This is a genomic window from Janthinobacterium sp. PSRC1-1 (assembly GCF_049897525.1).
Classification (GTDB): domain Bacteria; phylum Pseudomonadota; class Gammaproteobacteria; order Burkholderiales; family Burkholderiaceae_D; genus Janthinobacterium; species Janthinobacterium tructae.
Genome location: NZ_JAFCWK010000004.1, coordinates 57,077 through 171,985, shown reverse-complemented (window position 1 = coordinate 171,985; position 114,909 = coordinate 57,077). Strand labels below are relative to the sequence as shown.

At 62.3% G+C, this 114,909-nt stretch carries 100 protein-coding genes, 2 tRNA genes and 2 pseudogenes (1 of these 104 running past the window's edge); 45 read left to right on the top strand and 59 right to left on the bottom strand.

All coding sequences use genetic code 11. The features are described from left to right. The first annotated feature begins 13 nt into the window (after positions 1–13). From ACP7DW_RS10070 to ACP7DW_RS10055, 4 genes are all read left to right on the top strand, one after another. On the top strand, positions 14–1,411 hold the full coding sequence (locus ACP7DW_RS10070) for a caspase family protein (protein ID WP_426055084.1): 1,398 nt from the start codon (positions 14–16) through the stop codon (positions 1,409–1,411). Positions 1,412–1,496: 85 nt separating this feature from the next. Then, positions 1,497–2,318 (top strand): hypothetical protein, encoded by an 822-nt coding sequence (locus ACP7DW_RS10065; RefSeq protein ID WP_426055085.1) that lies wholly within the window; start codon positions 1,497–1,499, stop codon positions 2,316–2,318. A 31-nt stretch (positions 2,319–2,349) separates the two neighbouring features. After that, positions 2,350–3,081 (top strand): hypothetical protein, encoded by a 732-nt coding sequence (locus ACP7DW_RS10060; RefSeq protein WP_426055086.1) that lies wholly within the window; start codon positions 2,350–2,352, stop codon positions 3,079–3,081. Between the two features lie 46 nt (positions 3,082–3,127). After that, positions 3,128–4,393, top strand: coding sequence for a DUF6445 family protein (locus ACP7DW_RS10055; protein WP_426055087.1), 1,266 nt, complete (start codon positions 3,128–3,130; stop codon positions 4,391–4,393). A 135-nt stretch (positions 4,394–4,528) separates the two neighbouring features. Here the strand turns inward: ACP7DW_RS10055 and ACP7DW_RS10050 are convergent, their stop codons facing one another. The 16 genes from ACP7DW_RS10050 to ACP7DW_RS09975 all read right to left on the bottom strand — a co-directional run bounded on the left by ACP7DW_RS10050 (position 4,529) and on the right by ACP7DW_RS09975 (position 25,656). After that, positions 4,529–5,470 carry a LysR family transcriptional regulator gene (locus tag ACP7DW_RS10050; RefSeq protein ID WP_035823672.1) on the bottom strand — a complete coding sequence of 314 codons (942 nt, stop codon included), beginning with the start codon at positions 5,468–5,470 and terminating at the stop codon, positions 4,529–4,531. Between the two features lie 93 nt (positions 5,471–5,563). Further along, positions 5,564–6,538, bottom strand: coding sequence for a glycoside hydrolase family 43 protein (locus ACP7DW_RS10045; protein WP_426055088.1), 975 nt, complete (start codon positions 6,536–6,538; stop codon positions 5,564–5,566). Positions 6,539–6,541: 3 nt separating this feature from the next. Continuing rightward, positions 6,542–7,516 (bottom strand): galactofuranose ABC transporter, permease protein YjfF, encoded by a 975-nt coding sequence (gene yjfF / locus ACP7DW_RS10040; protein WP_426055089.1) that lies wholly within the window; start codon positions 7,514–7,516, stop codon positions 6,542–6,544. Next, on the bottom strand, positions 7,513–8,592 hold the full coding sequence (locus ACP7DW_RS10035; protein ID WP_426055090.1) for an ABC transporter permease: 1,080 nt from the start codon (positions 8,590–8,592) through the stop codon (positions 7,513–7,515). Before ACP7DW_RS10035 ends, yjfF begins: the two co-directional genes overlap by 4 nt. Beyond that, positions 8,589–10,130: a sugar ABC transporter ATP-binding protein gene (locus tag ACP7DW_RS10030; RefSeq protein WP_426055091.1), complete on the bottom strand. Its 1,542-nt coding sequence runs from the start codon at positions 10,128–10,130 to the stop codon at positions 8,589–8,591. The genes ACP7DW_RS10035 and ACP7DW_RS10030 overlap by 4 nt, the downstream gene beginning before the upstream one ends. 9 nt (positions 10,131–10,139) lie before the next feature. Beyond that, positions 10,140–11,114 carry an ABC transporter substrate-binding protein gene (locus ACP7DW_RS10025; protein WP_426055092.1) on the bottom strand — a complete coding sequence of 325 codons (975 nt, stop codon included), beginning with the start codon at positions 11,112–11,114 and terminating at the stop codon, positions 10,140–10,142. 159 nt (positions 11,115–11,273) lie between these two features. After that, complete coding sequence (locus tag ACP7DW_RS10020; protein ID WP_426055093.1) at positions 11,274–12,299, bottom strand: arabinan endo-1,5-alpha-L-arabinosidase; 1,026 nt, start codon at positions 12,297–12,299, stop codon at positions 11,274–11,276. Positions 12,300–12,364: 65 nt separating this feature from the next. Further along, complete coding sequence (locus ACP7DW_RS10015) at positions 12,365–13,909, bottom strand: alpha-N-arabinofuranosidase (protein ID WP_426055094.1); 1,545 nt, start codon at positions 13,907–13,909, stop codon at positions 12,365–12,367. 161 nt (positions 13,910–14,070) lie between these two features. Then, the gene (locus ACP7DW_RS10010; RefSeq protein ID WP_426055095.1) at positions 14,071–14,838 is read right to left on the bottom strand and encodes an SDR family NAD(P)-dependent oxidoreductase; all 768 of its coding nucleotides are present in this window, start codon (positions 14,836–14,838) and stop codon (positions 14,071–14,073) included. Positions 14,839–14,873: 35 nt separating this feature from the next. Continuing rightward, on the bottom strand, positions 14,874–16,451 hold the full coding sequence (locus ACP7DW_RS10005; protein WP_426055096.1) for an aldehyde dehydrogenase (NADP(+)): 1,578 nt from the start codon (positions 16,449–16,451) through the stop codon (positions 14,874–14,876). Continuing rightward, positions 16,448–17,440, bottom strand: a complete 993-nt coding sequence (araD1, locus tag ACP7DW_RS10000) for an AraD1 family protein (protein ID WP_426055097.1) — start codon at positions 17,438–17,440, stop codon at positions 16,448–16,450. The genes ACP7DW_RS10005 and araD1 overlap by 4 nt, the downstream gene beginning before the upstream one ends. Positions 17,441–17,452: 12 nt before the next feature. Further along, complete coding sequence (locus ACP7DW_RS09995) at positions 17,453–19,195, bottom strand: IlvD/Edd family dehydratase (protein WP_116742930.1); 1,743 nt, start codon at positions 19,193–19,195, stop codon at positions 17,453–17,455. A 196-nt stretch (positions 19,196–19,391) separates the two neighbouring features. After that, a complete protein-coding gene (locus ACP7DW_RS09990; RefSeq protein WP_426055098.1) occupies positions 19,392–20,462 on the bottom strand; it encodes an aldose epimerase family protein in 1,071 nt (356 codons plus the stop codon). 17 nt (positions 20,463–20,479) lie between these two features. Then, positions 20,480–21,427, bottom strand: coding sequence for a glycoside hydrolase family 43 protein (locus ACP7DW_RS09985; RefSeq protein WP_426055099.1), 948 nt, complete (start codon positions 21,425–21,427; stop codon positions 20,480–20,482). A 24-nt stretch (positions 21,428–21,451) separates the two neighbouring features. Then, a complete protein-coding gene (locus ACP7DW_RS09980) occupies positions 21,452–22,804 on the bottom strand; it encodes an MFS transporter (protein ID WP_426055100.1) in 1,353 nt (450 codons plus the stop codon). A gap of 194 nt (positions 22,805–22,998) precedes the next feature. Then, positions 22,999–25,656, bottom strand: coding sequence for a TonB-dependent receptor (locus ACP7DW_RS09975; protein WP_426055101.1), 2,658 nt, complete (start codon positions 25,654–25,656; stop codon positions 22,999–23,001). Positions 25,657–25,847: 191 nt separating this feature from the next. Between ACP7DW_RS09975 and ACP7DW_RS09970 the strand changes: the two genes are divergently transcribed. Next, complete coding sequence (locus ACP7DW_RS09970; protein WP_426055102.1) at positions 25,848–25,979, top strand: hypothetical protein; 132 nt, start codon at positions 25,848–25,850, stop codon at positions 25,977–25,979. A gap of 156 nt (positions 25,980–26,135) precedes the next feature. On the opposite strand, the pseudogene ACP7DW_RS09965 reads toward ACP7DW_RS09970, so the two are convergent. From ACP7DW_RS09965 to ACP7DW_RS09940, 6 genes and pseudogenes are all read right to left on the bottom strand, one after another. Further along, a pseudogene (locus tag ACP7DW_RS09965) lies at positions 26,136–27,107 on the bottom strand (DUF3387 domain-containing protein); the annotation flags it as partial. A 66-nt stretch (positions 27,108–27,173) separates the two neighbouring features. Then, positions 27,174–29,294 (bottom strand): annotated as a pseudogene (locus tag ACP7DW_RS09960) (type I restriction endonuclease subunit R); the annotation flags it as partial. A gap of 303 nt (positions 29,295–29,597) precedes the next feature. Further along, positions 29,598–31,010 carry an ATP-binding protein gene (locus tag ACP7DW_RS09955; protein WP_426055104.1) on the bottom strand — a complete coding sequence of 471 codons (1,413 nt, stop codon included), beginning with the start codon at positions 31,008–31,010 and terminating at the stop codon, positions 29,598–29,600. Then, entirely contained in the window at positions 31,007–32,239 is a 1,233-nt protein-coding gene (locus ACP7DW_RS09950) for a restriction endonuclease subunit S (RefSeq protein WP_426055105.1), read from the bottom strand. The genes ACP7DW_RS09955 and ACP7DW_RS09950 overlap by 4 nt, the downstream gene beginning before the upstream one ends. Continuing rightward, complete coding sequence (locus tag ACP7DW_RS09945) at positions 32,229–33,794, bottom strand: type I restriction-modification system subunit M (protein WP_426055106.1); 1,566 nt, start codon at positions 33,792–33,794, stop codon at positions 32,229–32,231. The genes ACP7DW_RS09950 and ACP7DW_RS09945 overlap by 11 nt, the downstream gene beginning before the upstream one ends. A 177-nt stretch (positions 33,795–33,971) precedes the next feature. Then, positions 33,972–34,047, bottom strand: a tRNA-Arg gene (locus ACP7DW_RS09940). 199 nt (positions 34,048–34,246) lie between these two features. On the opposite strand from ACP7DW_RS09940, the gene ACP7DW_RS09935 reads away from it, so the two are divergent. After that, positions 34,247–34,810: a c-type cytochrome gene (locus ACP7DW_RS09935; protein ID WP_426055107.1), complete on the top strand. Its 564-nt coding sequence runs from the start codon at positions 34,247–34,249 to the stop codon at positions 34,808–34,810. A 116-nt stretch (positions 34,811–34,926) separates the two neighbouring features. Here ACP7DW_RS09935 and ACP7DW_RS09930 read toward each other — a convergent pair whose 3' ends face one another. The 4 genes from ACP7DW_RS09930 to ACP7DW_RS09915 all read right to left on the bottom strand — a co-directional run bounded on the left by ACP7DW_RS09930 (position 34,927) and on the right by ACP7DW_RS09915 (position 42,148). Beyond that, positions 34,927–36,831 (bottom strand): methyl-accepting chemotaxis protein, encoded by a 1,905-nt coding sequence (locus tag ACP7DW_RS09930; RefSeq protein WP_116745815.1) that lies wholly within the window; start codon positions 36,829–36,831, stop codon positions 34,927–34,929. A 227-nt stretch (positions 36,832–37,058) separates the two neighbouring features. Continuing rightward, positions 37,059–39,134: a M13 family metallopeptidase gene (locus tag ACP7DW_RS09925; RefSeq protein ID WP_426055108.1), complete on the bottom strand. Its 2,076-nt coding sequence runs from the start codon at positions 39,132–39,134 to the stop codon at positions 37,059–37,061. A gap of 253 nt (positions 39,135–39,387) precedes the next feature. Next, a complete protein-coding gene (locus ACP7DW_RS09920; protein WP_426055109.1) occupies positions 39,388–41,463 on the bottom strand; it encodes a M13 family metallopeptidase in 2,076 nt (691 codons plus the stop codon). A gap of 121 nt (positions 41,464–41,584) precedes the next feature. Continuing rightward, positions 41,585–42,148 carry a hypothetical protein gene (locus ACP7DW_RS09915; protein WP_426055110.1) on the bottom strand — a complete coding sequence of 188 codons (564 nt, stop codon included), beginning with the start codon at positions 42,146–42,148 and terminating at the stop codon, positions 41,585–41,587. A 324-nt stretch (positions 42,149–42,472) separates the two neighbouring features. Between ACP7DW_RS09915 and ACP7DW_RS09910 the strand changes: the two genes are divergently transcribed. The 3 genes from ACP7DW_RS09910 (at position 42,473) to ybaL (ending at position 47,153) form a co-directional block, all read left to right on the top strand. Beyond that, a complete protein-coding gene (locus ACP7DW_RS09910; RefSeq protein WP_426055111.1) occupies positions 42,473–43,927 on the top strand; it encodes a S41 family peptidase in 1,455 nt (484 codons plus the stop codon). Between the two features lie 181 nt (positions 43,928–44,108). Then, on the top strand, positions 44,109–45,230 hold the full coding sequence (locus ACP7DW_RS09905; RefSeq protein ID WP_426055112.1) for a beta-ketoacyl-ACP synthase III: 1,122 nt from the start codon (positions 44,109–44,111) through the stop codon (positions 45,228–45,230). A gap of 210 nt (positions 45,231–45,440) precedes the next feature. Then, entirely contained in the window at positions 45,441–47,153 is a 1,713-nt protein-coding gene (gene ybaL / locus ACP7DW_RS09900) for a YbaL family putative K(+) efflux transporter (RefSeq protein WP_426055113.1), read from the top strand. 61 nt (positions 47,154–47,214) lie between these two features. Here the strand turns inward: ybaL and ACP7DW_RS09895 are convergent, their stop codons facing one another. Next, entirely contained in the window at positions 47,215–49,260 is a 2,046-nt protein-coding gene (locus tag ACP7DW_RS09895) for an FAD-dependent oxidoreductase (RefSeq protein WP_426055114.1), read from the bottom strand. Between the two features lie 159 nt (positions 49,261–49,419). Here ACP7DW_RS09895 and ACP7DW_RS09890 point away from each other — a divergent pair, with 159 nt between their 5' ends. Further along, positions 49,420–50,001, top strand: coding sequence for an SRPBCC family protein (locus ACP7DW_RS09890; RefSeq protein WP_426055115.1), 582 nt, complete (start codon positions 49,420–49,422; stop codon positions 49,999–50,001). A 1-nt stretch (position 50,002) separates the two neighbouring features. Here the strand turns inward: ACP7DW_RS09890 and ACP7DW_RS09885 are convergent, their stop codons facing one another. From ACP7DW_RS09885 to ACP7DW_RS09870, 4 genes are all read right to left on the bottom strand, one after another. Continuing rightward, positions 50,003–50,458, bottom strand: a complete 456-nt coding sequence (locus ACP7DW_RS09885; protein ID WP_426055116.1) for a hypothetical protein — start codon at positions 50,456–50,458, stop codon at positions 50,003–50,005. 45 nt (positions 50,459–50,503) lie between these two features. Continuing rightward, the gene (locus tag ACP7DW_RS09880) at positions 50,504–50,944 is read right to left on the bottom strand and encodes a DUF2721 domain-containing protein (protein WP_071079926.1); all 441 of its coding nucleotides are present in this window, start codon (positions 50,942–50,944) and stop codon (positions 50,504–50,506) included. A 112-nt stretch (positions 50,945–51,056) separates the two neighbouring features. After that, on the bottom strand, positions 51,057–52,013 hold the full coding sequence (gene pip / locus ACP7DW_RS09875) for a prolyl aminopeptidase (RefSeq protein ID WP_426055117.1): 957 nt from the start codon (positions 52,011–52,013) through the stop codon (positions 51,057–51,059). 82 nt (positions 52,014–52,095) lie between these two features. Beyond that, positions 52,096–52,578, bottom strand: coding sequence for an Lrp/AsnC family transcriptional regulator (locus ACP7DW_RS09870; RefSeq protein ID WP_034783718.1), 483 nt, complete (start codon positions 52,576–52,578; stop codon positions 52,096–52,098). A gap of 165 nt (positions 52,579–52,743) precedes the next feature. On the opposite strand from ACP7DW_RS09870, the gene ACP7DW_RS09865 reads away from it, so the two are divergent. After that, positions 52,744–53,364, top strand: a complete 621-nt coding sequence (locus tag ACP7DW_RS09865) for a LysE family translocator (protein WP_426055118.1) — start codon at positions 52,744–52,746, stop codon at positions 53,362–53,364. Here the strand turns inward: ACP7DW_RS09865 and ACP7DW_RS09860 are convergent. The 5 genes from ACP7DW_RS09860 to ACP7DW_RS09840 all read right to left on the bottom strand — a co-directional run bounded on the left by ACP7DW_RS09860 (position 53,301) and on the right by ACP7DW_RS09840 (position 58,665). After that, positions 53,301–54,746, bottom strand: coding sequence for a hypothetical protein (locus tag ACP7DW_RS09860; RefSeq protein ID WP_426055119.1), 1,446 nt, complete (start codon positions 54,744–54,746; stop codon positions 53,301–53,303). The two genes, ACP7DW_RS09865 and ACP7DW_RS09860, sit on opposite strands and share 64 nt — an antisense overlap. Before the next feature lie 119 nt (positions 54,747–54,865). Continuing rightward, on the bottom strand, positions 54,866–55,606 hold the full coding sequence (phbB, locus tag ACP7DW_RS09855; RefSeq protein ID WP_298403747.1) for an acetoacetyl-CoA reductase: 741 nt from the start codon (positions 55,604–55,606) through the stop codon (positions 54,866–54,868). A gap of 144 nt (positions 55,607–55,750) precedes the next feature. After that, positions 55,751–56,929 carry an acetyl-CoA C-acetyltransferase gene (locus ACP7DW_RS09850; RefSeq protein WP_099761085.1) on the bottom strand — a complete coding sequence of 393 codons (1,179 nt, stop codon included), beginning with the start codon at positions 56,927–56,929 and terminating at the stop codon, positions 55,751–55,753. A gap of 212 nt (positions 56,930–57,141) precedes the next feature. Beyond that, entirely contained in the window at positions 57,142–57,627 is a 486-nt protein-coding gene (locus ACP7DW_RS09845; protein ID WP_426055120.1) for a phasin family protein, read from the bottom strand. A gap of 129 nt (positions 57,628–57,756) precedes the next feature. Beyond that, complete coding sequence (locus tag ACP7DW_RS09840; protein WP_426055121.1) at positions 57,757–58,665, bottom strand: LysR family transcriptional regulator; 909 nt, start codon at positions 58,663–58,665, stop codon at positions 57,757–57,759. A 118-nt stretch (positions 58,666–58,783) separates the two neighbouring features. On the opposite strand from ACP7DW_RS09840, the gene metE reads away from it, so the two are divergent. From metE to minE, 4 genes are all read left to right on the top strand, one after another. Then, entirely contained in the window at positions 58,784–61,114 is a 2,331-nt protein-coding gene (gene metE, locus ACP7DW_RS09835; RefSeq protein WP_426055122.1) for a 5-methyltetrahydropteroyltriglutamate--homocysteine S-methyltransferase, read from the top strand. Positions 61,115–61,341: 227 nt separating this feature from the next. Continuing rightward, the gene (minC, locus tag ACP7DW_RS09830) at positions 61,342–62,079 is read left to right on the top strand and encodes a septum site-determining protein MinC (protein WP_298403736.1); all 738 of its coding nucleotides are present in this window, start codon (positions 61,342–61,344) and stop codon (positions 62,077–62,079) included. 37 nt (positions 62,080–62,116) lie between these two features. Next, complete coding sequence (minD, locus tag ACP7DW_RS09825; protein WP_071079934.1) at positions 62,117–62,932, top strand: septum site-determining protein MinD; 816 nt, start codon at positions 62,117–62,119, stop codon at positions 62,930–62,932. A 1-nt stretch (position 62,933) separates the two neighbouring features. Continuing rightward, positions 62,934–63,185 carry a cell division topological specificity factor MinE gene (gene minE / locus ACP7DW_RS09820; RefSeq protein WP_071079935.1) on the top strand — a complete coding sequence of 84 codons (252 nt, stop codon included), beginning with the start codon at positions 62,934–62,936 and terminating at the stop codon, positions 63,183–63,185. Positions 63,186–63,190: 5 nt separating this feature from the next. Here the strand turns inward: minE and ACP7DW_RS09815 are convergent, their stop codons facing one another. Then, on the bottom strand, positions 63,191–63,694 hold the full coding sequence (locus ACP7DW_RS09815) for a hypothetical protein (protein WP_141171324.1): 504 nt from the start codon (positions 63,692–63,694) through the stop codon (positions 63,191–63,193). Positions 63,695–63,864: 170 nt separating this feature from the next. Here ACP7DW_RS09815 and ACP7DW_RS09810 point away from each other — a divergent pair, with 170 nt between their 5' ends. From ACP7DW_RS09810 to ACP7DW_RS09780, 7 genes are all read left to right on the top strand, one after another. Then, positions 63,865–64,554, top strand: a complete 690-nt coding sequence (locus ACP7DW_RS09810; protein ID WP_071079937.1) for a response regulator transcription factor — start codon at positions 63,865–63,867, stop codon at positions 64,552–64,554. A gap of 92 nt (positions 64,555–64,646) precedes the next feature. Continuing rightward, on the top strand, positions 64,647–65,921 hold the full coding sequence (hemA, locus tag ACP7DW_RS09805) for a glutamyl-tRNA reductase (protein ID WP_116742911.1): 1,275 nt from the start codon (positions 64,647–64,649) through the stop codon (positions 65,919–65,921). Positions 65,922–66,017: 96 nt separating this feature from the next. Then, entirely contained in the window at positions 66,018–67,094 is a 1,077-nt protein-coding gene (prfA, locus tag ACP7DW_RS09800; RefSeq protein ID WP_426055123.1) for a peptide chain release factor 1, read from the top strand. Between the two features lie 174 nt (positions 67,095–67,268). After that, on the top strand, positions 67,269–67,739 hold the full coding sequence (locus ACP7DW_RS09795; protein WP_426055124.1) for a disulfide bond formation protein B: 471 nt from the start codon (positions 67,269–67,271) through the stop codon (positions 67,737–67,739). Between the two features lie 11 nt (positions 67,740–67,750). Continuing rightward, a complete protein-coding gene (gene prmC, locus ACP7DW_RS09790; protein WP_426055125.1) occupies positions 67,751–68,581 on the top strand; it encodes a peptide chain release factor N(5)-glutamine methyltransferase in 831 nt (276 codons plus the stop codon). A 213-nt stretch (positions 68,582–68,794) separates the two neighbouring features. Continuing rightward, the gene (gene gshA / locus ACP7DW_RS09785; protein WP_426055126.1) at positions 68,795–70,396 is read left to right on the top strand and encodes a glutamate--cysteine ligase; all 1,602 of its coding nucleotides are present in this window, start codon (positions 68,795–68,797) and stop codon (positions 70,394–70,396) included. Positions 70,397–70,415: 19 nt separating this feature from the next. Further along, positions 70,416–71,459: a histone deacetylase family protein gene (locus ACP7DW_RS09780; protein WP_426055127.1), complete on the top strand. Its 1,044-nt coding sequence runs from the start codon at positions 70,416–70,418 to the stop codon at positions 71,457–71,459. A 2-nt stretch (positions 71,460–71,461) separates the two neighbouring features. On the opposite strand, the gene ACP7DW_RS09775 is transcribed toward ACP7DW_RS09780, so the two are convergent. Together ACP7DW_RS09775 and ACP7DW_RS09770 are read right to left on the bottom strand one after the other, a co-directional pair. After that, on the bottom strand, positions 71,462–72,244 hold the full coding sequence (locus ACP7DW_RS09775) for a LytR/AlgR family response regulator transcription factor (protein WP_298403700.1): 783 nt from the start codon (positions 72,242–72,244) through the stop codon (positions 71,462–71,464). Beyond that, positions 72,231–73,496, bottom strand: coding sequence for a sensor histidine kinase (locus tag ACP7DW_RS09770; RefSeq protein WP_426055128.1), 1,266 nt, complete (start codon positions 73,494–73,496; stop codon positions 72,231–72,233). The genes ACP7DW_RS09775 and ACP7DW_RS09770 overlap by 14 nt, the downstream gene beginning before the upstream one ends. A 285-nt stretch (positions 73,497–73,781) precedes the next feature. Here ACP7DW_RS09770 and ACP7DW_RS09765 point away from each other — a divergent pair, with 285 nt between their 5' ends. From ACP7DW_RS09765 to ACP7DW_RS09755, 3 genes are all read left to right on the top strand, one after another. Then, positions 73,782–74,207, top strand: a complete 426-nt coding sequence (locus ACP7DW_RS09765; RefSeq protein WP_035823589.1) for an organic hydroperoxide resistance protein — start codon at positions 73,782–73,784, stop codon at positions 74,205–74,207. Between the two features lie 120 nt (positions 74,208–74,327). Continuing rightward, on the top strand, positions 74,328–74,795 hold the full coding sequence (locus ACP7DW_RS09760) for a GNAT family N-acetyltransferase (protein WP_426055129.1): 468 nt from the start codon (positions 74,328–74,330) through the stop codon (positions 74,793–74,795). Next, positions 74,792–75,463 carry a diphthine--ammonia ligase gene (locus ACP7DW_RS09755; protein ID WP_298403687.1) on the top strand — a complete coding sequence of 224 codons (672 nt, stop codon included), beginning with the start codon at positions 74,792–74,794 and terminating at the stop codon, positions 75,461–75,463. The genes ACP7DW_RS09760 and ACP7DW_RS09755 overlap by 4 nt, the downstream gene beginning before the upstream one ends. 73 nt (positions 75,464–75,536) lie before the next feature. Here the strand turns inward: ACP7DW_RS09755 and ACP7DW_RS09750 are convergent, their stop codons facing one another. Further along, positions 75,537–75,998: an FKBP-type peptidyl-prolyl cis-trans isomerase gene (locus ACP7DW_RS09750; protein ID WP_426055130.1), complete on the bottom strand. Its 462-nt coding sequence runs from the start codon at positions 75,996–75,998 to the stop codon at positions 75,537–75,539. Between the two features lie 147 nt (positions 75,999–76,145). Continuing rightward, entirely contained in the window at positions 76,146–78,023 is a 1,878-nt protein-coding gene (locus ACP7DW_RS09745; RefSeq protein WP_426055131.1) for a potassium transporter Kup, read from the bottom strand. A 238-nt stretch (positions 78,024–78,261) separates the two neighbouring features. Between ACP7DW_RS09745 and rarD the strand changes: the two genes are divergently transcribed. After that, positions 78,262–79,146 (top strand): EamA family transporter RarD, encoded by an 885-nt coding sequence (gene rarD / locus ACP7DW_RS09740; protein WP_426055132.1) that lies wholly within the window; start codon positions 78,262–78,264, stop codon positions 79,144–79,146. A gap of 85 nt (positions 79,147–79,231) precedes the next feature. Beyond that, complete coding sequence (gene ettA / locus ACP7DW_RS09735) at positions 79,232–80,902, top strand: energy-dependent translational throttle protein EttA (RefSeq protein ID WP_099761103.1); 1,671 nt, start codon at positions 79,232–79,234, stop codon at positions 80,900–80,902. A 72-nt stretch (positions 80,903–80,974) separates the two neighbouring features. Here the strand turns inward: ettA and ACP7DW_RS09730 are convergent, their stop codons facing one another. Then, a complete protein-coding gene (locus ACP7DW_RS09730) occupies positions 80,975–81,556 on the bottom strand; it encodes a porin family protein (protein ID WP_426055133.1) in 582 nt (193 codons plus the stop codon). A gap of 234 nt (positions 81,557–81,790) precedes the next feature. Between ACP7DW_RS09730 and ACP7DW_RS09725 the strand changes: the two genes are divergently transcribed. Beyond that, positions 81,791–82,372: a molybdopterin-dependent oxidoreductase gene (locus ACP7DW_RS09725; RefSeq protein ID WP_426055134.1), complete on the top strand. Its 582-nt coding sequence runs from the start codon at positions 81,791–81,793 to the stop codon at positions 82,370–82,372. A gap of 6 nt (positions 82,373–82,378) precedes the next feature. Here the strand turns inward: ACP7DW_RS09725 and ACP7DW_RS09720 are convergent, their stop codons facing one another. Continuing rightward, positions 82,379–82,741, bottom strand: coding sequence for a hypothetical protein (locus ACP7DW_RS09720; protein WP_099761106.1), 363 nt, complete (start codon positions 82,739–82,741; stop codon positions 82,379–82,381). 266 nt (positions 82,742–83,007) lie between these two features. On the opposite strand from ACP7DW_RS09720, the gene ACP7DW_RS09715 reads away from it, so the two are divergent. Continuing rightward, positions 83,008–84,462: a sensor domain-containing diguanylate cyclase gene (locus ACP7DW_RS09715; RefSeq protein WP_426055135.1), complete on the top strand. Its 1,455-nt coding sequence runs from the start codon at positions 83,008–83,010 to the stop codon at positions 84,460–84,462. 1 nt (position 84,463) lies between these two features. Here the strand turns inward: ACP7DW_RS09715 and ACP7DW_RS09710 are convergent, their stop codons facing one another. The 7 genes from ACP7DW_RS09710 to ACP7DW_RS09680 are packed head-to-tail and all read right to left on the bottom strand — an operon-like array spanning position 84,464 to position 90,141. Beyond that, a complete protein-coding gene (locus tag ACP7DW_RS09710; RefSeq protein ID WP_426055136.1) occupies positions 84,464–85,291 on the bottom strand; it encodes a Rossmann-like and DUF2520 domain-containing protein in 828 nt (275 codons plus the stop codon). 9 nt (positions 85,292–85,300) lie between these two features. Beyond that, positions 85,301–85,888 (bottom strand): DUF924 family protein, encoded by a 588-nt coding sequence (locus ACP7DW_RS09705; protein ID WP_426055137.1) that lies wholly within the window; start codon positions 85,886–85,888, stop codon positions 85,301–85,303. Positions 85,889–85,893: 5 nt separating this feature from the next. Then, positions 85,894–86,634: an MgtC/SapB family protein gene (locus tag ACP7DW_RS09700; RefSeq protein ID WP_071079956.1), complete on the bottom strand. Its 741-nt coding sequence runs from the start codon at positions 86,632–86,634 to the stop codon at positions 85,894–85,896. Next, the gene (locus ACP7DW_RS09695) at positions 86,635–86,883 is read right to left on the bottom strand and encodes a hypothetical protein (protein ID WP_071079957.1); all 249 of its coding nucleotides are present in this window, start codon (positions 86,881–86,883) and stop codon (positions 86,635–86,637) included. Beyond that, positions 86,883–88,706, bottom strand: a complete 1,824-nt coding sequence (locus ACP7DW_RS09690; protein WP_426055138.1) for an aminopeptidase P family protein — start codon at positions 88,704–88,706, stop codon at positions 86,883–86,885. Before ACP7DW_RS09690 ends, ACP7DW_RS09695 begins: the two co-directional genes overlap by 1 nt. A 30-nt stretch (positions 88,707–88,736) precedes the next feature. Continuing rightward, a complete protein-coding gene (locus ACP7DW_RS09685) occupies positions 88,737–89,456 on the bottom strand; it encodes a hypothetical protein (protein ID WP_426055139.1) in 720 nt (239 codons plus the stop codon). Continuing rightward, positions 89,443–90,141: a Crp/Fnr family transcriptional regulator gene (locus tag ACP7DW_RS09680; protein WP_071079960.1), complete on the bottom strand. Its 699-nt coding sequence runs from the start codon at positions 90,139–90,141 to the stop codon at positions 89,443–89,445. The genes ACP7DW_RS09685 and ACP7DW_RS09680 overlap by 14 nt, the downstream gene beginning before the upstream one ends. A 179-nt stretch (positions 90,142–90,320) precedes the next feature. Between ACP7DW_RS09680 and ACP7DW_RS09675 the strand changes: the two genes are divergently transcribed. From ACP7DW_RS09675 to ACP7DW_RS09635, 9 genes are all read left to right on the top strand, one after another. After that, positions 90,321–92,252: an AMP-binding protein gene (locus tag ACP7DW_RS09675; RefSeq protein WP_426055140.1), complete on the top strand. Its 1,932-nt coding sequence runs from the start codon at positions 90,321–90,323 to the stop codon at positions 92,250–92,252. Between the two features lie 14 nt (positions 92,253–92,266). Continuing rightward, a complete protein-coding gene (locus ACP7DW_RS09670; RefSeq protein ID WP_029496076.1) occupies positions 92,267–93,082 on the top strand; it encodes an ABC transporter ATP-binding protein in 816 nt (271 codons plus the stop codon). Between the two features lie 19 nt (positions 93,083–93,101). Continuing rightward, positions 93,102–93,998, top strand: coding sequence for a branched-chain amino acid ABC transporter permease (locus ACP7DW_RS09665; protein WP_180287991.1), 897 nt, complete (start codon positions 93,102–93,104; stop codon positions 93,996–93,998). Between the two features lie 78 nt (positions 93,999–94,076). Continuing rightward, the gene (locus ACP7DW_RS09660) at positions 94,077–95,135 is read left to right on the top strand and encodes a branched-chain amino acid ABC transporter permease (RefSeq protein ID WP_034752817.1); all 1,059 of its coding nucleotides are present in this window, start codon (positions 94,077–94,079) and stop codon (positions 95,133–95,135) included. Between the two features lie 58 nt (positions 95,136–95,193). Beyond that, positions 95,194–96,513, top strand: coding sequence for an ABC transporter substrate-binding protein (locus ACP7DW_RS09655; RefSeq protein ID WP_099761113.1), 1,320 nt, complete (start codon positions 95,194–95,196; stop codon positions 96,511–96,513). Positions 96,514–96,637: 124 nt separating this feature from the next. Further along, positions 96,638–97,474: an ABC transporter ATP-binding protein gene (locus ACP7DW_RS09650; RefSeq protein ID WP_426055141.1), complete on the top strand. Its 837-nt coding sequence runs from the start codon at positions 96,638–96,640 to the stop codon at positions 97,472–97,474. A gap of 16 nt (positions 97,475–97,490) precedes the next feature. After that, complete coding sequence (locus ACP7DW_RS09645; RefSeq protein WP_426055142.1) at positions 97,491–97,850, top strand: MmcQ/YjbR family DNA-binding protein; 360 nt, start codon at positions 97,491–97,493, stop codon at positions 97,848–97,850. Beyond that, entirely contained in the window at positions 97,847–99,103 is a 1,257-nt protein-coding gene (locus ACP7DW_RS09640; protein ID WP_426055143.1) for a phenylacetate--CoA ligase family protein, read from the top strand. Before ACP7DW_RS09645 ends, ACP7DW_RS09640 begins: the two co-directional genes overlap by 4 nt. A 63-nt stretch (positions 99,104–99,166) precedes the next feature. Further along, positions 99,167–99,748, top strand: a complete 582-nt coding sequence (locus ACP7DW_RS09635; RefSeq protein ID WP_071079967.1) for a hypoxanthine-guanine phosphoribosyltransferase — start codon at positions 99,167–99,169, stop codon at positions 99,746–99,748. 120 nt (positions 99,749–99,868) lie between these two features. Here ACP7DW_RS09635 and ACP7DW_RS09630 read toward each other — a convergent pair whose 3' ends face one another. From ACP7DW_RS09630 to ACP7DW_RS09620, 3 genes are all read right to left on the bottom strand, one after another. Next, the gene (locus ACP7DW_RS09630) at positions 99,869–100,822 is read right to left on the bottom strand and encodes an NAD(P)H-dependent flavin oxidoreductase (protein WP_101483398.1); all 954 of its coding nucleotides are present in this window, start codon (positions 100,820–100,822) and stop codon (positions 99,869–99,871) included. 99 nt (positions 100,823–100,921) lie between these two features. Next, positions 100,922–101,845, bottom strand: a complete 924-nt coding sequence (locus tag ACP7DW_RS09625) for an MBL fold metallo-hydrolase (protein WP_426055144.1) — start codon at positions 101,843–101,845, stop codon at positions 100,922–100,924. 8 nt (positions 101,846–101,853) lie between these two features. Further along, positions 101,854–102,003: a DUF1289 domain-containing protein gene (locus ACP7DW_RS09620; protein ID WP_298403622.1), complete on the bottom strand. Its 150-nt coding sequence runs from the start codon at positions 102,001–102,003 to the stop codon at positions 101,854–101,856. 370 nt (positions 102,004–102,373) lie between these two features. Here ACP7DW_RS09620 and ACP7DW_RS09615 point away from each other — a divergent pair, with 370 nt between their 5' ends. Next, positions 102,374–102,787: a CopG family transcriptional regulator gene (locus ACP7DW_RS09615; protein WP_426055145.1), complete on the top strand. Its 414-nt coding sequence runs from the start codon at positions 102,374–102,376 to the stop codon at positions 102,785–102,787. Between the two features lie 54 nt (positions 102,788–102,841). Further along, positions 102,842–104,107 carry an extracellular catalytic domain type 1 short-chain-length polyhydroxyalkanoate depolymerase gene (locus tag ACP7DW_RS09610; protein WP_426055146.1) on the top strand — a complete coding sequence of 422 codons (1,266 nt, stop codon included), beginning with the start codon at positions 102,842–102,844 and terminating at the stop codon, positions 104,105–104,107. 150 nt (positions 104,108–104,257) lie between these two features. Here the strand turns inward: ACP7DW_RS09610 and ACP7DW_RS09605 are convergent, their stop codons facing one another. From ACP7DW_RS09605 to ACP7DW_RS09595, 3 genes are all read right to left on the bottom strand, one after another. Continuing rightward, on the bottom strand, positions 104,258–105,409 hold the full coding sequence (locus ACP7DW_RS09605) for a response regulator (RefSeq protein ID WP_426055147.1): 1,152 nt from the start codon (positions 105,407–105,409) through the stop codon (positions 104,258–104,260). 31 nt (positions 105,410–105,440) lie between these two features. Further along, positions 105,441–108,479 (bottom strand): response regulator, encoded by a 3,039-nt coding sequence (locus tag ACP7DW_RS09600; protein WP_426055148.1) that lies wholly within the window; start codon positions 108,477–108,479, stop codon positions 105,441–105,443. A 93-nt stretch (positions 108,480–108,572) separates the two neighbouring features. After that, entirely contained in the window at positions 108,573–108,776 is a 204-nt protein-coding gene (locus tag ACP7DW_RS09595) for a cysteine-rich CWC family protein (protein WP_426055149.1), read from the bottom strand. 231 nt (positions 108,777–109,007) lie between these two features. On the opposite strand from ACP7DW_RS09595, the gene argB reads away from it, so the two are divergent. After that, positions 109,008–109,901: an acetylglutamate kinase gene (argB, locus tag ACP7DW_RS09590; protein ID WP_010393729.1), complete on the top strand. Its 894-nt coding sequence runs from the start codon at positions 109,008–109,010 to the stop codon at positions 109,899–109,901. Between the two features lie 40 nt (positions 109,902–109,941). Then, positions 109,942–110,016: transfer RNA gene (locus tag ACP7DW_RS09585), tRNA-Thr, on the top strand. Positions 110,017–110,155: 139 nt separating this feature from the next. Here ACP7DW_RS09585 and ACP7DW_RS09580 read toward each other — a convergent pair. Next, positions 110,156–111,025: a TraB/GumN family protein gene (locus ACP7DW_RS09580; RefSeq protein WP_426055150.1), complete on the bottom strand. Its 870-nt coding sequence runs from the start codon at positions 111,023–111,025 to the stop codon at positions 110,156–110,158. A 95-nt stretch (positions 111,026–111,120) separates the two neighbouring features. On the opposite strand from ACP7DW_RS09580, the gene ACP7DW_RS09575 reads away from it, so the two are divergent. From ACP7DW_RS09575 to pabB, 3 genes are all read left to right on the top strand, one after another. Next, complete coding sequence (locus tag ACP7DW_RS09575; protein ID WP_081344960.1) at positions 111,121–111,855, top strand: pyrimidine 5'-nucleotidase; 735 nt, start codon at positions 111,121–111,123, stop codon at positions 111,853–111,855. 101 nt (positions 111,856–111,956) lie between these two features. Then, entirely contained in the window at positions 111,957–112,532 is a 576-nt protein-coding gene (gene slmA / locus ACP7DW_RS09570; RefSeq protein ID WP_426055151.1) for a nucleoid occlusion factor SlmA, read from the top strand. A gap of 21 nt (positions 112,533–112,553) precedes the next feature. Continuing rightward, complete coding sequence (gene pabB / locus ACP7DW_RS09565) at positions 112,554–114,386, top strand: aminodeoxychorismate synthase component I (protein WP_426055152.1); 1,833 nt, start codon at positions 112,554–112,556, stop codon at positions 114,384–114,386. Here the strand turns inward: pabB and ACP7DW_RS09560 are convergent. Together ACP7DW_RS09560 and ACP7DW_RS09555 are read right to left on the bottom strand one after the other, a co-directional pair. Continuing rightward, on the bottom strand, positions 114,379–114,741 hold the full coding sequence (locus tag ACP7DW_RS09560; protein ID WP_426055153.1) for a DUF1428 domain-containing protein: 363 nt from the start codon (positions 114,739–114,741) through the stop codon (positions 114,379–114,381). The two genes, pabB and ACP7DW_RS09560, sit on opposite strands and share 8 nt — an antisense overlap. A gap of 114 nt (positions 114,742–114,855) precedes the next feature. Continuing rightward, positions 114,856–114,909: the final stretch of a glutathione peroxidase gene (locus ACP7DW_RS09555; RefSeq protein ID WP_426055154.1), read on the bottom strand. Its footprint extends 534 nt past the window's final position; the window shows 54 of its 588 coding nt (coding positions 535–588); the start codon falls outside the window, past its right edge; its stop codon occupies positions 114,856–114,858.

The window sequence follows — 114,909 nt, the reverse complement described above, 5'->3', positions numbered from 1 at the left end:
TCCCGAGAAGCCCATGCATCGCCTGATTCCCCTGTTTATGAGCCTGTTCTTTTTGCTGGGCAGCAATGTGGCGCACGCCGCTGTGCCGGTCCCTGTGCAAACAGCTCCCGGCAAGCGCATCGCCCTGGTGATCGGCAACGCAGCCTATCCGCAGCCGCTATTGAATCCCGTCAACGATGCGCGCGCCATGGCCGAGCGCTTGCGCCGCCTGGGCTTTGAAGTACTGTTGCGCACGGACATCAATGCGCAACAGCTGCAAAAGGCGTCGGCCGAGTTTTCCACGCAGGCGCGCGGCGCCGATATCGCCCTCGTGTTTTACGCGGGCCACGGGGCGCAGGCGGGCGAGGCCAATTACGTGCTGCCGCTGGGCGCCAACATGCATGCGCTCAGTGCTGCCACGATTGCCGCCCAGGGCGTCTCCGTCTCCAGCCTGGCGGGCGACTTGCAGCGCACGGGCGCGCGCGGCGCCGTGCTGATCCTCGACGCTTGCCGCCAGGAATATACGCGCGGCGGTGCAATGCTGCCCGTGCCCGGCGGCAGCAATGCGGCCGGCCACGGCTTTGCCGACACGCAAGCGCCACGCGGTGTGGTGATCGCCTATTCGGCGGGACCGGGCGCCCTGGCGCGTGATTTCTGGTCGCCCGATTCGCGCAACAGCCCGTATACCAGCGCCCTGCTCGACGCGCTCGATGCGCCGGGCTTGCCGATGGGTGACGTGTTTTCGCAAGTGGCGGCGCGGGTCGCCGCCATGACGCACGATGTGCAAAAGCCGCGCGTCTCGTTCGGCGAAACGTCGGCGCGCCTGGTGCTGAACATGGGCAGCGGCAAGGGCGTCAGCCAGCCGCCAGCCGGCGTGCTGGCCGGCGCGCAAGGCCAGGGCAGCGTGCGCTCGCCTGCGCCTGCGCCAGCGGTGGAAAAGAAGGCCGCATCCGGCGCCAAGGTGTGGCCAGGTAATGTGCTGCAAGACATCAACCATGAAATCCGCATGCAGATCGCGGCGCGGCCATTTCCCCGCCAGCAGCTGGAAAAGCGCGCGCGCGGCGGCGATCTGGTGGCGCTGACGGCCCTCGGCTACGGCATCGGCGGCGGCGATGCCGGCGTCAAACAGCCGAAGGCGGGCATGCAGTGGCTGGAAAAGGCGGCCGCCAAGGATTTCCCGATTGCCCAGACCTATCTGGCCGAATTGCTGATGGTCAAGGGCGATCCCGCCTCATTAAAACGCGCCGGCGTACTGCTGGACGCCGCTTCGCAAGCGGGCTACACGGCCGCGCACGCGTATAAATTCGACCTGGCGCGGCGCACGGGCGCGCCACCGCAGGATGCGGCCCGGCATTTGCAGGATGCCTTCATGGGCTTGATGAAGGATTACCAGGGCGCCGCCAAGGATGTTTTACAGCCGCCGAAAAAATAGTTTCAAATAATTTTGGATTTCCCTGAACTGCCCCCGTTATCCGTGGGTACATGCAATACAGCATGACAGTGACCAGGGAAATCCCATGCAAACATCGAGCACGGCAGCAAGCACCACCGGCCAACGGGGCCGCATCATGACCTACCAAGCGAGCGGCCTCGGCACCGTCAGCATGGATGGCGTGCAATATCCATTTGAGGTCAGCAAGCACTGGCGCTCGGACACCGCGCCAGCCCTGAATGCCGTGGTTGACGTCTGCCTCGACGCCACCGGCGCCATCGAGACCCTGCACGTCGTCTCTACGCAGCAATTGGCACAGGAAGACATGGCCATCGCGGCAAAACTGGCGCGCGCCAAGGGCCAGCAACTGTGGAGCAAGGCCGTCGCCATGCTGGGACTGCCAGTACTCGCCAGCATCGGCGTCCTGCTGGCAGGCGCCTTCCTGTTCAATGTGCTGGACATGCGCCTGTATGGCAACAGCAGTTTCAGCTTCTGGGAAATGCTCGGCATGCCCATCGACAATCTGGAGCGCCTGTCGCAAGGGGCCAGGAGCAGCTTTACCTCGGGCCGCTTCTTCTTCCTGCTGGCCATCGGCGCCTGTTTTGCCAGCCTGTTCATCCACAACGCCAAGGCCGCCCTCGGCAAGGCCGCCCCGCTGCTCTTCCTGCTGATCTACACCGCCAAGCTGACCATGACCGTGCGCGACTCGGTCAGCGCGTCGACCGCCGGCGTGCAAAGCCTGCTGGGCGGACGCAACAATGAGATCGCCAGCCGCATGGCCGATGAAATGCTGTCCCAGGTCTGGCACAGCATGTCGTTCGGCGCCGGCAGCTACCTGTTGCTGGCGTCTGCCACCGTCCTGGCCGCCTACGGCTATGGCGAATACAAACGTAAAACCATCGGCTAAGTCACCTCACACATTCACTGAAGGACATATCATGAACCGTACCCTCCCCGCCCTGCTCGCCATCGCCCTGATCCTGTCCGCCTGCGGCAAAACCGACTCCGCCGTACCGACGCCCCCTGCCCCCGTCGCCACCAGCACGGCCGACCTGGCAGCGAAAGCGCAAATCAAGGCGGCTGCGGCCAGCCTGCCGCAAGCGGACGCTGCCACGCCAAGCGCCAGCTATGTCGACATCACCAGCGGCAACCAGTTGATGTACAGCTACATCGCCCTGTCCGGCGTGCCGCCCGACTATGCGGCCGTGGCGCAACGCATCTCGCGCGAATATGCGGGCAGCAACGATGCCTTCCGCAAGCAGGAAGTGCTCGACGCGCTGAAACCGCAGATCGACGCCAAGGTCAACGAAGCGAAAACGAAACGCTACCTGCGCTACCAGATCAATGGCCAGGGCGCGCTGTCGCCGTACGCCATGGACAAGGCCGCCTTCCCCGCCAAATTCGCCGAGGCGGGCACGTATTACTACATGTACGACAATGGCGACTACAAGCTGGCGTTCACGAATGGCGACGGTTATTCCTTGCTGAAAGTGGACCAGGAAGCGGCGCGCAAGATCGAGGCGGCGCGCAGCGGCTACAAGGACTTCGCCATCGTCGTGTATGCGTACGCCCAGGAAGCGGACATGGCCAGCAACCAGGTCAAGGCGCAGATCGTCAAGGTGGCGATCAAGCTGAACGGACAGGAAATTCCCGTCAGCCAGGCGCTGTAGAACAGCCTCGGTTACACTGTTCGCCACATTGCATCGAGAGTGAAACATGGGCGAACAGACACTGGCGGAACAACAGCTGGCCAAGGGCCGGCAACTGCAGCAGCAAGGCAAGCTGATCGAGGCGATCAACGCTTACCAGGCTGCCTATAAACAGGACCCGGCCCTGGCCGAAGCGCAGCATTTCCAGGGCCTGGCGATGCTGGAGCTGGGCCAGGGCACCCTCGGCCTGGGCCTGTTAAAACTGTCGCTCAAGCAGCAGCCGGAGAACCCTCTGTTTCACTACAACCTCGGCAACGTGCTGCGCGGCACGGACAACGAGGCGGCGCTGGCCAGCTACGCCACGGCGGCGCGGCTGGCGCCGCATGAGCACGATTTCGCCATTCTTCATGCGGAATTGCTGCTGGGGAAACAGCGGCTGGCGGAGACCATCGCCGAACTGGAACGGGCCCACGTCCTGCGCCCGCAGCGCTGGCAAACCCTGCAGGGCCTGGCCGAGCTGTACTACCGCACGGGACAGCAGGCACTGGCGCTGGAGCGTTACGCGCAGGCGCTGGAGCTGCATCCGGCGCTGGCGCACACGTGCCGCATCGGCTTTGCCAGTCCGCAAGCGGAACATCCCGAAACGTTGACGACGCTCAATGTCGCGCACACCCTGCACGATTTTATCCGCGAAACCGACCTGCACATCCTCGACGACGTCCTGCCCGACCCCGCCGCCTGGCGCGCCCAGGCGCTGGCTTTGCCGTTCGAGCAGCAGCGCTATGCGGGACAGAATTATCCGGGCAGCCAGACGGCGGGCCAGCCCAGCCAGGCCGTCATGGAACGCATCGCCACGGCGCTGGGCCGCCCCATCCGTTTCATTTCGCCCGACAATGGCTCGTATCGCCTCAGCTATGCGGACGCCATGGCGCGCACGGATATCCACGTGGACAATGAGACGGGCAACAATTTCAATTTCTATGCGGGCGTGCTGTATCTGAACCCGCCCGAGCAGTGCCAGGGCGGCACCACCTTCTGGCGCCACCAGCCCAGCGGCTGGTACCGTCGCCTGCCGGAAACGGACGTGAAAGCGGGCGGCTATGCCAGCTTCAAGGATTTCCAGAGACGCTGGCTGCCGAACAGTAAAGTACAGAAATTCAACGACTTGCAGGAACAGCGCGACAGTTGGCAAGCGCTGCTGGAAGTGCCGATGCGCCACAACCGATTGATCGTGTACAAGGGCCACTTCTTTCACTCGATCAGCAATGTGTTTGGCGATACGCCGGAAAATGGCCGATTGGTGCAGCTGTTTTTCTTTGAAGTCCCCGATTGAGCTATTCGCAGTAAAAATCGCCGAAGTCGTTGACGGCGCCGAAGAAAATGTTCAGGGCTAGGCGCCGTGCCGCAGGCAGTACGAATGTACGACAAGGCACGGCAACAACGCCATGGACGTTTTATTCGGTGATCGTCAATACATGTCGGCGGCCGTGGCGCGTACTGCTTTCAACAGCATATCCGCGCCCGGCGACAGCAGATGATCCTGCTGGCGGATGATGCCGAACGCATCCATCTTGCATGGCAGCTCGATGGGCAGGATGCTCAGCACGTTCAACGATTCGTAGTAATGCGCCACTTCCGTCGGCATCACGTGCAGGGAATCCGTTTGCTGCAGCAGGGACGTGATCAGCAGCAAGGCGGTGGTGTCGACCACGTCGACGGGCGGCTCCAGGCTGGCGCGGCGGAACATCATGTCGAAGCGGTGGCGCAGGATGCTGCCTTGCGGCGGCAAGATCCACGGCTGGCCCGCCAAATCTTTTAACTGCAGATTCTTGCGCGACAGCAGCGGATGGCCATTGCGCGCCACGGCGCTGGCCGGCTCTTCCGTCAATTCCTCGTAGATCAGGCCGGCGCTGCTTTCCTTTTCCAGGATGCGCCCGATCATGAAGTCGAGGGTGCCGTGCTGCAGCATGTCCATCAGGGTATTGCTGTGCTCCAGGTGCACGCCGATGCGCATCAAGGGCGCCTGTTGCTTGATGCGCGCAATCGCCCGGGGCAGCAAGGCCATGGCCGGCGTCATGATGACGCCCACCTCCACCTGGCCCGTCAGGCCTGATTTGAGCGCGACGATGTCGTCATGCGCCAGCGACAGGCTCGTCAGGGCCATGCGCGCGTGGCGTATCATCGTCTCGCCGTAGATGGTCGGCTCCATGCCGCGCGGCAACCGGTCGAACAGGCGCACGTCGAGCATCTCTTCCAGGTCCTTGATTTGCTTGGACGCGGCCGGCTGCGTCATGTGCAATTCTTCCGCCGCGCGGTGGATGTTGCGCTGCTCGTCAAGGGCGATCAACAGCAGCAATTGCCGCGTCTTCAGGCGGGCTCGCAAGAACCAGTTGGGGTTGAGGGTATCCATGAATAAATCATATCATGATCGATATCGGTGTTAACTCAATATCGATATTCCAGATATCGGTGTGTCTCCTTTTTGAGCGTCGTCAAACTGCGTTCAGGATGCCTTGCAGGCGGCGCTGGGGTTGGCTGCCGGGCCAGCCGTTTGCTGGATGAATTCAATGGTGCCGTCGGGCTTGTATTTCAGCTCTTCCACGGCCACGGAACGCCGGTATTCTCCACCACCGGGCAACTTGTCGTTGTGATAGAAGATGTAGGACTTGCCGTTAAATTCGATGATGGCCTGGTGGATGGTTTTCACCACGGCATTCTTGTCCATGATGGCGCCGCGGAAATGCCACGGGCCTGTCGGCGTCGGCCCCGTCGAGTACGCTGTTTCTTCGGGGAAGTTGCGCGAGTACGACAAGTAATACGTGCCCGCATGCTTGTGCATGTACGCCGCTTCCGTGAACGCATCCATGCCGAAGGTCAATATCGGGCCATCGAGCTCCGTCATGTTGGCTTTCAGCTTGGCGTATTTCAAGACCGTGTTACCCCAATAAATGTAGGCCTGGCCATCCGTATCGATGAAAACAGCCGGGTCGATATCGTCCCAGGGAATCGCCGTCTGCTTCGTCATGTCGTTCGTGATCAGGGCGCTGCCGCGCGCGTCGACGAACGGACCGGTCGGGCTGTCCGAGACGGCCACGCCGATGGCTTTTCCCGGGATGGTCTTGTGGTCGACGGTCGAGTAAAAATAGTATTTGCTGCCGCGCTTGACGATGTCGCCCGCCCACGCATCCTTGCCGGCCCAGGCAAACGTGGAAAAGCGCACGGGCGAGCCGTGGTCCGTCCAGTTCGCCATGTCGCACGAGGAATACACGCGCCACTCATTCATCCGGTAATCCGTGTCCGTGGCGCTCGCCTCATCGTGGCCCACGTACAAATACACCCTGCCATTGTCGACCAGCGCGGCCGGGTCGCCCGTGTAGATGTTTTTCACGATGGGGTTGGCCGCTTGCGCACCGAACGTGGCGCAGGCGAGCGCCGCCGCCATGCCGATGGCTGCGGCACGTTTATTCTGCTTCAACATCAATTAACTCCCGTTGGTATGTTTCTGGCCCATGGCCATCAGTCTTTGCACGACGCAAAAGACGAACAGCAAGCCGCCGATGACGATCTTGGTCCACCAAGAGCTGAGCGTGCCGTCGAAGGCGATCAGGGTCTGGATGGTGCCCAGCACCAGCACGCCGGACAAAGCACCGGCCACATAGCCGTAGCCGCCGCTGAGCAGGGTGCCGCCGATGACGACGGCGGCGATGGCGTCCAGTTCCGTGCCTTGCGCGTGCAAGCCATAGCCGGACAGCATGTAGAACGAAAACAGCACGCCACCGAGCGCGGCGCAAAAACCGCTGAAGGCATAGATCAGCACCTTGGTGCGGCCTACTGGCAGCCCCATCATCAGGGCCGACTGTTCATTGCCGCCGATCGCATACACGGCGCGGCCGAACGGCGTGGCGTGCGCCAGCCAGATGGCCAAAAGTAACGTCGCCACGGCGATCACCACGCCCGGCGAGACAAAACCACCGAGAAATTGCAATTGCGTCTGCGACATGGCGACGAACAGCGGATCGTCAATCGTGATGGAATTGATGCTGATCAAGTAGCACAGCCCGCGCGCCAGAAACATGCCGGCCAGGGTGACGATGAAGGGCTGCAACTTGAAATAATGGATCAGCGCGCCCATGCTGGCGCCAAAGACGGTGCCCAGCGCCAGCACGGTGACGATCACCAAGAGCGGCGGCCAGTGCGCCACGTTCAGCAGCCAGGCGGCGATCATCGTTGACAGAGCCAGCACGGAGCCGACGGACAGATCGATGCCGCCGGAAACGATGACGAAAGTCATGCCGACGGCAATCACCAGCAAAAAGGCGTTATCGATCAACAGGTTGAAGATCACTTGCGTCGACAGCAGGCCCGGATAGGCGGCGCCGCCCAGGCCCAGCATCACCACCAGCAGCAAGACGGTGACGAGCGAGGTGAAATACGGGGTATGCAGCAAGCCCTTCATGCTTTTCTCCGATGCAGCAATTGCTTGAACTCCGACGATTGCGACAGGCAGACGAGGAAGACGACGACCGACTTGACCACCATGTTCACTTCGGGCGGCACGCCCAGCGAATAGATCGTGTAGGTCAAAGTCTGGATGATGAGCGCGCCGATCATGCTGCCGACCAAGCTGAACTTGCCGCCGGCCAAGGACGTCCCGCCCAGGGTCACGGCCAGGATGGCGTCCAGTTCCAGCATCAAGCCCGCGTTGTTCGCGTCGGCGCTCTTGATGTTCGAGCTGATCATCAGCCCCGACAAGCCCGCGCAGGCGGCGCAAAACACGTAGACGAAAAAGATCAGGGTGGCCGTCTTGATGCCGGCCAGGCGCGCGGCGACGGGGTTGATGCCGACGGCCTGGATGAACAGGCCCAGGGCGGTTTTGCGCATCAGCACGGCCGTGATGAGGAACACCAACGCCACGAGGAACAGCGAGAACGGCAAGCCGAACAGATAGCCGCTGCCGATGAAGAAGAAGGGCTGATAGTAGACGGTAACGATCTGCCCATCCGTCAGCAATTGCGCCAGGCCGCGCCCCGCCACCATCAGGATCAGGGTGGCGACGATGGGCTGCAAGCCAAGACCCGCCACCAGCACGCCATTCCAGGCGCCGCACAGCAGGGCCGCGCCCAGGGCCGCCGCCAGGGCCCAGCCCATGGGGATGTTGCTCACATAGGTCGGCACGCCATTTTCCATCACCATGGTGCCGCCGATCAGCATGGCGGCCACGGTGCCGGACAGGGCCACGACGGCGCCCACGGAAATGTCGATGCCGCGCGTGGCGATCACCAGGGTCATGCCCAAGGCTGCCAGCATCAGCGGCGCCGCGCGGTTGACGATGTCGATCACGCTGCCGTACAGGTGGCCGTCGCGGATCTCCAGATGGAAAAAGCCGGGGATGGCAAAGAAGTCGACCAGCAACAGCAGCAACAGCGCGGCCAGGGGCCGGCTCAGGGGATGGTGTAAAACGGTATGCAAGGACGTCCCTGTAGTGGAAGCCGGACGCGCCAGTGGCGCGCTCGATGGCGTGGATAAACTCATGTGGCGTCTCCGGCGATCACTTGCAGCACCGAACTATCATCCAGCTCGCCGCGCGCATAGTCGCCGCAGGCCTTGCGGTCGCGCATGACCACAATACGGTCGCTGCAGCGCAGCACTTCCGGCAATTCGGACGAGATGAACAGAATCGCCATGCCCTTGCGGCAGAGTTTGCTCACATAAGTCATGATTTCCTGCTTGGCGCGCACGTCGATGCCGCGCGTCGGTTCGTCCAAAATCAGCATGGCGGGCGAGGTCACCAGCCAGCGCGCCAGCAGTGCCTTTTGCTGATTGCCGCCCGACAGGCTGCCGATCGGCGTTTCGATGCTGGCCGTCTTGATGCCGAGCGCCTTCACATATTCGTCGGCCAGCGCCTGCTGGCGTTTGAACGGGATGGCGCGCAGCAAGCCCGTGCGGGCTTGCAAGGCCAGGATGATGTTTTCGCGCACGGACAGCGACAAAATCGCCCCCTCGTGCTTGCGGTCTTCCGAGCAAAAGCCGATATCGCGCGCAATCGCGTCGCGCGGCACGTGGAACTGGCGCGGCTGGCCCTGCATGGTGATGGCGCCGGAATCGGCCTTGTCGGCGCCGAACAGCAAGCGCGCCAGTTCCGTGCGGCCCGACCCCAGCAAGCCGGCCAGGCCCAGCAATTCACCTTGGCGGATGTGGAAATCCATGGGCAGCAAGGCGCCCTTGCGGCCCAGGCCCTGCGCTTCGAGCACAGTCGGGCCAAAGCTGGCGGGGCCCGCTTCTTGCGCCAGGTCCAGCGCCTGTTCCTGCGTGTCGGCCGCCACGCCGATCATCTTGTTCACCAGCGCCAGACGCGACAGTTCGCTGCACGCATATTCCCCTTCGCGCTCGCCATTGCGCATGACGGTGATACGGTCGGAAATGGCGTAGGTCTGGTCGAGAAAGTGGGTGACGAACAGAATCGCCATGCCCTGCTCGCGCAGGCGGCGCAGCACGGTAAACAGCAGATTGACTTCCGCCTCATCGAGGCTGGACGTGGGTTCGTCGAGGATCAGCACGCGGGCCGAAATATTCAGCGCGCGCGAAATGGCCACCATTTGCTGGATGGCCAATGGAAAGCTGGACAGTTGCGCCGTGACATCGATATCGATCTGCAATTGCAGCAGCAAGGCACGCGCTTGCTGCTGCATGGCACGCCAATCGATGATGCCAAAGCGGCGCGGGTAGCGGCCGATAAAGATGTTTTCCGCCACCGACAGGTTCGGGCACAGATTGACTTCCTGGTACACGGTGCTGATGCCCAGCAACTGCGCATCCGAGGTGGACGCGGGGGCGATGGGCTTGCCTTCAAACAGGATCTGGCCGCTGTCGGGCGTGTACACGCCCGTCAGCACCTTGATCAGGGTCGACTTTCCGGCGCCGTTTTGCCCCATCAAGGTATGCACTTCGCCCGGATACAGGCGCAGGGCAACGTCGCTGAGGGCTTTGACGCCGGGGAAGGCTTTACTGATGCCGCGCAACTCCAGCAAGGGAGCCGGCGCGGCCGTGTGATGCGCTTGCGTCTTCATCATGCGGCAAGCTTAGTACTTACGGTTCGGAAATTCCTTGGCGGCCACCTCGGCAGGGAACACGCCTTCCACCGTCGTGATGCGCGCCGGCACGGGCTTGCCGGCCACCACATCGCGGGCGATCGACATCAACTGCGGGCCCAGCAGCGGGCTGCATTCCACGGTGACGTTCAGCTTGCCGGCGATCATCGCTTCGAACGCGCCTTTGACGCCATCGATGGAGATGATGATGATGTCCTTGCCCGGCTTCATGCCCGCTTCTTCGATGGCCTGGATGGCGCCGATGGCCATGTCGTCATTGTGCGCGTACAGCACGTTGATCTTCTTGCCTTCGGCCTTGAGGAACGCTTCCATCACTTCCTTGCCCTTGGCGCGCGTAAAGTCGCCCGTTTGCGAACGGATGATCTTCATCTTCGGATTCTTGCCCACCACTTCCAGGAAGCCCGCCTTGCGGTCGATGGCCGGCGCGGAACCGACCGTGCCTTGCAGTTCGACGATGTTCAGGGTCGCATCCGGGGTTTTCTTGGCGTGCTCGAGCAGCCATTGGCCCGCGCGGCGGCCCTCTTCCACGAAGTCGGAACCGATGAAGGTCACGTACAGCGATTTGTCGGCCACGTTGACGGCGCGGTCCGTCAGGATGACGGGAATCTTGGCGGCCTTGGCTTCGCGCAGCACCGTATCCCAGCCCGATTCGACGACCGGCGAGAAGGCGATCACGTCGACTTTTTGCGCGATGAACGAGCGCAGGGCCTTGACCTGGTTTTCCTGCTTTTGCTGCGCATCGGCAAATTTCAGGGTGACGCCATCTTTCTTGGCGGCATCCTTGATGGAGACGGTATTGGCGGTGCGCCATTCGCTCTCGGCGCCTACCTGCGAAAAGCCCATGACGAGGGGCTTGGCGGCGAAGGCGGACGAGGTCGCGAAGGTGGTGGCGGAAAAGGCCAGCAGCATGGCGCTGGCGAGGAGTGTGCGGCGTGTCAATGTCATTCTTGTCTCCAGTTTTTTTTGGAATACCATCACAGCCGGATGCCGGATGGGCGGTTTTTTATGAACCCATGGTAGGAGAAAGCAACATAGCCATCCAATCAATTCTTTTTCGCTTGCGATACCGATTTGCGTATCACCTGGCGCACCGCTCCTGGCCCCTTAACGTTTGGCAGCGGGCAATTCGCGGCTGTGATAGCGGTGCAAATCGCGCGGGTCCACCTGCGGCCAGCCATCCTGGTCCCACGTCATGGGCAAGATCTTGAGCTTCTGCAAGTAATTGTCCGCCGTCTCATACGCGTGCAGCACCAGGTAATCCTTGCCGTCAAACGTGTAGGCGCTGTTGTGGCCCAGGCCTTGCCAGTCCTTGTCGCCTTTCAAGACCACCGTGCCGCCGCCCTGCGCCATGTCGCGCCCGTTCTTGTCCAGATACGGCCCCGTCACGCTGGTCGAACGCCCCACAACCAGGTGATACGTGCTTTTTTCCTTCTGACAGCACAGGCCCCACGAGACGAAGAGGAAGTAATCGTTACCGCGCTGGAAGATAAACGGCGCCTCGATTTCCTCGGGCGCGGGCTTGAATTCGCCCGCGCGTGGCGGCAGCGGCGCGCGGCGCGCCAGCGAGTGCCACTCTTGCGGTTCCGCAATGCGGGTCCAGTCGGGCGTCAGTTTGACCAGCTTGATGCCGTTCCAGAACGAACCGAACGACATCCAAGGTGTACCGGCCGCATCGGTGATGATGTTCGAGTCGATGGCGTTCCACTCGTCGCGCTCGGGCACCGATTGCAGCAGCATGCCCTGGTCGACCCAGCGGTAGTCGGGCGAACGGGGATTCAAGGTGGTGTTGACGGTCACTCCGATGCCGGACGTGTTCTTGCCGAAGCCGGAGACCGAGTAGTACAGGTAATACTTACCGTCATGAAATTGCACGTCGGGCGCCCAGATATGGTCGTCAAACGATGGCGCGGCCTTTTTCGCCCACGTGGGCTGGCCCGCGAACACGCGCCCTTCCGGCTGCCAGTCGCGCATGTTCTTCGAGCTGTAGAAGGTGATGCCGGGACCCGTGCTGTACAGATAATACGTGTCGCCTTCCTTGGCCATCACGGGGTCGTGCACGCTGACCTGGGCCGCCTGGACGGGGCTGAAGGCAAGCATGGCCGCCAAGGCCATCATTGTTGAAAATTGCATCGTGTTCTCCACATGGCCAGCCGGCCCGTCATGCGGGCCGGCTGGATACATCAACATCGGCAGGTTTATTCGACCGCCACCACCACCACGGCCTTGGCCGGCACCGACACGGTCAGCTTGCCGCCTTGCGCCTTGGCATTGAACGCCACCGGTCGCACGGCTTGCGGTTGCGCAAAACTGTTGACGGCATCCATCTTGCCGGCGGTCAGTACGCGGCCCGTGATGCTGGCCACTTGCTTGCCGGCCAGCGCCACGCTGACGTCGACCGCCTTGTGCGGGTTCGTGTTGACCAGCGACAAATACACCTTGCCATCCCTGGCGCGCGCGGCCGAGGCGCTCACTTCCGGAATGCTGACCTTGCCCAGGCTGTATTTGCCATTGCCGCTGATGGCAACCGGCAGGGTCGTGGCATCCTGGAACGGCACGTACATTTCAAACGCGTGATACGTGGGCGTGAGGAAATACTTGTCCTTGTCCGTGATGATCATGGCCTGCAGCACATTGACCATTTGCGCGATATTCGTCATCCGCACGCGGTCCGCGTGTTGATGGAAAATATTGAAGTTCAGTGCCGCGACGAGCGCATCGCGCAAGCTGTTTTGCTGGAACAGGAAGCCCGTGTTGGTGCCCGGTTCCACGTCGTACCAGGTGCCCCATTCGTCGACGTACAAGCCCGTCTTTTTCGAGGGATCGTTCTTGTCGATGGCGGCGAGATTGTTCTTGATCAAGCTATCGATGCGCAGGGTGCGGCTCAAGGTGGAAATCCATTCATTTTCACCAAAGCCGGTGGCGGCGCCCTTCTTTTCCCACACGCCCGTCGGCACCGTGTAGTAGTGGAAACTGATGGCGTCCATCATGTTCGGCTTGATCTCGCGACTCAAGGTGCCGGACCAGCTGATGTCGTCGTCATTGCCGCCGCTGGCGATGAATTTCGGGCGCGCGCTTTCCGGCGTCTTCATGAAGGTGTGATAGTGCTTGTACAGGTCGGCATAGTACTGCGGGCGCATATTGCCGCCGCAACCCCAGGCTTCGTTGCCGATGCCAAAGTAATCGACTTTATACGGCTGCGCGCGGCCATTCTTGCGGCGCAGCTCGGCCAGGGTCGACTTGCTGTCCGAGGTCATGTATTCAAGCCACTCGGACATTTCCTGCGGCGTGCCGGAACCGAGGTTGCCGTTGATATAGGTCTGCGCGCCCAGCAATTCCGCCAGGTCGAAGAATTCATGCGTGCCGACGGCGTTCGACTCTTCCACGCCGCCCCAGTTGGTGTTGACCTTGGTCGGACGCTTCTCGCGCGCGCCGATGCCGTCCTTCCAGTGGTATTCATCGGCAAAGCAGCCGCCCGGCCAGCGTACCAGGGGCACGTGCAACTGCTTCAGCGCGCCCAGCACGTCGTTGCGCCAGCCCTTGGTGTTCGGAATGCTGGACTCCGGCCCCACCCACATGCCTTCGTAGATGCCGGTCCCCAGGTGCTCGGCGAACTGACCATAGACGTTTTTATTGATCACGGGACCGGGCCTGGCCACGTCGATGGTGACGTTGACGGGCGCGGCAAAGGCGCTGCCGGCGACGAGGCTCAAGGCCACGATGCTGGTATGGATACATTTCATGCTGTCTCCTGTTTTTAAGTGAAAAGCAAGGGCCGGGGTCAACCCCGGCACAATCTGGAATGGCGATGCCTCTCCTGCCGCGGGGTTGGGGCGGCAAGAGCGGTGTTTCAAGATCGGAGTTGCCGGTCAGTACCGGCGCGAATTAAACGACGCGCTAAGGCTTATATCCAGCCGGCATCGACGATGAACTCTTGACTGGAGCACATCGCTCCGTCATCGGAGGCGAGGAACAGCACCATGGCGGCGATGTCCTGTGGCATCAGCTTGCTTGGCAAGCATTGGCTTTTCTTGATTTCCGCTTCCGCCGCCTCGTCGACCCACAGCTCGATCTGGCGCTGCGTCATGACCCAGCCGGGCGTGACCGTATTGACGCGGATATTATGGGCGCCATAATCGCGCGCCAGGCCCCGCGTCAGGCCAACGACGGCCGCCTTGGTGGTGGCATACACGGGGTAGCCGCCCGACTTCATGTGCCAGGAAATCGAGCTGACGTTGATGATGGAACCGCCGCCCTGGCGCTTCATGCCCTCGAAGACGGCCTGGCACGTGAAGAACATGGGACGCTGATTGATCGCAATGCGCTCGTTCCAGTATTCCAGGGTCACGTCCTGCGCCTGGTGGCGCTGGTCATTGGCGGCATTGTTGACGAGGATATCGAAGTCGCCCAGCTTTCCAGCCAGTTCCGCCATGACGGCTTGCAGCGATGCAATATCCGTGATGTCGCAATGGCGGAACAAGGGCGCCGCGAGACCCGCTTCGGCCAGGCGGCGGCACAGGGCCTCGCTCGCTTCCACGGCAATGTCGACAAACGCCACCAGCGCGCCCTGGGCGGCAAATTCCGCCACCAAAGATTCACCGATGCCGCTGCCGCCACCCGTGATGAACACGCGCTTGCCCTGCAAGCTGCCATATTTCGCCAATTGCTTCATCTTGTCTCCACCTGTGTATTTTTTATTTTCTACAATTAACGCTTGCCCAGCACGCCATCGTGACGGCGCCAGATGCCCAGCGGATTATCGTCGCGCAGCGACTCCGGCAGCAAGTCCTGCGGCAGGTTCTGGTAAGACACGGGACGCAGGAAGCGGTTGATGGCCGCCGTGCCGACCGACGTGCTGCGGCCGTCCGACGTGGCCGGGAACGGGCCGCCGTGCACCATGGCCGTCGACACTTCCACACCGGTCGGGAAACCGTTGGCCAGGATGCGGCCCACGCGGCGTTCCAGCACGGGCAGCAAACGGCGCGCATCTGCCACGTCGCCGGCATCCATCTGCAAGGTGGCCGTCAGCTGGCCTTCCAGGCTTTCCGTGATCGCCAGCAATTGTTCGATGTCGCGGCAGGCCACCAGCAGCGAGGCGGGACCGAAGACTTCATCGCGCAGATCGTGCCTGGCCAAAAACGCCTCGCCCGAGGTGACGAACAGGGCGGCGGCGCCCTTGCCCTCCTCTCCCGTGTTGTGCACCAGCGGCGTCACGTCGGCGTGCTGCGCCAGGGCGGCCACGCCTTTCGCATAGCTGCTGGCGATGCCGGCCGTCAACATGGTGGCGGCGGGCGCCGGTGCCAGCGCTTCGGCGGCGGCGGCGGCAAAGGCCGTGAAGTCAGGGCCTTCCAGACCCAGCACGAGGCCGGGATTGGTGCAGAACTGGCCCACGCCCATCGTCAGCGAGGCGGCAAAGCCGCTGGCGATCGCCGCGCCACGGGCGGCCAGCGCCTGCGGCAGCACGAACACGGGGTTGATGCTGCTCATTTCCGCATACACGGGGATCGGTTGCGGGCGCTCGGCCGCCACCTTCATCAGGGCGATGCCGCCCGAACGCGAGCCCGTAAAACCGACAGCCTGGATGGCCGGATGGGCGACCAGCGTCTGGCCGATGCCATTGCCCGTGCCCGTCAGCAAGGCGAACACGCCTGCCGGCAGCTGGCAAATCTCGATGGCTTTGACAATCGCGCGCGCCACCAGCTCGGAGGTACCAGGGTGGGCCGAGTGGGCTTTCAGCACGACAGGGCAGCCGGCCGCCAGAGCCGAGGCCGTATCGCCGCCGGCGACCGAGAAGGCCAGCGGGAAGTTACTGGCCGCAAACACGGCGACGGGGCCCAGGCCGATCATGCGCAAGCGCAAGTCAGGACGCGGCGGCACGCGGTCCGGCAGCGGGCTGTCGATGCGCGCATCGGTCCACGAGCCTTCGCGCAGCAAGCCGGCGAACAGTTTCAACTGACCGACCGTGCGGCCGCGTTCGCCTTCCAGGCGCGCGCGCGGCAAGCCGCTTTCCGTCATGGCGCGCACGATCAAGTCGTCGCCCAGTTCGCCGATTTGCGCGGCGATGGTGTCGAGAAAATCGGCGCGCTGCGCGTCGCTGGTGGCGCGGAAGGGGTCGAACGCGGCCTGTGCCAGGCGGCAGGCCTCGTCGATTTGCGCGGCGTCCACCATGTGGAAGGCGGGCGCGATATGCGCGCGCGCGGCCGGGTCCCACGCTTCGAAGGAACCGCCATTGCCCTTGACGGCGACGCCGCCGATCAATGCTTCACCGGTGATATGGAAACTCATAATGTGCTCACTTTCGCAAATGCGGTTGGGAAGACGTCGAGGCGGTTGCGCAAGGCAGGGCCAAAGGCCGGCGCTTCGATTTCAAAGGTTTCGCCCGGCGCCACGCTCACGCCATCGGCAAAGCTCAGGGTGGCCGTGCCGAAGAAGTGCACGTGCACATCGCCAGGGCGCTTGAACAGCGGATACTTGAAATGATGGTGTTCCAGGTTGGCGATCGTGTGCGACATATTGTCTTCGCCGCTGACGAAAGCCTTTTCCCAGCGCACCTTGCCGGCCGCATCGAGCACGCGCGAGGCGCCGGCGATGTGCGCGGGCAATTCACCGACCAGCAGGGCCGGTCCCACGCTGCACATGCGCAGCTTCGAGTGGGCCAGGTACAGATAATTCTGGCGTTCCGTGATGTGGTCCGAGAATTCATTGCCGATGGCGTAGCCGACGCGATACGGCTGGCCGTCGTCGCCGATCACGTACAGGCCGGCGATTTCCGGCTCTTCGCCACCGTCGAGGGCGAAGTCCGGCATGCGCAGCGGCTGGCCGCTGGCGCGCACGATGGAACCGTCGCCTTTATAGAACCATTCTGGCTGGGCGCCGGCCGTGCCATCGGCCGGCTTGCCGCCTTCCACACCCAGGCGGAACATTTTCATCGAGTCGCTCAAGGACTCCGCGTCGCCGCCGATCTTCTTGTGCATGGCGTCGCGCGCGCCGGCGCTGCCCAGGTGGGTCAGGCCCGTACCCGTCACGTAGCAGTGCGCTTCATCGGCGTGGTCGAGCGGTGCCAGCACGCGTCCGGCGGCGGCCACGTCCGCATAGGCATGCGTGGTGTTGCCGACGGTGGCGTTGACCAGCTCGGCCAGATTGATACGCTTGCGGATGGCGTCTTGCGCCAGCGCATACGTCGTGTTGTAGCCTTCGATGACGCGGATGACGTCGTCTTGCAGCAGGCCGACGAGGCGGCCGCCATGTTCATTCGTAAATTGCAGCAACAGCATAATTGTCTCCGCTTAATGTGAGTGGCGCGGCACGGCGGAACCGCGATTGCCGACCAGGAAGTCGAAATCGCAGCCTTCATCGGCCTGCAACACGTGTTCGATATACAGCTGCTGGTAGCCGCTCTTCGGTCCGGGCGCGCTGCCCAGTTCGCGCTTCGCCAGGCGCTCGGCGATTTCCGCGTCGCTGATGTCGATGTTCAGGCTGCCGGCGTGGCAATCGAGGGCGATCATGTCGCCATCGCGCACAATGCCCAGCGGGCCGCCCGCCATCGCTTCCGGCGCCACGTGCAGCACGACGGTGCCGTAGGCGGTGCCGCTCATGCGCGCATCCGAGATGCGCACCATGTCGGTGATACCTTGCGCCAGCAGTTTCGGCGGCAAGCCCATGTTGCCCACTTCGGCCATGCCCGGATAGCCTTTCGGGCCGCAGTTTTTCATGACCAGCACGGAGTCGGCATCGACATCGAGGTCCGGATCAAGGATGCGCGATTTATAGTGCTCGAAATCTTCGAAGACGACGGCCTTGCCACGGTGCTGCATCAGATGCGGCGAGGCGGCCGACGGTTTCAAGACGGCGCCGCGTGGCGCCAGGTTGCCGCGCAACACGCAGATGCCGCCATCGGCCAGCAGCGGGTTGTCCAGCGTGCGCACCACTTCATCGTTGTAGATCGGCGCTTCGACGCAGTTGTCCCAGATCGACTTGCCATTGACGGTCAGCGCATTCTTGTGCGGCAGCAAGTCGCCCTCGCCCAGGCGGCGTATCACGGCCGGCAAGCCGCCCGCATAATAAAACTCTTCCATCAGGAAACGGCCCGACGGCAGCAAGTCGACGATGGTCGGCGTGCCACGGCCGACCTTGGTCCAGTCTTCCAGTTCCAGGGGCACGCCGATGCGGCCAGCGATGGCTTTCAAATGGATCACGGCATTGGTGGAACCGCCGATGGCGGCGTTGACCTTGATGGCGTTTTCAAACGCTTCGCGCGTCAGCACTTTCGACAGGCGCAGGTCTTCGTGCACCATTTCGACGATGCGGATGCCCGACATGTGCGCCAGCACGTAGCGGCGCGAATCGACGGCGGGGATGGCGGCGTTGTGCGGCAGCGACGTGCCCAGCGCTTCGGCCATGCTGGCCATGGTCGAGGCCGTACCCATGGTGTTGCAGGTGCCGGCCGAGCGCGACATGCCCGATTCGGCCGACATGAACTGGTGCAAGGTGATCGATCCGGCCTTCATCTGCTCGTGCAACTGCCACACGGCGGTGCCGGAACCGATGTCCTTGCCATTGAGTTTGCCGTTCAGCATGGGGCCGCCGCTGACGACGATGGTGGGAATGTCGACACTGGCCGCGCCCATCAGCAGCGCCGGCGTGGTCTTGTCGCAGCCGACCAGCAGCACGACGGCGTCCATCGGGTTGCCGCGGATCGATTCTTCCACGTCCATCGAGGCCAGGTTGCGCGTCAGCATGGCGGTGGGGCGCAGATTCGATTCGCCGTTCGAGAAGACGGGGAATTCCACGGGGAAACCACCCGCTTCCAGAATGCCACGCTTGACGTGTTCGGCCAGCTGGCGGAAATGCGCATTGCACGGGGTCAGTTCGGACCAGGTATTGCAGATGCCGATGATGGGCTTGCCATGAAATTCGTGGTCAGGTATGCCCTGGTTTTTCATCCAGCTGCGGTACATGAAGCCGTTCTTGTCCTGCGAGCCGAACCACTCGGCCGAGCGCAGGGCCACCTTCTTTTTTGTCTCAGACATGCCATTCTCCTGGTTGTGCCATGCCGGATCTAAGGTCGTCGGCCCGGGCAGCGATGTTGGAATACTAAAGAATCCTGCCATGCCTTTCCAATCAATTTTTAATGCGTTCCGATATCGAAAACGATATCGGCATGTCCCAATGAAAACGCCCTGCGGGCGCGTGGCGGCAGGGCGTGGGCTGTTTTGGCCGGGGTGGCTACTCGGCGGAAAAGCGGTACACGGTGTGCGTCCGATACTCCTTACCCGGGCGCAAGATGGTGTTCGGGAAGTGGGGCTGGTTCGGCGAGTCCGGGAAATGCTGGGTTTCCAGGCATAGCGCGCCGCGATAAGGAATGGGGCCCTGCTTGCCGTGCTGGCTGCCGTCGAGGAAATTGCCCGAATAAAACTGCACACCGGGCTCCTGCGTGTACACCTGCATCACCCGTCCCGACTGCGGCTCGCGCACGGTGGCGGCCAGGTTCAGCCTGTGATCTGCCTTTTGATTGAGCACGAAGTTATGGTCGTAACCGCGCCCGATGCGCAGTTGTTCATGCGGCAGAGCTATGCTGTCGCCGATGACGGTACTCTGGCGCAAGTCGAACGGCGTGCCGCTCACGTCCGCCAGTTCGCCCGTGGGGATGGACCCCGCATCGACGGGCAGGTAGCGGTCCGCGTCGATCGCCACCTCGTGGCCGAGGATGGTGCCCTGCCCCGCCAGATTGAAATAGCTGTGGTTGGTCAGGTTGATCGGCGTGGCCTGGTCCGTTACGGCGTGGTAGCGCAGGCTCAGGGCGTTGTCGTCATCCAGTTCATAGGTCAGCGTGACGTCAAGCTTGCCCGGATAGCCATCTTCGCCGTCGGGGCTGCTGCGCGTAAACGTGATGCCGACCGCGCCATCCTTCGTGAACGGCGCGGCCTGCCACATCACCTGGTGAAAGCCCTGGTTGCCACCATGCAGGTGATTCGGCGCATTGTTGACGGCCAGCTGGTAATCCTTGCCGTCGAGACTGAAACGTCCCTCGGCGATGCGGTTGCCGTAGCGGCCGATGACGGCGCCCAGGAACGCGCTGTTGGCCAGGTAGGGTTCGAGACGCTCGAAACCGAGCACCACGTCGGCAACAGTGCCGTCGCGGTCGGGCACCTGGATTGCGCTGATGATGGCGCCAAAGTCGAGCACCTTCACTTGCATGCCCTGGCGGTTCGTCAGGGTAAACACGGTCACCTGCCGGCCGTCGGGCAGGATGCCGAACGGCGCTGGCGTCACTGAAACAGAATCAACTGGGGTCATGGCGTCGGGTCCAGGTTTTACAGGGTCGAGGAGCGGCCAAACACGGGCATGCCTTGCGCATCCCAGCGCAGCGATTTGACAAACGTGTGGCGGTCCGGGTTCCACAGGGGGTCGCCAACGATTTCCGTGTAGGTACGGGCATGGTACACCAGCAATACACCGTCGCCATCGTCGGCCGTGGTGAAGCTGTTGTGGCCGGGGCCGTAGATGCCGTGCTCGTAGCAGGTGGCAAACACGGGCGCGGGCGACTTCGTCCACGCCGCCGGATCGAGCAAGTCGGCGGACTCGTCGGCCCACAGCAAGCCCATGGCGTAGTTTTCATCGGTGGCGCTGGCCGAGTAACTGATGAAGATCTTGCCGTTGCGCTTCAGTACGGACGGCCCTTCGTTGACCCAGAAGCCGCGGATTTCCCAGTCGAATTCCGGTTTGCTCAGCATCACGGGCGGACCGGCCAGCTGCCATGGCGTGGCCATCGGCGCGATATACAGGTTCGAATTGCCCTCGATGGCCACGTCTTTCTGCGCCCACAGGTAGTACAGCACGCCGTCGTGCGTAAAGGTGGTGGCGTCCAGGCAGAAGGTGTCGATGCCCGTGTCGATCTGGCCCATGAATTCCCACTCGCCTTCGAGCGGGTTGGCGTTCGTATTGCGGATCGCATACATGCGGTGCTGGAACAATTTGTCCTTGATCTCGCGGCTGGGCGCGGCGGCGAAATACACATACCAGGCGCCCTGGTTGAAGTGCAGCTCGGGCGCCCACACCAGCTCGCTGTACGGCCCCGTGTCCGGCTTGTGCCACACGTCGACCGTTGGCGCGTCGGCCAGGCCGGCGATGCTGTCGGCACGGCGCAGTTCGATGCGGTCGTACTGCGGCACCGAGGCCGTAAAGTAATAGTAGCCGTCGCTGTGGCGGTAAATGTGCGGATCGGCGCGCTGTTCGATCAGCGGTTTCAAGATGTCTGCCATGTTGCTTGCTCCATTCAATGATTCTTACGCGGCCACGTAGCCGCGCTTGTGCATTTCGGTTTTCACGCCCGTGTAATAACTGTCGCTGATGCGGTACTTGAACATCAGCAGGCCCATCAGCAGGTGAAAGAAGCCGGGGATGATCGACAGCATCAGGGCGATGCCGTTCAGGGCGAATGGCGTTTGCTCATGGTTGGGCTGGTAGTCGAAGTACGACAGCAGCATGCCGACCAAAAAGCCCGCCACGGCCATGCCCGCCTTCTGGCACACCGAGATGCCGCCAAAGGCGAAACCGGAGACGCGTTTGCCCGTCTTGACTTGACCATAATCGATGGTTTCGGCAATCGCCGACCAGAACACGGGCGCGTGCAAATCCACCACAAAGGACAGCAGGAAATACAGGGCGAAGGCCAGCACGGTGTCGCTCGGCGTCACAAAAAAGTAGATCGCCAGGCTGATCAGCGCGACACCGATTTGCGAGTAGCGGAACAGTTTCACCTTGCAGTAAAACTTGGTGATCCAGGTCGAGGCGATCATCGCCAGGATGGCCGCCACCACGCCCGTTGTCAGAAAGGCGGCCACGGTTTCCGTGCTGCCACCCAGATAGTATTTCGCGTAATAAATGGCGACGGAGCCGCGCACCACGTAGCCGACCGTGCCCGTGACGCACACGCCGCACAGCACCAGCCACTGGTCGTTTTGCAGCAGCACCTTCAATTGTTCCAGCAACGATTGTTTTTCCACCACGTGCACGACGCGCTCGGTGGTGGTGAAATAGCAGAACAGGAACAGGGCCACGCCCATCACCGCCATCACGGCCATGGCCGCCTGGTAGCCGACGGCCGGGTTGCCGCCGCCCCAGCGCTGCGACAGCACCGGCACGACGATGGTCACCATGAAGGCGCCGATCTTGGCAAAGAACAGACGGTAGCCATTGGCCGACAGGCGCTCGTGCGGATCGCTGGTCAGGCCGCTGATCAGCGAGATGTAAGGGATGCCCACGCCGGCCGTCATGATCGTCATCAGGATATACGTGGAATACGCCCAGATCAATTTGGCGTCATAGCCCCATTCCGGCGTGGTGAACACAAAAAACACGCTGACGCCGAACGGCACGGCCAGCCACAGCAGATACGGGCGGTAGCGGCCCGAGGCAAAGCTGTAGCGGTCGGTGATCTGCCCCATGACGAGGTCGGCGATGGCGCCCACCACTTTGACGGCCACGAACAGCAGGGCCAGGTCCGTGGTTTTCAAGCCATAGATATCGGTATAGAAAAAGGTGATGATCAGCATCATCGACGAGATGACGACATTGAGCGCCATGTCGCCGGCGCCGAAGCCGACCTTTTCAACGGTGGATAATTTTTGCGTCTCCATGCTTTCCGTCCATTCTTTTGATGATGAATCGTGTCTGACTGCCCAACTGCAACGCAAGGGGCGCTGCCGGCCGAAACCATGGCAACGCCCTTGGATACTGCTTTTTTCACTCATGTAAAACGTTCAGGGCAAGGCGCGTTGCCGAAGACAGTACGAGGAGTACGGCGAGGCAATGCAACGCAGCCATGGACGTTTTACATTTTCCAGCGTAAAGACAGGCCGACTGTCCTGTCATAACGGCGCGTATCGCGCGGATACACGCCTGCCTCGTTCCAGTAATCCTTGAATTTGGTGTCGAGCAAGTTATTGCCGTCCAGGGTCACGGTAAACTGCTCATTGATCTTGTACGACAGCGATCCGTCAAGCTGGGCCGTCGGCGCCACTTTCAAGTCCAGGCCGGGGCCGCCCTGCTTGTAGCTGTCGATGAATTTCGAGCGCCAGTTATAAGCCAGGCGGCCCGACCACGCATCTTTTTCGTACAGCACGACCAGGTTGTAGGCATAGCGCGACACGCCCGTGATGGCATGGCTGCCCGTCTCGTCGTCGGTGCTGCCGCTCATGTAGGTGCCGTTCGCCTGCAAGCCCAGGCCGCTCAAGATACCCGGCAAACCGTCATAAAACTGCTGGTAGCCAATTTCCAGTCCCTGCAGCTTGCCGGCCGCCGTGTTGTACGGGCGGTCCACGTCATAAGTCTTGCCGGCGATGGTTTCGCTGGCAATGCGTTGCTGGATATAACCGTCGAACTTGTGGTGGAACACGGTGGCCGTGACGGAACCGGCCGGCGCGAAATACCATTCCAGTGCGGCATCGACATTGTCGCCCATCACCGGTTTCAGGTTCGGATTGCCGCCCGCGCCCGTCGCCTTCACCGTTTCCGTCGAGTTGACCAGGGCCACGCCCGGGTTCAGCTGGGCAAAGCCGGGGCGGCTGATGGTGCGGCCCGCGGCGAAGCGGCCCACCAGGTCGGCGCGCAGCTTGATCTTCAGGGCTACGCTCGGCAGCACGTCGGTGCTGGCCGTGTCGCTGATGACGGGCGTGTAGACGCCATCCTGCGAACTGTTGCCTTGCAGGCTTTGCTCGGTGCGCACGACGCGCACGCCGACGGTGCCGTCGACGGGGTAGGCGCCCAGTTTAAAAGCGATCTTCGCCTTGGTGTAGATGGAATACGTCTTTTCCGTGTCCTTGAAGAACGAACCCGGGTCCATGGCGCGCGCCGCGCTGCTGCCCGTGACGGCTTGGCGGATGGTGCCCGTGTTATTGAGCAGAAAGCTGGCGCACGGTGTGTACCACTGCTTCAAGCCATAGTCGGGGCCGCCGCTGGACATCGGTTCCGACAGGCAATTCAAACCGGGAATCGACGTCACGCTCTGGCGATTGAACGGAAACGCTGCACCGGACACGTCCGGTGCTTCCGCATTGCCCTCGAAGCTCTTGATCGATTCGGCTTCGCGTTTGACGCCGCGCAAGCCGACGCTGATTTCCTTGAAGAAGCCGCCGGCACTGGGCGTGTACGCCAGATCGGCGCGCACATCGTTCGAGCTGCCCTGGTCCCGGCCATAGCGGTCGAAGAAGCCCTTCAGATGGTAGTTCGACGGATCTTGCAAGTCGATGCCCGTGTAATCGACGTGCAGGGTGCCGTTCTGGTTGGTATTGATGGTGGCGTTCGGCACGACGGTGATGGCGTCGAGAATCGGGTTGCGCCAGGTATAGCTGCTTTTGGTGCTGGCCACTTCCGACGTGAAACGCCATTCCGGATTGATATCCCACAAGCCGCCGACGGCAAATTGATGCGTCTTCGTCTGGTTCTTGTTCGCCTGCGTCGACATGATGGTGTTGACGTTGGTCGAGGTGAGCGTTTGCAGCTGGTTGCTGCCGGGAATTTTGGTGGCCGACACGGGCGTGCCCCACCAGGGCAAGCCGACGAAGTAATCGGATTCGGCATCGAGCAGGAAACGCGTGGCCATGCCCTCGGCGTACAGTTCGACGTCGGCGTTCGGACGCCATTGCAGCACGGCATTGGCGGTGCTGCGGCGGCGGTCGCCCTTGATCGGCAGCAAGCCCACCTGGTCCGGCCCCGTCAAGCCAGGCGACAGGAAACTTTTATCCACGGGGGCCGTACTGAAGGCGCGCTCCTCATGGTAACGGTGCTGCTGCTGCGACAAGCCCAGCAGCGCGCCCACTTCGCCGATGCCCGTCTTCCAGCGGTTAGTCACCATGCCGCTGATGTTCGGATCGGTGGCCCTGGATTTGTCGCTGTAGACGGCGCGCGTGTTCACGCTGGCGGTAAATTCCTTGAAGTCGAACGGGCGATTCGTGCGCACGTCGATGATGCCGGCCACGCCGCCTTCGACCTGGTCCGCGCCCTGCGACTTGTACACATCCACGCGCTGCAGCATGGTGGCGGGAATGTCGGCCAGGTTGACGTAGCGGCCCGTGGTGGTGAACAGTTCGCGGCCGTTGAGCAGGGTCGTGACATCGCGCAAGCCACGGATCATGACGGCGCTCGCCTCGCCCGAATCGCGGCGGATCTGGATGCCGGAAATGCGCGCCAGGGTTTCGGCCACGTTGTTATCGGGGAATTTGCCGATGTCGTCGGCCACGATGGAGTCGATGACCTGGTCCGCGCGCATCTTGATCTGCTGCGAATTCTGCGCCGAGCGGCGCACGCCGCTGACGGTCACGACCGACACTTCCGCCGCAGGCTCGGCACTGGCATCGGCCACCACGGCCTCCTGCGCCCAGACCGAAGCCGTGCTCAGCAGGCCGATACCGGCCAATGCCGCAACGGCTGCCTTCAACATGAATGGACGAGGGAAAGTGGCCGCGAGCGGGCCGGTGGCGTGGCGCATCATGAATCTCCAGATATTGTATTGATATTGTTGTACCGCTTGCATGTCGTGCGCATGCTCGGCGTTTATCTTAGGGGCTGGGCGATAATCTCTCCAATCAATTTTTCCACTGTTTCGATATCAATTTTGATATCGGCGGCTGGAGCGCTTGGGAGGTTGCAAACCGACAACGGCAGGGGCGTCAGGGGGGAAAAGTGACGGGATGGACGAATACGGAGGAAGACGCCGGGGGCCTGACGGAAGTCGTGCTCTTCCTGGCGGGAAACATGCTCAGGGAAAACGACGGTAGTTACTCGATAGGCGCCGACTGGGCCTTGTTGTGCTAACGGAAGGTGTCTTGATCACAATCCAGAATCCGGCCTCGTCGAAGGCGGCGGCGCAGGTGTTGCCAGGGTTGTTGTTGTAGGAATACGTATTGGCGCCGACGTGGATTTCATCCCGACGCCGCTAACAACCCCAGCAACAACGTGCCGTTTAATCGTTCAATTCCATTCCACACATAGCGACTCGGCCTGTTCCAGGATCAGTTGTACCGCAGTATCCTGCTTGACGGGCGGGTACTTATATTTGCGCAGAATTCGCTTCACCAGCAAGCGTAGTTTGGCCCGTACGCTATCGCGTACAGCCCAGTCGATGCTGACGTTCTGCCGCAGGCTCTCTGCCAGCTCATGGGCGATTTTCTTTAGCGTCTCGTCACCCAACTCCCGTGCCGAATCCTCGTTCTCCGCCAACGCATCGTAGAAAGCCAGCTCGTCGGTATTGAGGCCAAGGTCGCTACCCCGGCCGACTGCCTCCTTGAACTTCTTCGCCATCGCGATCAGCTCTTCCATGACTTGGGCTGTCTCGATGGAGCGATTCTGATAACGCTTGATCACGTTGACCAGCATCTCGCTGAACTTGTTGTTCTGCACCACATTGGTGGCAAAACGGGCCTTGATCTCTCCCTCAAGCAAGCGCTCCAGCAATTCAACCGCCAGGTTGCGCTCGGGCAGGTTGCGTACCTCATTGAGGAAATCGTCATCGAGGATGCCAATATTGGGCTTCTCCAGGCCGGCGGCATTGAAGATGTCGACAACCTCATTCGAGACCAGCGCCGAACCGATGATCTGCCGGACCGCCAAGTCACGCTCCTCGTCTGTTCGCTTTTTGCTGCTGATTTCCTTCTTGGTCAGCAGCACCTTGACGGCCTGGAAAAACGCGACCTCGTCGCGCACGGCCTTGGCTTCGTCGAGCGTGCAGCACAGCGTAAAGGCTTTCGACATGGCCAGTGCAGTATCGCAGAATCGCTTCTTGCCATCCTTCAGTCCGAGTATGTGGTTGGCCGCCTTGGCCAGTATGCCGTGCCCACCCGTCAGGAAACCGCTGTAGTCGATACCATGTAACATGGCACGCAGCACATCCATCATCTCATCCAGCACGGCATACGCCTCGTGCGAGTCTACAGTGGGGCGTCCTCGCCCCTTGCTAGCGGTGTATTCCTTCAACGCCTGCTTCAGGTCGCTGGCGATGCCGATGTAGTCAACGACCAGGCCGCCCTGCTTGTCCTTGAATACGCGGTTGACGCGTGCGATTGCCTGCATCAGGTTGTGGCCCTTCATGGGCTTGTCCACATACATGGTGTGCACGCAGGGAGCATCAAAGCCGGTCAGCCACATATCACGCACGATCACCAGCCGCATCGGATCATCCGGGTCCTTGAAGCGCTTCTCCATGCGTTTCTTGATCTGTTTTGAGTAGATGTGCGGCCGTAGCAGCGGTTTGTCGCTGGCCGAGCCAGTCATCACCACCTTGATCACACCCTTCTCTGGATCATCGTCGTGCCAATCAGGCCGCAGGGCGATGATGGCCTTGTACAGATGAGCGCAGATGTCACGGCTCATGGCCACGACCATGGCCTTCCCGGATTGCGCCTTGTCCCGCTCCTCGAAATGCTGGACCAGATCAGCCGCGACCCGCTGAATGCGTGGCTCGGCACCCACCACTTTTTCCAGCGCGGCCCAGCGGCTCTTGAGCAGTGCCTTCTGCTCGTCCTCCTCATCCTCCGCCAGCTCATCCACCTCATCGTCGAGGCCGGCGAGTGACTCTTCCTTCAAGCCAAGCTTGGCCAGCCGCGACTCGTAATAAATCGCCACCGTGGCGCCATCGTCGCGCGCCTGCTGCATGTCGTAGATGTGGATATAGTCGCCAAACACGGCGCGCGTATCGCGGTCCTCGTTCGATACCGGAGTGCCAGTGAAGGCAACGAAGGTCGCGTTCGGCAGCGCATCGCGCAGATTTTGCGCATAACCTACCTGATACCGCTCCAGATACTGCGCTGGCGCCTCGGCGGCACCGAATTCCGTCGCGGGCAGCGTTCCAGTTCGCAACATGCGGGAAGGTATTTTGCGAGTCTTTAGCTTGGCTTCAAAACCGTACTGGGTCCGATGTGCCTCGTCAGCGATAACCACGATGTTGTGGCGATCCGACAGCAGCGGATACGTGTCCTCATCCTCGCCCGGCATGAATTTCTGAATCGTGGCGAAGACAATGCCGCCCGATGGTCTATTCGCCAGCTTGGCACGCAAATCCTGCCGCGTCGTGCCCTGCACAGGTTGCTCGCGCAGCAGATCCTGCGACAGCGAGAAAACCCCGAACAACTGCCCGTCGAGATCATTGCGGTCAGTGATGACGACGATGGTCGGGTTTTCCATTGCCGTCTCGCGCATCACGCGCGCAGCGAAACAGGTCATGGTGATGCTCTTGCCCGATCCTTGGGTATGCCACACTACGCCGCCTTTCTGGCCGCCCCCTGGACGCGACGCGGCGACCACCTGCGCAATCGCCGCGCGCACCGCATGGAACTGGTGATAGCCGGCGATTTTCTTGGTTAAAGTACCATCGTCTTCGAACAGTACGAAGAAGCGCAGGAAGTCCAGCAGGTAAGCCGGCGCCAGCACACCACGCACCAAAGTCTCCAGTTCATTGAACTGCCCCAGCGGGTCCAGCGCTACGCCGTCGATGGTGCGCCACGCCATGTAGCGCTCAGCATTGCTGGACAACGATCCCATGCGCGCCTCGCTACCATCGGCGATCACCAGCACCTCGTTGTACTGGAACACGTCGGGTATCTGTTCCTTGTACGTCTCAATCTGGTCGTATGCCCTCCAGATGTCGGCATTTTCATCGGCCGGGTTCTTCAGCTCCAGCAGTACCAGCGGCAAGCCGTTGATGAAGAGGATGATGTCAGGGCGCCGCGTATGCTTGGCACCCTTGATCGAGAACTGGTTGATCGCCAGCCACTCGTTGGCCGCCACGTCGGCGAAGTCGATCAGGCGCACGAAGTCGCCGCGCGTCTCACCGTCGCGCTGGTATTCGACAGGCACGCCATTCACCAGCAGACGGTGGAACAACCGATTCGCCGACAACAATACGGGCGTATCGAGGTTCAAGACCTGCTGTAACGCGTCGTCGCGGGCCACCAACGGGACCGAAGGGTTGAGCCTGGCAATGGCGCTGCGCAAGCGCTCAACCAGTACCACCTGCGTGTAGTTGACACGCTCGGGGGCGTCGCCTTCCAACGCTATGTTCGGTCCGTAGATGTGGCGGTAGCCGGTATCAACCAGCCAGGTCAGAGTTTCTTGTTCGAGTTGGTCTTCAGTCATCAAGCGGCCCGCATATGTCGATGAAATCGACACGTTGATCAAATATGTTTAAAAACGGCGCCAAAATCGACACGTTCAATACACGCGCTTTAATGATCGGAAAAGCAATGTTCAATGTGCATTGCCAAATCGTTCTTCTAAGCAACAATATTATTGCATAAATACCAAATTGAAAAGCTTATTCCGATGATAACAGCTGGGCTATCCAGCGCAGGTGACATTAGCGATTGAATGAAAATTATGTTTATTTTCAAATGGTTACGCAAAAATTTAGGGAATAATCACGTTTGTAATTAAATGAGTTTATGTCCAATATGGAACGTATTTGACATAGCGCTTGGACAGGCTTTCAGGATCGTCCGGCTTGATCTTGTCTTGCTCTACCGCCGTAGCAATAATTTGCGACACGGCAGACACCTTGGCCCGCGTATCGTCGAGCTTGAAGCGCTCCCTCAAACTTTGATTGCTCATCTTTTCATTGCTGACATATTTCAGGCAACAATGCATGTAGCAGGCATTGACACGCTCCTTGGCATCCATATCCACGAATTCCTTGTGCGCAAACAGGACGGCCGTCGTATGCATTGGCGCAACACGAAACTCGGGCGCAGGCAATTGGTAATATTCAGTGCTGGACACCACCTTGTCGATACCACTGCCTTTTTCTTCACAGATGCCCAGGCGGCGCATCAAATCGGCCAGTTTTTCATTGCGCGAACTGTATTCATCAACGAAGCGCTCGGTAGGGATCAATGGCTGGCCGGGGTTGGTAATTTCAATCCTGTCCGCGTAAATCTCGATCATCACCGAACTGCCTGTGGCTTCGAGGTCCTGATGCACCAAGGCATTGGCAACCAGTTCACGAATGGCCAGCTCGGGAAACATGCGCACCTCTTCGCGTAACGCCTGGCCAATCACCTCATTGACCGGCAACTGACCATTGACATAGGTAATCAAGCTTTCAAAGCCTACGGCATATCCCTTCTGTCCAATCAGGTCACGTTCAGTCTGCAACTTGTTGTTGCCCCGATACTTGATCACGCGCACCGTCTTGCGCACCAGGGACGCAAACTGGCGCATGTCTTTTGCCAGCAGCAAAGCGCCAAGGTTCGTGATCGCATATTGTCCGGCAAGCGGACGCACCAGCTTTTCACTGACCAGGCGCGCCAGGACGCCCTCGCGCGTTGCCGGCAGCGGTAACTTGATCAGATCGAAAAAAGTCTGGACATCAAGCGCCGCAACCACTTCGTCCGCATTGATGAGGGCCGAAGCATCGAGTGCGAGAAAATCCGCCTTTCCTTCCGCAAAAATGCGGCCCAGCTGATCTGGCGACATCGGAACCAGTTCTTCCCCTGAACGCATCAGATACATTCCGTTAACATGCCGGGGAGTGCCAATGGGGCGACCGGGAATGTCAAAAACGAGAATGCGGCCGTCAGGATGTTGCAGCTCTTCAATTTCGACCCGAAACTGAAGCGCAGTAAGAATGCGCCCCTTGATCGCACCAGTATCAGGAAACGCCTTAGTGCCAACGACACGCCGCGGAGGTTTATCGCTGATGCCCAGCACCAGATAACCGCCACCTTCGTTGGCAAGCGCCACGCAATACTTGAGCAGTTTGTCCGTGTCGTACTGCTGCTTCGCTTCCTTGAATTCCAGATGCTCGGTTTCAGGTGCGCCAGACAGCCAGCGGTCAACTTGCTCAAGCGTGATCATGCGATGGATTCCTCAAGGATTGTTTTGGCTTCTGGCAGGCGCAACTGGCCGGAGATCAGGCGGGGGAGCAGAGTGTCGCGAAGCGCAGTTAGAGTACGCCCTGTTTTATGATTTACCGCAATGCTTTTTTGAATCACTTCCACAACTCGGGCAAATGCAGAAGCGACATTTTCATCCGGTACGGCAAGCATGTAGCGCCCAAGCACATCATTTTGAACGCGCTGGCGCCCGCTGGTGCCAGACATGCTCTGAATCGCGAACTCCCTAAATTCCGGGTGCCGGCACAGCAAGTAGCCGAAATATTCTGGAAGTGGTTTTTTGGGGCGCAGTACCAAGAACTCCGTTGATCCCCATCCGATCTGATCATCCACAAGAAAATCAACAAACGCCGACTTGCCATTCTCCAGGCAAGGCGTGATGCGCGCCAGCAAAGTGTCGCCATTGCGAAATTTTGCACCAGAACCCATGTCACGTTGGATAGGCGCTTCAACGCAGTGCCCACTGGTGGACAGGCTCGCCATGTCAAGGTACGGCGCGCTAACTGCTTTCTTGAGAGAACGTTTTGGGTTGATGTCGAACACGTCGGCTAAAGTCGCTATCTGCCAACCCTTCGGCACGGTCCCCAACTCCGATTTATCAAAGCTATCCGGGAACAGCGCCGCCGTTGCGTCGCCCATGCCCTCTGGCATGCGCCCATATTGCTTGGCGCGCACGGGATCGAAATCCACAAACCACGACTTGAACAGGGCTTGGGCGATGGCTTCGAGGGTGGCGTTGGTTTCGCGTAGGAGTGCGATGCGGTCATCAAGCGCGCCAAGAACCGCTGCAATTTCTTTTTGAGCAGGCAGGGCAGGCATGATTGCGAGTGCTTCATGAAGGTGATTTCTATTAACCCCTGGCACTGCCGCCTTATCAGAGTAGGCAAAAAAATCAACCGTTCTCAAGAAATAGCTGATGAACTCGGGATCATTACCCTTGAAATCACGAACATATAAAGTTGTATTCAACGGCCAAAAATCGTCGCGAACGAAAAAAACTTGTCCGATAGTTCCGTATCGACCTGTAACAACCCCAGGCCCACGCACCATAGGTACGTCGTGGCAATCACTTACTCCGGCGGACGATACTAATGGGTATATCCCCCCGACCCTCTTAGCTCGTGGTAAATCATAACCACGCTTTAATTCAACAAATTCACCAAGTCTTCCGCTTCGCCACTCAGAACTCATACCCCAGCCCTCCCAACTTTTGGCGAATCAGTTGATCCAATTCCGCGCCCTTGGACATCTGCTCGCCCAGAGTTTCTGTCAGTTTCTGCATCTTTTCGGTAAAGCCTTCTTCATCATCCTCGACGGCCTCGGCTCCCACGTAACGGCCCGGCGTGAGCACATGTCCATGCTCGCCGATCTCGGCCAGCGCGACGCTGCGACAATAGCCCGCCACATCCTGATATTCGCCCGCATCCACTTCGCCACGCCATGCCGCTACAGTACCAGCGATCTTGTCGATCACTTCATCCTTGAATTCGCACTGCACGCGGCTGATCATGCTGCCGAGTTTTCGTACATCGATGAATAACACCTCGCCTTGACGGGCACGCTTTTCCTTGACCAGGAACCACAGGCAAGCTGGGATCTGGGTATTGAAAAACAACTGGCCGGGCAGCGCGATCATGACTTCGACCTTGTCTGCATCGACCATGGCACGGCGGATATCGCCTTCGCTGTTCTGGCTCGATGACATGGAGCCGTTGGCCAGCACGATACCGGCGCGGCCAGTGGACTTGAGGTGGTACAACATGTGCTGCAACCACGCATAGTTGGCATTGCCCTGCGGCGGCGTGCCGTAGACCCAGCGCGGGTCGCCTTCCAGGCTGCCATGCCACCAGTCGGAAATATTGAACGGTGGGTTGGCCAGTACGAAGTCGGCGCGCAGGTCGGTGTGCTGGTCGCGCACGAAGGTGTCGGCCGGCTCCTTGCCCAGGTTGAAATCGATACCGCGAATGGCCAGGTTCATCGCCGCCAGCCGCCACGTTGTAGGATTCGCTTCCTGGCCGTAGATCGACACGTCACCAATCTTGCCGCCGTGCGCTTCAATAAAACGCTCCGACTGCACGAACATGCCACCCGAACCGCAACATGGGTCGTACACCTTGCCGTGGTGTGGCGCCAGCACGGCGACCAGGGTCTTGACGATGGAAGCCGGCGTGTAGAACTGACCGCCTCGCTTTCCTTCGGCGCTGGCGAACTGACCCAGGAAATACTCGTACACCTGCCCTAGCAAATCGCGCGCATGGTTCTTGGCCGTGTCACCGGACTCGCCAAAGCCGATGGTCGAGACCAGATCGACCAGTTCGCCAAGCTTGCCATCCGGTAGTTGTACCCGCGCGTAGCGTTTGTCGAGGATGCCCTTGAGCTTCGGGTTTTCCAGCTCGATCAAGGATAGCGCATCGTCGATGCGTTTGCCGATGTCGGCTTGCTTGGCTTGCGCACGCAGCGCTTCCCAGCGAGCCGCTTCCGGCACCCAGAATACGTTGACTTCCTTGTAGTAATCGCGATCTTCAAGCTCTTCAGCCAGCATGTCGGCGTCAACGTCGTGCAAGAAGTAGTCGTCAGCGGCGTCGGCAAAGCGACGCGTCAGCTCGTCGCGGCGAGTCTGAAAAGTATCGGAGATGTATTTGACGAAGATGAGGCCAAGAACGATGTGCTTGTATTCGGCGGCGTCCATGTTGGCGCGCAGTTTGTCGGCCGTAGCCCAGAGTGTTTTTTTGATGTCTTCTATCATGTTGAAGCGAGGCTGAAGTATCGTGGTGAGACGGTCATCTTATCCTATGTGCGATAGCAAAAAATTTGTCCGCGATCTTCCCATCGGAAACGCATGGACACTAGGCCAGATTCTCGAAATAATACGATTTTTGAATAGGAATACTACTGAAATCTGGCGAAGAGCCTTGATTTGTCTTGGTGCGGCTGGCGGGGATCGAACCCACGACCCTTGGCTTCGGAGGCCAATACTCTATCCACTGAGCTACAGCCGCGTAGGGGGAATTTCTGAAGTGATGCGAAGGATACCGTTTTTCTTTACCTACGTCTACGGAAACTGTCGTATCGCTGGCAATTGCATGTCGCTGCTCAATTTTTGTGCCTATAATTGTGGGTTTCATAAAGGTTTACATACAAGCATGTAAAAATGCTACCTTACACGGCCATCAGTTTCAAATCTGGACTAAGGACATCATGAGCGACGCACATAACGAACAACAATCAGCGATCAAAACGCCTAAACAATTGCTTGCCGCCGTAGCTGGCTTCTTCCTCGTCACCGTCATCGGCATCATCTTGCTGGTGCAGTTCGTCACGGCGCAAAAACTGACGGGCGCAGGGACGGAGAGCCAGTCGCCGGAAGCCATTGCCGAGCGCCTGAGCCCCGTCGCCAACGCCGGCTTTACCTTCAAGGATGCCAGCGGTCCGAAGGTGCTGCAAAGCGGCGAAGCCGTCTACACGGCGACCTGCGTGGCGTGCCATGGCGCCGGCGTGGCCGGTGCACCGAAGTTTGGCGATGCGGGCGGCTGGTCGGCCCGTCTGGCCCAGGGCTACGATACGGTCCTGAAACACGCCATCGAAGGCTTGCGCGCGATGCCGGCCAAGGGCGGCAATCCCGACCTCGACGATGTCGAAGTGGCGCGCGCCGTCGTCTACATTGCCAACGCGTCGGGCGGCAAGTTCAAGGAACCGGAAGTGCCGGCACCGGCCGCGGCCGCTGACGGCGCTGGCGCACCAGCCGAAGAAGCCAAGAAATAAGCGCGATGCCGCGTCAAGCGGCGCGTTGCAGCGGCCCCCAAAGGCTGCCGCGGATGTGAAAAAGCCGCCCGGGTCAAACTGAACCGGGCGGCTTTTTCACATCCGTGCGCGGTGCGCTACAGCTTGAATGCCCCGATGATCTGTTCGAGCTTGGCCGTCTGCTCCTGCATCGAATGGGCTGCCGCTGCCGCCTGCTCCACCAGCGCGGCATTTTGCTGGGTGGTGTCGTCGAGCTGAACAATGGCCTGGTTGACCTGGCCGATGCCCGTTTCCTGCTCCTGGCTGGCCAGCAGGATCTCGCCGATGATGTTGGCAACCTTGTCGGTGCCGGCGACGATCTCGTGCATGGTGGCGCCAGCCTGGTCGACCAGCTTGGTGCCGGCGTTGACGTTGTGCACCGATTCAACGATCAGCGCGCCGATCTCCTTGGCCGCCGTGGCCGAGCGGTGCGCCAGGTTGCGTACCTCGGACGCCACCACGGCAAAGCCGCGGCCCTGTTCGCCGGCCCGGGCCGCCTCGACGGCCGCGTTCAACGCCAGGATGTTGGTCTGGAACGCGATCCCGTCGATGACGCTGATAATGTCGGCGATTTTCTTCGACGAGTGTTCGATCGCGCCCATCGTCTCGACCACCTGCGTCACCACCGCGCCGCCCCGCGCCGCCACCTTCGAGGCGTCCAGCGCCAGCCGGTTGGCCTCCTGGCCGCTGCTGACGTTCTGCCTGACGGTGCCGGTCAACTCCTCCATCGATGCGGCGGTCTGCTCGAGCGCGCTGGCCTGGCTTTCGGTGCGGGCCGACAGATCCTGGTTGCCGCTGGCGATTTCACGCGAGGCGAGCGCGATCGACGCCGTGCTGGTGCCGATTTCGCGCATCATCTGCTGCAGCCGCTCGATGAAGGCGTTGAAACTGCCGGCCACATCGTTGAACTCGCTGCCGCCGCCGCCCGGCAGGCGCCGCGTCAGGTCGGCGTCGCCGGCCGACAGCGCATCGATATTGCTCTTGAGTACGCCCAGGCGTCCCATGAACAGGCGGATGCTGCCGATGAACATGGCCAGCAGCAGCAGGGCGATGGGGATCTGCACCATGCCCAGCTTGCTCAAGATGCGGTCGCTTTGCTCGGTCAGCTGGCTGGTCGGCAAACCGGTCGCCAGCACCCACGGACTGCCCGGTATCGCCTTCAGAAACAGCGTGTGGGGCGTGCCGTCGCTGCGATACTCCGATTCGGCCACGCCCTGCGCATCGAGCTTGGGCAGCAGGCGGCCGATTTCCGCCACCATCGGCGAACTGGACGCCAGATCCTCGACTTTCTTGAGTACGATCTCGTCTTTGATATACGTACTGTTGCTGATGATCTTGCCGTCGCGTTCGACGATCAGGATCTGGCCGTGGATCGTTTTCTCCATGTCGGCCACCAGGCGGTTGAAAAAGCCCAGCGTGACATCGATGGTGGACACGCCGTACAACTCGTTATCCTTGTAGATCGGCATGGCGCAGTTGGTGCGCGGCTGCGCACTGGCGTCGTCCTTGTAGGCCTTGGCCCAGTCGCAATGCCCCTTGGCAGACTTGAGCCCGCCCAGATACCAGCTCTGCTCGAAGTACTTCAACGACTCCGGCGAGTTCCAGTGGGTGTTGACGACCAGCTTGTTGGAGGCGTCGCGGGCGAAAAAGGTGCTGAACTTGTCGCGCTCGGGATCGCGCTTTTTCGGCAGTGGCCAGATGCCGCCGCCAAACACATTCGGGTCGGAATACTGGTCGACCAGTCCCGGCAGCAGGACGTCGATCGCCGCGCTGTCCATCAGCGCCACCGTCTGGGTGATGCTGCGCTGCTGCGCCTCCACCTGCCGCAACTGCTCGGTAATCCTGGTGGAAATTTTGCTGACGTCAAAACCGACCACCATGCCCTCGGTGCGTTTCAAATCCGGCGTGACGAAAAAATGGATGACGGCCAGGGTCATGACCAGCAGCACCACAAAAACAAGACTGAACAGGGTGATAAAACGGGCTTGGCTGGTACGGAATATGTCTCTCACAATGTTTCCTTTTTGATGACACACGGGGCGCTACACAGGTTTATTATTGTTTTCATCCAGATATAGGCGCTTCAAACTTCGTTGTCAACGAGCAAGGAAAATCACCGGCGACGCACGCAACACTTCGCTGTGTACGGCTGGCAAGCAAGCAAAAAAAATGCCGCCCGGCGCGAACCGGGCGGCATTGCTAACGTATTTCTATCCAGCCGAAAGATGGTTTACCACATGATGACGCGGTCTTTCGGTGGCAGATACATCTTGTCGCCCGGTTTCACGTCGAAGGCCTGGTAGAAGCCGGGCTGGTTGCGCATGGTGCCGTTGGCGCGGAACTGGCCTGGCGAGTGCGGGTCCGTTTTTAGCAAGACCAGTTGCTGCGCTTCACGCATCTTCATGCGCCAGACCTGGGCAAAGCCCGCATAGAAACGCTGCTCGCCCGTGAAACCGTCGATGACGGGGGCTTGCTTGCCATTCAGCGACAATTTGTACGCCTTATACGCGATCGCCACGCCGGAATTGTCGGCGATGTTCTCGCCCAGAGTCAGTTCGCCGTTGACGAAATGGCCAGGGATGGGGCTGAAGCTGTTGTACTGCGCCACCAGCTGCTTGGTTTTCTTGGCGAAGTTTTTGTGGTCGGCCTTGGTCCACCAGTCACGCAGGTTGCCGTCGCCGTCGTACTGGGCGCCCTGGTCATCGAAACCGTGGCTGATTTCATGGCCGATCACGCCGCCGATGGCGCCATAGTTGACGGCGTCGTCCGCCTTGGCGTCGAAGAACGGCGCTTGCAGGATGGCGGCCGGGAAGACGATCTCGTTCAGTTCCGGGTTGTAATAGGCGTTCACGGTCTGCGGCGTCATGCCCCACTCGTCGCGGTCGATAGGCTGGCCCAGCTTGTTCAATTCGCGGTTGTAGTTGAGCAAGTGCGAACGCTGGATGTTGCCGATCAAATCGTCCGGCGCCACCGTCAGGCCCGAGTAATCGCGCCATTTGTTCGGGTAGCCGATCTTGGTGGTGAACTTGGCCAGCTTGATCTGCGCCTGTTTCTTGGTGACGGGGCTCATCCAGTCGAGCTTGTCGATGCTTTGCTTGTAAGCCGTCATCAGGTTCTTCACCAGCGCTTCCATGCGCACCTTGCGCTCGGCCGGGAAATATTGCGCGACGTACAGCTGGCCCACGGCTTCACCCAGCGCGCCTTCGACGGCGCCCACGCCGCGTTTCCAGCGCGGACGCATTTCCGTCACGCCCGTCAGGGTGGTGCCATAGAAGGCGAAGTTCTCATCGACATAGGCTTTCGGCAGGTAACCGGCGTTAGCGTGCAGCAAGTGCCACTGGAAGTACGCTTTCCATGTGTCCAGCGGCGTCTTGTTGGCGATCTCGGCAAAGCCCTTCAGGTAGCTGGGCTGGCTGACGATCACGTAATTGACCTTGCCGGCGATGCCCGTGTCTTTCAGGTAGCGGGCCCAGTCGTAGCCTGGCGCCATGGCGGCCAGCTTCGCCAGCTCGACCTTGTTGTACGTCTTGACGGGGTCGCGGTTCTGCACATTGCTCCATTGCGCCTTGGCCAGATCCGTTTCCAGCGCGAGGATAGCCTTGGCGTTGGCGGCAGCATTCGCATCGCCGGACAAGCTGAGCATTTTTTCCACGTGGGCCAGGTATTTGGCGCGCGTGTCGGCCTTGCCTGCTTCCAGATAGTAATCGCGGTCAGGCAAGCCCAGGCCGCTTTGCACGATGTCGGCCACGTATTTGGTGGAATCCTTGGCGTCCTGATGGATACCGAAATCGTACGGCGAGGTCACGCCCAGCTTGCTGAAGTGGGCGATCACGGCAGGCAATTCCGCCTTGTCCTGCAGTGCGGCGATCTTCGCCAGCTCCGCGTTCAACGGCGTCAGGCCCAGGCTTTCCAGCTTGGCTTCATCCATGAAGCTGTTATAAAAATCACCGATTTTCTGGGCATTCGAGCCGGCCGCGCGGGCCTTGTCGGCAGCCGCGCCTTCGACGATGCCGCGCAACTGCGTTTGCGTATCGTCGGCCAGCTTGGCAAAGCTGCCCCAGCTCGACTTGTCGGCAGGAATCACGGTTTCCGCCAGCCATTTGCCATTCAGGTGCTGGAACAGGTCGTCCTGCGCGCGCACGGCAGGGTCGACGTATTCGACGGCGATGCCGGACGTCAGCGCGGCAGCGGCGACGGCCGTGGCGGGAGCAGCAGCGGCTTTCTTGGCAGAATCGGCGGCGCCAGCCATGCCGGACACGCCGGCCAGCAAACTCAGGGTCAATGCACTTAACAAATAACGATTCACGGTTGTCCTCTATATTGTATTGTGTGGAATATAAGGGTCAGAAGGCCCAGGGCTTCTGGCCCGGTTTTTGACTGTAGCATACCGGCCGAAAGCGGAGAAAGAACTTTGCGGGAAATGCAAAAAAGATACGGATTTTGAGCGTAGGTCGGGTTAGCCCAGGGGGCGTAACCCGACAAAATTGTTCGCGCCAGTGGCATTGTCGGATTACGCACGGCGTTGCCGTACTAATCCGACCTACCTGGCTAAATGACGTTTACCAGATGATCACGCGGTTTTCCGGCGCCACATACATCTTGTCACCCGGTTTCACGCCAAACGCTTCATAGAAGCCAGGCTGGTTGACCATGGTGCCATTCGCGCGGTACTGGCCCGGCGAATGCGGATCGGTCTTGATCTGCACGATTTGCTGCGCTTCGCGCATCTTGCTGCGCCACACCTGGCCAAAGCCCATGTAGAAGCGCTGGTCGCCCGTCAAGCCATCGAGCACGGGCGCCGGCTTGCCGCCCAGCGAGATCTTGTAGGCTTTATAGGCGATCGCCACGCCCGAGTTGTCGGCGATGTTCTCGCCCAGGGTCAGCGCGCCGTTGACGTGGTAGCCAGGCAAGGGGCTGTAGCCATCGTACTGCTTGGTCAGCGCATCGGCCTTGGCAGCGAAGTTCTTGCGGTCGGCCGGGGTCCACCAGTCGCGCAAATTGCCGTCGCCATCGGACTGGCTGCCCTTGTCGTCGAAACCGTGGCTGATTTCATGGCCGATGACGGCGCCGATGGCGCCATAGTTGACGGCGTCGTCCGCGTTGGCGTCGAAGAACGGCGGCTGCAGGATGGACGCGGGGAAGACGATTTCATTCATCGTCGAGCTGTAATAGGCGTTCACCGTCTGCGGCGTCATGCCCCACTCTTCGCGATCGATCGGTTTGCCCAGCTTGGCCACCTGGCGCGCGGAACCAAAGTTGGCGGCGCGCATCATGTTGCCCACCAGGTCACCCTGGACGATTTGCAGCTTCGTGTAGTCGCGCCATTTGTTCGGATAGGCGATCTTCGGCGTGAACTTGGCCAGCTTGGCTTGCGCTTCTTTCTTGGTGTCAAGGCTCATCCAGTCCAGCGTATCGATGCTGTCCTTGTAGGCGGCCAGCACGTTTTTCACCAGTTCCTGCATGTGCGCCTTGCGCTCTGCCGGGAAATATTGCGCCACGTACAGTTTGCCCACCGCTTCACCAAGCACGCCTTCGACGGCGCCCACGCCGCGCTTCCAGCGCGGCTGGTTTTCCGTCACGCCGCTCAGTACCGTGCCGTAGAAGGCAAAGCTCTCGTCGACGAAGTTTTTCGACAGGTAGCCGGCGTAGCTGCGCAGCAAGTGCCATTCGAAGTAGGCTTTCAGGGTGTCCAGGTCGCTTGATGCCAGCACCTTGTTGTAGCCGGCCAGGTAGCTAGGCTGGTTGACGATGACGTAATCGACCTTGTTGGCGATGCCCAGGGCCGCCAGGCCGGACTTCAGGTCGTAGCCGGGGGTCAGGTCATTGAGCTTGTTGATGTCGGTCTTGTTGTAGCGTTTCACGGGGTCGCGGTTCTCGACCTTGGTCCATTGCACTTCGGCCAGCGCCGTTTCCAGCGCAACGACCGCCTTGGCGTGCGCAGCGGCGTTCTTGTCGCCGGCCATGGCCAGCATTTTTTCCACGTGCGCCTGGTATTTTTCTTTCACGCCAGCTTGCTTGGCTTCCAGGTAGTAGTCGCGGTCGGGCATGCCCAGGCCGCTTTGGCTCACATACGCGGCGTATTTGGTGGAGGCACGCGCATCCTGGCCCACGTACACGGCATACGGCGTAGCCACACCCGTCCGGCTCAGGTGGGCGATCAGGGCGGGCACGCCCTTCTTGTCGCGCAGCGAGCGGATGCGGTTCAGTTCGCCGGCCAGCGGCTTCGTGCCCAGCGCGTCGAGGCGGGCTTCATCCATGTAGCTGGCGTACAGGTCGGCGATTTTCTGTGCTTCGGAACCGGCCTTCTTGTTTTTATCTTGTTGCGTGGCTTCGATGATGCCGCGCAATTGCGGCGTGGTGTCGTCACGCAGCTTGGCGAACGAACCCCAGCTCGACTTGTCGGCAGGAATCTCGGCCGTGGCCAGCCACTTGCCATTCAAATGGGTGAAAAAGTCGTCCTGCACGCGCACGGCAGGGTCGATGTACTGCACATCGATGCCGGAAACGACGCCAGCGGCGGCAGGCGCGGCGCTTGGAGCCACGGTTGGAGCGGCAGCGGCGGATACGGGTTCGGCGGCATGGGCAAACGCAGCCAGCAGGGTCAGGGTCAGACTGCTCAAGAGATAGCGATTCACGGATTGTCCTTATGGGGCATATCAAAAAAAGACCGGGCAGATAGCTGCGGGCGGATAGCCCGCCGCGCCAGGCGCTGCAGGAATGTAGCACGCGAGCATGCCATTTGGCCATCCTTGCCCCTCAGTTGCCGGGTAGCGTCATGCCGGCGCCCCCGCTGCCCATGCCTCCCTTGCCGCCCTTGCGCCCGCCGTGTTCGACAGGGGGCGCGCCGCGCGATTCACTGCGGGGTACGGCGGCATCCATCACGCGCGCCATCTGGCCGGCGATGAACTGGGCCACCGACTGGCGCTGCTGTTCGTCCAGGGCATCGTTGACGCTGAGCCACCACTCGCGCACCTGCTTTTCTTCAGCCAGGCTCTGCGTGCTTTCCGTGTCCAGGCCGGCGAGCAGGTCGCGCAACTCCAGCCGGGGCGTTTGCAAGCCCTGCGTCACAGCCGCTTGCAGCCGTTCGCGGCGCGCCTTGCGTTCGCGCAAGAGTTGACGGGTTTTTCCTTCCACCTGCTGCCACAAGGTGGTTTGATTCGCATTGAGTTTCAATTCCATCCTGAAATCGGGCGCCATCGGCAGCAAGTCTTCCAGGCGCATCTCGGCGATAGGCACGGCCGAGGCGGTCAAGGCGGTGGTGCCCAGCAGGAAAGCCAGGCCGAGGCGGCGCACGGCGGGGGAAAAGGTCAGCGATGTCATGGGGGCTCCGGATAAAAAAAAGCCTGCGTCCGCAGACGCAGGCAAAACCACTTCGGGTCGAGAATGCGAGTCCACTATAGGGCCGCCGCACACGCTTTTTTTCGACTCTTACAAATGCTTACTCCCCTCAAGAGTAACCATACATCGCATACAAAACCGCAACATATGGCAAGCTGACAGCCCCGCTTTCGCGCGTAGACTGGGCCAAGGCACGCTTTTTCCACGGCCGGCCCACGCCGGCAGAGATTCAGGTCTATACTTTCAGGAAAGCGCCGCTCCACGGGGACTGGCGCTTGTGCAAGACACGCTAGCTGCAAAGGTGCAATGATGGGCAAACTCAAAAATACCGGCTTGATCGGCCTGGGCGTGGTGGCCGGCGTCGCCGTGTCGCTGCAATTTTCGGCCATGGCGCAAAAGACCGTCGAGCCGCCCCTGCCGCTGGAAGAGCTGCGCCAGCTGGCCGATGTGTTTGGCCTGATCAAGTCCGATTACGTCGAGCCGGTGGAAGACAAGAAACTGCTGGAAGACGCCATTTCCGGCATGGTCGCCTCGCTCGACCCCCATTCCGCCTACCTCGACAAGAAAGCCTACGCCGAGCTGCGCGAAGGCTCCGAAGGCAAGTTTGTCGGACTCGGCATTGAAATTGGCATGAGCGAAGACGGCTACATCAGGATCGTCTCGCCCATCGAGGATTCACCCGCCTACCGCGCCGGAATCAAGGCCGGAGACCTCATCACACGCCTGGATGGCCAGCCCGTGAAAGGCGTCAGCCTGGACGACAGCGTCAAGCGCATGCGCGGCGAACCGGGCACCAGGGTATCGCTGACCATTGCCCGCAAGGATGAACCACAGCCGCTGGCCTTCACCATCACGCGCGAGGAAATTCACCAGAAGAGCGTCAAGGCGAAGATGGTCGAGCCGGGCTACGCCTGGCTGCGCGTATCGCAATTCCAGGAACCGACCGTCGACGACATGGCCGCGCAGATCACGGCGCTGTACCAGCAAGATCCAAACATCAAGGGCATGGTGCTGGACCTGCGCAACGATCCGGGCGGCGTGCTGCAAGGCGCCATCGGCGTCTCGGCCGCCTTCCTGCCGAAGGACGCGGCCATCGTCTCGACCAACGGCCAGCTGCCGGACTCGAAACAGGTGTTCTATGGCCGCGCCGAATACTATACCTTCCGCGCCGAAGGCGATGCGCTGGCGAAATTGCCGGCCGCTATCAAGAAAGTGCCGCTGGTGGTGCTGGTCAACACGGGTTCGGCCTCGGCCTCGGAAATCGTCGCCGGCGCCCTGCAGGATTACAAGCGCGCCACCATCATCGGCACGCCAACCTTCGGCAAGGGTTCCGTGCAAACCATCCGCCAGCTGACGGCCGACACGGCCGTCAAGCTGACAACGGCCCGCTACTACACGCCGAACGGCCGCTCGATCCAGGCCAAGGGCATCGTGCCCGACCTGCTGGTCGATGAAAATGCGGACGGCGACGGCTTGAACGGCTTGCGCATCCGCGAAGCGGACCTGACCAAGCACCTGAGCAACGACCGCGACCAAGGCAGTGCCAACAACGGCGCCAAGGCCGCCCCCGTCAACGACGAGATGGAAGAGCAATTGCGTATCATCGCCCTGGAAAAAACCCGCAAGCCGCTGGAATTTGGCAGCCAGGACGATTTTCAATTGCACCAGGCGCTGAACCACCTGAAGGGTCTGCCGGTGCAACTGGCCAAGGCCGAACCGGTGGTGGTGCAAGCCGACGTCAAGAAAGAACAGAAGAAGTAGGCAATTGGGGGGCAGACCCGCCGGGTCTGCCCCCCGTTACCCCGTCCTCGCGACAAAAATCAATCTTCCGCCACACTTCCCCCTGCCCCGCAACACGAAACTCTCTACAGTCGAGCACGTTTGTGTAAAATTTGCTTCACTTATCGGCAGCGCGCCGATTGCCAAATTTGAAAGTTTAATCATGAAACAAGTCGTCATCAGCGGTACCGGACTGTACACGCCGCCATTTTCGATCTCCAACGAAGAGCTGGTCATCTGCTTCAATGCTTACGCGGAAAAGTTCAATGCCGACAACGCCGACGCGATCGCCGCAGGCACGGTGACGGCGCTGGAGCTGTCGAGCGTGGCCTTCATCGAAAAGGCATCCGGCATCAAGTCGCGCTTCGTGATGGAAAAGGAAGGCATCCTCGATCCGGCGCGCATGGTCTCGCGCATCCCGGAACGGGGCGATGACGAACTGTCCTTGCAGGCGGAAATGGCGGTCGCCGCCGCGCGTGACGCCTTGGCGCGCGCCGGCCGCACACCGGCCGACATCGACATGGTGCTGGTGGCGTGCAGCAATATGCAGCGCGCCTATCCCGCCATGGCGGTGGAAGTGCAGGATGCGCTGGGCATCGACGGCTATGGTTTTGACATGAACGTGGCGTGCTCGTCCGCCACCTTCGGCATCCAGCAAGCGGTCGCCGCCGTGCAAAGCGGCCAGGCGCGCGCCGTGCTGGTGTTGAATCCCGAAATCACCAGCGGCCACCTGAACTGGCGCGACCGCGACAGCCATTTCATTTTCGGCGACGCCTGCACCGCCATCATCGTCGAAGCCAAGGACACGGCCGTCTCTACGCACCAGTTCGAGATCATCGGCACGGAACTCAAAACGCGCTTCTCTAACGCCATCCGCAACAATTTCGGCTTCCTCAACCGTTTTGACGAGTCCGGCGTGGGCAAGGCCGACAAGTTGTTCCGCCAGCAAGGCCGCAAGGTCTTCAAGGAAGTGTGCCCGATGGCGGCCGAGATGATCAAGGCGACCCTGGCCAAGGCCGGCGTGGAAGTGGCGCAAGTCTCCCGCTACTGGCTGCACCAGGCCAACCTGAACATGAACCTGCTGATCGCGCGCCTGATCCTGGGCCGCGACGCCGAGGCCAACGAAGCGCCCGTGATCCTCGACACCTACGCCAACACCTCGTCGGCCGGTTCCATCATCGCTTTCCATACCTATCAGGATGACATGGCGGCGGGCAGCACCGGCGTCATCTGCTCGTTCGGCGCCGGCTATTCCATCGGCTGCGTGGTCGTGCGCAAGGTGTAAGCGTTGGGAGGGATCTGCGCCTGATTGCCTCAATTAGACGCAGATCGCAGTCGATGGCATGCGTTCGTGGCCAGCTGGACGAAGATATAGCGCAAATTTTTTGTAAAAAAAGCGGCAGGAAAATTCCAGCCGCAGCTTTGTTGCGTTTATACTCAATCGCTGAACGCCCTCTTTTTCCATCCGCACGTCCCCATAAGGAACCCACCACGCATGCCCCATGACATCAGTCTGATCACCACCATCGCCGCCGCCCTCGGGGTCGGCCTCATCTTCGGCTTCATCGCCGCGCGCCTGAAACTGCCGGCATTGGTCGGCTATCTGGCCGCCGGCATCATCATCGGACCGGCCACGCCCGGTTTTGTGGCGAATGCGGAAATAGCCGGGCAATTGGCGGAGATCGGGGTGATGCTGATGATGTTTGGTGTCGGCCTGCACTTTTCCATCGACGATTTGTGGGACGTGCGCAAGATTGCGCTACCCGGCGCCGTCCTGCAGATCGGCGTCGCCACAGCGATGGGTATGGGCCTGGCCCACTGGTGGGGCTGGACCCTCGGTGGCGGACTGGTCTTTGGCTTGGCCCTGTCCGTGGCCAGTACCGTGGTGCTGCTGCGCGCGCTGGAAGAGCGGGGCATCCTCGACTCGCTCAATGGCCGCATCGCCGTCGGCTGGCTGGTGGTGGAAGACCTCGTCACCGTGCTGGTGCTGGTGCTGCTGCCGGCGTTCGCCGGTGTGCTCGGTGGCAAGGTCGCGCCGGATGCCGAGGCCACCAGCCTGTGGCAAACCCTGGCCGTGACCTTGGGCCAAGTGGCCGGTTTCATCGTCTTCATGCTGGTGGTGGGCCGCAAGCTGTTCCCATGGATTTTGTGGCAAGTGGCGCGCACCGGTTCGCGCGAACTGTTTACCCTGTGCGTGATCGCCGCCGCCGTCGGCATCGCCTACGCTTCCACCAAACTGTTCGGCGTGTCGTTCGCGCTGGGCGCCTTCTTCGCCGGCATGGTGCTGCGCGAATCCGAACTCAGTCATCGCGCCGCGGAAGAGTCATTGCCCCTGCGCGACGCGTTTGCCGTGCTGTTCTTCGTGTCCGTCGGCATGCTGTTCGAGCCGAACATCCTCATCGAAAAGCCGTTGCAAGTGCTGGCCGTGTGCGCCATCATTATCTTCGGCAAGTCGATCGCCGCCTTTTTGCTGGTGATGGCCCTGCGCTATCCGCCGAAAACCGCCATCATCGTCTCGGCCAGCCTGGCGCAGATCGGTGAATTCTCGTTCATCCTGGCCGCCCTGGGCCTGTCCCTGGGCCTGATGCCACAGGAAGGGCAAAGCCTGATCCTGGCCGGCGCCATCCTGTCGATCGCCCTCAACCCGCTGGTGTTCAGCCTGGCCAAGCCGCTGCTGCGCGTGATCGGCAACAGCGATTTCGCGCGCAAGTTCGAACGCACCACCGACCCGCTGGCCGAGCTGCCGATGACGGTGCCGCAGGAAAAGTTGTCGGGCCAAGTCGTGCTGGTTGGCTACGGCCGCGTGGGCCGGCGTATCGCCGCCGCCCTGATGGAGCGCGGCATCCATTTTGTCGTCGCCGAGGAAAACCGCGAAATCGTCGACCAGCTGCGCAGGCAGGGCATTCCGGCCGTGGCCGGCAATGCGGGCGAACCGGCGGTATTGATCCAGGCGCACATCACGCACGCCACCATGCTCGTCATCGCCACGCCGGACACCTTCCACGTGCGCGCCATGATCGAGACGGCGCGCGCGCTGAACCCCGCCATCCTGACGGTGGTGCGCACGCACAGCGAGGAAGAGGCCGAATTGCTGCGCGCGGAAAACGCGGGCAAGGTCTTCATTGGCGAGCACGAGCTGGCCAATGGCATGGCCGAGCACGTGCTGCAGAGTTTTGAGACGGCCAGCAAGGGCCACGGCGCGCATTAAGCCAGCACCCTTTCGTCCTGCAAGCCAAGCCTGCCCGCTTCCCAGCCGGCAGGCTTTCTTTTTACAGGCTGGCGGCCAGCTCCGCGCCTTCCCGTATGGCCCGCTTGGCATCGAGTTCCGCCGCCAGCGCGGCGCCGCCGATTTTATGGAAGCGCGGGCCGCCCGCCTGCAAGGGCTTGCCATCCTTGTCGACCGGCGGCATGAGTTCCGTCAAGCTGTCCTGACCGGCGCAGATGACCACGTTGTCCACCGCCAGCAGGCGCTGCTCGCCGCCCACGGTGATGTGCAAGCCCTGCGCGTCGATCTTGTCATAGCTCACGCCGGCCAGCATGACCACACCGTTTCTCGCCAGCGCCGCGCGGTGCACCCAGCCGGAGGTCTTGCCCAGGCCCGCGCCCACTTTCGACGTCTTGCGCTGCAACAGGAAAATCTGCCGCACGGGCGCAGGCGCCACGGGCGGCACCAGGCCGCCGCCGGTCGCCGCATTCAGGTCCACGCCCCACTCGCCCGCCCAGGTCGCCACGGATTGCGGCAGCGGGTGCGCCGGGTCGTGCAGCAAATACTCTCCCACGTCGAAGCCGATGCCGCCCGCGCCGATGATGGCCACGCGCGCGCCGACGGGTTTCTTGGCTTGCAGCACGTCCAGGTAGGACAAGACTTTCGGGTGGTCGATGCCGGGAATGGCCGGCAGGCGCACCTTGATGCCGGTGGCGACGATGACGTCGTCATAGCCGCCGGCCAGCAATTGCTCACGCGTCACGCGCTGGCCCAGGCGCAGCTTGACTTCCAGCAGCGCCAGCCGGCGGGCAAAGTAGCGGATGGTTTCCGTGAATTCTTCCTTGCCCGGTATCTGCATGGCCACCTTGAACTGGCCGCCCACGCTGTCGCTGCTGTCGAACAGGGTCACTGTGTGCCCGCATTCGGCGGCCACGCAGGCGGCCGACAGGCCGGCCGGCCCGGCGCCGACGACGGCCACCCGGCGCGGCACGGCCTTTTTCGCGTACACGAGTTCCGTTTCATGGCAGGCGCGCGGGTTGACCAGGCAGCTGGCGCGCTTGTTGGCAAAGGTGTGGTCGAGACACGCCTGGTTGCAGCCGATGCAGGTGTTGATTTCGTCGGCGCGGCCGGAAGCGGCCTTGGCGACAAAGTCAGGGTCGGCCAGGAAAGGGCGCGCCATCGACACCAGGTCGCAGTCGCCCCGCTCCAGGATGGCGTTCGCTTCGTGCGGCATGTTGATGCGGTTCGAGGCCACCACGGGAATGGTGACTTCGCGGCGCAAGCGGCCCGCCACGCTGGCAAAGGCGGCGCGCGGCACCGAGGTGACGATGGTGGGCACCCTTGCCTCATGCCAGCCGAAGCCCGTATTGAGAATGGTCACGCCGGCCTGCTCGAGCGCCTTGGCCACCGTCACCACGTCGTCCCAGGTGTTGCCACCCTCGACCAGGTCGAGCAGGGAATGGCGGTACATGATGATGAAGTTGGGGCCGACGGCGGCGCGGATGCGGCGCACGATCTCCACGGGCAGGCGCATGCGGTTCTCGATCGTGCCGCCCCAGCGGTCCTGGCGCAGATTCGTGCGCGCGCAGAGGAACTGGTTCAATAGGTATCCTTCGCTGCCCATCACTTCGATGCCGTCATAGCCGGCCTTTTGCGCCAGGCGCGCGCAGCGCACGTAGTCGCAGATGGTGCGGGCTATCCCCCGCTCGCTCAAGGGACGCGGGCGGAACGGCGAGATCGGCGATTTTTTGGCCGATGCCGAGACGACGAACGGCTGATAGCCATAGCGGCCCGCATGCAGGATCTGCATGACGATCTTGCCGCCCTCCTCGTGCACGGCGCGCGTCACCTTGCGGTGATTCGGCACGTCGCCGAGGAAATTCAAGGTGCCGCCGAACGGCAGCAGCCAGCCCTGGCGGTTCGGCGAGATGCCGCCCGTGACGATCAGCCCCACGCCACCGCGCGCCCGCTCGCGGTAAAACGCGGCCAGCTTGCCATAATGATAGAACCGGTCTTCCAGGCCCGTATGCATGGACCCCATGATGACGCGGTTGCGCAAAGAGGTAAAGCCCAGGTCGAGCGGGGCCAGCAGATGGGGATAGGCAGTCATGGTCGGTCCGATAGAGGGTGGTATGCAGGCCGTACGGTAACAAGCATTGCCGGCCAGCGCAGCGACTTTCTCTAGACCGGGAGTTCTAAATCGCCGGACGCGCCCGCCGGCGACGGGTACAGCTTGTGCCGGGCGCTAGTTTCCCGTAGGCTAGGTAGCATGAAGCGACTCTTCCTCTGCCTGCTGATGCTGTGCGCCGTCCCCGCGACCGCGCTGGCACAGGCGATACGCCTGGACAAGCTGAAGGTCGAGGTCAAGCGCATCGAGATCGACGGGCAGCGCATGTATGAAGTCGATGCCAGCGGCAGCGTGCAGGCGCCGCCGGCGTCCGTGTGGAAAACCTTGACGACGTACGAGCGCATGCATGAATTCGTGCCCGACCTCAGCTCCTGCCGCGTACTGTCGCGCAACGGCAATGAAGTCATCATCGAGCAACAAGGCATGGCGCGCTTCCTGTTCATGAACCACGCCATCCACCTGGTGGTGCGGGCCACGGAGACGCCGTTGACGGCCATCGACATCGCCCTGATCTCCGGCGACATGCGGCATTACGAATCGCGCTGGAATCTGTACCCCATCCCCGAGACAGGCGGCACGCGCATCGTCTTTTCCAGCCGGCTGATGCCGGGCTTCTATGTGCCCGGCATGCTGGGCACGACCATGATACGCGGCGATATCGAGCGCATGATGGCGGCCGTGCTCACCCGCATCGACAGCCAGCACGCGGAAAAGGCAGGCTAAATCAAGCCAGATACGTGTCGCGGTCGCGGAGCTCCGCGAAATTTTCCAGGCTGCCCAGTTTGACCGTGACGGGGTTCAGGCTGGCCTGCGGCTGCATCGAGCGCCAGGCGAACAGCCATTCCTGCTCGGGCGCTTCGGCGCGCGTCTTGGTGAAGGTAGCGCCCAGGGCGGCGCGCTGGCCGTATTCGACGACGCCGTCGATGCCTGCCCAGCTGGGCAGGGTGCGCTGCACGGCGCGGTGCAGGCGTTCGCCGAATTCTTCCGTGTTATGGATGATCAGGCAGCTGTCGGCCGGGGCGAACAGGTCGAACAGTTGCTTGTCCCACACTTGCGAAAAGCTGAGGGTCAGGCAATTGCCCGCCGGCATCAGGCGGAACTGGCCCAGGCTCAAGGCCAATTCGAGCTCGCTGCGCTGGCCGTAGCGGTGCAGGGTGGGGGGGCGTTTGTAATCGTGCATGCTTGACTCGTTCTTAATATGGAAGGTAAAACCGGCGCGGCCCGCCTAGCGGGGCGGGCGGATATGGCGCCGGATGCGCTGGGCGGTGGCGGCCAGGTAAATCTCGCGCAGCAAATAGGTGAAGCAACCGATCAGGCAGATCACGGCCAGCACGAAGAACACGGCGATGTATTTATCCAGCGTCAGGTTCATGATATCGCCCAGAAACAGCATGGCGATGATGATGCAGACAAAGAAACCGCAGGCCGTGCTCAGCGAGATCGAATAATTGATCAGATGGGTACGCGTATAGAGCGTATCTAACTCATCCATATAGAAATCGTTGTAACCGATGTCGAGCCGGTCTTCCAGCACGCGCGTGCGGTCGATGATGCGGCCCAGGCGGTTGGTCAGCACGACCAGCATGGTGCCGATGCCGGTCAGCAGGAAAACCGGCGCAATCGCCAGCTGGATGATATGGCCGATGTCGCCGATCTGTATGTTCATGGGTAAAAAAAGGTAAGGTCGCACTGCCGCCCGCGGAAGGCGGCGGCACAGGCGCTAGTGTAGCAGGTGGCGCACGCCGGCTGGCCGCTTTGCCAACCGGCGTGTTGAAATGTCATGCGAAGCCGCGCCCCGGGACGAAGCGCTCGGTGGCGCGCACCAGCGCCGAAGCGATGCCATGCTCGAGCGCGCCATGGCCCGCGTCCGGGATCATCTCCAGCTGCGCGCCGGGCCAGGCCTGCTGCAGGCGGTAGGCCGACAGCGGCGGACAGATGGCGTCGTAGCGTCCCTGCACGATGACGGCCGGCAAGTGCGCGATGCGCCCCATGTTGCGGATCAGCTGGTCTTCCTCGAAGAAACCGAGATTGGCCATGTAATGCGATTCGAGCCTGCCCACGCCCAGGTCGAGCGCATCGTTCGGCGCATCTTCCGGCTGCGGCATCAGGTACACGCGGCGGCCCTCGAAGCGGCTCCAGGCGCGCGCGGCGGGCCAGTACACGGCGGGGTCGCTGCTGAGGATGCGTTGCACGTAGGCGGCCAGCAAGTCGCCCCGCTCCTCTGGCGGAATCGGCGCGGCGAATTCCGCGTACAGTTCCGGATAAAACCAGCGCACGCCTTCGATGAACCAGTCGATTTCCGCCTGCGTGCACAGGAAAATGCCGCGCAGCACGAAGCCGAGGCAAGCTGCCGGATGCGCCTGGCCATACGCCAGCGCCAGGGTCGAGCCCCAGGAGCCGCCAAACACCAGCCATTGGTCGATGTCGAACTGGGCGCGCAGCACTTCGATATCGTCGATCAGCAGCTGCGTCGTGTTGTTGCGCCATTCGCCCAGCGGCGTGGACTTGCCCGCGCCGCGCTGGTCGAACAGGATCACGCGGTAGCGCTGCGGGTCAAAAAAACGGCGGTGCTGCGGCGACAGGCCCGCGCCCGGGCCGCCATGCAGGAACAGCACGGGAATGCCGTCGGGATTGCCGCACTCTTCCCAGTAAATGGTGTGGATGTCATCGACCGCCAGCATGCCGTGCCGGTTCGGCGTCAGGGCGGGAAACAGGGGTGACAAAGAATCGGGCATGGCGAGCGGTCCTTGGAATGGCGGTCAGGGCGCCAGGCACGATTCCTGGCAACTGTCTCAATTATAGTGCGCCCCCGGCGCCTCAGGCCAGCAGCAAGGGCAGGCGGTTCGACGACTTGATTTCGCGCATCGACAGGCTGGACTGGATTTCCGCCACGCCCGGCAGGCGGCGCAACACGGTCGAGACGAATTCACCATACGCTTCCAGGTCGCGCGCCACCACTTGCAGGAAATAATCGGCTTCGCCCGCCACATTGTGGCACGACAATATCTCGGGAATCGTCGCGATCGCTTGCTCGAACTGCGACGGCTGCTCGCCGCCATGGTTGGCAAACACGACCCGTACAAATGCCACCAGGCCGATGCCCAGTTTCTTGCGGTTGAGCAAAGCCTGGTAGCCGGTAATAAAGCCTTCCTCTTCCAGGCGGCGCAGGCGGCGCCAGACGGGGGTTTCACTGAGCTTCAAGCGCTCGGCCAGGCGCGCGTTGGACAGCCTTCCTTCATCCTGCAACAGCCTGAGTATCTGCAAATCGGTGGCGTCGAGGCTAACTTCTGGAATTTTCATCTAATTTTTGTTTTTATACGAGTGGAATCTACCCGAATACTAGGGCATGCAGGGCAGGAAAAGCAAGCACATTTCATCGCGACAAGAACATAATGGGGCCCGGCGAGCATGCAGCAAACTGCCGTTGCTCCCGCCCTTACTTTTTGCCTGTGACCGAGCTGCGCCATGTCCGATTCTACCTTCCTGATGTACCTGCTGGCACTGACCGGCGCCTTTTTATTACCCGGCCCCGACATGGCGCTGGTGCTGGCGACGGGCGCCGCGCGCGGCGTGGCCACGGCGCTGGTGACGGCCGTGGGCATCGCCGGCGCGCGCGCCGTGCACGTGGCGCTGTCGGGCGCGGGCCTGGCGGCATTGATGGTCACGCATCCACAAGCCTTGCAGTGGGTCAAATGGGCGGGCGCCGCGTATCTGCTGTATCTGGCGCTGCGCCTGCTGCAGTCGGCCCTGTCGACAAGCACGGCACAGGAAGAAGCCGCCCCCGCCACGGCGCACGGCGCCCGCGCCAGCCTGGTGCGCGGCTTCCTGACGAATCTGCTCAACCCGAAGGCACTGCTGTTTTGCAGCATGTTCCTGCCGCAATTCGTCGTCGGCAGCGAACAGGTCGGCATGCAATACCTGCGCCTGGGCGCGGTCCTGGTGCTGGTGGGCTTGCTGTTCGATGCCCTGTACGCCGTGCTGGCCGCGCGCCTGGCGCGCCGCCTGCGCGGTAAACCTTCGCCTTACGGCAAGTTCGTGCTGCCCACCGTCTTCGTCTTGCTGGCCGGGCGGCTGGTGCTGGGCTGAATTTTCAGCTGACCTGCCATGCCATCGGCAAAGAAGGCAGGGTAATCGGCCAGCAGGCTGCGCTCCAGATCGTTGACCTTGCGAAATTGCCGCAGCGACGGCGCCATGGCCCGGCCCGCATCCCAGCTGCGCCAGGCGTTCGGCGCATCGAATTGCGCGTATAGCGCGTCGCCCAGGTCCTGGTACACGGCCGCCATCTGCGGTCTTGCCTGCAGCACTTGCAGATACAGCGCGGTCGCTGCCGGCCATTGCCCCAGCTTGGCGCGCAGATTTCCCTCGAACAAAGCCAGTACCGGCTGTTCCAGCCCCGTTTGCTTCCTCAATTCCTGCACGGTGGCCAGCGCGGCAGCGATGCCGTCCTGATCCTTGGCCAGCAGCGCGCGCGTCAAGTCATGGATGGGCTCGCATTCCTGCATGGCCAGTATCTGCTGGGGCGACAGCTTGTCGACCAGTTCGCCTGTGGAAAAATGGTCTTCCAGCATGGTCAAAAACGCCTCGAAAGGCTTTTCTGCGGCAAACAGCTTTTCCGCCTCGGCCCGCAGCGCGAGATGTGCCTGAGGCGCCTGGGATCCCGGCGGCGGCAACCGTGCCGCCTGCGCCAGCACGCGTTCGAGCACCGGTGCATCGGCCGCCAGCGGGCGGGGCCGGTACGCGGACAAGGTATAGGTGGCCGGTGCGCCAGCGGTCATGGCGCTGATGCGGAAATGGCGCGTGACCGTACCGCCCACCTCCTGGTAGTGCAAGGTGAATGCGGCGGGAATGCGCTTGCCGTCGGCCAGCATTTTCAATACCAGCGGGTGGCCGCCCCAGGTGTAGCGCAAGTACTGGGCAAACGCCGCGCCATCGTCGCCGCTGACGGGGCTTCCAGCAATATCCAGGCGCAGCAGGGGCTGCCCGTCGAGCGACCACAGCACGGCGCCGTCGAGCACCTGTGGAACCAGTGCGCCGCGCCGCCTTGCCGCCTGCACCGATAACGTCTGCTCTTCATACACGGGCAAGGTCGCATGCTGTTCCAGCTTGCCGGCCTGCAGGATGCCGGCGATACCCTGCCGGTGGCGCAGCTCGATGGCGCGAAAGCCGACGGCGTCGAACAGCGAGTAACTGTCATAGGTTCCCGCCGCCGTATCGATGACGTGGCGGCGGCGCGTGGCAAAGTCAAACACGGACAAGCTCTTGCCCTCACGCACGCTGAGGTAATGCGGGCCCAGCACCACATCGCTGTCCTGCGTATCGCGCGCGGGCAGGCTGGTGTTCACGCCGGGTTGGTTGACGCGCTCGGTCGTCACCGTGACGTGGAACGCGACGCCGGCCTGGGCCGCGCTGGCGCCCAGGAAAAGGATGACGGCCACACTGGCGCGGCGCAAGGCAGGAACAAGGGTCATGGAGAGTGATGCGGTGAAGAAATACTGATTTTAAGGCAAAGCGCACGCTAGCCCTGTTTTGCTCGCCAGCATAAAAAAAGACAGCCGCGGCTGTCTTTTCTGTTTTACGGCAACAACGATTACGACATGTGCTGGCCGCCGTTGATCGAGATATTCGCGCCCGTGACGAACGCGGCTTCATCGGAAGCCAGGTAAGCGACCAGGCCAGCCACTTCTTCCGGCTTGCCCAGGCGCGCCATCGGAATTTGCGGGATGATTTTGCTGTCGAGCACTTCCTGCGGAATCGCCATGACCATCTTGGTGCCGATGTAGCCTGGCGAAATGGTGTTGACGGTAACGTTCTTGCGCGCCACTTCCAGCGCCAGCGACTTGGTGAAACCATGCATGCCGGCTTTCGCGGCCGAATAGTTGGTCTGGCCGAAGGCGCCCTTCTGGCCATTCACGGACGAGATATTGATGATGCGGCCCCAGCCGCGTTCCACCATGCCGTCGCAGACAGGCTTGGTCATGTTGAAAACGGAGTCGAGGTTGGTGCCCATCACGGCATCCCAGTTCGGCTTGTCCATCTTCTTGAACGTCATGTCGCGCGTGATGCCGGCGTTATTCACCAGCACGTCGACAGGACCGATGTCCGCTTCCACGGCAGCCACGCAGGCAGCGGCCGAATCGTAGTCGGCCACATCGCACGGATACGCCTTGAAGTCATAGCCCATGTCCTTGGTCGTCGCCAGCCATTCTTCGACCTTCTGATTGCCTGGAGAATAGGTCGTGACCACGCGATAGCCAAGCGCCGCCAGCTTGAAACAGACCGCTTCGCCCAGACCACCCATGCCACCAGTTACCAATGCAACTCTTGCCATTTTTCATCCCCTCAGTGTCGTTCTGTTGCTAAAAAGTTAATCATTTGCTTAAAGCTATCCACATCCGCCGTGTAACGGCGGCGTACCGCAGCGAACCCGGGCCGTCACGCACTGCGCGCGACGGCCCGGGTTCGGCGCTAGCGATTAATCCCGCTCAATCGCCAGGGCAACACCCATGCCGCCGCCGATGCACAATGCTGCCAGGCCTTTCTTGGCGTCGCGGCGGATCATTTCGTGGATCAGGGTGACCAGGATGCGCGCGCCGGACGCGCCGATCGGGTGGCCGATGGCAATCGCGCCGCCGTTCACGTTGATCTTGCTGGTATCCCAGCCCATTTCCTTGTTGACGGCAATCGCTTGCGCGGCAAACGCTTCATTGATTTCCATCAAGTCCAGCTCTTCATGCGTCCAGCCGGCTTTTTTCAGGCACAGACGCGACGCCGAGACAGGGCCCATGCCCATGACGGCCGGGTCCAGGCCCGACGAGGCGTAGGCCTTGATGCGTGCCAGCGGCTTCAAGCCCAGTTCTTTCGCTTGCGAGGCCGACATCATGATGACGGCGGCGGCGCCATCGTTCAGGCCGGAAGCATTGCCGGCCGTGACGGTACCGTCCTTGGCGAACGCGGGGCGCAGGCCGGTCAGCGATTCCAGGGTCGAGCCCGGCTTGATGTATTCGTCGCTGTCGAAGACCACGGTGCCTTTCTTGTTGGCGATTTCCAGCGGCAGGATTTCATCCTTGAACTTGCCCGCTTTTTGCGCCGCTTCCGCCTTCAGTTGCGACTGCAGCGCGAATTCATCCTGTTCGGCACGCGTCACTTCGTATTTCTTGGCGACATTTTCCGCCGTAATGCCCATGTGGTACTGGTTGTACACGTCCCACAGGCCGTCGACGATCATGGTGTCGACCATCTTGAAGTCGCCCATGCGGAAACCGTCGCGCGAGCCGTTCATCGCGTGCGGCGAGGCGCTCATGTTTTCCTGGCCGCCGGCGATGATGATGTTGGCATCGCCGCATTTGATCGCTTGCGCCGCCAGGTGCGTGGCCTTCAGGCCGCTGCCGCATACCTTGTTGATGGTGAATGCCGGGATGGAGCTGGGCAAGCCAGCCTTGATGACAGCCTGGCGCGCGGCGTTCTGGCCGACGGCAGCCGTCAGCACCTGGCCCAGGATCGCTTCGCCGATCAGGTTCGGGTCGATGCCGGTTTGTGCCAGCAAGCCCTTGATTACATGCGCGCCCAGTTCGGACGCAGGAATCTTGGCCAGACTGCCACCGAATTTGCCGACTGCGGTACGGCCGGCGGCCACGATTACGACATCATCCATTTATTTCTCCGATATGCAGGCCACGAGGGCCAAGGTGAAGGTATTAATACAATCCAATGAATCCGGGAAGACACAGCAAGCTGTGTTTCATTCTAGCGTGGCATGCGCCACAGTTCCAGCGCCACACCGCAGGCGGCAGCGATGGCGGCCTGCCCTGCGGTGGCGGCGGGCGGCCTGGCGCGGCGGATAGCCGCTGCCGGGCCGCGACGCGCCTACGCTTGACGAGCGGGACGCGTGTTTTTATTTTTATCATACCCTTCATCGGCGCCGCTGAAAGTGGTTTTTAGAAAATTATTGAAGGGAATAATCAGGGGCACGGGCGTTTGCTTTACCACCTGCACCAGCTCGCCGAATTTTTGACGCGATGCAGCAAACTCACCCTTTGTCACCGTATCGAATTTCTCCTGGGTTTCTTGGGCAACATCCTTTGCCTGGCGGCCATAGGCACCGATGCGTTCAATGGCCAGTTGCGACTGCGTGCGCGACAGTTCCAGCAGCGCTTGCGTATCCTTCACGGACAGCAGCTGATTGCCCGCCACCGTAGCGGCCGCCAACGCCGCGCGGGCCGCGTCGAGCTGCAAATCCAGCACGCTGGCGCCGCTCTCGACGGCGGCCCGGGCATACGCTTGCGCGCTGATCAATTGTGCTTCCACCACGGCCTTGCCGGCGAGTGCCCATTGCTCGGAAAATGAAAACATCGTGTTCCTCCCCAAAGAGTAGGCAGCGCCATGTTGCGCCGCACAGTGCTCAACTGTAAGCGGTGGTTCATTGCTGAACCTTGATATTTATCAAGCTTTGCTGTTGGTTTGTTTCCAACTCAACGTTGATCAGGACAACAACTTGATACCGTCAAGCGAGGCCGCGCACTGCTCGCGTATCACGCTGACGAAATCGCGCACATACGCCTTGTCCTGCAACTGCTGCGGCACGGACACGTACAAGTCGCTCCACAGGCCCTGCTCGCCCACCGGACGCGCCACCACATAATCGTAATCGACGTAATTCTTGATGGCCCAGTTCGGCAAGGCGGCGATGCCGCGCCGGCTCGCCACCAGTTGCAGCACGGCCACCGTCAGTTCGGCCGTGCGGCGTTCAAACTCGATGCCGGCAGGCCGCAGCACTTCGCGGATCAGATCGATGCGCTCTTCCGGCACCGGATACGTGATCAGGGTCTCGCCCGTGAAGTCGGCCGCCACCAGCCGGCGCTGCGCTTGCAGCCGGTGCTTCTGCGCCATCACCACCAGCATTTCAAAGCGGAACAGGGGAAACACGGTGAAGTCGGGGCCGTAAGGCGAACCGATCACGAGATCGGCCTCGCCCGAGCGCAGCAAGTCCGCCGGCTCGCTGTGAAAGCCCGACACCAGGTCGATCTCCACTTCCGGCCAGCGTTGGCGGAACGCATCCATCACCGGCATCAGCCAGTCGAAGCAGGTATGGCATTCGAGCGCCACGCGCAGCTGCCCCTTGTCGCCTTGCGACAGGCGCGCCACGTCGCGCTCGGCCAGCTCGATCTCGGGCAGCAGCTTGTCGGCCAGCTCGAGCAGCCGGCTGCCCGTGGCCGTAAACGCGATCGGCATCGACTTGCGCTCGAACAGCGGCGCCTGATAGCGCTCTTCGAGCAAGCGGATCTGGTGCGACAGCGCCGACTGGGTCAGATTGAGCAGCTGCGCGGCGCGCACCAGGCTGCCGGACGAACGCAAGGCACTCAGGGTGCGCAGGTGACGGATTTCTAGCATCGGGAAATGGGGGGATGTACGTGAATTATTTTCATGTTATTCGGCAAAATGTTTCGTTTTGATTATAGCCCAAGTTGCCGCACACTCTAGCGCACTCACATTAAATCTCGATGACATCATGACCATTCGTACCCACATCCTTGGCTTTCCCCGTATCGGCGCCGCGCGTGAACTGAAACTGGCACTGGAAAGCCACTGGCGTGGCGAGGTGTCCGAGGCCGCCCTGGAAGCGACGGGCCAGCAATTGCGTGCGCGCCACTGGGCCTTGCAACGCGATGCCGGGCTCGATTACGTCACCGTGGGCGACTTCGCCTTGTATGACCAGGTGGCCAACCATATCCAGCTGCTGGGCTGCGAACCGGCGCGTTTCCACTTTACGCCGGAGCAATCGCCGCTGGCGCGCTATTTCAGCATGGCGCGCGGTGAAGCAACGCAGGCGCAACACGCGCACTGCGGCCACGCGCACCATAGCAACGCCGCAGGCACTGCCGCGCTGGAAATGACCAAGTGGTTTGACACCAATTACCACTACCTGGTGCCCGAACTGTCGCCGCAGACCCGGTTTTCGCTAGCCTGCGAGCGCCTGCTGGCGGAAGTGGCCGAGGCGCAGGCACTGGGCCACCAGGTCAAGGCGGCCCTGATCGGCCCCCTCACCTTCCTCTGGCTGGGCAAGGAAAAGACGCCGGGCGAGTCTGGATTCCATCGTCTGGCCCTGCTGGAACAATTGCTGCCCGTGTACGGCGCCCTGCTCGACCGCCTGAAACAGCAAGGCGTGACGTGGGTGCAGCTCGATGAACCGATTTTGGGCCTGGACTTGCCCAGCGCCTGGCGCAGCGCCTTCGAAAGCACGTACTGGCAGCTGAACCAGGTGGGCGTGAACATCTTGCTGGCCACCTATTTCTCGCCGCTGGAAGAAAACCTCAGCCTGACCTGCCGCCTGCCCGTGGCCGGCCTGCACGTGGACGGTATCCGCGCGCCGCATGAATTGATCAGCGTGACGGACTGGTTGCCCGCGCATAAAGTCTTGTCGATCGGCATCGTCGACGGGCGCAATATCTGGCGCACCGACCTCGACGCGGCCCTGGCCGTGCTGCAGCCGCTGGCAGCGAGGCGCAACGGCCAGCTATGGCTGGCGCCGTCGTGCTCGCTGCTGCACGTGCCGTTCAGCCTGGAAGCGGAAACGGCGCTCGACGGGGAAATCAAGAGCTGGCTGGCGTTTGCCACAGAGAAACTGACGGAACTGTCGCTGCTGAAAAACGCGCTGGCCGGCCATCCCGACGCCGCCGCGCTGGCCGCATTGGCCATTTCTCGCCTGGCCATCGCCGGGCGGCGCGCCAGCCCCCGCGTCCAGCGTGCCTCGGTCACGCAGCGCCTGCAAACGCTCACGCCCACCGTCGACCGCCGCGATTCCAGCTTCCCGCTGCGCCAGGCCGTGCAGCGCACGCGTTTCCAGCTGCCCGACTTCCCGACGACGACCATCGGCTCCTTCCCGCAGACGGCGGCCATCCGCGCCGCCCGCGCCAGCCATCAACGGGGCGAACTGGCCAGCGCAGGCTATGAACAGCAGATGCGCGCCGAAATCGCCCATGCCGTGGCGCGCCAGGAAGCGCTGGGCCTTGACGTACTCGTGCATGGCGAAGCGGAACGCAAGGACATGGTCGAATACTTCGGCGAGCAATTGGACGGGTTCGCCTTCACGCGCCTGGGCTGGGTGCAATCGTACGGCTCGCGCTGTGTCAAACCGCCCGTCCTCTACGGCGACGTGCAGCGCCCGGCCGCCATGACGGTGGCCTGGACGGTGCACGCGCAAAGCCTCACGCATAAACCGATGAAGGGCATGCTGACGGGCCCCGTCACGCTCTTGCAATGGTCGTTCGTGCGCGACGACCAGCCGCGCGCCAGCACGGCGCTGCAGCTGGCCCTGGCCATCCGCGACGAGGTGCAAGACCTGGAAACGGCCGGCATCGGCATCATCCAGATCGACGAGCCGGCCGTCCGCGAAGGCTTGCCGCTGCGCCGCGGCCAGTGGGACGCCTACCTGGACTGGGCCACGCGCGCCTTCCGCATCGCCGCGTCCGTGGCCAGCGACGCGACGCAGATCCACACGCACATGTGCTATGCCGAGTTCAACGACATCCTGCCGCAGATCGCCGCCATGGATGCCGACGTCATCACGTTGGAGACGAGCCGCTCGGGCATGGAGTTGCTGACGGACTTGGGCCAGTTCCAGTATCAGAACGAAATCGGCCCCGGCGTGTACGACATCCACTCGCCGCGCGTCCCCTCGACCGTCGACATGGTGCGCTTGCTGCAAAAAGCCAGCGCCGTCATTCCCCCGGCCAACTTGTGGGTGAACCCGGACTGCGGCTTGAAGACGCGCGGCTGGACGGAAACGGAGGCAGCGTTAAAAAATATGGTGGCGGCGGCGCAGCAGATGCGCGCGGCTTGATCGAGCAGCGCGCCGTCAGGGCGCATTCTCAGCAGCTCTTGGGGCGGCGCAGCGGTTTTCCGGGGCGCCGCCCTTGTTTTTTGACAAGAAGTCACTGTTGCCCTACGGAATAGCACGCGCCAGGCCCCTGATGCCGATTTTTTTGCAGTAGAATGCAAGAAATTTACTGCTCCCATTGTTGCTGTACGGAACATCTGGCCTGCCGCAGTTTCACTTTGATAATGTTTATGTCCAAAAGCCCGTCGCAGAAGCCTATCGAAATCAAGATTTCCACCGTCGTCGCCGTTTCCGCCATTGTGCATAGCGCCGATACGCAGGCACTCGATGCCGCCTTGCGCGACATGACGGGAGGCGTGGCGGACTTTTTCGAAGATGACCTGGCCGTGCTGGACGTGGCCGACTTGCCGCCTGGCGGCATGCCCGTCGATTGGGCTTCGCTGGTGGCCTTGCTGAAAAAATACCGCTTGAATGCCGTGGCCGTGCGCAATGCGCCAGCCGAGCTGCAGGACGCCATCCTGGCGCAAGGCTTGAGCCTCGATAGCGGCAAGACGCGCGACGATGCGCCGCCCAAGGATACGCCCACGGCGGCCGCCCAGGCGGGCGCCGAAGCGCAAGTGATGGTGATCGACACGCCCGTGCGGGCGGGCCAGCGCATTTATGCGCGCGGCTGCGACCTGATCATCACCGCCGTGGTGAACAATGGCGCCGAAATCATCGCCGACGGCAGCATCCATGTGTATTCCTCGCTGTATGGCCGCGCGCTGGCCGGCGCCTCGGGCAATGCCCAGGCGCGCATTTTCGCGCTGGCCATGGAGCCTGAATTGGTGTCGATCGCCGGCGTCTACCGCACGTTCGAGGATGGTTTCCCGGCGGAAATGGCACGCGGACCGGCGCAAATTCGTTTGGCTGGAGACAGAATCGATATACACTCTGTCAATCCGGTCACTCCCGTGAACCGCTCTTAAGCTGCACAATTCAAGAGATATCTGAAAAGGATTATTTGTGGCAAGAATTATTGTTGTGACGTCCGGCAAGGGCGGTGTCGGCAAGACGACCTCTAGCGCCAGTTTTTCCACTGGCCTGGCCCTGCGCGGCCACAAGACAGCCGTGCTCGATTTTGACGTGGGTCTGCGCAACCTCGACCTGATCATGGGTTGCGAACGGCGCGTCGTCTACGACCTGATCAATGTGATCAACAAGGAAGCCACGCTGAACCAGGCCCTGATCAAGGACAAGCACTGCGACAACCTGTTCATCCTGCCCGCGTCGCAAACGCGCGACAAGGATGCCTTGTCGGAAGAAGGCGTGGAACGCGTGTTGAACGACCTGATCAACATGGGTTTCGAGTTCATCATCTGCGATTCGCCGGCCGGCATCGAGCATGGCGCGCTGATGGCGCTGACGTTCGCCGACGAAGCCATCATCGTCACCAACCCGGAAGTGTCGTCGGTGCGCGATTCGGACCGCATCCTGGGCATCCTGCAAGCCAAGTCGCGCCGCGCGCAGACGGGCGGCGAACCGGTCAAGGAACATTTGCTGATCACCCGTTACTCGCCGAAGCGCGTGGAATCGGATGAAATGCTGTCCTACCAGGACGTGCAGGAAATCCTGCGCATCCCGCTGGTGGGCATCATTCCGGAATCGGAACAAGTGCTGGCCGCCTCGAACCAGGGCAATCCGGCCATCCACTTCAAGGGCACGGACGTGGCGCAAGCCTATGAAGACGTGGTCTCGCGTTTCCTCGGCGAAGAGGTCGAGTTGCGCTTTACCAACTATGAAAAGCCTGGATTACTCCAGCGCATTTTTGGGGCGAAGTGATATGGCCTTGCTTTCTTTCCTGTTCCCCCCCAAGCCGAAGACGGCCACCGCCGCCAAGGAACGCCTGCAGATCATCATCGCCCGCGAACGCAGCGGCCGCGGTGGTCCGGACTTCCTGCCCGCCCTGCACAAGGAATTGATCGCCGTCATTTCCAAGTACACCAAGGTCAATGCCGACGACATCAAGATCTCGCTGGACCGCCAGGGCAACCTGGAGGTACTCGACGTCAACGTGGTGCTGCCGGACGCTTAAGGTCTTTACTCCGGCCTGACCGTGAGCAATTCCTGCGCCACCGCGGCGCAGGCATTCACGTGCTGGTTGCCGATCTGGCGGAACACGGCGTAGCCGATGACCGCCGCCACCGCCTGCCCGGCGAACGGCACGAAGCGCGCCACCTGCTTGGTGGCAATCTTGACGCCACTGCGCTTGAGCAGCTGGAGGATCAGTTCGCGCGACACCAGCTTCCCCACCAGCATGCCACCCATGCCCACCGCCGCGCGGTAGGCCATCAGCTTGAACTGCGGGTTGAGGCGCTCGATCTGCTCGGGCGTGAGGCCGAATTCGTGGTTGATATCGTTGATCAGCATGGAAAACAGGCCGACATCGGACATCAGGTCGATGCCGGGAATGGGAATGGCCGAGGCGCCCGCCGACATCACGGCACGCCGCTGCACCAGGCGCCGGCAACGCTCGCGCACTTGCTCGATTTCGGCACGACTGGCCGGTATCAGGGTCCAATCGGTACTGCTCTTGTCTGCCATGCGCGTTTCTCCGCTAGTAGGGGGGTAGATGAACCAGTGTAACGTAAAGAATGTGGCCACCGATTTCACTGGACACAGTTGCAATCTCTGTTATATTTCACTTGAGCATTCCTTAACATTACGATAAGCAGAGCGGACCGTCTGTTTGTTGCTACACACTCCAGCCCATTATGCGAATTGCCGTACTCGATAGCGACCATAGTCAGGCAGAACTGATCTGCCAGGTGCTCACCGCCGCAGGCCACGCTTGCCACGAGTTTCAGAGTGGCAAGGAAATGCTGGGGCAACTGCGCAAGGACAGTTGCGACATGCTCATCCTCGACTGGCATGTGAGCGATCTGGATGGCGCCGAAGTACTGCGCCGTGCCCGGGAAAAACTGGCGCCGAAGGCACCTGTGTTGTTTATGACCAACAGCTCGGGCGAAGACGATGTGGTGGCCGGCATGACGGCCGGTGCCGACGACTACATGATCAAGCCCTTGCGGCGCAGCGAACTGACTTTGCGCACCCAGGCGCTGCTGCGCGTGGCCTACCCGGCGCAGAATGGCGCCGAGTATTTGCAATTTGGTCATTACACGTTTGAAACCCGCCCCGGCCGCCTGCTCAAGGATGGCGAAGTGCTGGACGTGACGCACAAGGAATTCGCCCTGGCGCTGCTGTTTTTCCGCAACATGGGCCGTCCCCTGTCGCGCGCCTACATCCACGAAGCCGTGTGGCAGCGCGACACGGCCCTGCCCTCGCGCACCATGGATACCCACGTCTCGCGCGTGCGCAACAAGCTGCAGCTGAAACCGGAACACGGCTACCGCCTCGTGCCCGTCTACAGTTATGGTTATCGCCTGGAAAAACTGGGCGGGTGACGCCCACGCATCCGGGTGAAAACAGGCGAACTGCTCAAAGCGCGGGCACAAGGCGTTATAATGTCGGCATAAGAATTCCCAACAGCCCTGAAATGCAACTGCTCGCCGTCGGCCTCAACCATACCACCGCTCCAGTGTCGCTCCGCGAACAGCTGGCGTTTGCGCCTGAGCACTTGGGTTCGGCGGTGATGGCGGCGCGCACCTGGTTCCAGCGCATCGACCTGCGCGACAACGACGAAGCGGCCATTCTCTCGACCTGCAACCGCACCGAGCTGTATGCGGCCAGCCATGTGCCGAACCCGCTCGACGCGGGCGCGCATTTCCTGGCCGATTATCACCAGCTCAATTACAGCGAGCTGCGCCCCCACTTGTACATGCTGCCGCAGCACGATGCCGTGCGCCACACCTTCCGCGTCGCCTCCGGGCTCGATTCGATGGTGCTGGGCGAAACGCAGATCCTGGGGCAGATCAAGGACGCCATCCGCACGGCCGACGAGGCGGGCGGCCTGGGCACGTATCTGCACCAGTTGTTCCAGCGCAGCTTTTCGGTCGCCAAGGAAGTGCGCAGCAGCACGGAAATCGGCGCCCACAGCGTGTCCATGGCGGCCGCCGCCGTGCGCCTGTCGCAGCGCATCTTCGACAAGATCGCCGAGCAGAACGTGCTGTTCATCGGCGCCGGCGAAATGATCGAATTGTGCGCCACCCACTTTGCCGCGCAAAATCCGAAAAGCATCACGATTGCCAACCGCACCATGGAACGGGGCGAGGAACTGGCGCACCGCTTCAACGGCAAGGCCATCCGCCTGGCGGACCTGCCAGAAATGCTGCACCAGTTCGACATCGTCATCTCGTGCACGGCGTCATCGTTACCGCTGCTGGGCCTGGGTCTGGTCGAGCGCGCCATCAAGGCGCGCCGCCACAAACCCATGTTCATGGTCGACCTGGCCGTGCCGCGCGACATCGAATCGGAAGTGGGCCGCCTGAACGACGTCTTCCTGTACACGGTCGACGACCTGGGCAAGGTCGTGCAGACGGGCCTGGAAAGCCGGCAAGCGGCCGTGGCGCAAGCAGAGACCATCATCGAGACGCGCGTGCAATCGTTCATGAGCTGGGTCGACGACCGCGCCATGGTGCCCGTCATCCAGCATTTGCATGAAAACAGCGAAGCGCTGCGCCTGATGGAAGTGGAACGGGCGCGCAAGATGCTGGCCAAGGGCGCCGACATCGACGCCGTGCTCGAAGCGCTGTCGAAAGGCTTGACGGCCAAGTTCCTGCACGGCCCGCAGCAGGCGCTGCACCAGGCGCAAGGCGACGAGCGCAAGCAGCTGGTCACCCTGCTGCCGAAACTGTTCCGCCCCCGCCGTTAGCGCAGCCGCGCTGGCCGCCCGCGCGCGGCTACCCCTGCCCGCCTGCCGGGCGTGCCGGACCCGCACCATCCCTACACTCTTTTACCGCGAATCGCTATGAAACCATCCATGCTGGGCAAACTCGATCAACTGGCGAACCGCCTGGTCGAACTCGACGAACTGCTGATGCACCCGGACGCCACGTCGAACATGGACAGCTACCGCAAGATGACACGCGAGCACGCCGAACTGGGCCCGCTGGTGGCCCTGTACCATTCCTACCAGGAAGCGGGCAACGATATCGCCACGGCGCAAGAGATGCTGGGCGACCCGGACATGAAGGAATTCGCGCAGGAAGAGATCGAGGCGGCGAAAGCCACCATGGCGCGCCTGGAACGCGAATTGCAAACCATGCTGCTGCCGAAGGATGTCAACGACGAGCGCAATATCTTCCTGGAAATTCGCGCCGGCACGGGCGGCGATGAATCGGCGCTGTTCGCCGGCGATTTATTACGCATGTACTCGCGCTTTGCCGAGCGCAACCGCTGGCAAGTCGAGCTGGTGTCGTCGTCCGACTCCGACCTGGGCGGCTACCGCGAAGTGATCGTGCGTATCGTCGGCAATGGTGCGTATTCGAAGCTGAAATTCGAGTCGGGCGGCCACCGCGTGCAGCGCGTGCCGGCCACGGAAACGCAGGGCCGCATCCACACGTCGGCCTGCACGGTGGCGGTGATGCCCGAGGCCGATGAAGTGGAAGACGTCAACATCAACCCGGCCGACCTGCGCATCGACACCTACCGCGCCTCGGGTGCGGGCGGTCAGCACATCAACAAGACCGATTCGGCCGTACGCATCACCCACTTGCCGACCGGCATCGTGGTGGAGTGCCAGGATGACCGCAGCCAGCACAAGAACAAGGCGCAAGCGATGAAAGTGCTGGCCGCGCGCATCAAGGACGTGCAGCTGCGCGAACAGCAGTCGAAGGAAGCGGCCACGCGCAAGAGCCTGATCGGCTCGGGCGACCGCAGCGAGCGCATCCGCACTTATAACTTCCCGCAGGGCCGCCTGACGGACCACCGCATCAATCTGACCTTGTACAAGCTGGACTTCATCATGGATGGGGATTTGACGGAGCTGACGAATGCGCTGGCGGCGGAGCACCAGGCGGAGCTGCTGGCTGCTTTAGGCGACTAAACGCTGGCGCCGTTGTGCCGGCTTACGCCGACCTACGCAGACCTACGCCGCAATTTGTAGGTCGGCTTGGCGCGCAGCGCGTAAGCCGACAGCTTTAAGTAGCGGCTAAGCAATAAAAATCCGGCCTTGTGCGAAAATGACCAGCTCGATTCCATCCACCTCACCGTGTCGCCCATGAAAAATTCACGCACCGTCCTCCTGTTGATCGCCTCCCTGTGTTTCCTGATGCTGGGCGTGGCCATGTATTTGCAGCATGCCATGCACATGGCGCCGTGCCCGCTGTGCGTGATCCAGCGCTATCTCTTCCTCGCCATCGGCATCGCCTGCCTGGCTGGCGCAGCCGCGAACCGCCCGAAAATCGGCGCCGGCATCGGTGTCTTGGCGGCCCTGGGCGGCCTGGGCGTGGGCGCCAAGCATTTGTACGTACTGGCCAACCCCGGCTTCTCGTGCGGCATCGACCCGGTGGAAACGGCGCTGAACAAGATCTTCACGGCGCAACTCATGCCGTTCATGTTTGAATCGTATGGCGCCTGCGAAAACGCCGGCGAGCCGTTTTTCGGCCTGTCGATCCCGCAATGGGCGTTCATCTGGTTCGCCATCTTCGCCATCGGCCTGCTGTGGACCTTGCTGCGCCGTCAGAAATAATTGAAAGCACCATGCCAGAAACACTGATCCCCGCCGGCAGCACTGTCGGCGCGCTGCAAATCCGACCGCTGCTCGATCCGCTCGACAACCGCATCCTGCTGGGCCACGCGCTGGGCTTGTCGCGCGTCTCGCTGATCACGCAATCGGAGCGTGTGCTCACTTCTGATGAGACCGAACGCCTGTCAGGCTTGCTGGCGCGCCGCCTGCAAGGCGAGCCGATCGCCTACATCGTCGGCCAACGTGAATTCTTCGGCCTGCCATTCGAAGTCAGCGACGCTGTGCTGATTCCCCGCCCCGACACGGAAGTGCTGGTGGAACTGGCGCTCGATCGCCTGCCGCCCGGCGGACGGGTGCTCGACATGGGCACGGGCAGCGGCGCCATCGCCGTCGCGCTGGCGTACACGCGGCCCGACGCCGTCGTCACGGCCCTGGACGTCAGCAGCACGGCCCTGGCCGTGGCGCGCCGCAACGCCAGCGCCAACGGCGTCAACATCACCTTCATGGCCAGCGACTGGTTCGAAGCGCTGGGCACGGAAAAATTCGACCTGATCGTCTCGAATCCCCCCTACATCGCCAGCGGCGACCGCCACCTGGCCGAAGGCGATTTGCGCTTCGAGCCGGCCGGTGCGCTGACCGACCACGCGGACGGCCTGTCGGCCCTGCGCACCATCGTGGCCGGCGCCGGTCGCCACCTGGCGTCGGGCGCCTGGCTGCTGATGGAGCACGGCTATGACCAGGCGGCATCCGTGCGCGGCTTGCTGGCCGACGCCGGCTACAGCAAAGTACAGAGCTGGCGCGACCTGGCCGGCATCGAGCGCGTCAGCGGCGCCCGCCTGGGCTGACCGCCATCTGCGCAAAGCTTGACCCGGCGGCGCGCCAGATCCCCCCGCAGTTTGTTAAAATATCAAGCGCATTCCTGACCGAAGCGCCGCCCTTCTTGCCCGGGGCGGACGCTGGCGACGCGGCGTTTTTTGGGCCGGCGCCGACGCATTTGCCAAAATTCGGTTAATCTCAGCACAAATTATTTATATGCTGCACAAGAAAGGAAGCTCAAATTGCCCAACCTGTTGACTCGCCGCCTGGCATTGCTGACCGAAGATGCCAACCGCGCGCTGCTGGGCGGCTTGCGCGGCATCGAGCGTGAAACCCTGCGCGTCGACCCTGCCGGCCATCTGGCTTCCACGCCCCACCCCGCCGCCTTGGGCTCGGCACTGACGCACCCTGAAATCACCACCGACTACGCCGAAGCGCTGCTCGAATTCATCACCCCGGCTGAAAGCGACATCGCCACGACATTAAGCAAGCTCGATACCGTGCACCGCCACGCCTACAGCCGCCTCGGTGACGAGTTGCTGTGGAGCCAGTCGATGCCCTGCCAGTTGCCGCCCGAGGCGGAGATCGAAATCGCCAACTACGGCACGTCGAACATGGGCATGCTCAAGCACGTCTACCGGCGCGGCCTGGCCTTGCGCTACGGCAAGGCCATGCAATGCATCGCCGGCATCCATTACAACTATTCGCTCGACGAACAGCTGTGGCAAGTGCTCGCCAGCAACCCGGACACCAGCGCCAGCCCGACGCAGGCAGCTGCCTCGCCGAAAGACGTGCAGTCGGAAAGCTATCTGGCGACGATCCGCAATTTCCGCCGCTACAGCTGGCTGCTGATGTACCTGTTCGGCGCTTCGCCGGCGCTGTCGGCCGGTTTCCTGCGCGGGCGCGCGCACAAGCTCGACACCTTGTCCGACGACACCCTGTTCCTGCCGTACGCCACCAGCCTGCGCATGAGCGACCTCGGCTACCAGAACGATGCCCAGTCGGGCCTGCGCCCGCACGAAAACAGCCTGGAAGACTACGTCAGCGCGCTCACGCATGCCGTCAACGATCCCTACCCGCCGTATGCGGCGCTGGGCACGAAGAAGGATGGCGAGTGGATTCAATTGTCCACCAACGTGCTGCAGATCGAAAATGAATACTATTCGACCATCCGCCCGAAGCGCGTGATCCGCACGGGCGAGCGCCCCATCCAGGCCCTGTGCCTGCGCGGCGTGCAATACATCGAAGTGCGCTGCATGGATGTCGACCCGTTCGAACCGGTCGGCATCAGCCTGGAAACGGGGCGCTTCCTCGACGCGTTTTTGCTGTTCTGCGCGCTCGATGACAGTGCACCGATTTCTGCCGAGCAAAGCGCCTGCTACACGCACAATTTCGCCCGCACCGTCAAGGAAGGCCGCACGCCGGGCCTGACCCTGCACCGCGATGGCGAGGAAATCAGCTTGCAGGCATGGGGTGAGCAATTGCTGGCGCGTATCGCGCCAGTGGCGGCCCTTCTTGACGCACGGCATGGCGGCACGGCACACGCGGACAGCCTGGCGGCGCAGGCAGCCAAATTGGCCGACCCGGACACGACGCCATCGGCCAAGGTATTGGCCGAGCTGCGCGCCAACGGCGGCTCGTTTGCCGCCTTCGGCCTGCGCCAGAGCGAGCGCCACGCCGCCTACTTCCGCGCGCAGCCAGCAAGCAAGGAACAAAGCGCGTATTTCGACGCGATGGCCGCCAGCTCGCTGGCCGAGCAGCGCGCCATGGAAGCGGCGCCCGCCGGCAGCTTCGACGATTTCGTCGCCGCCTACCGCGCCAGCACCCTGTGCTCGCACACCTGAGCTTGCACAAAACGCCCCGATGCTGACCTTCTACAATGAATTGCACAGCCAGCACCGGGGCCGCTTCGAGCTATTTCGCGGCACTATGGTGCCCTGCTTCGAGACGCCCGAACGGGCCGACATGGTGGTGGCCGAACTGGGACGGCGCAACCTGGGCCGCATCGTCACACCGCACGGTGTACCGCTGACGTCGCTGGAGCGCATCCACACACCGCGTTACCTGCACTTCCTGCGCCACGCCTGGCACGACTGGCTGGCGCTCGACCCGGACAATGCCAACAAGGATGCCTTGCCCTCCGTGTGGCCCGTGCGCACCTTGCGCAGCGATATCGAACCGGACGACTTCACGGCCAAGCTGGGCCTGTATTCGATGGATAACGGCACGCCGCTGACGGCCGGCACGTGGACGGCGGCCAAGACGGGCGCCGACTGCGCCGTCAACGCGGCGCACGCGCTGCGCCTGGGCGAGCGCGCCACGTTCGCCCTGACGCGCCCGCCGGGCCACCATGCGGGCAGCGATTTCTTTGGCGGCTACTGTTTTCTGAACAACGCGGCCCTGGCCGCACAGCACCTGCTCGACGACGGCGCCAGCAAGGTCGCCATCCTCGATATCGACTACCACCACGGCAACGGCACCCAAAGCATCTTTTATGCGCGCAACGACGTGCTGTTCGCCTCGATCCACGCCGACCCGCGCAGCGAATACCCGTTTTACCTGGGCCACGCCGATGAGACGGGCAGCGGCGCCGGGCTCGGCTACAACGTCAACCTGCCGCTGCCGGCCGGCAGCACCACGGCCAGCTGGTTTGCCGCGCTGGAAACGGCTTGCCTGCGCATCAAGATGTACGCGCCCGACGCGCTGGTGGTGTCGCTCGGCGTCGACACCTTCGTCGGCGACCCGCTGTCGCACTTCGCCCTGCAAAGCGGCGACTACCTGCGCGTGGGCGAACGCCTGGCGCATCTGAACCTGCCCACCGCCTTCATCCTCGAAGGGGGCTATGCGGTGAAGGAACTGGGCATCAATGTGGTGAACGTGCTTGAAGGTTTCGAGACGGCCGACTAACGCTACATATTCCTGAACAGCGCCATGAACGGCTGGCTCACGGCCAGGGTTTCCGGCCGCGTTTTCAGGCGCAACACACCGCGTCCCACTTCGTCGCGCGTGACCGACGCCACCATCTTCATGTTGACGATGGTGGAGCGGTGGATCTGTTTAAAGATGGCCGGATCGAGCACGTCGAGCAGTTCGCGGATCGGCTTGCGCAGCAGCGCCTCGCCGTCCGCCGTCATGACGGCCGTGTACTTGGTATCGGACTGAAAATAGGCGATGTCTTCCACCATGATCAGGCGCGTATCCTTGCCGCTGCTGGCCGTCAGCCACACCAGCGGCGGCGACTTGGCCGCCGCCGGCAAGGCGCTGCTCAATTGCTGCAGCAAGCCAGCCAGCGCGCCGTCGCCCACCGTTCCCTTGCCGGCCCGCGCCTGCAGGCGCTGCAAGGTCGCCTGCAGGCGCTCGCGGGCGATGGGTTTCAATAAGTAATCGACGGCGCCCTTGTCGAAGGCATCGATCGCGTACTGGTCGTAGGCGGTGACGAACACCACCTGGGTGGCGGGACTGGCGTCGAGCGCGCCAGCGGCCACTTCCAGCCCCGTCAAACCCGGCATGCGGATATCGAGGAAGGCGACGTCGGGTCGCAGGGTGGCGATGGCGTCGAGCGCCGTGCCGCCGTCGTCGCAGGCGGCAACGATGCGCAAGTCGGGCCACTCTTCGGCCAGCAGGGCCACCAGCGCATCGCGCAGCAGGGTTTCATCTTCGGCGATGACGCAGGTCATCTCAGGCGGATGCATACGACACTCCCTGCGCCGTGCTGTCGGGCACCGTGATGGTGGCCGTCACGCCATCGGGAAAATTGGCGACAATGGCAAACGCGGCGGCATGGCCGTAGGTCAGGCGCAGGCGTTCGCGCACATTGCGCAGGCCGATGCCCGTGCCGGCGCCGTCGTCGCTGAAACCCTTGCCGTCGTCGGCCACCGTGACGATCACCGTACCATTGCCGCTACGCGCCATGATCCAGACGGTGCCGCCGCCGCTCTTGGGCTCCAGGCCATGCTTGATGGCGTTTTCCACCAGGGTTTGCAGCATCATCGGCGGCAGTTCCACCTGGCGCAGGTATTGCGGTACCTCAATCTGCAGGTTCAGGCGTGCGCCCATGCGGATTTTCAGGATGTCGAGGTAGGCGCGCGCCCGTTCCAGCTCCGTGCCCAGGGTCGACATGGCTTGCTCCGTGCGCGGCAGCGAGTGGCGCAAATACAGAATCAGGTTGCCCAGCATTTCATCGGCGCGCACGGGGTCGCTGCGCGTGAGCAGCTGCGCGCTGGCCAGCGTGTTGTACAGGAAGTGCGGCTCGACCTGCGCGTGCAGCAGGCTCAGCTTGGCCACCGTGAGTTCCTTTTCCGTCACCGTCTGGCGCGCTTCGGCCTGCTCGCCGCGGCGGCGCTGCGCCACCCGGCGCGTGATGGCGCGCGTCACCGCTTCCGCGTTTTCCAGGTTGCTGCCGTGGTCGACGAGGAACCAGTCGGTCCAGGCATTGCGCGCCGGCTCGCAGATCAGGGTCACGCTGCCCGCCTCGCCATTCGGCGTGACGGTGGCGAGGATCTGGTTCGGCCGCGGCTCGAGGAAACCCAGCACGCGCATGCGGGGCAAGCCCGTGTGCGTGTACGGTGCCGCGCGGCGCACTCTCGCCTGCACCTGCAGGCTGTCGCGCGCGCTTTCGACCACTTCGCTGCCCGGCAATTCGCGGATGGCCGCGTCGATCATGTCGAACGCCTCGCCCGCCTCGAACGGGATCTCGATCTGGCGCCGCTGGCGGCTCGACAGCGTGCCGGGGTTGACGGCGCCGGCGATCAGGCGCACGCGGCGCACGTGCGAAAACGCATTCGTGATGACGGCGCCGGCCAGCAGCGCGCCGACGCTGACAAAAAAGCCTTCCGTATGCCCGAAGAGATAGCGCAGGAAATTCTCCACCAGGATCGCCGTGGCGATGATGTAGGTGAGCATCGTGGCCAGGGTGATGCGCAGGATAAAGAAGAGGCTAGTCATGATTTTTTCCTTGGGGTGTAAAGTGAGCCCAGCATAACCATCGCCCCCGGCGACGGTGGCCATTATGCGATGGAAGGGCAATACTGGCGACAAAGGCAGCAAAATAAAGTACCAATGTGCGTCGCCTGAAAATAAAATCGCTTGCAATTAAATAGCGCACGATATATATTGAGCACATGGACGCCGGCAAGCGCTTCTGCAGACGGGCATCCTGGGGCACTCGTCCATGAAACAAGTAGCACACTATTTAGTCGTTAACTATTTAATTTACTCAAGGAAACCACCATGTCGATCAAACAAGTCCTGTACCGCGCACAAGCCACCGCCACCGGAGGCCGCGAAGGCCGTGCCGTGTCGTCCGACAATGTGCTGGACGTCAAGCTGACCACGCCGAAAGAACTGGGCGGCAATGGCGCCGTGGGCACCAATCCGGAACAACTGTTCGCCGCCGGCTACTCGGCCTGCTTCATCGGCGCCATGAAATTCGTCGGTGGCCGCGACAAGATCGCCCTGCCGGCAGACCTGTCCATCGAAGGCAACGTCGGCATCGGCGCCATCGACACGGGCTTCGGCATCGAAGTGGAACTGAAAATTTCGCTGCCGGGCATGGAGCGCGCCGCCGCCGAAGCGCTGGTCGCCGCCGCCCACATCGTGTGCCCGTACTCGAACGCCACGCGCGGCAACATCGACGTCACCCTGACGATCGTCTGAACGCACCTGGCATAACTGCCGCGCGTCGCCATCAAAACCGCACTGCCATGTAGGCAGCGCGGTTTTTTTTCACGTGTGCCTTTAGAATGACGCTCTTTTCCTGATTTTTTCGGAGTACGCATGATCGCCTGGCAATGGAACACGTTCGACGAACTCGGCCCCCACGCTTTGTACCAGGTGCTGGCCTTGCGCCAGCGCGTGTTCGTCATCGAACAGCAGTGCATTTACCCGGACCTCGATGGCCATGACCAGCAAGCCATGCACTTGCTGGGCTGGCAAATGGTCGATGGCCAGCGCCGGCTGGCCGCCTACCTGCGCGTGCTGGCGCCGGGCGCCAAATACGTGGAAATGTCGCTGGGCCGCGTGCTGACGGCGCCCGAGGCGCGCAGCACGGGCGCCGGCAAGCAGCTGCTGCTTGAGGGCATCGCGCACGCCGAACGCCAGCATCCTGGCCACGCCATTCGCATCGGTGCGCAGCACTACCTGGAGCGCTTCTACCAGTCGTTCGGTTTTGTCACCGTCAGCGCCCCCTACGACGAAGACGGCATACAGCACGTCGACATGCTGCGCGCGGAGAAACCGGCATGACGACGGCCCTCATTTCCTGGAGCGGCGGCAAGGATTCCTGCCTGGCCCTGTGGCGCGCGCGCAACGCCGGCATGCGCGTGCCGCTGCTGATCACGGCCATGGATGAAGATGGCCGCAAATCGCGCTCGCACGGCGTGCCGCCGGAATTGCTCGAAGCGCAGGCGGCCAGCCTGGGGGCGCGCCTGCAGCGCTATCACGCCAGCTGGGCCAGCTACGAGGAACAATTCATCGCCATGTTGCGCGCGGCGAAAGACGAGGGCATAGCGCACGCCCTGTTTGGCGACATCGACCTGCAGCCGCACCGCGACTGGGAAGAAAAAGTCTGCGCCGCGGCCGGCCTGACGGCCCATCTGCCCCTGTGGGGCGAAGCGCGGCGCGCGCTGGTCGACGAATTTCTCGCCGCCGGCTTCAAGGCCATCGTCGTGTGCATCAATGGCCAGCACCTGCCACGCGAATTTTGCGGGCGCGAGTTCGACGCCGCCTTTTTGGCCGACCTGCCGCCCGGTGTCGACGCCTGCGGCGAAAACGGCGAATTCCACACCTTCGTCTACGACGGCCCCGCCTTCAGCGCCCCGGTGGCGCTGCGCCGCACGCAGGTGCTGCAATATGACGCGCCGGCCGATCTGGGTGGCGCCACGTATTACTTCCAGGAACTGGCGCCAGCCTGACGCAGACAGGGCCCGCAAAACAAAAAGGGCGATTCCGTGGAATCGCCCTTGGTATTGGCTCCCCTGCGCGTGCCTACTTCTTTTTCTCCACGCCGATCAGCTTGACTTCAAACAGCAAGCCCGCGTAGGCGGGAATCGACGACGCCCCCCTTTCGCCATAACCCAGGGTATACGGAATCGACAGGATACGGGTGCCGCCGACCTTCATGCCGAGCAGGCCGCGGTCCCAGCCCACGATAACCGTGCCGCTGCCCAGAACGAAGTCAAAACCGGCTCCTGTCTGGTTCGAATCGAACTGCTTGCCCTTGTTGTCAGGCTTGCTTGCGTCATACAGCCAGCCCGTGTAAAGCACCTTCAGGGTATCGCCCGCGACCGCCTCCGTGCCGGTGCCGACCACCGGATTGGTAATGACCAGTTCTTTCACTTGCGTATTCGGGTCGAGCACGACCGGCTTTTCCGTGTTGGCGGCGGCGCCGCAGGCGGTCAGGGCCACGGCACAAGCGAGCGTGGCGATCAATTGAAATACCGATTTCATGGTTTCCCTTTAAATATTGGTGTGTGACTGGAGCCCGTACGGTGCGGACCGGTACGGGCTGGAGTTTAACAGGTGTCGCCGGGCCCATTTGTAAGCAGACGTAAGCCCGGCGTTAAATGCTGCGTCGAAACAACATTGTCAAAATATCTAGATTTCCACCTGCGTACCCAGTTCGATCACCCGGTTGCTCGGGATCTGATAGTAGTCGGCCGCCGTGCGCGCATTGCGCGACATGGTGACGAACAGGTGCTCGCGCCATGGCATCATGCCGGCCCCCGGCGTCGAGATGATGGTCTGGCGCGCGATGAAGAACGACGTTTCCATCATCTCGAAATCGAGTCCCTGCTCGGCGCATTGCGCCAGCGCCGCCGGAATGTCCGGTTCATCCTTGAAGCCGTAATGCACATTGACCTGATAGCACTGGTGGCCCAGTTCCACCACGCGCACGCGCTCGGATGGCAACACCCACGGCTCTTCATGCATGAAGACGGTGAGGAAAATGACGCGCTCATGCAGCACCTTGTTATGCAGCAAGTTATGCAGCAGCGCATGCGGCACGCCATCCGTTTCGCCGCGCAGGAAGATGGCCGTGCCGGGCACGCGCAGCGGCGGCGCGATGAACAGCGACGAGAGGAATTCGTTGAGCGGGATCGCGTGCTTTTCCAGGTTCTGGAACACCAGCTGGCGGCCCCGTTTCCAGGTCAGCATGATGATGAACAGGACGGCGCCCAGCAACAGCGGGAACCAGCCGCCGTGGAACAGTTTCAGGGAACTGGCCGCGAACAGGTTCACATCGATGAACAGGAAGAAGCCCGTGGCGGCCCAGCACAGCAGCAAATTCATCTTCCAGCGGTAGCGGATGACGAAGAAGGTCAGGATCGTGGTGGACAGCATGGTGGCGGTGACGGCGATGCCGTAGGCGGCGGCCAGCTTTTCCGACGAGCCAAAACCAACGACGGCCAGCAGTACGACGGCCAGCTGCAGCCAGTTCACGGCAGGAATGTAAATCTGGCCGATTTCGCTTTCCGACGTGTGGCGCACGCGCATGCGCGGCAAGAAGCCCAGCGCGATGGCTTGCTTGGTCATCGAGAAGGTGCCGGAGATGGTCGCCTGCGAAGCGATCACGGTGGCCATGGTCGACAAAATCACCAGCGGATACACGCTCCAGGCGCCCAGCTGCTGGTAGAACGGATTGGAAATGGCTTCCGGGTGCGCCAGCAGCAAGCCGCCCTGGCCCAGGTAGTTCAGCGCCAGCGCGGGAAAGGCGATCAGGAACCAGGCCATGCGGATCGGCTTCTTGCCGAAGTGGCCCATGTCCGCGTACAGCGCCTCGGCGCCCGTCAGTGCCAGCACCACGGCGCCCAGCGACAGGAAGGCGATGCGGCCATTGTCCAGCAGGAAAGCCACCGCGTGCAGCGGATTGACGGCGGCCAGGATGGCTGGCGACTTGATGATATTGAGCACGCCCATACAGGCGAGCGCGACAAACCATATCAGCATGATGGGAGCGAAGAAACGGCCGATGCCGGCCGTACCGTGCGACTGCACCGAATACAGCGCCACCAGCACGGCGATCGTCAGCCACACCACATACGGGCTGAAGGCAGGCGTGGCCACTTCCAGACCTTCGATCGCCGACAGCACCGAAATGGCCGGCGTGATCACGCTGTCGCCATAGAACAGGGTGGCGCCAAACACGCCGATCACCATCAGCGGCACATGCCAGCGTGAAGACTTGCTGACGGACGACAGCACCAGCGCCATCAGGGCCATGATGCCGCCCTCGCCGCGGTTGTCGGCACGCAGCACCAGGGTCACGTATTTCAGCGAAACGATCAGGGTCAGGCCCCAGAAGATCAGCGAAACGATACCCAGCAGGTTGTTATGCGTGACAGACAGCCCGTGGGCCGGGTCAAAGACCGTCTTCAGGGTGTACAGCGGACTGGTGCCGATATCGCCGTAGACGATGCCGACCGCAGCCAGTGTCAAGCCGACCAGGCTGCTTTTTTTATGTTCCGACGTCAAGATTGCACCCGTTTTTGTTTTGTTGCATCGCACAATATGATAGGTATTAGCAAATAGCAAGAGTATTTTTGCATGGTTCCGCAGCTGCCCCAAAGTCGTGGTTTTGTACCGCTCCGCCTTGCTGCGCGGGCTTGCGGCCATTGATTTGTTGCCATTCTACGCCTCGCCAGCGGCGCCGGGCAGCCCCCGATGTTTTCAGCCATAATGACAGACTGTCTACTCTCCAGCGAACCCCATCATGAATCCAGGCATGTTGTACGCCTCCCTCGCCTTCCTGTGCTGGGGCCTGTTTCCCCTGTATTTCCATGCCATCGGCGAGATCGCACCACAGGAAATTCTGGCGCACCGCATGGTCTGGTCGCTGTTGTTTCTAGGCATCGTGCTGACCGTGCGCCGCCAGTGGAGCTGGCTGGGCAGCCTGAAAGCGCAGCCCAGGGTCGTGGCCGGCTTCGTCGCCAGTGCGTTTTTGCTATCCGCCAACTGGTTCATTTATATCTGGGCTGTCAACAACGGCCACGTGGTCGACGCCAGCCTCGGCTACTTCATTACGCCCCTGATCAATGTCATGCTGGGCTTTATGCTGCTGCACGAGCGCTTGCGCCGCCTGCAGTGGCTGGCCATCGGCCTGGCCGCCTGCGGCGTGGCCTGGCTCACCTGGCAGGCGGGGCAAGTGCCGTGGATCGCCCTGCTGCTGGCGGCCACCTTCGGCGGCTATGGCTTGCTGCGCAAGACGGCCGCGCTCGGTGCGCTGGAAGGCCTGTCCTTCGAAACCTTGATTTTGTTTCCGCTGGCGCTGGCCTACATGCTGTGGCTGGCCTGGCACGGCCAGAGCGGCTTCGTCAATACTGACTCGTCCGCCACGCGCGCGCTGCTGCTGGCGTCCGGCCCCATCACGGCCATCCCCCTGCTGCTGTTTGCCGCCGGCGCGCGCCGCCTGCCGCTGGCCGTGCTGGGCTTATTACAATACATCGCCCCCACGGGCCAGCTGCTGATCGGCGTGTGGGTCTTCCACGAATCGTTCACGCCCGAACGCATGCTGGGCTTCCTGGTCATCTGGACGGCGCTGGGCCTGTATGCGGCCGAAGGGCTGTGGAACAGCCGCCGCGCGCGCGCCACCGCCTAGCGTCCGTTTCCGCAGCGCGCAGCGCTGGCCGGAAGCGGGCGTTTACCGTATCCTGTCCGTCTTTGTATATCACCCGAGATTTCTAATGGCAAATTACGTCTACACCATGAATCGCGTGGGCAAAATCGTCCCGCCCAAGCGCCAGATTCTGAAAGATATTTCCCTCTCCTTCTTCCCCGGCGCGAAGATCGGCGTGCTGGGCCTGAACGGCTCCGGCAAATCGACCCTGCTGAAAATCATGGCCGGCATCGATACCGACATCCAGGGCGAAGCCGTGCCGATGCCGGGCCTGAACATCGGCTACCTGCCGCAGGAACCGCAGCTGGACCCGGAAAAAACCGTGCGCCAGGAAGTCGAATCGGGCCTGGGCGAGGTATTTGAAGCGCAAGCCAAGCTGGAAGCCGTGTACGCCGCGTATGCCGAGGAAGACGCCGATTTCGACGCCCTGGCCACGGAACAGGCACGCCTGGAAGCGATCATCTCGACTTCCGACGGCGGCAATTTGAATTTGCAGCTGGAAATGGCCGCCGACGCGCTGCGCCTGCCGCCCTGGGATGCCAGCATCGGCGTGCTGTCCGGCGGTGAAAAACGCCGCGTGGCGCTGTGCAAGCTGTTGCTGTCCAAGCCCGACATGCTGCTGCTCGACGAGCCGACCAACCATCTGGATGCGGAATCGGTCGACTGGCTGGAACAATTCCTGCTGCGCTTCCCCGGCACCGTGGTGGCCATCACCCATGACCGCTACTTCCTCGACAACGCGGCCGAGTGGATCCTGGAGCTGGACCGCGGCAGCGGCATTCCATGGAAGGGTAACTACTCGACCTGGCTGGAGCAGAAGCAAGCCCGCCTGAAACAGGAAGAATCGACGGAATCGGCGCGCCAGAAGGCGCTGCAGAAGGAATTGGAATGGTCGCGCCAGAACCCGAAAGCGCGCCAGGCCAAGTCGAAAGCCCGCCTGGCCCGCTTCAACGAGCTGTCCGAGCACGAATACCAGAAGCGCAACGAAACGCAGGAAATCTTCATTCCCGTGGCCGAACGCCTGGGCAATGACGTCATCGAGTTCAAGAACGTGTCGAAAGCATTCGGCGACCGTTTGCTGATCGATAACCTGAGTTTTACCGTACCGCCAGGCGCCATCGTCGGCATCATCGGCCCCAACGGCGCCGGTAAGTCGACCCTGTTCAAGATGATTACCGGCAAGGAACAGCCGGACAGCGGCGAAGTGGCCATCGGCCAGACGGCGCGCGTGTCCATCGTCGACCAGAATCGCGGCGACTCGCTGTCGGACAGCAAGACCGTCTTCCAGGACGTGTGCGGCGGCGCCGACATGTTGACGGTCGGCCGCTTCGAAATGCCGTCGCGCGCCTACCTGGGCCGCTTCAACTTCAAGGGCGGCGACCAGCAAAAAATCGTCGGCAATCTGTCCGGCGGTGAACGTGGCCGTCTGCACCTGGCAAAAACCCTGCTGATGGGCGGCAACGTCCTGCTGCTCGATGAACCGTCGAACGATCTGGACGTGGAAACCCTGCGCGCGCTGGAAGACGCCTTGCTGGAATTTGCCGGCAGCGTGATGGTCATTTCGCATGATCGCTGGTTCCTCGACCGTATCGCCACGCACATCCTGGCATTCGAAGGCGATTCGCAGGTCACCTTCTTTGACGGCAACTATCAGGAATACGAAGCCGACAAGAAGAAACGCCTCGGTGACGAAGGCGCGAAACCAAAACGTATCCGCTACAAACCGCTCAGCGTATAAATCGGGTGCAGCAATGCAAAAAGGCAGTTACCTCGCGGTAACTGCCTTTTTTTTCAGCACATTTCTAAGTCATTAGAAATTGTAGCGTGCGCCTAAAGCGAGGCCGGTAGCCTTGCGGCCCTGGTCGGCGCTCTTGCCGAAGTGCTCCACTTCCGCCGTCAGCGAGACTTTCTCGTTGATCGCGTACTGGGCGCCGACGGAAGCGTACACGCCCGTCTTGTCGTTGCCGCTGATGCCGGTCGACAGACCCGTGCCGCTCAGGCTATTCTTGACCTTGGCCACACCGAGCTTGCCGAACACGCCGACTTTCTCGCTCACCGGCATGCTGGCCTTGCCGGCCAGGTAGTAGCCGTGCGAATCGCTTTTCACGGAACCGTTGCCGGTGCTGGTGACATAGCTGTAATCCTTGCTGCCGAAATCGGCATAGCCGCCCTCGACCGCCCAGGTTTTATCGAAATCGTAACCGGCGAAGATCTTGGCACCGGCCTTGTAGCCGCTGTGATTATCGGCGCTGGTAGCGCCAGGAATATCAAAATTGTAGCGGTTGCCCGTGACGCCGGCACCCACATAGGCGCCTTCAGCGTGCGCGGCGCTCATGCCGGTGAATGCGGTAACGGAAGCGATCATTGCAAACAGGATTTTCTTTTTCATCATGTTCTCTCTCAAATAGTGAATGTTCGTAGACTTGTGCCTGGATTCGCAGTTCAGCGAAGTGCGATGACTACACAATAACAGCCGAAAAAAGCTACGTCTTTCTCCATTCCGTAAGAACTGTGACAAGATGTAAGCAGACATTCCAAACTGACAATAAGCGTAAAATGCGCACCGTTGAGCGAACTTAAGATAGACTTAAGCGCAATTGAAATTTCAGACGAACAGGAGAAGTGCATGCGCAAACGCCAGTTTCTCGCCGCCGCCATGGCGGCCAGCGCCCTGCCCGCCATCGCCCGGGCCGCGCCCGCCGGCCTGCGCGGTCCGGCCTTGCTGACCATCACTGGCAGCATCGCCAAACCCAACCGGGGTCCGTTCGACGCCGTGCGCGACCAGATGATGCACAAGCAGAAAATCAGTTTTGAGCGGGCGCGGGCATTCGACTTTGCGGCGCTGGCGAACTTGCCGGCACGCACCATCCACCCCACCCTGGAATACGACGGCAAGGCGCATGCCCTGCGCGGGCCGCTGCTGGTCGATGTCTTGAAGGCGGCGGGCGCCCCGGAGGACGATGATGTGCGCCTGCTGCTGCGCGCCGTGGATGGCTATGCGGCGGCGCTGACCGTGGCACAGGCGCGCGCGCAGCGCTTTATTGTCGCCACCCACCTCGACGGGCAGGCGATGGCGCTCGGCGGCCTGGGGCCGCTATGGGCGATCCACGATGCCGACCGCATCGCGGCCGTGGCGGCACTGCCCCTGGCCGAACGTTTCGCCAGCTGCCCGTGGGCGCTGTATCACATTGGTGTGGAGGCGGGTTGAAGCAAATTAAGCGTAGGCTTCCGCCATCGACATGACCCTTGGCGCGATGGTGATGCCGTGCTCCTCGAACAGGACCGTGATGGCCGCCAGGTTGAGTGTGCACTCCTCGGTTTTCCAGCCCTTGAAGATATCCGTGCCATCCTTCTGGAAATGCAGATCCAGCACCTTGCCCCCATCCTTGTGCAGGTAGGGCGAACTATAGGTGTTCTCGTAGCCGAGCACCTTCAATTGTCCCAGCAAGGCATGCGGTGGATGATCGGGATCGGTGGCGAGGAAAATGCCAAAGGTCTTGCCCGGTGGTTTGGCGGCGATGTCGACCTCATAAATGCCGGAGGCCTTGCTGACAGACGTACTCTTTAAAAATAACATACTACACTCCCTGCGCGTGGTGTCCTGCGCCTGAAACGGACGGCAAGACAGGGGCGGTGCGCATTGATTCCCATCGTCAAATCTTATTGCTAATTTGCATCTTTGTCGACAAATCGGCACTTTTATTTGGTAAGTCGTGGTTATCTTGTCGCGGATACCAGCGCAAATTATCAATAAAGCCAGTTATCATTGCGCCAATACCTGGCCTGCTGCATACTTTTGGCTTGCGTAAAGATTGCCTTCCCGCCTGCCACTTCCACGTCTCCATGCGCCTTCTGTCGATCAAGTACCGCCTGCTCATCCTCCTGACCCTGATCCTGGGGGCGGGCTTCATGGCCACCAGCCTGGCCAGCTACCTGGCCTCGCGCCAGGCCATCGAGCATGGTATCGCCGACCAGACCTTGCCGCTGACGGGCGACAACATTTACTCGGAAATCCAGAAGGACATGCTGCGCCCCGTCTTCATCTCGTCGCTGATGGCGCACGACACCTTCGTGCGCGACTGGATACTCGCTGGCGAAAGCAACCCGGCGCAGATCGTGCGCTACCTGGCCGAGGTCAAGAAGAAATACGGCGCCATCACCAGCTTTCTCGTCTCGGACAAGAGCAGCAAATATTATTATGCTGAAGGCACGCTGAAATCCGTCAGCCCGGAAGCGACGCGCGACCTCTGGTACTACCGCGTGCGCGCCATGGACAGCACCGATTATGAAACCAATGTCGACGTCGACATGGCCAACCGCGACAGTATGACCATCTTCATCAACCACCGCGTTTATGATTACGATGGCCAGTTCATCGGCGCCACGGGCATCGGCCTGACCCTGGACACCATGAGCCACATCATCGACCGCTATCAGGCGCGCTTCCACCGCAACATCTACTTTGTCGACGGCGCCGGCGCCCTGGTACTGGCGGGCAAGACCATGCGCGAGGGGCACGGCAACATCCGCAATTTGCCTGGCGTGAACAGCATTGCCGACCAGATCATCAACCACCAGAGCGCACCGACGCACCTGTCGTACCAGCTGGGCCGTGCGCAAATCCTCGTCAACTCGCGTTTCATTCCCGAGCTGGGCTGGTATCTGGTGGTCGAGCAGAATGTCAGCGACGAAGTCAAGTCGCTGCAGGGCGTGTTCATCCTGAATCTGGCCATCAGCTTTGGCGTCACCCTGCTGGTATTGCTGCTGACCCTGTTGACGGTGAACCGCTACCAGCGCCGCATCGAACGCATCGCCTCGACCGATGCGCTGACGGGCTTGCTGAACCGCCAATCGCTGGAATTGCTGTTCCAGCGCGCCATGCTCTTGTCCAAACGCAACGAGCAGCCGATGTCGGCCATCCTGTTCGACATCGATTTCTTCAAGCGCGTCAACGATACCCACGGCCACCTGTGGGGCGACCAGGTCATCCGTGGCGTGGCGGACGTGGCGCGCGCCAGCGTGCGCGAAAGCGACGTCATCACGCGCTGGGGCGGCGAGGAATACCTGGTGCTGCTGAATAACTGCAGCCTGGCGCAGGCGATGGACGTGGCGGAAAACCTGCGCGCCGCCGTCGAGCAGCACGATTTCGGTCTGCCCGCGCCGCAGCTACCGGTGACGATCAGCCTGGGCGTGGCCGAATACCGGCGCGACGAAAGCGAGTCAGCCTTCTTTTCACGCGCCGACAGCGCTCTGTACCAGGCGAAACAGCAGGGACGCAACGGCGTGCACGCCGCCTGATTCATCCCCCGTGCTTGCGCCTGGCCAAGTCTTGCGTGGGCGCCACCAGCGCCCGGTACAACTCCCCCGTGGCGGCATCCCAGCTTTGCACCGCCTGCTGCTGGCGTTGCACGGTGGCCGAGTCGCCCCGTGCGATGGGGCCGGACAGCGCGGGCGCGGCGCCCAGGCGAAACACATTGGCCACCGCTTCCGTCACCAAAGGCTGGGCCAGCTCGCGCGCCACCGGCTCGGCAATGCCGGCCGCCTGGTAGGCGCGCAGGGCGGCGTCGAGCACGGTCACCAGGTAATTGCTGGCAAACACGGCAGCGGCGTGATACAGGGTCTTGGCGGCCGGGTCGATGGGCACGGGGCGCGCGCCGATGGCATGCAAGGCCGGCGTGAGGAAGGCCAGCGCCAGCGGATCGCCTTCGACGCCGCAAAACGTGCCGTCAAAGGTGGCGGCCACCTGCTGCGGGTCGGCAAAGCTGCGGATCGGATGGGCGCTGGCCACCGACGCACCGGCCTGCGTTGCCGCCAGCAGCACGTTCGACGCCAGCGCGCCGCTGCAGTGAAACACGATGGCGCCCGCCTGGCGTCCCTCGGCCACCAGCGCCGCGCAGGCCGGGCCGATCTGGTCGTCGGAGACGGCCAGCAGGGTGACATCGGCGTGGCGCAGGGCCGCATAGCTGGCGACGGGCGTGCCGGCGCCGATGAAAGCGACGGCCGCCTGCGCCGAGGCGATCGAGCGCGTCAGCACATCCTGCACCACGATCCCGTCCACGCCGGCGAACAAACGGCCCAGCACGCGGCCCACATGGCCGGCGCCGATGATATTCAAAGTGACATTCATGATGATGTTCTAAAAACTCGATCCCGGCTGGCGCAAAAATTCCACTTCTTCCGGCGTGGAAGGCCGGCCGAGCATGGCATTACGGTGCGGGAAGCGGCCAAAGCGGGCGATGACTTCCTGGTGCCGCTGCGCATAATCGAGCATGCCGTCAAAGCCGGGCTGCGCCTGCGACAGCAGCTGGAACAATTCGACGGCGCGCGCCTGCATGGCCAGGTCTTCCGCATGTTCGAACGGCAGGTAGGCGAAGGCGCGCAGCATCGGTGGTAATTGCTGGTCCTGCCCCGCCTGCGTCAAGGCGACGGCCAGCGCCAGCGCCTGGGCGTCGCCGGCAAAGGCGCGCGGTGTGCCCCGATAGACATTGCGCGTGAATTGATCGAGCACGATGAGGCGCGCCAGCGCGCCGTGCGGCGTCGCCTCCCACGCGCGCAAGCCGCCCTCGATGGCGGCATCGATCAGCGTGCCGAAACGCGCGCGTATGTGCGCGTCGAAGGCGTCGTCCTTGCGGAACCATTCCCCGCGCGCCTGGCCGTAGTCACGGTTATCCGGCGGCAGGAACCAGAAATCGAGTACGTCTTGAGCCTGAGCATCCATGTCCATCCTTTTCAGTTGCGTGCGTGCGACAGCTGGAAGCCGGCGATGCCTTCGAAGGCGGCCAGTTCGGCCGACATGGCCGACAGGCTGGCACCCGTGTTCTTGCCATGCGCGATGGCGACAAAGCGCCATTCCTGCATGCCGTCGGTGCTGCCGATGGTCAGCGAGCCGCCGGCGATGTCGTAGCCGCGCTTGGCAGCCATGCGCCGCAGCGCATCTTCGCGCGGGACAAAGCCTTGCTTGAAGCGCATGGTGATGGCCACTGCGTGGCGCGACGGCAGCCAGTTCTCCAATTTTGACAGAAAAATCATCGCCATCGCGCACATGAAGGCCAGGCCCATGGCCGACAGATAAAAGCCGATGCCGACCATGATGCCGATCACGGACGAGGCCCAGATCGAGGCGGCCGTCGTCAAGCCGCTGATATTGAAGCCTTCGCGCATGATGACGCCGGCGCCGAGGAAACCCACGCCCGTGACGATACCCTGGATGATACGCGTCGGGTCGCTGCCGACAATGGTGCCATGGCCGCCATACCAGAACTCCGGATAGCCGCCCAGCACCGTCAGCGCGGCCGAAGCCATGCAGACCAGGCCATACGTGCGCATGCCGGCGGCGCGCCCGTGATACGAGCGCTCATAACCCACCAGCAAGCCCAGCAGCAACGCGCCCAACAGGTTCAGCAGAATCACGCCATTCGTTGCCAGCTCGGCCGGCGACCAATACGCGCGCAGGAAGTCGATGGTCGGCATCTAGGGCTTTTTCGTCAGCTGCTTTTCAAACGCCACATCGAGCTTGCTGACGCGGCGCGCCTTTTGCGGTCCCAGGCCATTGACGAAGGCGACAAAGGCATCGAGTTCCAGCGGCGGGCACAGAGGCGGCAAGCCCGGTCCCTCGGTGAGAAAAAACAGTTCATCGCCCGTGCGCGCCATCGTGTAGAGGCGGTGGCCGGTGCGTTCCTTGAGCCGCTCGATGGCGGACGTGGCGCGGGTCGATCGCATCAGATGGCTCCCGTGCGCTGTTCCAGCCACGCCAGCGCAGGCGCATCGGCCGGCGCAGCCAACAGCGGCGCGAGGCGCGCACGCACGGTGGCGTGGTAGTCGTTGAGCCAGGCCGCCTCGTCGTCGCGCAACAGCGAGCGCTCGACGCAGCGCGTATCGATCGGGCACAGGGTCAATGTTTCGAAGCGCAGGAAGTCACCGAAGGGCGTCGTCCCTGCGGGAACGTTCAGCACCAGATTCTCGAGGCGGATGCCCCACTGGCCAGGGCGATAAATGCCCGGTTCGATGGAGGTGATCATGCCGATCTCCATGGCCGTCTGCGGCTCCGGCATGGCCGACTGGGAAATCGATTGCGGGCCTTCATGGACATTCAGGAAAAATCCCACGCCGTGGCCCGTGCCGTGGCCAAAGTCGATGCCCTCGGCCCACAGCGGTGCGCGGGCAATCGCATCGAGCATGGGCGACTTCACGCCGCGCGGGAACTGCGCGCGCGACAGGGCGATCATGCTGCGCAAGACCAGCGTGAAATCGCGCTTGTGCTCAGCGGTGATCGTGCCGACGGGGACCACGCGCGTGATATCCGTGGTCCCGCCCAGGTACTGGCCGCCCGAATCGATCAGCAGCAAGCCGTCGCCTTCGATGGTGGCCTCGCTACCCGCATGGGCGTGGTAATGCATGATGGCGCCATGCGCATTGAAGCCGGCGATGGTGCCGAAACTGGGGCTGACAAAGTTCGCGCGGCGGGCGCGCGCGGCCGTCAGGTGTTCGTCGACGCCGATTTCCGTCAACGGTGCGTGCTGCGGATCGGCCAGGGTGGCGTCCAGCCAGCTGAAAAATTCGCACAGCGCGGCGCCATCCTGCTCCATGGCGGCGCGCACGTGCGCCGCTTCGCTCTCCGACTTGCGCGACTTGGCCAGGGTGGTGGGATTGATCGATTCGACCACCCGCACGCCCTCGGCCACGGCCTGGCGCGTGCCGAACGTGATGCGGCGCGGGTCCAGCAGCAAGGTGGCGCCAGCCGGCAGCGCGGCCAGCGCGGCCGCCGTGCGGTCATACGCGGCCACGTCCACGCCTTCGCTTTCCAGGGTAGCGCGCAGGATAGCGGGCAGCTTGCCGTCGGCGACGAACAGGGTGGCGCGCCCCGGCCCCACCAGCGCATGCGCGAGGAAGACGGGGTTGTAACTGACGTCGGCGCCGCGCAGGTTGAACAGCCAGGCGATATCGTCGAGGGTAGAAATGACGTGGTGGCTGGCGCCGTGCGCCGCCATGCTGGCGCGCAGGGCCGCCAGTTTTTCAATACGCGACAGCGATGGATACGCCGCCGCGTGTTCCACCACGGGCGCGGCGGGCATGGCCGGGCGCTCCGGCCACACGGCTTGCAGCACATCGGTATCGGTGCGCAGAGTGACTTGTGCACCGAGCGCCTGCTGCAGCAGGCGCGCATTGGCCAGGCCCAGCACGGCGCCATCGACGGCTACCGTCTGCCCCGGCTGCATGGTCTCGCCCAGCCAGTCGATATACAGCACGCTGGCGCCGGACGGGATTTTCTTCAGGACGATGCCGCTGCCGGCCAGTTCCGTTTCCGCCTGCTCCCAGTAGCGGCCATCGGTCCACACGCCGGCAAACTCCTGCGTCACGACCAGGGTGCCGACCGATCCCGTAAAGCCCGACAGCCACTCGCGGCCCTGCCAGCGCGCCGGCAGGTATTCGGACAGGTGCGGGTCGGCCGAGGGCACGATGCAGGCGTCGATGTGCTGCGCGCGCATGGCGCTGCGCAGTTGCGACAAACGGGAGGCGGGAGTGGATTGGTCAGGTGTCTGCATGGGGCCGAAAAGAGCGGTGCTGGGAAGCGCCTATGATACCGCGATTAGCCCGGCCAAGGCACTGCGCGCCCGCAACGCCTTTTCCGCCGGTTTCAGGTTGCGTTCGAGTTTTTTACGAATGCCCGCGTGGCGCACCTGGTCCAGCGCCGTGCGCAGGGCTTCCAGGCTTGCCTGCGTGGGGATGGTTTCCACCCCATGGCCCAGGGCCATGGCCAGCGATTGCGACGGCGCGCTGTTGGCCGTGCCGGGCGCCACGCACGCTTGCGGCAGCAAGGTGGCGATGACGGGCGCGAACCAGCCGTCATCGCGATAGGACGCCACCCGCGCGGCACGCGCCAGGATGCCGGTATCGGCCGTGGCGAAGGCCGCATCGGCCACATACGGCAGCTGGCCGGCATGAATGGCTTCGAGGTGGCGCGCCGCCTCTTCCAGGATACGGCGTGAAAAATCGGCATACGCCGCGTCGTCGGCCAGCACCTGCGCGGGGTCCGTGTCGCCGATGTCGTCGCGGCTCCAGTGAGCGCTGTGCGGCGAGCTGGCCAGCGCCAGCAGCGAGGCGTCGCGCAGCTGCGGCAGCAAGGCCAGTTCGCGCAGGGTCATCGGCATGGGCAGCAGGGCATGCCGTGCCAGCATGGCCGCATCGAGCCGCGCCAGCGCCTTGGCGCCGGCCAGGCGCGCCTGCAGGAACGATTGATAGTGCTGCTCCGTCAGATCCCGCACGTCGGCCATCGAAGCATCACTCGCCATCATCGGCCTCGTAGCGGCGCAAGCCTTCCAGGTCCAGCACGCGGATGCCGCCATAATCGAGGCGCAGCAAGCCTTTCTTTTCCAGCACCTGCAAGGCCTGGTTGGCGCGCTGGCGCGAAGAACCGGACAACAGGCCGATCTCTTCCTGCGACAGCTGCACCAGCGTATCGACGCCAGGGTACAGGTGCGAGTTGAACATCGAGGCCAGGCAGCGCGCCACGCGCGTGTTCAAGTCCAGCAGGCGCTCGTTTTCCACCATGCCGATGAACTGGCCCAGGCGCTCATTGAGCTGCATCAGCAAGAAACGCGTAAATGGCAAGCTCGTTTCCAACAGCCAGTGAAAGGTGGCGCCGGGCAGGCGCGCCACGCGCGTGTCGCGCAGCGCCATGGTGTCGTATTTGCGGATTTCCCTTTTCAGCAGCGAGCCTTCGCCAAACCAGCTGCCGGGCGGCACGCCGATGAAGGTCATGGCCTTGCCGGAGGCGGAAAAATTATTCATCTTGACCATGCCGCTGATGACACCGATCCAGTTGTCCACCGGCTCGCCCTTGCGGCAGACAAAGCCGCCTTTCGGCACGAAGGTTTCAAACACGTCCGCCTCGACGCGGGCCATTTGCACGGGATCGAGCAGCTGCGCCCAGTTGGCCGCGCGCACGGCATCCTTCAAACTGATATCAGGGTAGGTCATTGTGCGATGCACCATCGAAAAGTGGGTAAATGTCCCCGAAAAGACAACTCGGCAAACTAACGCAGGCTACTATCATTGCACAAACGCCTTATACATAAAAACACAGAGCGCCATCCAACGAGGTGGAGCCTGAGACAAGCAACAGGGAGACACTGGTGCAAACGACTACCACAGCAACGATGCCGACTTTTCCGCGGCGCTTATTGCAACACGGGACAGTACGATCCGACAAGCCCGCCTTTCGCGAAAAACACCTGGGTATCTGGCAAACCTGGACCTGGTCCCAGGTCAACGACGAGGTGCGCGCGCTGGCCTGCGGCCTGGCCGCCATCGGCTTTCAGCGCGGCATGAACCTGGCCATCATCGGCGACAACCGTCCCCGCCTGTACTGGGCCATGCTGGCCGCGCAAAGCCTGGGCGGCGTGCCCGTGCCACTGTATCAGGACGCGCCGGCCGCCGACATGGCCTATGTGCTGCAGGATGCGGAAATCCGCTACGCCATCGTCGAAGACCAGGAGCAGGTCGACAAGCTGCTCGAACTCAAGGCCCTGTATCCGCACATCGCCCACATCGCCTACGACGATGAACGGGGCATGCGCCATTACCGCCAGCCGGAGCTGATGTCCTTTGCCGCCCTGCAGGTGCTGGGCCGGGCCTACGACCGCGAGCATCCGGGCTTTTATGATGCCGCCGTGGCGGCGGGCCAGGGCAGCGACTCGGCCGTCATCCTGTACACCTCGGGCACCACGGGTAAACCGAAGGGCGTATGCCAGAGCCACACGGCGCTGCTGGCCGCAGGCGTTGGCGGCGTGGCCTTCGACAAGCTCACCGACGAGGAAGACATCCTGTCCTACCTGCCCATGGCATGGGTCGGCGACTGCCTGTTTTCGCTGGCGCAGGCCATGGTGGCCGGCTTCACCGTCAACTGCCCGGAATCGGGCGACACGGTGATGATCGACATGCGCGAAATCGGCCCGACGTGCTACTTCGCGCCGCCGCGCGTGTTCGAAAACATGCTCACCAGCGTGATGATACGCATGGAAGACGCCAGCAGCATCAAGCGCCACATGTTCAGCCATTTCATGGACGTGGCCAAGCGCTGCGGCGCGCAGATTTTGGATGGCAAGCCCGTGTCGCTGGCCGATCGCCTCAGCTACAAGCTGGGCGAGCTGCTGGTCTACGGTCCCCTGAAAAACGTGCTGGGACTGTCGCGGGTGCGCGTCGCCTACACGGCCGGCGCCGCCATCGGCCCCGACCTGTTCCGCTTCTACCGTTCCATCGGCGTCAATCTCAAGCAGTTGTACGGCTCGACCGAAACCTGCGCCTATGTGTGTCTGCAACCGGACGGCAATATCAAGTTCGACAGCGTGGGCCTGCCGGCACCGGGCGTGGAAGTCAAACTGGCGGCCAATGGCGAAGTGCTGGTGAAGTCGCCGGCCACCATGAGCGGCTACTTCAAGCGTCCCGATGCCACCGCCGAAGTGATCGATGCCGACGGCTACTTTCATACGGGCGACGCGGGCGTGTTCGACAGCGAAGGCCACCTGAAAATCATCGACCGCGCAGCCGACGTCGGCAAGCTGACGTGCGGCGCCATCTTCGCGCCCAATTACATCGAGAACAAGCTCAAGTTTTTCCCCTTCATCAAGGAAGTGGTGGCCTTCGGCCATGCGCGCGACCAGGTGTGCGCCTTCATCAACATCGATATCGAAGCGGTGGGCAACTGGTCGGAGCGGCGCGGCATCGCGTATGCCGGCTATACCGACCTGGCGGCGCGCACCGAAACCTACGGCTTGATCCGCGACTGCATCGAGCAGGTCAACGCGGAACTGGCGACCGATCCGCTGATGGACCGCACGCAGATCCACCGCTTCCTCGTGCTGCACAAGGAACTCGACCCGGATGACGACGAACTGACGCGCACGCGCAAGGTGCGCCGAAAATTCATCGCCGAAAAATACGCGGTGCTCATTTCCGCCCTGTATGAGGGCAAGGCAACGCAATACATCGAGACCCAGGTGAAATTCGAGGATGGCCGCACCGGTTCAACCAGCGCCGACCTGCAGATCTGGGACAGCAAAACGTATCGGCCCCAGGGCTTGGCCGCATGATGGAGCACAGCACGATGCAAATGAACGAACCCGACGCCCATTTCGGCACGGCCCGCAAGACGGGTCCCGTGATCCTCGACCTGAAGAACATCTCGCTGTCGTTCGGCGGCGTGAAAGCGCTGACCGACATCTCGTTTGACGTCAAACAGCATGAAATCCGCGCCATCATCGGCCCGAACGGCGCCGGCAAGAGCTCGATGCTGAACGTGATCAATGGCGTGTACCGCCCGCAGCAGGGCGAGATCATCTACCGGGGCGAACACCGGCGCGGCATGGACTGCTACGCGGCTGCCAAGTCCGGCATCGCGCGCACCTTCCAGAACATCGCCCTGTTCAAGGGCATGACGGTGCTGGACAACATCATGACAGGACGCAACCTGAAGATGAAGTCGAATTTTCTCTTGCAAGCCCTGTACTGGGGCCCGGCGCGGCGCGAGGAAATCGAGCACCGCAAGAAGGCCGAAGAGATCATCGACTTCCTGGAAATCCAGGCCATCCGCAAGACACCCGTGGGGCGCCTGCCCTACGGCTTGCAAAAGCGCGTGGAACTGGGCCGCGCGCTGGTGGCCGAACCGGAAATTTTGCTGCTCGATGAACCGATGGCCGGCATGAACGTGGAAGAAAAGCAGGACATGTGCCGCTTCATCCTCGACGTCAACGACCAGCTGGGCACGACCATCGTGCTGATCGAGCACGACATGGGCGTGGTGATGGATATCTCCGACCGCGTGGTGGTACTCGACTACGGCAAGAAGATCGGCGACGGCACGCCCGACGAGGTGCGCAGCAACCAGGATGTCATCAATGCCTACTTAGGCGTGGCGCACTAGACGAGGGATAGCAATGAATATCAATTTTTTCTTTGAAGTGCTGATCGGCGGTCTGCTGTCGGGCGTCATGTACGCGCTGGTGGCGATCGGTTTCGTGCTGATCTACAAGGCCTCGGGCGTGTTCAATTTTGCGCAGGGAGCGATGGTGTTTTTCGCCGCCCTCACCTGCGTCGGCATCATGGACAAGTTCGGCCTGTCGCTGTGGCTGGCCATTCCATTGACGATGGTGACGATGATCGTACTGGGCATGGCGATTGAAAGGGTGGTCTTGCGCCCGCTCGTCAACCAGCCGGAAATCACGCTCTTCATGGCCACCATCGGCCTGACCTTTTTCATCGAAGGCCTGGCGCAGCTGATGTGGGGCTCGCAAGTGCACAAACTGGACCTGCCCATCGAAGACGTACCGATGCCCTTCCTGATGGAGCATTTCAATATCATCATCTCGCAGTTCGATGTGGTGGCGGCCGGCATCTGCGCGCTGCTGGTGATTTGCCTGGCCCTGCTGTTTTCGAAAACCAAGGTGGGCCGCGCCCTGCGCGCCGTCGCCGACGACCACCAGGCGGCGCTGGCGGTGGGCATTCCGCTGCAGCGCATCTGGGCCGTGGTGTGGGGCGTGGCGGGCCTGGTGGCCATGGTAGCCGGCTTGCTGTGGGGCGCGCGCAACGGGGTGCAGTTCGCCCTCACCTTCATCGCCCTGAAAGCCTTGCCGGTGCTGATCCTCGGCGGCTTTACCTCAGTGCCCGGCGCCATCGTCGGTGGCCTGATCATCGGCGCGTCGGAAAAGCTGGCCGAAGTCTACCTCGGCCCCATGGTGGGCGGCGGCATCGAAGGCTGGTTCCCGTATGTGCTGGCCCTGCTGTTCCTGCTGGTGCGCCCGGAAGGCCTGTTCGGCGAGAAGATCATCCGGCGAATATAAGGCCCCAAGAGCATCGTAGGTCGGATTAGCAGAAGGCGTAATCCGACAAACACCCCAACAGCCAGTAAAGGACACGCCATGATTTACCGTGAAGCAGGACAATTCAAGACCAGCTACCAGGCTGACAACCAGATTTTCCCGATCAGGCAAGACCGCCTGGCGCTGACGGCCACGCTGCTTGTCGCCGTCTTCCTGCTGCCGTATTTTGCCTCGCCCTACATGCTGTCGGCGATCCTGATTCCCTTCCTGATCTTCGCGCTGGCAGCGCTGGGTCTGAACATATTGACCGGTTACGCGGGCCAGCTGTCGCTGGGTACGGCCGCCTTCATGGCCGTGGGCGCCTTTGCCTCGTATAACTTCATGGCGCGCCTGCCGGGACTGCCGCTGCTGGTGTCGTTCATCCTCGGTGGCCTGTGCGCGGCCATGGTGGGCATCGCCTTCGGCCTGCCCTCCCTGCGCATCCGCGGCTTTTACCTGGCGGCGTCGACGCTGGCGACGCAGTTCTTCGTCGTCTGGTGCCTGACCAAGATCCCGTACCTGACCAACTACAGCTCCTCGGGCGTCATCACGGTGCAGAAGATGACCATCCTCGGCTACCAGTTCGATACGCCGCAAAGCAAATACCTGCTGGTGCTGGCCATCGTCGCCGGCATGGCCCTGCTGGCCAAGAACATGATCCGCTCGAACGTGGGCCGCTCGTGGATGGCCGTGCGCGACATGGACATGGCCGCCGAGGTGATCGGTTTCAGATTGATGCGCACCAAGCTGCTGGCCTTTGCCGTCAGCTCGTTCTACTGCGGCGTGGCCGGCGCCCTGTATGCGTATGCCTACCTGGGCACGGTGGAGCCGGAAGCGTACAACCTGGACCTGTCCTTCCGCATCCTGTTCATGATCATCATCGGCGGCGTCGGTTCCATTCTCGGCTCCTTCCTCGGCGCGGCCTTCATCGTGCTGCTGCCCGTCTTCCTGAACACCATCGCGCACGGCCTGGCATTGCCGACCAGCGTGGCCTCGAACCTGGAACTGATGGTGTTCGGCGCGCTGATCATCTTCTTCCTGATCGTCGAACCACACGGCCTGGCCAGGCTGTGGCAAATCGCGAAAGAAAAGTTGAGACTCTGGCCCTTCCCCCATTAAGTTTTTGCAGTCGATGTCGGTTCACTTGAATACCAAATAAAACAAGAGGAGACACACAATGAAACACATCAAATCGCTCATGCTGGCCGCCGCCATCGCCAGTGCCGCACTCACCATGGCCGGCAGCGCCCAAGCCCAGGACAAGGAACAGTACATCGCCCTGCCGTCCTACCGCGTGGGTCCCTACGCGGCCGGCGGCTCCGGTTTCTACGGCGGCGCCATCGACTACTTCAACCTGGTCAACCAGGCCGGCGGCGTCAATGGCGTCAAGATCAGCTGGGAAGAATGCGAAACCGAATACAACCCGTCGCGCGGCGTCGAATGCTATGAGCGCCTGAAAACCAAGCAGGGCGGCGCCACCCTGGTCGAAACCCTCTCCACCGGCGTCGCCTACGGCATTCTGGACCGCGTGGCGCAGGACAAGATCCCCATGACGATGATCGGCTACGGCCGCTCGGACGCCGCCAACGGCAAGGTCTTCCCCTACGTCTATCCGCTGATCTCCAGCTACTGGAGCCAGGCCGCCGCCATGATCAAATACCTGGGCGACAAGGATGGCGGCATGGACAAGCTGAAAGGCAAGAAGATCGTCCACCTGTACCACGATTCGGCCTTCGGCAAGGAGCCGCTGCCCGTGCTCGAAGCGCTGTCGAAACAGTACGGCTTTGAACTGGTGAAAATTCCCGTCGCGCCGCCAGGCAGCGAACAGCAATCGCAATGGCTGCAAATCCGCCAGGCCAAGCCGGACCACGTGATCCTGTGGGGCTGGGGCGTGATGAACTCCGTTGCCATCAAGACGGCGCAGCGCAACGGCTTCCCGCGCGACAAAATGCTGGGCGTCTGGTGGGCCGGCTCCGAGGAAGACACGATTCCATCGGGCGATGCGGCCAAGGGCTACACGGCGATGACGTTCAATACGCCGGGCAACTACCCCGTGCTGGACGACATCCGCAAGAAACTCTACGCGTCCGGCAAGGGTAACCTGTCCGACCAGTCGCGCGTCGGCTCCGTCTACCACATGCGTGGTGTGACAGCCGGCATCCTGTGGGTGGAAGCGATCCGCGTGGCGCAGGAAAAATTCGGCAAGGGCAAGCCTGTCACGGGCGAGCAGATGCGCTGGGGCCTGGAAAACCTGAACGTCGACGACGCGCGCCAGAAGGCCGTCGGCGCGCTGGGCATGTTCCCCACCGTGAAGACCAGCTGCGACGACCATGAAGGTTCGGGCGCCGTGAAGGTGCAGCAGTGGGATGGCAAGAAGTGGATCGCCATCACGCCGAAATGGATCGTCGGCGACAAGGCCTTGGTGCGTAAACTCGTCGAGGAATCGTCTGGCAAGTACGCCGAAGAGAAGAAGATCACGCCGGCGTGCATGAAGTAAGCGGCTCTCGGGGTGGTGTCGGATTACGGCCTGCGGCCTAATCCGACCTACGCCGCATCCACGTAGGTCGGATTAGCGCAGCGTAATCCGACAAGCACCAACATCACATGAAAACGAAGCAGCCATGACACCCACTGCCACGCAAACACCGGAAACGCCGCCGCCCTACCTGTCGGTGAACAATATCGAAGTCATCTACGACCACGTGATCCTGGTCCTGAAGGGCGTGTCGCTGCAAGTGCCGCAAGGCAAGATCGTGGCGCTGCTGGGCGCCAACGGCGCCGGCAAGTCGACCACCCTGAAAACCATCTCGACCCTGCTGCGCGGCGAACGCGGCGACGTCACCAAGGGCGAAGTCCAGTTCAAGGGCGAGCGCGTGGATCAATTGACGCCGAATGAGCTGGTCAAGCGGGGCCTGTCGCAAGTGATGGAAGGGCGCCACTGTTTCGGCCATCTCACCATCGAGGAAAACCTGCTGACGGGTGCCTACACGCGCAGCCTGTCGCGCGGCGAGCTGAAAGACGCGCTGGACAAGGTCTACCACTACTTTCCGCGCCTGAAAACGCGGCGCAGCAGCCAGGCCGGCTACACCTCGGGCGGCGAACAGCAGATGTGCGCCATCGGCCGCGCGCTGATGGCCAAGCCGTCGATGATCTTACTGGACGAACCCTCGATGGGCATCGCGCCGCAGATCGTCGAAGAGATCTTCGGCATCGTCAAGGATCTGAACCACAAGGAAAACGTGTCGTTCCTGCTGGCCGAACAGAACACCAACGTGGCGCTCCGCTACGCCGACTTCGGCTACATCCTGGAAAACGGCCGCGTCGTGATGGAAGGGCAAGCGCAGGAACTGGCCAGCAACGAAGACGTCAAAGAGTTTTATCTGGGCGTCTCCAGCGCCGGGCGCAAGAGCTTCCGCGACATGAAGTTCTATCGCCGCCGCAAGCGCTGGCTGGCCTGACACGGGAGAAGCCGTCATGGACCTGGAACGGGCGAAGCAAGTGTGCCGCGGCTTTCCCGGCGCGACAGAAGACATCAAGTGGACGAACGTGCTGGCGTTTTGCGTCGGTGGCAAGCTGTTCGCCCTGTGCGGCGCGGAAGACCACAGCACGCGCGGCATCAGCTTCAAGGTCGATGCGGAGCGCTTCCTGGAATTGACGGACCGTCCCGGTTTTCGCCCGGCGCCCTACCTGGCGCGAGCCAAATGGGTGCTGGTCGCCAGCCCCGACGCGCTGGACGATGACGAAATGGCCGCCCTGCTGCAGCGCTCATACAGCCTGATTGTTGCGGGGCTGACGAAAAAAATGCAACGTGACATTGGAGAATCAGCAACATGACCGATACGCTCGATAGTCTGGAAGCACGCGCCCCCGAAGCGCGCGAACGCGAATTGATGGCCGGCCTGCCGCAGCTGATCGCGCGCGCGCAACAGGCGCCGGGCTGGGCCCGCATTCTCGATGGCGTCAACGCGGCCGACATCACCAGCCGCGCCGCGCTGGCGCAGCTGCCCGTGACGCGCAAGTCCGACCTCAAGCAATTGCAGCACGGCGCGCTGCCGTTCGGCGGCTTGAACACGACGCCGAAAAACGCCCTGGCGCGCGTGTTCGTCTCGCCCGGCCCGATCTTCGATCCGGAAGGCCGCGGCCCCGACTGGTGGCGCTTCGCGCGGCCCATGTATGCGGCCGGCGTGCGCGCCGGCGGCTTGCTGCAGAACTGCTTTTCGTACCACTTCACGCCGGCCGCCTTCATGGTCGAAGGCGGCGCCGCGCGCATCGGCTGCACCGTCATCCCGGCCGGCATCGGGCAGACGGAAATGCAGGTGCAGGCGATGGCCGACCTGAAGCCCGACACGTATATCGGCACGCCGTCATTTCTAAAACTGATCATCGAGAAGGCGCGCGAAATGGGCGCCGACATCAGCAGCGTCACCCGAGCCGTGATGGGCGCGGAAGCCTTGCCAGAGTCCTTGCGCAGCTGGTTTGCCGAGAACGGCGTGCCGCACGTGTTCCAGACCTATGCCTCGGCCGATATCGGCAGCATCGCCTATGAAACGGCCAGCAATGGCAAGCTCAATCCGGGCATGGTCGTCGACGAAAACGTCCTGCTCGAAATCGTCCATCCGGGCAGCGGCATTCCCGTCGCGCCGGGCGAAGTGGGCGAAGTCGTCGTCACCGTCTTCAATGCCGACTATCCGCTGATCCGCTTTGCCACCGGCGACCTGTCGGCCGTGCTGGTCAATGCGCCGGACTCGCCGTGCGGGCGCACGAATACGCGCATCAAAGGCTGGATGGGGCGCGCGGATCAAACCACCAAGGTGCGCGCCATGTTCGTGCATCCGTCGCAGGTGCACGAGATCGCGCGCCGCCATCCGCACATCAGGAAGGCGCGGCTGGTGGTGTCCGGGCGCATGGCCAACGACGAGATGGCTTTGCATTGCGAAGTCGACGATCCGACGGACGCCAGCGGCGTGGAAGCCATCATCGGCTCGATCCGCGAACTGACCAAGCTGCGCGGCGACGTGGTGCTGGTGGCCGTGGGCAGCCTGGCGCAGGATGGCAAGGTCATCGACGACATGCGCGATTACAAATAAGGCCGATTTGCGGGATAATACCCGCATTGACCATCAGCCCCATTCATCGCCATGCAAGAGTCCATGCAAGAATTTCATCACAACCGTGCCCGTGACCTGATCAAGAACGCGGAACTGCTGTTCGACCAAGATACCGTGCAGGCGTCGATCACGCGCATGGCCGATGTGCTCAACACGCGCTTCAACGCCGCGGATTCCAAGGAATTCCCGCTGGTGCTGGGCGTGATGGGCGGCGCCGTCGTGTTTACGGGCAACCTGCTGCCGCAACTGAGCTTCCCGCTCGAATTCGACTACATCCATGTGAGCCGCTACGGCGACGACGACAAGGGTGGCGAAGTGGTGTGGAAAGTCATCCCCCGTTCGAACGTGGCGGGCCGCACCGTCATCGTGCTCGACGATATTCTCGACGAAGGCGAAACCCTGGCGCACGTCAAGCAGCGCTTGCTGGACATGGGCGCCTCGGAAGTGATCCTGGCCGTGTTTGCCGACAAGGCCATCGGCAAGAAGAAACCTGTACAAGCCGACATCGTCGGCCTGGTGATCCCGAACCGCTTCGTCGTCGGCTTCGGCATGGATGCGTATGGCTACTGGCGCAACCTGCCAGGGCTGTGGGCCATCAAGCCCGAGGATTTGAAGCAGGAGTGATTGTGGTGTTGTCGGATTACGCGCTGCGCGCTAATCCGACCTACCCATGGTTGACGCGGCAGGTCGGACGTAGGTCGGATTAGCGCAGCGTAATCCGACACCACCACCGCAGCACCAGCGTTACAGCTTCAGCCGCGCGCGCGCCGCATCATATTCGGCCTTCAGGCGCGCCACCATCTCTTCCACGCTCGGCACGTCATCCATCAAGCCCACGCCCTGGCCCGCGCCCCAGATGTCGCGCCAGGCCTTGGCGCTGCCGGAGCCAAAATTCATCGAACTCTTGTCCGCTTCGGGCAAGGCTTCCGGATCGAGTCCGGCCGCGACAATCGATTTTTTCAGATAATTGCCGTGCACGCCCGTAAACAGGTTCGTGTAGACGATGTCCGAGGCGGCAGACTCGACGATGGCGTCGCGGTAACCGTCGCTGACGTTCGATTCCTTGGTCGCCAGCCAGCGCGAGCCGATGTAGGCAAAGTCGGCGCCCATGGCCTGTGCGGCCAGCACGGCGTCGCCCGTGGCGATGGAGCCCGACAGCGCCAGCGGACCGTCAAAGAATTTGCGCACTTCGCCCACCAGCGCGAATGGCGACAGGGTGCCCGCATGGCCGCCGGCGCCGCTGGCCACCAGGATCAGGCCGTCGACGCCCGCCTCCAGCGCCTTTTTCGCGTGGCGGATCGAGATCACATCGTGCAGCACGATGCCGCCATAGCTGTGGATGGCGTCGAGCATTTCCTTGGGCGGTGCGCGCAGCGAGGAAATGATGATGGGAATCCGGTGTTTCACGCACACTTCCACGTCATGCGCCAGGCGGTCGTTCGACTGGTGCACGATCTGGTTGACGGCGATCGGCCCCACTTTTTTATCGGGATTGGCGGCCTGGAAGGCGGCCAGTTCGGCCTGCAAGTCCGTCAGCCACGTGTCGAGCAATTCGGCGGGACGCGCGTTCAGGGCCGGGAAGGAACCGACGATGCCGGCCTTGCACTGCGCCGCCACGAGGGCCGGGCCGCTGGCGATGAACATCGGCGAGGCGATAACGGGTAAGGAGAGGTTTTGCAACGCAACAGGCAATGCCATGGCGGACTCGCTGGAAAGTTGATCGGGATGAGGAACACACTGAACGTTGATTATAGTGCAGAAAAAGTACGATCGTGCTGAATTTATCACCCGACCGTTTCAGCCCTCGTTAAGCAAGTACTCACCCTCAACACGCGCCGCTGCAGCCCTCACCAGCTGCGACACGGCCCACTCGGCCAGCGCGGCCGCCTCCTGGTGCAGGAAGCGCCGGTTGGCCTCTTCGAAGATGGGCATGCCGCGCAGCAGGGCCGGTATGGCGGCGAGGGCGATGCGCTGACGTTCCAGCAGCAAAAATTTCAGCAGCACTTTCACCGCATTTTGCGCATTGCGCACGGGGTCCGACGCCAGGTAATCGAGACGCGAATACGCGCGCTGCAGGGCGCCGGCGGCGTCCTGGAACGGCCGCCCGTGGCCGGGTATCACCACGCGCACGTCCAGGCTGGCGATCAGGTCCAAGGTGGCGCGCGCTTCCAAAAAGCCGGAGCCGCCATCGAGTTCCGGGAAGATCACGCCAAAGCCGTTTTCCCACAGGGCGTCGGCGGAAATGAGGATGCCCTCGTCGGCGCAGTAAAAAATCAGCGAGTGCGGGTCGTGGCCCGGTGCGCCCAGCGCCTGCCAGGCCATGTCGGCCAACGTCAACGTATCGCCGGGCGAGACGGTGGCGTCAAAGCCGAAGCGCGGGCATTGCTGGCCCGTGGCCTGGAAACTGAGGGCATCGACATCCCATACTCGCACCTTGTCCGCCTCCGACACGGGAATGGCCGTCTGGCAGCCGTATGCGGCTTGCAGCAGCGCGTTGCCGCCGCAATGGTCGGAATGCAGGTGCGTATTGAACAGCCGGTCCAGCGGCCGTCCTTGCAGGCTGTGGCGCAGCAAGGCCAGGGTTTGCGGCGCATGCGTGACATAGCCGCTGTCGATCAGGACCGTGTCGTCCCGGCCCTGGAACAGGATGTTATTCGACGACAGCCAGCCGCGTTCGAACACCTGCATGGCATCGGGCAACAGCGCTGGCGATCGCGGCATGGATTTCCTCAGTAGTCGGACTCGAAATCGAGCAGCGATTCGCGTCCTGGCAATGCGGCCCACACGGCGCGCTTGAAGTCGTCGTCAGCCTTGCTCCAGGCGATGATCTCGTCGAGCGTGCGCAAACAGCCTTCGCACAAGCCGCTGTTACGGTTCATCTTGCACAGGCTGACGCAGGGCGACGGTACCGGTGACGGCAAGGGGAGCGGAACGGCTGGCGGAGGTGGCGGAGGTGGCGGAGCGACCATCATGGAGCGGCATCGGTGTTTGTACAGGCTTGCATTATGCCGCGAAACCGTGCTGGCGAGGCGATGGCCTCGGCATGCAATGTTTCTATGAATACATTTCCAAGCGAAAGCAGGATCAAAAACGCATCTTCCGGAAATTTATTTTGCCGCCATTTTCACTCTGCGGGTGCCCGTCCTACAACACGATCAGGCCAGATCCTGCTTGACTTGAGATATTTCACAACTATACTACCATCCATACAGATGGCAATTGGATGCCACGTGGAGTTTTTGGAGAGATATGGCCAAGCAAGACAACAAGCCCAAAATTGGGGAATCCGAGAAAATCACGATCAACCTCGGCTTGATCGACCTGGGGCAGATCGATTTGCTGGTTCAGGAGGGATTTTATTCCAACCGCACGGATCTGATCCGTACGGCCATCCGCAACCAGCTGGGTATCCACGCCGACGTGGTGAAACAAACCGTCGCCCGTAAAAGCCTGGTCTTGGGCATGCAGCATTATTCGCGCGCCGACCTGGAAGCGATCCAGGCAGCCGGCCAGCGCCTGCAGATCCAGGTGCTGGGACTGGCCAGCATCGCCAGCGACGTCTCCGTGGAACTGGCACTGGCCACCATCGAGTCGATTTTCGTATTAGGTGCCCTGCACGCCAGCACCGTCGTCAAGACGGCGCTCGCAGGGCGAATTCACTAGCGTATCGGTTCGCGGCGATGACCCGGCCGATGCGCGACACCGTTAAGGATGGTCATGAAACTACCTCTCAACATGTTGGCGCAGATGCGCGCAGCGACCCGTAATCTGATGGGCAGCGGCCCCGCCGCCGCCACCGAAGCGATCCAGCAGGCGCTGTCTGCCGCCGGCCTGACGCCGCCGGCGGCAGCCACGCAAGCGCCGCCAGCGCAGCCGATGCGCGACATTAATCCACCACCGGCGCCACCGCCCGCGCAGGCCCGGACCGAGGCGCCGCAAGCTGACGCGGTGCCGCCCACACCCACGCCCGCGCAGGCGGCGCAGGAATTCGCGCAGGATTTCATGGCGCGCCTGGGCGTGCCCGCCGGCCTGAGCCAGCACAGCTTCGACATGCCCAGCTTCGAGATGCCGAATTTTCATCCGCCCGGTTTCAACGCGCCGGCCGCCGCGCCGGCGCAGATGCCCGCTGGCGCGCAGTTCATCGACGGCGTGTACCGCAACCATGCGGGCACGCGCTCCTACAAACTGTATATCCCCAGCAGCTATCACGGCCAGGCCATGCCACTGATCGTGATGCTGCACGGCTGCACGCAAAATCCCGACGATTTCGCCGCCGGCACGCAGATGAATGCGCTGGCCGAAGAAAAGGAATGTTTTGTCGTCTATCCGGCGCAGACGCAGGGTGCCAACAGTTCGCGCTGCTGGAACTGGTTCAATGCCATCGACCAGCAGCGCGACCAGGGCGAACCGTCGCTGATCGCCGGCATCGCGCGGCAAGTCATCGACGACTACCCGGTGAATGAACGCGAAGTGTTCGTCGCCGGCCTGTCGGCCGGTGGCGCCATGGCCGTCATCGTCGGCACCTTGTACCCCGACCTGTTTGCCGCCGTCGGCGTGCATTCGGGCCTGCCCTTCGCCTCGGCGCAGGACTTGCCGTCGGCGCTGGCCGCCATGAAGGGCGGCGCCATGCCCAATGGCCAGCGCCAGGCGCCGGCCGGCGGCGTGCCCATCATCGTTTTCCATGGCGACCGCGACACCACCGTCAACCCGCGCAATGGCGATGAACTGATCGCCCAGGGCGTGCGCAGCCAGGCGGGCGGCCAGGCGGCCAGGGCCGCTTCCATCGACGGCAGCGTGCCAAATGGCCACCGCTACACGCGCACCACGCACAGCCAGGCCGACGGCTCGCCGCTGGGCGAACACTGGGTCATCCACGGCGCCGGCCATGCCTGGTCCGGCGGCAGCGGCAGCGGCAGCTATACGGATGGCAAAGGGCCGGACGCCAGCCGGGAGATGCTGCGCTTCTTCAAGACCGTCAGCTAAGCACTGATCTGGACGTGGCATGCACGGCGCCGGCCATGCCTGGTCAGGCGGCAGCGACAGCGGCAGTCATGCGGCCGACGGCAAAGGCCCGGACGCCAGCCGCCGGTCGCAAAAAGCAGCTGCGCTTCTTCAAGACCGTCAGCTAATCCTTCAGCTGATATTTTCGGTGTAGGGCGCGATCTGCCGCTGCTTCTCGGCGATCTCGCACACGCCATCGGCATAGCGGCTGGAGATGGCGATGAACTGGTCCTGGATCTGCAGGAAGGCGTCGACGATCTCGGCGTCAAAGTGCGAACCGCGCCCCTCGACGATGATCTGCACGGCCTGTGCATGCTCCATGCCCTGCTTGTAGATGCGTCGGCTGATCAGGGCGTCATACACGTCGGCCAGCGCCATCAGGCGCGCCGAAATCGGGATGGCTTCGCCAGCGAGGCCTTGCGGGTAACCGCTGCCATCCCATTTTTCATGGTGGCTGTAGGCGATCTCTTTCGCGTACTTGAGGAAATCGACCTCGATGCCCAGCTCGTGTTCGGCCGCCAGGATGGCGTCGCGTCCCAGGGTGGTGTGCGTCTTCATGATGGCCATTTCGTGCGGCTCGAAACGCCCCGGCTTGAGCAAAATATGGTCGGGGATACCCACCTTGCCGATATCGTGCAGCGGCGCCGTCTTGAACAGCAGTTCGATATTCTTGTCCGTCAAAAAATCGCGGAAACGCGGCAGGCCGCGCACTTTCTCGGCCAGCGCCTTCAGGTAGTGCGAGGTGCGGCGGATATGGTTGCCCGTCTCGCTGTCGCGCGTCTCGGCCAGCGACGCCATGGCGTGTATCGTGACGTCCTGCAGCGCCGCCACTTCCTGCACCCGGCGCTCCACTTCCGTTTCCAGGTAATGATTCTGGTCGCGCAAAAAATCCTGCATCTGCTTCATCGCCAGCTGCGTCTTGATACGGGCCAGCACGATGGGCGCCGAAATCGGCTTGGTGATGTAGTCGACGGCGCCCAGGGCCAGGCCCAGCTGCTCGTCGGCCACTTCGCTCATGGCGGTGACAAAAATCACGGGGATGCCGGCCGTGGCGGGATCGGCCTTCAGCGCGCGGCACACATCGTAGCCACTCATGCCCGGCATCATGATGTCGAGCAGGATCAGATCGGGCTGGTCGCCGCCGGCGGCGATTTTCAGGGCGCGCTCGCCATTGACGGCGATCTTGGTGCGGTAATCGTCTTCCAGCACTGCGCGCAACAGGTCGATATTGTCTGGCGTGTCGTCCACTACCAGGATGGTTGGCTTGCTTGCTGACGCTCTCATGCCCGTCCTTCGCTCTGCATAGTTATCCTTGTCACAGTGTCAGCTCCAGCGCATCGGCCACCTCGCCCAGCTGCGCCAGCGCACCTTCGAAATCGTATTGTCCCAGCATGCGCTTCAACTGGCGCGCGTGTTCCGCCTGCCCGGCCGCGACCAGCACGGGACCGATGCCGTCGAGATGCTTGACGGCCTGCGCATCGTCCTGCTGCAGCAGTTGCGACAGTTCGCGCAAGCCCGCCTCCAGCTGTGCCCGGTCCACCGCTGCCACCACGGTGTTGCCTGGCTCGGGCACATTGCTGCGCGACTGCATGGCCAGCACGATCTTCGGCACCAGTTCGTCGAGCGCCAGGGTGCAGGCCGCCAGCGCCTGCGGCAAGCCGTCATGCGATCCCAGGCTGAGCAAATGCTCGACCCGCGCCGCGCTGTCGGCCAGGCCACCGGCGCCGATATTGCCGGCCAGGCCCTTCAGGGTATGCGCTTCGCGGATCGCCGTCTCGAGCTGGTTGTTCTCGATGGCGGCGACGATGCGCTGCATGGCATCGAACTGGGTTTCCACAAAACGATCCAGCAATTTTCGCATCAACGTGGCATTGCCGCCCACGCGCCGCATGGCCTCCGCCATTTTCAGGCCGGCGACCACGGGCAGCTCCGCTTCCGGCTGCGCCACCAGCACCGTCATTTCCTGCGGCGCAGCCGGCGCGATCCAGCGCGCCAGGGTACCGAACAGCTGCGCCACGTCGATCGGCTTGGCGATGAAATCGTTCATGCCGGCGTCCAGGCATTTTTCCTTGTCGCCGACCATGGCATTGGCCGTCATGGCGATCACGGGCAAATCCGAATAACGGGGATCCTGGCGCAGCTTGCGCGTGGCCTGGTAGCCATCCATCACCGGCATCTGGCAATCCATCAGCACGCCGTCATAGGCGTTTTCCTCGATCTTCGCCAGCGCGATGGCGCCATTGCTCGCGATGTCGACACGAATGCCGGCGTCGTTGAGAATATGCTGCGCCACTTCCTGGTTCACCTCATTGTCCTCCACCAGCAGCAGCCAGGCGCCGCGCAGGGCGCGTTCGTCGTCGCGGTAGCTGCTCTGGCGCTGCGTCTTGCGACTCTGCCCTGTCACGCCGCCAAACACGAACGATATCTGGTCGAGCAGGGTCGAGGCGCTGACCGGCTTGTTCAATACGCCATCGAGCGGCAATTCGCGCTGGCGCGCCGCCTCCAGCAGTGCTTCGCGATGGAAGGCCGTGACCATGATACAGGCCGGCGCCGCATCGATGCCGGCGGCATCGGCACGGATGCCGGCCAGCGTATCGAGGCCGTTCATGCCCGGCATTTTCCAGTCCATCAGCACCAGCCCGTAAGGGCGCCCCTCGGTGCGCGCCTGCGCCACGGCGCCGATGGCCAGCACGCCGCCAAACACGGCACGCGCATCGAAACCGAGCGCCGTCAGCATGCTGACGAAAATTTCACGCGCGCTGGGGTTATCATCGACCACCAGCACGCGCAGGCCCTGGAACTGCGGCGGCACCGGCAGGCTGTCGCGCGGCACGGCGGCCAGGCCGAAGCGGGCCGTGAAGAAAAAGGTGCTGCCCACGCCCGCTTCGCTGACTAGGTCAATTTCGCCTTCCATCATTTCCACCAGGCGCTTGCTGATGGTCAGCCCCAGGCCGGTGCCGCCATGGTGGCGCGTGGTGGAGGTGTCGGCCTGGGTAAATGCCTGGAACAATTTGCTGCGCTGGGGCGGCGTCAGGCCGATGCCCGTGTCGCGCACGTCGACACGCAGCACCGCCGCATGTTCTTCCAGCTGCTGCAAGCGGATGCTGACGACGATCTCGCCCTTGTCCGTAAATTTGATGGCATTGTTGGTCAGGTTGATCAGCACCTGGCCCAGGCGCAGCGGATCGCCCTGCAATGCGTTCGGCACGTCGGGGGCGATGTCGAACAGCAGTTCGAGCCCCTTGTCCTGCGCGCGCATCACGGACAGGTCGGCGATCTGCGCCAGCACGTCCTCGAGGAAAAAATCGACTTTTTCAAAGGCCATCTTGCCCGCCTCGATCTTCGAGAAATCGAGGATGTCGTCGATGATGGCCAGCAGGTTCTTCGAGGCCGATTCCACCTTTTCCAGGTAGTTGCGCTGGGTCGAGGTGAGTTCCGTCTGCAGCGCCAGGTGGGTCATGCCGATGATGCCGTTCATCGGCGTGCGAATTTCATGCGACATATTGGCCAGGAAGTCCGACTTCATCTTGGTCGCATCCTCGGCCACTTCGACGGCATGGCGCAGATCCTGCTCGACGGCCAGGTTGGTACTCATGTTTTTCAGCGCCTGCAGCAATTCGCCCGTCTCATCGCGCGACGTCACTTCGATGACGGAACTGAAGTCGCCTTTGGCCACGCGCGTGGCGATCGCCACCGCCTCGCCCAGCGGACGCGTGATCGAGCGCGCCGACCAGGCAAAGGCCAGGCCGATCAACAGGGCTGCCAGCCCGATACCGCCCATCAGGATCAGCGAGGTATCGATATCGTTGCGTATCCTGGCCTCGCTGTCGCGTATCAGTTGCTGCTGCAAGTCATCGAGCTGGCCCACATACAGCAGCACTTTTTCCAGCACCGGCAAGGTCTGCGTCTGCATGGCCAGCTCCGCGGCAGCATCCTCGCCGCGCTCGACCAGTTCGAAGATCGTCTTGAGCGAAACATAATAGTCGGCGCGTGCCAGGTGCATCTGTTCCAGCAGGCGCCGTTCTTGCGGCCGCGCCTCGAGACCATCGAGGATGCGCACCTGTTCATCGATGCCTTGCTTGATCGCCTCCAGGCGTGCCTGGTTCGCCTGGCGCCGTGCCAATTCGTGCTGGTTCGGCAAGTTGCCGATGCGCGTGGCCGCCTCGCGCGCCAGCCCATGGATCTTGCTGGTGGCCTTGGCGGCGACCCAGTCGCGCTGCAGGATATCGTCGGTCTCGGCGCCGATGGCATAAATGCGGCTACCGGCCAGGACGATGACGACCAGCATCAGCACGATCAAAATGGCATAACCGGCATTGATGCGCACGCCGATGCGGATATCCCTGAAGCGCATAACTTTCCTATAAGAAATTCTTAAAAATTGAAGTCTGAACGTATTCCCCTACGGAATGCAAGGTTTATTGCAAAGCAATTTATATCGAAGCGTTTAATTGGCCGACGTGATGGCTTTTACCGGGGGTGTCAGGGTGGCGATATGCGCTTGCAGGCAGGCCGGGCACCAGCAGCCCACGGCGGCGCTGCCGGGCACGGGCACGGCCGGCGGCAGGGCCACGCACCAGCAGGGTCCGCTGGCCTGCGGGTCAGTCTGGCCACACTGGAAGGTGGCGCCACAGAGAGTGCATACGCTCATGGCTGTGTTTGAATTGGCAAGTGTGTGTCATGCTGCATCGGGGTGCGACGCAGATGTAACGGGCAGTAAAAGGGCTGGCTGGGGGACATATCGGGCCAGACTATAGGATCATCAGGGAAAATACAACAAGATCGCCCTATAATGCCTCCAGGATTTTCTTCTTCCCTGTAAAATCGCACAAATCTATTTTCCGGACTCGCCATGAATCAACTAGCTAACTTGAACCTGGACATGAATGACGACTTGACGGCGGTGTCGCCACAAATCAAGGCGCAGATTCTGGCCGAGGCCCTGCCCTACATTCGCAATTTCCATGGCAAGACCATCGTCATCAAATACGGTGGCAATGCCATGACGGACGAACGCCTGAAGCACGGCTTCGCGCGCGACGTCATCCTGCTCAAGCTGGTCGGCATGAACCCGGTGGTGGTGCACGGCGGCGGACCGCAGATCGACAACGCGCTGAAAAAAATCGGCAAGCAAGGCACCTTCGTGCAAGGCATGCGCATCACCGATGAAGAAACCATGGAAGTGGTGGAGTGGGTGCTGGGCGGCGAAGTGCAGCAGGATATCGTCATGCTGATCAACCATTACGGCGGCCAGGCTGTCGGCCTGACGGGCAAGGATGGCGGCTTGATCCGCGCGCGCAAGATGCAGATGCCGGACCGCGAACATCCGGGCGAATTCCTCGACATCGGCTTTGTCGGCGAGATCGATGCGATCAACCCGGCCGTCGTCAAGGCGCTGCAGGACGATGCCTTCATTCCCATCATTTCGCCGATCGGTTTCGGCCAGGATGGCCAGGCCTACAACATCAACGCCGACGTGGTCGCCGGCAAGATCGCGGAAATCCTGAAAGCGGAAAAGCTGATCATGATGACCAACATCGCTGGCGTCCAGGACAAGCAGGGCAACCTGGTGACCGACCTGTCGGCGCGTGAAATCGACGAGATGTTCGCCGATGGCACGATCTCGGGCGGCATGCTGCCGAAGATCTCGTCCGCGCTCGACGCCGCCAAGTCCGGCGTGAACACGGTGCACATCATCGATGGCCGCATCGAACACTCATTATTGCTGGAAGTGTTGACCGAGCAGGCTTTTGGTACTATGATCCGTTCGCACTAAAAAATAATTCGGCGCAATTCACCCAGCGCCGATTTTTTATGCCCTTGTAGCTCAGTGGTAGAGCACTCCCTTGGTAAGGGAGAGGCCACGTGTTCGATCCACGTCAAGGGCACCATCGACTTATCCCCGTATCTGAAAAATGTCCATGGCTGCGTTGCCTCGCCTCGCCGACCATTCGTACTGTCTTCGGCTCGGCGCCTTGCCCTGAACACTTTCCATCTGCTCTGCCGCCGTTTGTTGCGCGGCTAAGCCAGCTAATACACCCGCTCGACCTTCAAACCTTTCTTGCGCAGCAGCTCCGGCACGCTTTTCGTTCCCACCAGATGCAGCACGCCGATGGCGGCCAGGCTGGACTTTTCGCGCGCCAGCAGCTTGGCGATGCCGTCGGCCAGGGCCGGGTTGCGGCCATCTAACAACACCTTTTGCACGAACTGCGCGGCGAACGAGGGGTCTGTTGCCGCTTTGGCGGCCAGCTTGTCGAAGGCGGCCGCGTCGGCCGTGCGCCAGGCGTTGGCGATCTCGCGCGCTTCCTGGCTTTGCTCCTGGTCTTCGATCGACGCCACGCCGTCTTCCAGGAAGCGGCATTGGTCGGCCGGCGTCATCGCGCCAAACAGCGCCAGCTGGCCTTCCATCGACTCGAGTTCCAGCACGGGGATCTTGCGCGCCCTGGCTTGCTGCGACAGATAATTGTCGACCGCCAGGTCGGAGCGGTAGCCGAGCGTGGAAAACTCGCCGATGGCCAGCATGCTGGCCAGCATCCACGGTTTCATCGGCGCCACCGCTTCGGGCGCTATACCGTATTTTTGCAACAACGGCGCCAGACGCGGCGCCAGCGTCTGGCGGCAGTCGGCCGGCACTTGGCTGCCCGGCGCCTCCATGCCGTATTTCAGCACGGCGCCCAGGGCGGCGCGCGGGTCGGCGCCGGGATCGATCTCCAGCGCCAGCGCCCCGGCGCCTGCCAATGCCTGCGTCACCGTCGGCTCAAGCGGATAAAAATCGGGGGCGCCGACGTGGATGGTGCCGAACAAATACAGGGTGTGGCCCGCGTCCTGCACCCTGAACAGGGCGCCCCGGTTTTGCGCCACCGGCGGCACTTCGGCAAAGGCCGCCGGCAACGGCAGCAAGAATAATCCGCAAAACATCACTATAATCTGGCGTCGCATGGTTTTCCTGATTGTTGAATTTTTCATCTTGCTTATCATCTTGCCTAAAGACTCCTGTGCCTGTGTCCCATCTTAACCGCTCGTCGCCGGTCTGGCTGTTTGACCTCGACAACACGCTGCACAATGCCTCGCACGCCATCTTTCCCACCATCACGGCCAATATGAACACGTATATTGCCCGCGTACTGGGCGACGGCGTGACACCGGCCGACGACGCCATCGTCAATGCGGCGCGCGCGGCCTACTGGCGCCGCTACGGCGCCACCTTGCTGGGCATGGTCAAGCATCATCAGGTGCAGGCAGCGCACTTCCTCCACGAGACGCACGCGTTCGACGATTTGCGCGCCATGATACGCGCCGAGCGGGGGCTGGGGGCTTTACTCAAACGCCTGCCTGGCCGTAAAATTTTACTCACCAACGCGCCGCTGCGCTACTCGAGCGACGTGATGCGCCATCTGGGCCTGCAGCGGCACTTTGCGCAGCATATCGCCATCGAGGCGATGCATGTGCACCGCCAGCTGCGGCCCAAGCCATCGACCCTGATGCTGCGCAAACTGATGCGCAAGCACCAGATCCGCCCTGGCCGCTGCATCCTGGTGGAAGACACCCTGGCCAACCTGAAGGGCGCAAAAAGACTGGGCTTGCGCACGGCCTGGGTCACGCAATACCTGAAAATGGCCGATCCGATCGGCGTGGCAAAGCTGCCCAGAGCGTTAAATCGCCCCGCTTACGTCGATGTCAAAGTAAAATCTGTCCGGCATTTGGCACGCCGCCTTCACCGTCTGCGCTGAAGGGGACTCCTGGGCTTGCGGTTGACGCCGGAAGCCGCACCGCTAGCGGCGGTGACGGAACGCCCCATCAAGACAGCTTTTTTTTAACGACAAGAGAAAATATGGCAAGCACACCGCCGGGCCAACGCAGGCTACAAATTCTTCAGGCCCTCGCCGCAATGCTGGAGCAGCCGAAAGGCGAAAAGATCACCACTGCCGCACTGGCGGCCAGACTGGCCGTGTCGGAAGCGGCCCTGTACCGCCATTTCGCCAGCAAGGCGCAAATGTTCGAAGGACTGATCGAATTCATCGAGGCTAGCGTTTTCGGCCTGATCAACCAGATCGCGGAAAAGCACAGCGACGGCATGACGCAGACGCGCGACATCGTCGGCATGCTGCTCAATTTCGCCATCAGCAATCCGGGCATGACGCGCGTGCTGATCGGCGATGCGCTGGTCAATGAGGACGAGCGCCTGCAAGCGCGCATGAACCAGTTCTACGACCGCGTGGAACTGGCGCTCAAGCAGGCCTTGCGCGTAGCCGCCGCCGAAGGCCATGGCAAGGAAAGCGAAGTGGCGGCGCGCGCCACCCTGATCGTCAGCTTCGTCATCGGACGCTGGCACCGCTACGCCAAGAGCGGCTTCAAGATCAATCCATCCCAGGACGCGGCGCTGCAAATCGCCATGCTGCTGGGGTAAGTCACCACCGCGGCTGTCCCCATGCATACCGACTGTTTCGCCCTGCTCGACGACGCCAGCACACCCGGCGCCGGTTCGCGCCTGTACACGGGCCTGGTGGCGGTCTTGCGGTGCACCGAGGGGGAGCAGTGGCCAGTCCTGCTCGAAGGGCTGCAAGGGGCCTTGGAACGCGGCCAGTACGCCGTCAGCGTGTGCAGCTACGAGTTGGGCGCGCACTTGCTGGCCATGCCGCCGCGCGCGGCCGGCCCCGGCGCGCCACCACTGGCGCAAGTGCTCGTCTTTGAGCATTGCACGCAGCTGTCGCAAGACGAGGTGCAGCAGTGGCTGGACGCACGCGTGGATGCCGCGCCGGCCGGCGTGGCCGCTATCCACGCAAATGTGGATCAAGCCGAATTCACGCGCGCGCTGCAGCGCATCCACGACTACATCGTGGCCGGCGACACCTACCAGGTCAACTACACCTATCGTTTGCGCTTCGACGCCTTCGGTTCGCCCCTGGCCCTGTATGCGCGGCTGCGCGCGCGCCAGCCCGTGCCGTATGGCGCGCTGCTGATGCTGCCCGATGGCGGCGCCCTGCTGTCGCTGTCGCCGGAGCTGTTCGTGCGCCATGCGCAAGGAGAGCTGACGGCGCGCCCGATGAAAGGCACGGCGCCGGCCGCTCCTGCCGAACAGGCGGAAGAAAACGCGCGCCGCGCCGCCGCCCTGTCCCATGATCCGAAAAACCGCGCGGAAAACCTGATGATCGTCGACCTGCTGCGCAACGACATCGGCCGCATCGCCGCCACGGGCTCCGTCAAGGTGCCGGCCCTGTTCCAGGTGACGCGCTACAGCAGCGTGCTGCAAATGACCTCCACCGTGCAGGCGCGCCTGCGCGACGACGCCAGCCTGGCCGACATCTTCCAGGCCTTGTACCCGTGCGGCTCGATCACGGGCGCGCCGAAACGGCGCACCATGGAAATCATCGCCGAACTGGAAGAAGCGCCGCGCGGCATCTACACGGGCGCCATCGGCTGGTTCGATCCACCAGCCGCCGGCGCCGCTCACGCGGTGGGCGACTTCTGCATGTCCGTGCCGATCCGCACCCTGGCCCTGCAAGCGGCTGGCCCTGGCGGCATGCGGCGCGGCGAAATGGGCGTGGGCGCCGGCATCGTGCTCGACAGCGACCCGCACGATGAATTTGCGGAATGCCAGCTCAAGGCCCGCTTCCTCACGGGCCTGACGAACGACTTTGAACTGTTCGAAACCCTGCACGCCAGCCGCGCCGATGGCTGCCGCCAGCAGGAACGGCACCTGGCGCGCCTGGCCGCCTCCTGCGCCTACTTCGGTTTTGCCTGGAGTGACAGTGCCGCGCGCGCCGCGCTACAGGCGGCCTGCGCGGCACTGCCCGACGATGCGCCCTTCCGCCTGCGCCTGGCGCTGCGCCAGGATGGCCGGTTCACGACGCAAAGCGGTGCGCTCAGCGCCTTGCCGGACAGCGTAACAGTCCTGCTGGCGCCCGACGCCACCACAGCGGACGACCTGTTCCTGCGCCACAAGAGCAGCGTGCGCGCGCGCTACGACGCGGCCTGGCGCGCGGCCGAGGCGCAAGGCGGCTTCGACATGCTGTTCTTTAACGAACGGGGCGAGCTGACGGAGGGTGGACGCAGCAATGTCTTCGTCCAGCTCGATGGCCGCTGGCACACGCCGCCCCTGTCCTGCGGCCTGTTGCCCGGCGTGCAGCGCGCGGCCATGCTGGCCGACCCCGCCTGGAACGCGCAGGAAACCATCATCACGCGCGCCATGCTGGCGCAGGCCGAGGCGATCGTCGTGTGCAATGCGCTGCGCGGGGCGATGCTGGCCAAGCTGGTTATTTGATATCTACTTGCATCTCGTAGCCGCCATAGATCATCCGCTTGCCATCGAACGGCAGCTTGGCCGGGTCCATCATCTCGGCCAGGCGCGGGTCTTGCATGACCTTGTCGTTGATTTCATCGCGTTTCGCACGCGATTCGAACACGATCCAGGAAAACACCACCACTTCGCCATCCTGCAAGTCCACCGCCTGCGGGAACGAGGTCAGCTTGCCTGGCTTGACATCGTCGCCCACGCATTCGCGAAATTCCAGCGCGCCATATTCGCGCCAGATCGCGCCGCAGGTGCGCGACATGGCCAGGTAAGTATCGAGCTTGGCTTTCGGTACGGGCACCACAAATCCATCGACATACGCCATGATGTTCTCCTTGGTTGTGACAAACGCGAACAACCAGCTTAGGACAATGATGGCAAGACGACAAGCACGGCATTAAAAAAAGCAGGCGTTCAAGCCTGCCTGGATGCCGGCAACTTACAGCGCCAGTGCTTTTTCCACCGCGCCAACGAGTTTCTTGTCGTCCGGCGT

Excerpts from the sequence above, each read along its gene's own strand:
- ACP7DW_RS09780 (WP_426055127.1), top strand. The coding sequence starts at position 70,416 with ATGCTGACCTTCTACAATGAATTGCACAGCCAGCACCGGGGCCGCTTC.
- ACP7DW_RS09605 (WP_426055147.1), bottom strand. The coding sequence starts at position 105,409 with ATGAGAGCGTCAGCAAGCAAGCCAACCATCCTGGTAGTGGACGACACG.
- ACP7DW_RS09980 (WP_426055100.1), bottom strand. The coding sequence starts at position 22,804 with ATGGAGACGCAAAAATTATCCACCGTTGAAAAGGTCGGCTTCGGCGCC.
- ACP7DW_RS09865 (WP_426055118.1), top strand. The coding sequence starts at position 52,744 with ATGTCCGATTCTACCTTCCTGATGTACCTGCTGGCACTGACCGGCGCC.
- pabB (WP_426055152.1), top strand. The coding sequence starts at position 112,554 with ATGCATACCGACTGTTTCGCCCTGCTCGACGACGCCAGCACACCCGGC.
- ACP7DW_RS09760 (WP_426055129.1), top strand. The coding sequence starts at position 74,328 with ATGATCGCCTGGCAATGGAACACGTTCGACGAACTCGGCCCCCACGCT.
- ACP7DW_RS09675 (WP_426055140.1), top strand. The coding sequence starts at position 90,321 with ATGCCGACTTTTCCGCGGCGCTTATTGCAACACGGGACAGTACGATCC.
- ACP7DW_RS09850 (WP_099761085.1), bottom strand. The coding sequence starts at position 56,929 with ATGGATGATGTCGTAATCGTGGCCGCCGGCCGTACCGCAGTCGGCAAA.
- pip (WP_426055117.1), bottom strand. The coding sequence starts at position 52,013 with ATGCCCGATTCTTTGTCACCCCTGTTTCCCGCCCTGACGCCGAACCGG.
- ACP7DW_RS10045 (WP_426055088.1), bottom strand. The coding sequence starts at position 6,538 with ATGTTGAAGCAGAATAAACGTGCCGCAGCCATCGGCATGGCGGCGGCG.
- ACP7DW_RS09755 (WP_298403687.1), top strand. The coding sequence starts at position 74,792 with ATGACGACGGCCCTCATTTCCTGGAGCGGCGGCAAGGATTCCTGCCTG.
- ACP7DW_RS09660 (WP_034752817.1), top strand. The coding sequence starts at position 94,077 with ATGATTTACCGTGAAGCAGGACAATTCAAGACCAGCTACCAGGCTGAC.
- ACP7DW_RS09620 (WP_298403622.1), bottom strand. The coding sequence starts at position 102,003 with ATGAACCGTAACAGCGGCTTGTGCGAAGGCTGTTTGCGCACGCTCGAC.
- ACP7DW_RS09645 (WP_426055142.1), top strand. The coding sequence starts at position 97,491 with ATGGACCTGGAACGGGCGAAGCAAGTGTGCCGCGGCTTTCCCGGCGCG.
- ACP7DW_RS09870 (WP_034783718.1), bottom strand. The coding sequence starts at position 52,578 with ATGAAAATTCCAGAAGTTAGCCTCGACGCCACCGATTTGCAGATACTC.
- ACP7DW_RS09700 (WP_071079956.1), bottom strand. The coding sequence starts at position 86,634 with ATGCCGACCATCGACTTCCTGCGCGCGTATTGGTCGCCGGCCGAGCTG.
- ACP7DW_RS09910 (WP_426055111.1), top strand. The coding sequence starts at position 42,473 with ATGATGGGCAAACTCAAAAATACCGGCTTGATCGGCCTGGGCGTGGTG.
- ACP7DW_RS09950 (WP_426055105.1), bottom strand. The coding sequence starts at position 32,239 with ATGAGTTCTGAGTGGCGAAGCGGAAGACTTGGTGAATTTGTTGAATTA.
- ACP7DW_RS09695 (WP_071079957.1), bottom strand. The coding sequence starts at position 86,883 with ATGCGATCGACCCGCGCCACGTCCGCCATCGAGCGGCTCAAGGAACGC.
- ACP7DW_RS09955 (WP_426055104.1), bottom strand. The coding sequence starts at position 31,010 with ATGATCACGCTTGAGCAAGTTGACCGCTGGCTGTCTGGCGCACCTGAA.
- ACP7DW_RS10035 (WP_426055090.1), bottom strand. The coding sequence starts at position 8,592 with ATGAGTTTATCCACGCCATCGAGCGCGCCACTGGCGCGTCCGGCTTCC.
- ettA (WP_099761103.1), top strand. The coding sequence starts at position 79,232 with ATGGCAAATTACGTCTACACCATGAATCGCGTGGGCAAAATCGTCCCG.
- ACP7DW_RS09600 (WP_426055148.1), bottom strand. The coding sequence starts at position 108,479 with ATGCGCTTCAGGGATATCCGCATCGGCGTGCGCATCAATGCCGGTTAT.
- ACP7DW_RS09710 (WP_426055136.1), bottom strand. The coding sequence starts at position 85,291 with ATGAATGTCACTTTGAATATCATCGGCGCCGGCCATGTGGGCCGCGTG.
- ACP7DW_RS09885 (WP_426055116.1), bottom strand. The coding sequence starts at position 50,458 with ATGCACGATTACAAACGCCCCCCCACCCTGCACCGCTACGGCCAGCGC.
- ACP7DW_RS09635 (WP_071079967.1), top strand. The coding sequence starts at position 99,167 with ATGCAAGAATTTCATCACAACCGTGCCCGTGACCTGATCAAGAACGCG.
- ACP7DW_RS09640 (WP_426055143.1), top strand. The coding sequence starts at position 97,847 with ATGACCGATACGCTCGATAGTCTGGAAGCACGCGCCCCCGAAGCGCGC.
- rarD (WP_426055132.1), top strand. The coding sequence starts at position 78,262 with ATGAATCCAGGCATGTTGTACGCCTCCCTCGCCTTCCTGTGCTGGGGC.
- ACP7DW_RS09610 (WP_426055146.1), top strand. The coding sequence starts at position 102,842 with ATGAAACTACCTCTCAACATGTTGGCGCAGATGCGCGCAGCGACCCGT.
- ACP7DW_RS10050 (WP_035823672.1), bottom strand. The coding sequence starts at position 5,470 with ATGGATACCCTCAACCCCAACTGGTTCTTGCGAGCCCGCCTGAAGACG.
- ACP7DW_RS09560 (WP_426055153.1), bottom strand. The coding sequence starts at position 114,741 with ATGGCGTATGTCGATGGATTTGTGGTGCCCGTACCGAAAGCCAAGCTC.
- minE (WP_071079935.1), top strand. The coding sequence starts at position 62,934 with ATGGCCTTGCTTTCTTTCCTGTTCCCCCCCAAGCCGAAGACGGCCACC.
- metE (WP_426055122.1), top strand. The coding sequence starts at position 58,784 with ATGACCATTCGTACCCACATCCTTGGCTTTCCCCGTATCGGCGCCGCG.
- ACP7DW_RS10025 (WP_426055092.1), bottom strand. The coding sequence starts at position 11,114 with ATGACATTGACACGCCGCACACTCCTCGCCAGCGCCATGCTGCTGGCC.
- ACP7DW_RS09810 (WP_071079937.1), top strand. The coding sequence starts at position 63,865 with ATGCGAATTGCCGTACTCGATAGCGACCATAGTCAGGCAGAACTGATC.
- ACP7DW_RS09630 (WP_101483398.1), bottom strand. The coding sequence starts at position 100,822 with ATGGCATTGCCTGTTGCGTTGCAAAACCTCTCCTTACCCGTTATCGCC.
- ACP7DW_RS09775 (WP_298403700.1), bottom strand. The coding sequence starts at position 72,244 with ATGCATCCGCCTGAGATGACCTGCGTCATCGCCGAAGATGAAACCCTG.
- ACP7DW_RS09815 (WP_141171324.1), bottom strand. The coding sequence starts at position 63,694 with ATGGCAGACAAGAGCAGTACCGATTGGACCCTGATACCGGCCAGTCGT.
- ACP7DW_RS10015 (WP_426055094.1), bottom strand. The coding sequence starts at position 13,909 with ATGAAATGTATCCATACCAGCATCGTGGCCTTGAGCCTCGTCGCCGGC.
- ACP7DW_RS09650 (WP_426055141.1), top strand. The coding sequence starts at position 96,638 with ATGACACCCACTGCCACGCAAACACCGGAAACGCCGCCGCCCTACCTG.
- ACP7DW_RS09720 (WP_099761106.1), bottom strand. The coding sequence starts at position 82,741 with ATGTTATTTTTAAAGAGTACGTCTGTCAGCAAGGCCTCCGGCATTTAT.
- ACP7DW_RS09625 (WP_426055144.1), bottom strand. The coding sequence starts at position 101,845 with ATGCCGCGATCGCCAGCGCTGTTGCCCGATGCCATGCAGGTGTTCGAA.
- ACP7DW_RS09975 (WP_426055101.1), bottom strand. The coding sequence starts at position 25,656 with ATGATGCGCCACGCCACCGGCCCGCTCGCGGCCACTTTCCCTCGTCCA.
- prfA (WP_426055123.1), top strand. The coding sequence starts at position 66,018 with ATGAAACCATCCATGCTGGGCAAACTCGATCAACTGGCGAACCGCCTG.
- ACP7DW_RS10010 (WP_426055095.1), bottom strand. The coding sequence starts at position 14,838 with ATGAAGCAATTGGCGAAATATGGCAGCTTGCAGGGCAAGCGCGTGTTC.
- ybaL (WP_426055113.1), top strand. The coding sequence starts at position 45,441 with ATGCCCCATGACATCAGTCTGATCACCACCATCGCCGCCGCCCTCGGG.
- ACP7DW_RS10055 (WP_426055087.1), top strand. The coding sequence starts at position 3,128 with ATGGGCGAACAGACACTGGCGGAACAACAGCTGGCCAAGGGCCGGCAA.
- minC (WP_298403736.1), top strand. The coding sequence starts at position 61,342 with ATGTCCAAAAGCCCGTCGCAGAAGCCTATCGAAATCAAGATTTCCACC.
- ACP7DW_RS10060 (WP_426055086.1), top strand. The coding sequence starts at position 2,350 with ATGAACCGTACCCTCCCCGCCCTGCTCGCCATCGCCCTGATCCTGTCC.
- ACP7DW_RS09655 (WP_099761113.1), top strand. The coding sequence starts at position 95,194 with ATGAAACACATCAAATCGCTCATGCTGGCCGCCGCCATCGCCAGTGCC.
- ACP7DW_RS09915 (WP_426055110.1), bottom strand. The coding sequence starts at position 42,148 with ATGACATCGCTGACCTTTTCCCCCGCCGTGCGCCGCCTCGGCCTGGCT.
- ACP7DW_RS09995 (WP_116742930.1), bottom strand. The coding sequence starts at position 19,195 with ATGTCTGAGACAAAAAAGAAGGTGGCCCTGCGCTCGGCCGAGTGGTTC.
- ACP7DW_RS10030 (WP_426055091.1), bottom strand. The coding sequence starts at position 10,130 with ATGATGAAGACGCAAGCGCATCACACGGCCGCGCCGGCTCCCTTGCTG.
- hemA (WP_116742911.1), top strand. The coding sequence starts at position 64,647 with ATGCAACTGCTCGCCGTCGGCCTCAACCATACCACCGCTCCAGTGTCG.
- ACP7DW_RS10005 (WP_426055096.1), bottom strand. The coding sequence starts at position 16,451 with ATGAGTTTCCATATCACCGGTGAAGCATTGATCGGCGGCGTCGCCGTC.
- araD1 (WP_426055097.1), bottom strand. The coding sequence starts at position 17,440 with ATGCTGTTGCTGCAATTTACGAATGAACATGGCGGCCGCCTCGTCGGC.
- phbB (WP_298403747.1), bottom strand. The coding sequence starts at position 55,606 with ATGGCAAGAGTTGCATTGGTAACTGGTGGCATGGGTGGTCTGGGCGAA.
- ACP7DW_RS09905 (WP_426055112.1), top strand. The coding sequence starts at position 44,109 with ATGAAACAAGTCGTCATCAGCGGTACCGGACTGTACACGCCGCCATTT.
- ACP7DW_RS09860 (WP_426055119.1), bottom strand. The coding sequence starts at position 54,746 with ATGACCCTTGTTCCTGCCTTGCGCCGCGCCAGTGTGGCCGTCATCCTT.
- ACP7DW_RS09880 (WP_071079926.1), bottom strand. The coding sequence starts at position 50,944 with ATGAACATACAGATCGGCGACATCGGCCATATCATCCAGCTGGCGATT.
- ACP7DW_RS09690 (WP_426055138.1), bottom strand. The coding sequence starts at position 88,706 with ATGCAGACACCTGACCAATCCACTCCCGCCTCCCGTTTGTCGCAACTG.
- ACP7DW_RS09685 (WP_426055139.1), bottom strand. The coding sequence starts at position 89,456 with ATGATGGCGAGTGATGCTTCGATGGCCGACGTGCGGGATCTGACGGAG.
- ACP7DW_RS09765 (WP_035823589.1), top strand. The coding sequence starts at position 73,782 with ATGTCGATCAAACAAGTCCTGTACCGCGCACAAGCCACCGCCACCGGA.
- ACP7DW_RS10070 (WP_426055084.1), top strand. The coding sequence starts at position 14 with ATGCATCGCCTGATTCCCCTGTTTATGAGCCTGTTCTTTTTGCTGGGC.
- ACP7DW_RS09725 (WP_426055134.1), top strand. The coding sequence starts at position 81,791 with ATGCGCAAACGCCAGTTTCTCGCCGCCGCCATGGCGGCCAGCGCCCTG.
- ACP7DW_RS09750 (WP_426055130.1), bottom strand. The coding sequence starts at position 75,998 with ATGAAATCGGTATTTCAATTGATCGCCACGCTCGCTTGTGCCGTGGCC.
- ACP7DW_RS09990 (WP_426055098.1), bottom strand. The coding sequence starts at position 20,462 with ATGACCCCAGTTGATTCTGTTTCAGTGACGCCAGCGCCGTTCGGCATC.
- ACP7DW_RS09680 (WP_071079960.1), bottom strand. The coding sequence starts at position 90,141 with ATGACCTACCCTGATATCAGTTTGAAGGATGCCGTGCGCGCGGCCAAC.
- ACP7DW_RS09890 (WP_426055115.1), top strand. The coding sequence starts at position 49,420 with ATGAAGCGACTCTTCCTCTGCCTGCTGATGCTGTGCGCCGTCCCCGCG.
- ACP7DW_RS09615 (WP_426055145.1), top strand. The coding sequence starts at position 102,374 with ATGGCCAAGCAAGACAACAAGCCCAAAATTGGGGAATCCGAGAAAATC.
- ACP7DW_RS09730 (WP_426055133.1), bottom strand. The coding sequence starts at position 81,556 with ATGATGAAAAAGAAAATCCTGTTTGCAATGATCGCTTCCGTTACCGCA.
- ACP7DW_RS09945 (WP_426055106.1), bottom strand. The coding sequence starts at position 33,794 with ATGATAGAAGACATCAAAAAAACACTCTGGGCTACGGCCGACAAACTG.
- ACP7DW_RS09895 (WP_426055114.1), bottom strand. The coding sequence starts at position 49,260 with ATGACTGCCTATCCCCATCTGCTGGCCCCGCTCGACCTGGGCTTTACC.
- ACP7DW_RS09845 (WP_426055120.1), bottom strand. The coding sequence starts at position 57,627 with ATGTTTTCATTTTCCGAGCAATGGGCACTCGCCGGCAAGGCCGTGGTG.
- ACP7DW_RS09595 (WP_426055149.1), bottom strand. The coding sequence starts at position 108,776 with ATGAGCGTATGCACTCTCTGTGGCGCCACCTTCCAGTGTGGCCAGACT.
- ACP7DW_RS10020 (WP_426055093.1), bottom strand. The coding sequence starts at position 12,299 with ATGCAATTTTCAACAATGATGGCCTTGGCGGCCATGCTTGCCTTCAGC.
- ACP7DW_RS09795 (WP_426055124.1), top strand. The coding sequence starts at position 67,269 with ATGAAAAATTCACGCACCGTCCTCCTGTTGATCGCCTCCCTGTGTTTC.
- slmA (WP_426055151.1), top strand. The coding sequence starts at position 111,957 with ATGGCAAGCACACCGCCGGGCCAACGCAGGCTACAAATTCTTCAGGCC.
- ACP7DW_RS09770 (WP_426055128.1), bottom strand. The coding sequence starts at position 73,496 with ATGACTAGCCTCTTCTTTATCCTGCGCATCACCCTGGCCACGATGCTC.
- ACP7DW_RS09985 (WP_426055099.1), bottom strand. The coding sequence starts at position 21,427 with ATGGCAGACATCTTGAAACCGCTGATCGAACAGCGCGCCGATCCGCAC.
- prmC (WP_426055125.1), top strand. The coding sequence starts at position 67,751 with ATGCCAGAAACACTGATCCCCGCCGGCAGCACTGTCGGCGCGCTGCAA.
- ACP7DW_RS09670 (WP_029496076.1), top strand. The coding sequence starts at position 92,267 with ATGCAAATGAACGAACCCGACGCCCATTTCGGCACGGCCCGCAAGACG.
- ACP7DW_RS09715 (WP_426055135.1), top strand. The coding sequence starts at position 83,008 with ATGCGCCTTCTGTCGATCAAGTACCGCCTGCTCATCCTCCTGACCCTG.
- ACP7DW_RS09935 (WP_426055107.1), top strand. The coding sequence starts at position 34,247 with ATGAGCGACGCACATAACGAACAACAATCAGCGATCAAAACGCCTAAA.
- yjfF (WP_426055089.1), bottom strand. The coding sequence starts at position 7,516 with ATGAAGGGCTTGCTGCATACCCCGTATTTCACCTCGCTCGTCACCGTC.
- ACP7DW_RS09705 (WP_426055137.1), bottom strand. The coding sequence starts at position 85,888 with ATGGACATGGATGCTCAGGCTCAAGACGTACTCGATTTCTGGTTCCTG.
- ACP7DW_RS10065 (WP_426055085.1), top strand. The coding sequence starts at position 1,497 with ATGCAAACATCGAGCACGGCAGCAAGCACCACCGGCCAACGGGGCCGC.
- ACP7DW_RS09840 (WP_426055121.1), bottom strand. The coding sequence starts at position 58,665 with ATGCTAGAAATCCGTCACCTGCGCACCCTGAGTGCCTTGCGTTCGTCC.
- argB (WP_010393729.1), top strand. The coding sequence starts at position 109,008 with ATGAATGACGACTTGACGGCGGTGTCGCCACAAATCAAGGCGCAGATT.